Below are 92,345 nucleotides of genomic sequence, written 5' to 3'. Positions count from 1 at the left end.
TTGCTTTCAAATTACTGGGGAACCCTCTCCCTATGGGGAGAGGGTTAGGGAGAGGGGAAAAGCCTCTTTAGACCAGCACCACATCGATCCCGCTTTTGCGTAATCCTTCAAGGCTTTCCGCCGGAATGCCTTCATCAACGATAATCATGTCGATCCGCTGAGTATCAATGATTTTATGCAGGCTTGAACGGTTAAACTTGCTGGAGTCAGTGACAACGATAATACGCTCCGCCACCTCGCACATTTTGCGGTTCAGACGGGCTTCATCCTCGTTGTGCGTACTCACCCCCCGGTCGAGATCGATGGCATCGACGCCCAGGAACAGCAGGTCAAAATGGTAATTCTGTAAGGACTGCTCCGCCTGGTCGCCGTAGAAGGACTGCGACTGACGGCGCAAGTGCCCGCCGGTCATCAGCAGCTCTACGCCCTCCGCTTCCAGCAGCGCGTTTGCCACGTTCATCCCGTTGGTCATGGCAATGACATCGGTGTGCTGGCGCAGCATGCGGGCAATTTCAAAGGTTGTGGTGCCGGAGTCCAGAATAATGCGGTGACCCGGCTTCACCAGTTCAGCCGCCGCCTGCGCGATGCTGCGCTTCACTGCCGTATTAAGGGAACTTTTGTCCTCAACGGACGGCTCCACGCCGGGGGCATTGCCTTCGCAAATCAGCGCGCCGCCGTAAGCGCGAACGGCAATCCCCTGCTTTTCCAGAAAGGCCAGATCGTTACGGATCGTCACCGTCGACACGCCGAATAAAAGAGAAAGATCGTTAACCTGCACGCTTCCCTGCGCCCGCAACCGCTGAATGATCTGCTCTCGCCTTTCACTGGTGCCGGTGATGCGCTTCTCTGCGGACGAATCGGTGCTGCTCATACGAGCTCCTTAGTAAATACACTTTCGTTTCATTTCGTTTTGCTTATTAACGCCTTTCTTTTGAGGGAATGCAAGCCCTGTATGGTGTGCGGACGCAAGCTTAATCGCCGCTGAAACCTTTCATTATGTTTCTTTTGTGAAACAGATCGGAAAACTATTATCTTTCGTTTTATTTTTACCTCACCATAATGCAGTATCAAATGAAACAAAACGAAAGATGAATACCAACACCATCCGAAATGGAGAGGAAAGTGAAACATCTGACAGAAATGGTGGAACAACATAAACGGGGGAATACAAACGGGATTTATGCCGTCTGTTCCGCACATCCACTGGTACTTGAAGCTGCACTACGTTACGCCCATTCACAACAGACGCCCCTGCTGATAGAAGCCACCTCAAACCAGGTGGATCAGTTTGGCGGTTATACCGGTATGACGCCCGCCGATTTTTATGGGTTTGTCTGCAAGCTGGCGGGATCTCTTGGTTTCCCCACCTCGCAGCTGATCCTTGGCGGCGATCATTTAGGTCCAAACCGCTGGCAAAACCTGCCGGCTTCGCAGGCGATGGCGAACGCCGACGATCTGATCAGAAGCTACGTGGCGGCCGGATTTAAAAAAATTCACCTCGATTGCAGCATGTCCTGCGAAGACGACCCGGTTCCGTTAACCGATGCAATCGTTGCCGGGCGTGCCGCTCGGCTGGCTAAAATTGCCGAAACCACCTGTCTCGAGCAATTTGGCGTAGCCGATCTGGTCTACGTTATCGGCACGGAAGTTCCGGTTCCCGGTGGGGCACACGAGACGCTGACCGAGCTTGAGGTCACCACGCCAGAGGCGGCACGCGCCACGCTTGAGGCACACCGCCACGCATTCGAGAAGGAAGGGTTAAGCGACATCTGGCCGCGCATTATTGGCCTGGTGGTTCAGCCTGGCGTTGAGTTCGACCATGCGCAGGTTTGTGACTATCAACCGCATAAAGCCGTCGCGCTGAGCGAGATGGTTGAAGCCTACGACACGCTTGTATTTGAAGCACACTCTACCGATTACCAGACGCCGCAGGCGCTGCGCCAGTTGGTGAAAGATCACTTCGCCATTCTGAAAGTCGGCCCTGCGCTAACCTTCGCGCTGCGCGAAGCGCTGTTCTCACTGGCAGCAATTGAAGAAGAGCTGCTGCCGGCAAAAGCCTGCTCAGGGCTGCGTCACGTCCTGGAAAACGTGATGCTCGATCGCCCGGAATACTGGCAAAGCCACTATCACGGCGACGGCAATGCCCGTCGCCTGGCGCGCGGTTACAGCTATTCCGACCGCGTGCGCTATTACTGGCCAGACAGCCAGATTGACGACGCCTTTGAGCGGCTGGTACGCAACCTGGCGGATGAACCGATCCCGCTGCCGCTGATCAGCCAGTATCTGCCGTTGCAGTACAGCAAAGTTCGCGATGGCGCTCTCAGGTCCACACCACGGGAACTCATCCTCGACCACATTCAGGACATACTCCAGCAGTACCATGCCGCCTGCGAAGGCGTAACGACTCAACACGCATAATTAAAAAGAGGAAAACGCTATGCCAAACATTGTCTTATGCCGCATTGATGAACGCCTGATCCACGGTCAGGTGGGCGTACAGTGGGTGGGGTTTGCGGGGGCGAACCTGGTGCTGGTGGCAAATGACGAGGTTGCAGACGATCCGGTTCAGCAAAACCTGATGGAGATGGTGCTGGCGGAAGGCATCGCCGTGCGTTTCTGGTCCCTGCAAAAAGTGATCGACAACATTCATCGCGCCGCCGACCGGCAGAAAATTCTGCTGGTCTGTAAAACACCGGCTGATTTTTTAACGCTGGTCGAGGGCGGCGTGCCCATCACCCGTATTAACGTCGGAAATATGCATTACGCCAGTGGCAAACAGCAAATTGCCAAAACGGTATCTGTAGACGCGAACGATATCGCCGCGTTTAACGGCCTGAAGGCGGCCGGAGTGGAATGCTTCGTTCAGGGCGTTCCAACAGAGACTGCTTTGGATCTCTTTAAACTGCTCTGAGGGATTCACAATGGAAATCAGTCTGTTGCAGGCTTTCGCGCTGGGGCTTCTCGCCTTTATAGCGGGCCTGGATATGTTTAACGGCTTAACACACATGCACCGTCCGGTGGTACTCGGGCCACTGGTTGGCCTGATTCTGGGCGATTTGCACACCGGAATTCTGACCGGCGGTACGTTAGAACTGGTCTGGATGGGACTCGCGCCGCTGGCGGGCGCGCAGCCGCCAAACGTGATTATCGGCACCATCGTTGGCACCACATTTGCCATTACTACAGGCGTGAAGCCGGATGTCGCCGTTGGGGTCGCCGTGCCGTTTGCCGTGGCGGTTCAGATGGGGATCACCTTCCTCTTCTCGGTGATGTCCGGCGTGATGTCCCGCTGCGATCGCATGGCGGCTAACGCAGACACCCGTGGTATTGAACGGGTCAACTATCTGGCACTGCTGGCGCTCGGCGTCTTCTACTTCCTGTGCGCGTTTCTGCCCATCTACTTCGGGGCTGAACATGCGAAAACCGCCATTGACGTGCTGCCGGAACGTCTGATCGACGGTCTCGGCGTCGCGGGCGGCATCATGCCAGCGATCGGCTTCGCCGTGCTGCTGAAGATCATGATGAAAAACGTTTACATCCCTTACTTCATTATCGGCTTTGTCGCCGCGGCCTGGCTGAAACTCCCGGTGCTGGCGATTGCCGCGGCTGCGCTGGCGATGGCGCTGATCGACCTGCTGCGCAAATCGCCTGAACCCACGGCGCCTGCGGCCCAGAAAGAGGAATTTGAAGATGGCATCTAATCACACCACCCTGCCGGGCGTGTCTGAAAGTGAAGAGACACTGCTGACCGGCGTGAATGAAAACGTCTACGAAGACCAGAGTATTGGCGCTGAGCTAACGAAAAAGGATATTAACCGTGTCGCCTGGCGTTCCATGCTGCTACAGGCCTCGTTTAACTACGAGCGTATGCAGGCCTCCGGCTGGCTGTATGGGCTACTGCCCGCGCTGAAAAAGATCCACACCAATAAGCGGGACCTGGCGCGCGCCATGAAAGGCCATATGGGCTTCTTCAACACCCACCCGTTCCTGGTGACCTTCGTCATCGGCATTATTCTGGCAATGGAGCGTTCCAAGCAGGATGTGAACAGCATCCAGAGCACTAAAATTGCCGTCGGCGCACCGCTCGGTGGCATTGGTGACGCCATGTTCTGGCTGACCCTGCTGCCCATCTGCGGGGGGATTGGCGCCAGCCTGGCGCTACAGGGATCCATTCTTGGCGCGGTGGTCTTTATCGTGCTGTTTAACGTGGTGCATCTCGGCCTGCGTTTTGGTCTGGCGCACTATGCCTATCGAATGGGTGTCGCCGCGATCCCGCTGATCAAGGCCAACACCAAAAAGGTTGGTCATGCTGCGTCCATTGTCGGGATGACAGTGATTGGTGCGCTGGTGGCAACCTATGTGCGCCTGAATACCACACTCGAGATTAAAGCCGGGGATGCGGTCGTCAAACTGCAAACCGATGTGATCGACAAACTGATGCCCGCTTTTCTGCCGCTGGTCTACACCCTGACCATGTTCTGGCTGGTACGCCGTGGCTGGAGCCCGCTGCGCCTGATTGGTATCACCGTGGTGCTGGGCGTTGTCGGTAAATTCTGTCACTTCCTGTAATAAGCAAAGAGGTTGCGATGTTAGGCATTATTTTGACGGGTCACGGCGGTTTTGCCAGCGGGCTGGAACAGGCGATGAAGCAAATCCTCGGCGAACAGCCGCAGTTTATCGCCATCGATTTTCCGGAAAGCTCCACCACTGTGCGGCTGACCGCGCAGCTTGAGCAGGCAGTGAATGAACTGGATGCAGAGCACGATATCGTGTTTCTCACCGATCTTCTCGGCGGTACGCCGTTTCGTGTGGCCTCTACCCTCGCGATGCAGCGCCCCGGCAGCGAAGTGATCACCGGCACCAATCTCCAGCTTTTGCTGGAGATGGTTCTGGAGCGCGACGGATTAAGCAGTGAAGCCTTTCGTTTGCAGGCGCTGGAGTGCGGCCATCGCGGCCTGACCAGCCTGGTGGATGAACTTGCACGCTGTCGCGAGGAAGCGCCCGCCGAGGAAGGGATATGAGCCAGCTGCTGCGCGCGCGTCGTCTGCTTACCGGGCAGGGCTGGCTGGATGACCATCAGCTGCGTATGGATAGAGGCGTCATCACCGCCATCGAGCCGATTCCGGCAGGGGTTAATACCCGCGAGGCAGACCTGCTTTGCCCGGCATACATTGATATCCACGTCCACGGCGGCGCGGGTGTGGATGTGATGGATGATGCGCCCGACGTGCTGGACCGGTTAGCCGTGCACAAAGCGCGTGAAGGCGTGGGGGCGTTTCTGCCTACCACCGTCACCGCTCCGCTGGAGGCGATCCATGGCGCGTTACGGCGCATTGCCCGGCGCTGTCATGCCGGTGGCCCCGGCGCGCAGATCCTGGGCAGCTATCTGGAAGGCCCGTACTTTACACCGCAGAACAAAGGGGCGCACCCGCCAGAACTATTTCGCGAACTGGATCTCGCGGAACTTGATGAGCTGATTGCGGTTTCGCAGAACACGCTGCGGGTGGTGGCGCTTGCTCCGGAAAAAGTGGATGCCCTGAAGGCGATCCATCACCTCAAGCAAAAAGGGATACGCGTCATGCTGGGCCACAGCGCCGCTACATACGCGCAAACCCTGGCCGCATTTGATGCAGGCGCAGCCGGGCTGGTGCACTGCTACAACGGCATGACGGGGTTACACCACCGGGAGCCCGGCATGGTTGGCGCCGGGCTTACGGACCCACGCGCGTGGCTGGAGCTTATTGCCGACGGGCATCACGTTCATCCTGGAGCCATGCGGCTATGTTGTTGCTGCGCGAAGGATCGTACGGTGCTGATTACCGATGCCATGCAGGCGGCGGGTATGCCTGATGGGCGCTATACGTTGTGTGGTGAAAATGTCGAGATGCAGGGCGGCGTTGTCCGCACGGCCTCAGGCGGGCTGGCGGGCAGCACGCTCGCGCTGGATGCCGCCGTGCGAAATATGGTGGAGCATACGGGGATCGCCCCAGAAAACGCAATCCATATGGCCTCGCTGCATCCTGCCCGTCTGCTCGGGATGGATCACCTGCTGGGAACGTTAGCGCCAGGCAAACGCGCCAATGTTCTTGCGCTGGATGCGGGTTTACACCTCCGGCAGATCTGGATCCAGGGTCAGGCTCTTTCCCTGTAGCCCCTTCACAGTGTGCCCTGTTGGCCTTACGGAAGACGATCGTAAGGCCTTTCTTTTCCTTTCCTTGATTTTCGCCTTTCCTTTCGCGATCACACTTTTCGTTTTATTTCTTTTTCGCCATTGAACTTTCTATTTCTTTTCTATAAATTTTATTTAACTGCTAAAGTGAACAAGTGAAACGAAACGAAAGATAGCGACACATTTGCCAGCGTCTGATGTGGAATTCACACGACTAAGGACTGAGTTATGCCACAAACCACTATCGCCACCACCGGCACCTGGACCGAAAAAGAGATCCGCCAGCAGCCAGCCAGCTGGCTTCGCTCGCTCAACAATATTGATAATCTGCGCGCGTCGATCGACAGTTTTCTGACGCCACTGTTGCGCAAGCCCGATCTGCGGATCGTTCTGACCGGCGCGGGTACGTCTGCTTTTATCGGCGACATCATTGCGCCATGGCTTGCCAGCCACACGGGGAAAAACATCACCGCGATACCTACGACCGATCTGGTCACCAACCCGATGGATTATTTCAGCCCTTCGCACCCGCTGCTGCTGGTCTCTTTCGCCCGTTCTGGCAATAGCCCGGAGAGCGTCGCCGCCGTTGAGCTGGCGAATCAGTTTGTACCGGAGTGCTACCACCTGTCGATCACCTGTAATGAAGCAGGCAGCCTGTACCAGAATGCCGTCGACAGCGATAACGCCTGCGCTCTGCTCATGCCAGCCGAAACGCACGATCGCGGGTTCGCGATGACAAGCAGCATCACCACCATGATGGCGAGCTGCCTGGCGGTATTCGCACCGGAAACGATCAACAGCAAAACGTTCCGCGACGTGTCCGATCGCTGTCAGGCGATCCTTACATCGCTTGGCGATTTCAGTCCCGGCGTCTTTGGTAACGAACCGTGGAAACGCATTGTTTATCTGGGCAGCGGTGGATTACAGGGCGCCGCACGGGAGTCTGCGCTGAAGGTGCTGGAGCTGACCGCCGGCAAGCTGGCGGCATTCTACGATTCGCCAACGGGTTTCCGTCACGGGCCTAAGTCGCTGGTGGACAACGAAACGCTGGTCGTCGTGTTTGTCTCCAGCCATCCGTATACGCGTCAGTACGATCTGGATCTGCTCGCCGAATTGCGACGCGATCGTCAGGCCATGCGCGTGGTAGCCATTGCAGCCGAAACGGATCCGGTCATTGAAGCTGGCCCGCATATCCTGCTGCCGCCTTCCCGTTCATTTAACGATATGGAGCAGGCGTTCTGCTTCCTGATGTACGCCCAGGTCTTCGCACTGACCCAGTCTCTGCACGTTGGCAATACGCCGGATACGCCATCCGCCAGCGGTACGGTTAACCGTGTGGTCCAGGGCGTCGTTATTCATCCGTGGCAGGCTTAAGAGGACAGGCTCATGAGTATTATTTCTACCAAATATCTTTTGCAGGACGCACAGGCGAAGGGCTATGCCGTTCCGGCCTTTAACATCCATAACGCCGAGACGATCCAGGCGATCCTCGAAGTCTGTAGCGAAATGCGATCGCCGGTGATCCTCGCGGGTACGCCGGGGACGTTTAAACATATTGCGCTGGAAGAGATCTACGCCTTGTGCAGCGCATATTCCCTTACTTATGACATGCCGCTGGCGCTACACCTCGATCACCACGAATCGCTGGACGACATTCGCCGCAAAGTCCATGCCGGCGTACGTAGCACAATGATCGACGGTAGCCATTACCCCTTCGAACAAAACGTCAAGCTGGTGAAATCGGTCGTCGATTTCTGCCACCTCAACGACTGTAGCGTCGAGGCCGAACTGGGCCGACTGGGCGGAGTGGAAGATGACATGAGCGTCGACGCCGAAAGCGCGTTCCTGACCGACCCGCAGGAAGCAAAACGCTTTGTCGAAATGACAGGCGTGGACAGCCTCGCCGTTGCCATCGGTACCGCGCACGGTCTTTATACCAAACGCCCAAAAATCGACTTCCAGCGGCTGGCCGAGATCCGCGAGGTAGTGACAGTGCCGCTGGTGCTGCACGGTGCGAGTGATGTGCCGGATGAGGATGTGCGCCGCACCATTGAGCTGGGCGTCTGCAAAGTTAACGTCGCAACAGAGCTGAAAATTGCCTTCTCTGACGCAGTCAAAGCCTGGTTTGCCGAGAACCCACAGGGCAACGATCCGCGCTTCTACATGCGCGTCGGCATGGATGCCATGAAAGAGGTGGTCAGAAGCAAAATCACCGTTTGCGGCTCGGCGAACCGGCTGCTGCTTGCGACTGAAGCCTGAACCCATCGCGCATAACGTTAGTACCTAAAAAAATAACTATAAGCCTCGCAAATATGAAGGCGCGTCCTTAAGCCGGACAGCGCCTTCCATTATCCTAAAAATCCGAGGAGTCCCTACATGACACAGGAAAAGTCGTTTAAATCGAAAGCGTGGGAGTTTTTCCAGAGCCTGGGAAAGACGTTTATGTTCCCGGTCTCACTGTTGGCCTTTATGGGGTTGTTGTTAGGTATCGGTAGTTCTGTCACCAGCCCTTCCACCATCAAAAGTTTTCCCTTTCTGGGCGGCGAGTTAACGCAGCTCACCTTTGGTTTTATCGCCATGGTCGGCGGCTTTGCTTTTACCTATCTGCCGCTGATGTTTGCCATGGCGATCCCGATGGGCCTTGCCAGACGTAATAAAGCGGTGGGCGCTTTTGCCGGATTCGTTGGCTACATGCTGATGAACATGAGCATCAACTACTACCTGACCGCCACCCACCAGCTTGCGGATGCCGCCACCATGAGACAGGTGGGACAATCCATTGTGCTTGGCATTCAAACGCTGGAGATGGGCGTGCTCGGCGGCATTGTGGTAGGGGTGATCACCTACTTCCTGCACGAACGTTTCCAGGACACGGTGCTGCACGACGCGTTTGCCTTCTTTAGCGGCATTCGTTTTGTGCCCATCATTACCGCCCTCACCCTGTCGCTGGTCGGCTTGTTTATCCCCCTGCTGTGGGAATATGTGGCAATGGGCATTGCCGGGATTGGTCATATCATCCAGAGCACCAGCGTCTTTGGGCCGTTCCTGTATGGCGTAGGCGTACTGCTGCTCAAACCTTTTGGCCTGCACCACATCCTGCTGGCGATGGTGCGCTTCACCCCGGCGGGTGGCATTGAGATGGTTAACGGCCAGGAAGTGGCCGGTGCGCTGAACATTTTCTACGCCGAGCTGAAAGCTGGCCTGCCGTTTAGTCCGCACGTTACGGCATTTTTATCGCAAGGGTTTATGCCGACATTTATCTTCGGCCTGCCTGCCGTGGCTTACGCTATCTACCGCACCGCGCGCCCGGAAAACCGTCCGGTGATTAAAGGGCTGCTGCTTTCAGGCGTGCTGGTTTCAGTTGTCACGGGTATTTCAGAGCCGATTGAGTTCCTGTTCCTGTTTATTGCCCCTGTGCTTTACGCGTTTCATATCGTTATGTCTGGCCTGGCGCTGATGGTGATGGCGCTGCTCGGCGTCACCATCGGCAACACCGACGGCGGCATTCTGGATCTGCTGATCTTCGGCGTCATGCAGGGGATGTCGACCAAATGGTATCTGCTGTTCCCGGTGGGTATTGCCTGGTTTGCTATCTACTTCTTCGTCTTCCGCTGGTACATCCTCAGGCACGATATTAAAACGCCGGGCCGTGAGGTTGACGCGCAGGGTGCGCTCCAGGCGGTGGAAGCCAATACCCGGGCACGTGGAAAATCGAAATACGATCATGGGCTTATTCTTCGCGCGCTTGGCGGTAAAGAGAATATTGAGTCGCTCGACAACTGCATCACCCGCTTACGTCTGGTGGTAAAAGATATGGGGCTTATCGACCAGCAGGCGCTGAAGGCCGCGGGCGCCTTGTCAGTAGTAGTGCTTGATGCCCACAGCGTTCAGGTGATCATCGGTCCGCAGGTGCAGAGCGTCAAATCTGGCATTGAAGCCTTAATTTAACAGGGGGACGTTGTGTTTGATTTCGACAGAATCATTGAGCGTAAAAGCGATAAATGCCGTAAATGGGATCATGCGTTTGTGTGCTCGCGTTTCGGTGATGTCCCGGAGGGATTTATCCCGCTGTGGATAGCAGATATGGATTTCACCTCGCCACCCGCTGTGATTGAAGGCTTCCAGCGCATCGTGGAGCATGGCACCTTCGGTTACACCTGGTGCTTCGACGAATTCTACGATGCGGTCATCGCCTTCCAGCGCACCCGTCATCAGGTTGAGGTGCATGAGTCATGGATCACCCTGACCTACGGCACCGTTTCCACGCTGCACTATACAGTTCAGGCGTTCTGCAAACCCGGGGACTGCGTGATGATGAATACCCCAGTGTATGACCCGTTTGCGATGGCGACACAGCGACAGGGCGTGCGGGTGCTTGCAAATCCGCTGAGCGTGAAGGAAAACCGCTATCAGCTGGATTTTAATCTGATTGAAGTTCAGCTCAAAACTCACCGTCCAAAACTGTGGTTCTTCTGCTCGCCGCATAACCCTTCGGGCCGAATCTGGCGCGCGGATGAGATACGTCAGGTGTCCGATCTCTGTAAGCGCTACGGCACGATTCTGGTGGTTGATGAGGTTCACGCCGAGCACATTCTGGACGGTACATTCGTCAGTTGTCTGACTTCGGGCTGTGCCGCCCAGGACAACCTGATTGTGCTGACCTCCCCCAATAAAGCCTTCAACCTTGGCGGGCTAAAAACATCCTACTCAATGATTCCAGACGATTCGCTGCGCCAGCGTTTCCGCCAGCAGCTGGAGAAGAACTCCATTACCTCGCCCAATATCTTCGGCGTGTGGGGAATTATTCTGGCTTATCAGCAAGGTCTGCCATGGCTCGACGCGCTGAATGGTTATCTGCGCGGCAATGCCCGCTACCTTGCGGATGCCATCCAGACCCATTTCCCTGCATGGAAGATGATGAACCCGGAGTCGTCGTATCTCGCCTGGATAGACGTCAGTGCGGACGATCGCAGTGCGACGGCGCTAACTCAACATTTCGCAAAACAGGCTGGCGTGGTCATTGAAGATGGCAGCCACTACGTACAAAACGGCGAAAACTACCTGCGTATTAACTTCGGCACCCAGCGCTACTGGCTGGAACAGTCCATCAACCGAATGCTGAAGCATTACTGATAAGGATCTTACCCCGATGAAAAAAATGCTCACTCTCTCGCTGCTGACTCTCTGTGTTTCTCATGGTGCGGCGGCAGCAAACTACGCGCTCAGTAACGACAATATTGCCCTTTCGTTTGATGATGCAAACGCAACGGTAGTGGTAACGGACAGCAAAGCTAACCATCCGATCACGCCCCAGGAGTTGTTCTTTCTGACGCTACCGGATGAAACAAAAATCCACACCGCTGATTTCAAAATCAAGCACGTCGAAAAGCAGGACAATGCGATAGTCATCGACTTTACGCATCCGGATTTTAACGTAACGGTGAAACTGAACCTGGTGAAGGGAAAATACGCCAGCATCGGCTACACCATCGCCGCCGTCGGGCAGCCGCGGGACGTAGCGAAAATTACCTTCTTCCCGACGAAGAAGCAGTCTCAGGCACCTTACGTTGACGGGGCGATTAACAGCTCGCCAATCGTAGCCGACTCGTTCTTCATCCTGCCAGACAAACCGATTGTGAATACTTACGCTTATGAAGCCACCACGAACCTCAACGTGGAGCTGAAAACGCCAATTCTGCCTGAGACACCGGTTAGTTTTACCACCTGGTTCGGCACTTTCCCGGAAGCTAATCAGCTGCGCCGCAGCGTAAACCAGTTTATCGATGCCGTGCGTCCACGGCCTTATAAGCCTTACCTGCACTACAACAGCTGGATGGACATCGGCTTCTTTACTCCTTACTCCGAGCAGGATGTCATTGGGCGGATGGACGAATGGAATAAAGAATTTATTGCCGGACGCGGGGTGGCGCTGGACGCGTTCCTGCTGGACGATGGCTGGGACGATCGCACCGGACGCTGGCTGTTTGGCCCGGCATTCAGCAACGGTTTTGGCAAAGTCAGGGAAAAAGCCGACAGCCTGCATAGCTCGGTTGGGCTGTGGCTTTCACCGTGGGGCGGTTACAACAAGCCGCGCGATATTCGCGTCTCGCATGCAAAAGAGTATGGTTTCGAAACCGTAGACGGCAAGCTGGCGCTGTCGGGGCCGAACTACTTTAAAAACTTTAACGATCAGATCATCAAGCTGATCAAAAACGAGCACATTACCTCGTTCAAGCTCGACGGAATGGGTAACGCCAATTCGCACATCAAGGGCAGCCCATTTGCATCGGATTTTGACGCGTCCATTGCCCTGCTGCACAACATGCGCAGCGCAAATCCGAACCTGTTTATCAACCTGACCACCGGCACCGACGCCAGCCCGTCCTGGCTGTTCTATGCTGATTCAATCTGGCGTCAGGGCGATGATATCAACCTGTACGGCCCCGGCACGCCAGTGCAGCAGTGGATGACCTACCGCGATGCCGAAACCTGGCGATCCATCGTGCGTAAAGGTCCGCTGTTCCCGCTGAACTCACTGATGTACCACGGGATCGTCAGCGCAGAGAACGCTTACTATGGACTCGAGAAAGTGCAAACAGACAGCGATTTTGCCGATCAGGTCTGGAGCTACTTCGCAACCGGAACTCAGCTTCAGGAGCTGTACATTACGCCGTCCATGCTGAATAAGGCGAAGTGGGATACCCTGGCGCAGGCGGCGAAATGGTCGCGTGAGAATGCCAGCGTGCTGGTGGATACTCACTGGATTGGCGGTGACCCAACTTCGCTTGAGGTTTACGGCTGGGCCTCATGGAGTAAAGACAAAGCGATTTTTGGCTTACGCAACCCATCGGATAAGCCGCAACGTTACTTCCTGGATTTAACCAAAGATTTTGAGATCCCGGCAGGAGAGCGTTCGCAGTTTACCCTGAAAGCCGTGTACGGCAGTAATTCGACCGTACCAGAGGAGTATAAAAACGCTGTGGTGATTACGCTGCAACCGCTGGAAACGCTGGTGTTTGAGGCGATGCCGTGGAAATAAAAAGTGTTCAGCTGGCAGGTTAAGCCATGACCTGCCAGCTTCCCCCTTTCCTTGCCCCAAGGCGTTTTAATTTACCTTTTGTTTGCAAAGAACGGAGATAACGTTCCGCAGTGCGGGAAGTCACGCCCAATACAGAGGCCAACATCACCGCAGTCATTTGCGGTTGAACGGTAAGCAATTCAAGGATAGTGTGTTCCTTTTCCGACAATTCTTCCGACATTTTTTCCGACGTGGCGGATGTCATATCGATGCCTTCCCGCAAAGCTTCGGCCAAATTTTGCAACATAAACGCCACGAATGCCGTGCAGTCACTGGCCCGATCGCATTGTCCTAAAATCTGATAATAGCGCGCTTGCTGGAAGTGAATGAGTGTTTCAACGGGCAGCCATGCAAGTTCTGCACGCCACTGGCTTAAGATCAACGTTTGCCACAGCCGCCCCATGCGGCCATTTCCATCCGAAAAGGGATGAATAAATTCAAACTCGTAGTGAAATACCGAACTGGCAATCAGCGGGTGAAGATCGGTTTGCTTAAGCCAGGAAAGAAGATCGTCGATAAGGCGGTTCATCTGTGAGGCTGGCGGAGCCATGTGGACTAACTGGTTTCCACGGTACACCCCTACGTCCCCATTTCTGAGCTTTCCGGGATGATCGACCAGACCCATCATTAATAATCGGTGTGCACTGAGTAAGTCGTTGAGCTTCCAGGGCTTCCATTCGGGCAGTTTCTCATATGCCAGGATAGCATTGCGTACTTCCTGAATATCTTTTTCAGGTGCAAGCACGCGTTTGCCATCCATGATTGCCGTCACCTGCCCTGTCGTCAGCGAGTTGTGCTCAATGGCTAGCGATGCCTGAATAGTTCGAATACGGTTCTCTTTACGCAGGAGTGGCGAAGTTCTGCCTGAATGTGCCGCCCAATGCCCCAATAGTTCACCAATCTCAACCACCTGATTGAGGATAAAGGGTGTGATGGTGAAGGGAGGCTGATAGCGGCTCATTTGGCTTACTCCCCCTGCTGCTCCAGCGCATATTTATACAGCGCATTTTTCTTCACGCCGTGGATCTCCGCCGCCAGCGCCGCCGCTTTTTTCAGAGGAAGTTCAGCCTGTAGCAGGGCCAGCGTACGCAGCGCATCGGCAGGCAGAGCGTCTTCCTGCGCTTTGTGGCCTTCGACAATCAGCACCATTTCGCCCTTGCGGCGGTTTTCGTCTTCTTTCACCCACGCCAGCAGTTCGCCGACCGGCGCACCGTGAATGGTTTCCCACGTTTTGGTCAGCTCGCGCGCCAGCACCACGTAGCGCCCTTCGCCCCAGACGGTCACCATATCCTCCAGGCTTTCCAGCAGACGGTGAGTGGATTCGTAGAAGATCAACGTACGCGGTTCGGCTTCCAGATCCTTTAATACATCGCGGCGACCTTTGGATTTAGCTGGCAGGAAACCTTCGTAGCAGAAACGATCGGACGGCAGACCCGCAGCGCTTAACGCCGCAATCGCCGCGCACGGCCCCGGCAGCGGCACAACGCGGATGCCAGCTTCCCGGCAGGTGCGTACCAGATGGTAGCCCGGATCGTTGATCAGCGGCGTTCCCGCATCGGAGACCAGCGCGATGTTCTGCCCTTCTTTAAGCTTCGCCACAAGCGTTTCGGCTTTTTGTTGCTCATTGTGATCGTGCAGGGCAAACAAACGGGCGTTGATGGCAAAGTGTTGTAGCAGTAAACCGGTATGACGGGTGTCTTCAGCCGCAATTAAATCAACAGCTTGCAATACGGTGAGCGCACGTTGGGTAATATCAGACAAATTCCCGATAGGAGTAGGTACAATATAAAGCTGGCCTTGAGAATTATCTGCCGTTTCGTGTTGTTTCATTGTTTCGTCCGTATTGCCGATTTAATATTGAGCATTGCGTAAAAAAATCACTGGATACAGTATGGTACCGTTAACGTTTCTTCGAAAAAAAGCCGCGCACAGCGTGCCCCTCCTGCTGGCAGCCCTGATCTTTACCGGCTGCGGCACCCAGGCACCTGACCAGAGCACTGCTCATATGCAGGGATCCGCTCAGGCTGATTCTGGCTTTTATCTGCAACAAATGTCGCAGAGTACAAATGATACCAGGATCAACTGGCAATTACTCGCCATTCGTGCACTGCTGAAAGAAGGGAAAACCCAGCAGGCCGCCGAGCTGTTCAGCCAGCTGCCGCAGGATCTTAACGACACTCAGCGCCATGAGCAGACGCTGCTGTCGGCAGAACTTAAGGTCGCGCAAAAAGATTACGACGGCGCGAAGAAGATCCTCGGCACCATCGATCTCAGCACGCTGGATAAAAACCAGCAGGCCCGTTTCTGGCAGGCCGGTATCACCGCTGAGCAGGGTCGCCCTTCCCTGACGCTACTCCGCGCGCTGATTGCCCAGGAGCCTCTGCTCGCGGGTGCGGACAAGCAAAAAAATATTGACGCAACCTGGCAGGCGCTCGCCTCCATGACCCAGGATCAGGCCAAGGCGCTGGTAATCAACGCCGATGAAAATGTCCTGCAAGGCTGGCTGGATCTGCAACAGATGTGGTTCAACAACCGCAGCGATCCGAACATGCTGAAAGCCGGCATTACCGACTGGCAAAAGCGTTACCCGCAAAACCCGGGAGCGAAAATGCTGCCAACGCAGCTGGTGAACGTGCAAAACTTTAAGCCCGCCTCCACCAGCAAAATTGCCCTGCTGCTGCCGTTAAACGGTCAGGCTGCGGTGTTTGGTCGCGCCATTCAGCAAGGTTTTGAAGCCGCGAAAAACGGCACCACCGCCGTCAGCGGCAGCGCGGTTCCGGCGCAGGCTGCACAGGCGGCGAATGTGAATGACGTTGTCAGCCCGTCCGCCGCCGAAACCAGCGACCTGACCACCGCGCAAACCCCTGCGCAGGGCACCATGCAGAATCCGGTTACCGCCCCAACGACGCAGCCTGCTACCCCAGCGCCTGCGGCAACACAGGCCCCGGCTGAAACACCGGCGCCCGCGACGGCAGAACAACCTCAGCCGCAAACCGCGCAGCCGGAACAGCAGCCAGCAACCCAGCCGCAGGCTGTGGCCACCACCAGCGCTAATCCTGGTGCAGAGTTGAAAATCTACGACACCAGCGCCCAGCCGCTTGACCAGGTGCTGGCGCAGGTTCAGCAGGACGGGGCCAGCATCGTTGTCGGCCCGCTGTTGAAAAACAACGTGGAAGCGCTGATGAAGAGCAACACCACGCTGAACGTGCTGGCGCTTAATCAGCCTGAGCAGGTTCAGAACCGCGCCAATATCTGTTACTTCGCCCTCTCTCCGGAGGATGAAGCCCGCGATGCGGCCCGCCATATTCACGAGCAGGGCAAGCAGGCGCCGCTGCTGCTGATCCCACGCAGCACGCTGGGCGATCGCGTTGCCAACGCGTTTGCGCAAGAGTGGCAGACCCTTGGCGGTGGCGTGGTGTTGCAGCAGAAATTTGGCTCAGCTTCCGAACTGAGAGCGGGCGTGAACGGCGGGGCAGGTATTGCCCTCAACGGTAGCCCGGTATCCGCCAGCCTGCCGCAGCAGCAGAGCGTCACCATCGGCGGTCTGACGATCCCGGCACCACCTACCGACGCGCAAATCAGCGGCGGCGGTAAAGTGGATTCGGCGTACATCGTCGCTACGCCGGAAGAGATCGCCTTTATCAAACCGATGATCGCCATGCGTAACGGCAGCCAGAGCGGTGCAACGCTCTACGCCAGCTCACGCAGCGCACAGGGTACCGCAGGCCCGGATTTCCGTCTGGAAATGGAAGGACTGCAATACAGCGAGATCCCCATGCTGGCAGGCAGCAACCCGCAGTTGATGCAGCAGGCGCTGGGCGCGGTGCGCAATGACTATTCCCTGGCGCGTCTGTACGCGATGGGCGTCGATGCCTGGGCGCTGGCAAACCACTTCACCCAGATGCGTCAGGTACCGGGCTTCGAGCTTAACGGGAATACCGGCGATCTGACCGCCGATCAGGATTGTGTGATTAACAGGAAGTTATCATGGCTCAAATACCAGCAGGGGCAGATTGTCCCGGCCAGTTAAGCCGTAAACAGACCGGCGACGCGTGGGAGTTAAAGGCGCGACGCTGGCTTGAAGGCAAAGGACTGCGCTTTGTCGCCGCCAACGTTCGCGGGCGCGGCGGCGAGATTGACCTGATCATGAAAGACGGTCAGACCATCGTGTTTGTTGAAGTTCGCTTCCGACAGTCGTCCCGTTTTGGCGGTGCTGCCGCCAGCGTGACGCTCGCCAAACAACAAAAATTATTACAGACTGCCCACTTGTGGCTTGCCCGCCATAATGGGAGTTTTGATACTGTGGATTGCCGTTTCGATGTGGTAGCCTTCACCGGAAATGCGATCGACTGGCTTAAAAACGCGTTTGGCGAAGACGCATAAATAAGATTTTAAAGGGATACCGTGCTCGAACGAATTAAAGTGTGCTTCACAGAAAGCATTCAAACGCAGATTGCCGCGGCGGAAGCCCTCCCGGACGCGATCTCGCGTGCAGCGATGACGCTGGTTCAGTCGCTGCTCAACGGCAACAAAATCCTCTGTTGTGGCAATGGCACGTCCGCCGCCAACGCACAGCATTTTGCTGCCAGCATGATCAATCGCTTCGAAACCGAGCGCCCGAGTTTACCTGCCATTGCACTAAACACCGATAACGTGGTCTTAACTGCGATTGCCAACGATCGTCTGCATGACGAAATCTACGCCAAGCAGGTGCGCGCCTTAGGCCATGCCGGAGACGTGCTGCTGGCGATCTCCACGCGCGGTAACAGCCGGGATATCGTTAAAGCGGTTGAAGCGGCCGTGACCCGGGATATGACGATTGTCGCCCTGACCGGTTACGACGGCGGAGAGCTGGCTGGCCTGCTGGGGCCGCAGGATGTGGAGATCCGCATTCCTTCGCACCGTAGCGCCCGCATCCAGGAGATGCATATGCTCACGGTGAACTGCTTATGCGATCTGATCGATAACACGCTTTTCCCTCACCAGGATGATTAAGGAGTTCTCATGAAGGTTTTATCGGCCCTTGCAGTCGTGATGTCTGCATTACTGCTTCAGGGATGCATCGCTGCCGCTGTAGTCGGCACCGCAGCGGTCGGCACCAAAGCAGCGACCGATCCGCGCACCGTTGGGACGCAGGTGGATGACGGTACGCTTGAGCTGCGCGTAAACAGTGCGCTGTCGAAAGACGAGCAGATCAAGAAGGAAGCACGCATCAACGTGACGGCTTATCAGGGCAAAGTACTGCTGGCAGGCCAGGCGCCAAATCCTGAACTCGCCTCGCGCGCCAAACAGATCGCGATGGGTGTGGAAGGCACGGCGGAAGTGTTTAACGAGATCCGCCAGGGCCAGCCGATTGGTCTCGGCACCGCGTCATCTGATACTTGGATCACCACCAAAGTGCGTTCCCAGCTGCTGGGTACCGACCAGGTGAAATCCTCAAACGTGAAAGTGACCACGGAGAACGGCGAAGTATTCCTGCTGGGTCTGGTGACGGAACGTGAAGGGAAAGCGGCGGCGGATATCGCCAGCCGGGTGAGCGGCGTGAAACACGTCACCACCGCCTTTACTTACATTAAGTAATTACCACCTGACTACAGGCCCGGTAAGCGCTAGCGCCACCGGGCTTTTTTCACACAAGCGCCATACTCCCCACAATAACTCCGCTCAACGCCACCAGCCCCGCAGTCAGCCACAGCGCTTTCGCCGGGAATGACTTACGCAGCATGATAAGCGACGGCAGGCTCACCGCCGGCAGCGTGATGAGCAGCGCCAGCGCCGGTGCGGTCCCCATACCAGCCATCATCATGGTCTGAATAATCGGGATCTCCGCCGCGGTTGGGATCACAAACAGGCACCCGGCCACCGCCATCGCAATCACCCACATCAGCGTGTTGTCGATAGCGCCATCCGCATGCGGGAACAGCCAGACGCGCGCCGCCCCCAGCACCAGTACGGCCAGGATATAGACCGGAATGGTGCTCCAGAAAAGCTGCCACAGCGCTTTGCCCCAGCGAGCAAAGAAACTGCCCTGCGGCTCGCTGACGTCCAGCTCAACGGAGGCAGGCCCGGCCTCGTTGTCTTTCACCAGGTGCTGCACCAGCGTAGCGACAAGCACCACCGTCAGCAGGCCAGCCGCCAGACGGATAAACGCAAAATGCCAGCCGAGAACGAAGCCCATAAACACCAGCGTTGCCGGGTTCAGCAGGGGGTTACCCATCCAGAAGGCAAGCGCGCCGCCCATCGACACATGCTGTCGGCGCATACCCGCCGCCACCGGTGCGGCGCAGCAGGAGCACATCATGCCCGGCAGGGAGAAAATCGTCCCCAGCAGCGTGCCCTGCAAGCGCGGCTGTCCCAGAGTTTTCACCAGCCAGTTACGCGGGATAAGTACCTGAATCAGCGAGCCCAGCAATACGCCCAATACCGCCGCTTTCCAGACGGCAAGAAAATAGACCATGGCGTAATCCCACGCCGCGCGTAGCGGGCTGGAATCGGCCTGCGCGAGAATCGATTTACCGATGCTGTGGGTGTCGGCGGCGGTGAAGGCTTTACCGTAGTACGGCTGCCATTTCACATACCAGAGGCCAATGATGACCACGAGAAAGAAGAGTGCGGGCTTCCACCACTGAACAGGTGTTGCCGCCTGAGATGAAGACTGACCAGTCATACCATTCCCCGGAAGGTGTTATTTAATAAGCCGGGGAAGTTTACGCCTCGCCCTGCGCGATTTCACGCAGTTTTGCCGAAGGGATAATATTAACCCCCTCCTGCGACGGAGCCAGCGCCTCTTTTAGCATCGCCAGCGCGACATCCCGCGCCTCGATGGACTTCCAGTTACCCGGCAGAATGCGAAACAGCGGAGCGAAAAATGACTCGTTAAAACGACGTTCGTCACGGTGCCCCATCAGCATGGAAGGCCGCGCGATGGTCAGGCGCTCCCATTTCTGCGCGATTAACGCCTCTTCCATTTTGCCCTTCACCTGGTTGTAAAAAAACGGCGAGCCTGCATTCGCGCCGTGCGCGCTGACTACCAGGAAATGTTTTGCGCCCAGCTTTTTCGCCGTCAGGGCGGTATCCACCACCAGTGTGTAATCCGCATGGACAAAAGCTTCTTTACTGCCCGCTTCCCGTCGGGTGGTGCCAAGGCAGCAAAAGGCGATATCAATGGGATCCTGCACCTGCGCCAGCGCGTCGGTGAGCTGTGGATCGTGCGGGTTATAGACGCCGGTGATATCCAACAGCGGGCGACGCGTCGGGGCGGCGATATAATTGATATGCCGATCCTGGATCAGCAGCCGCAGCAGATGTCCACCCACCAGCCCGGTTGCGCCGGTAATCAGTACCTGACTCATCTTATCCCCTTTACAGAATTGTCCGTTTGCGTTCTGGGCCTGCTCTACCACACTTAAAAGTCTGTTACCGGTAAGTATTTACCACAAACGGGAAAAAAACAGTCTGAAGCGAAAACAACGGAGGAAGCATGGGTAAAAAAATCGCAGTCTTGATTACCGACGAGTTTGAAGATTCAGAATTTACGTCGCCAGCAGAGGCATTCCGCAAGGCGGGCCACGAGGTGGTCACCATCGAGAAAGAAGCGGGTAAAACCGTGAAGGGCCATAAGGGCGAAGCCAGCGTGACCATTGACGAATCCATTGATAACGTCAGCCCGTCGGATTTCGACGCCCTGCTGTTACCGGGCGGTCATTCACCGGATTCCCTGCGCGGAGACGAGCGTTTCGTCACCTTTACCCGTGACTTCGTCGGCACCGGTAAACCGGTATTTGCCATTTGCCACGGTCCGCAGCTGCTGATCAGCGCCGAGGTGGTACGCGGGCGTAAGCTCACCGCGGTGAAGCCGATCGTTATCGATCTGAAAAACGCGGGAGCCGAGTTCTACGATCAGGAAGTGGTGAACGATAACGATCAGCTGATCACCAGCCGTACACCGGACGATCTGCCAGCGTTTAACCGTGAAGCGCTACGCCTGCTCGGCGCGTAACCAGTGCAGCTTCTTGCCAAAGCCCAGGGTGTTGTCGGTAAATTTCAGCTCATCAAGGCGGATTTCCCACACCGGGGCTTTTAGCGCCGCGGCCACCGGGAAGCGGCGCGTATAGCGTTTACGTTGCGCGTCGCTCTCCTCACCTTCCAGGCGACGAATTTCGCCTTTAAACTGGACCCCGCGGATCAGCGCAACGGTTTTAGGCTGACCGTTTACCGTGCCCGCCACTTTTGCCCGCTGGCCCGTCATCTGCGCATGCCGCGTTTTATCTTCGCTCATCACGTAAAAGGCCACGCGCCCGGGATCGTAGTAATAAAAGGCATTTGCGCACCACATCTCCTCGTCTTTACAGACGCACCAGGTCACGACATGCTGCTTTGCCAGCCAGCGGTTAATGGCGGCCAGTGTTTCCATTTTCGCTCTCTCTCATGCTATGGTGCGTTCACCTTAACATACTGAATCTGTTTACCGTGTGCTGGTTTCTCTATCTTGTCCGAACCGCTGATAACGCACTCTACACCGGGATCACTACCGATGTGGCACGGCGTTTTTTACAACATCAAACGGGGAAAGGGGCGAAGGCGCTGCGGGGGAAAGGTGAACTTCAGTTAGCGTTTTCAGCCGCCGTGGGCGACAGATCCCTGGCGCTCAGGCTGGAATACCGCATCAAGCAGCTGACGAAGCGCCAGAAAGAGCGTCTCGTCAACGGGGACGGCTCTTTCGAGGCGCTACGCGAAAGCCTGCTTAAAAACGATTGAAATGATCGTGGTACTCCACCAGACCGGTAACGCCGTCGAGCGCATCATCCGCCAGAGGATGCACCAGGAAAGACGTTTCCGTGCCCGGCCAGTGGCAGCGCAGATCGTATCTGGACGCTGGCTCAAAACCTAAACGTTCGTAGAACGCCGGATCGCCCAGAACGACGACAGCGGCATAGCCAAATTCATTCAGTGAATCCAGCCCTTCATAGACCAGCTGGCGCGCCAGGCCCTGGCCACGGTAGTTTTCATCCACCGCCAGCGGCGCCATGCCGACCCACTGTAACTCTTCACCCTGCACAATCACCGGGCTGAAGGCCACGTAGCCGACCACCTGCCCTTCATCGTCGGTGGCAACCAGGCCCAGCGTAATCAGGCCATCTTCGCGAAGATCGTGAACCAGTTGGGCTTCGGCGTCGCCTGCAAAAGAGCGGCGTAACAACGCATCGATACCCGGCGCATCAATCCCAATTTCGACTCGAATCAGCATGGCTCACCTACTGAAGTGTGTTTACTGTCCGGCGGGGTTTTTAGCCCGGCCTCAACGAAATCTGCCATTTGCATCAACATCATACGCAGCGCTTTCGGCATCTGCTCCAGCTCAATGGCATCCATTAAATTTTTGACGTACAGACCGAGCTCCGTGTCGCCTTCAATCACCAGACGACGCTGGAAGAAGAGGGTGTCCGGATCCTGTTTGCGCGCGACGATCATCAGCAGATCGCTGGCATCCGCGCTAAAGCTGACATCCGCCTCGGCGGTTTCACGGACGATCAGCCGATCGTTCTCAACGGAAGTAAACCAGCGCAACCCGATATCGCGCACTTCAATCTTTAACCAGCGGCCTTCCAGAAACTCCAGCTCACCGTCCTGTAGCACCTGGCGGAACTGCCAGCTCAGTACCTGTTCCAGCACCTGGCGTTTAAGCGCGAACGGCGCCAGTTTTACCGGCACGCTCAGCATTGATGGACCAAATTGTACGAGACGTGAACGCAGTTTATCCAGCACGAGCTTTACTCCCTGATAGCTATAGTCCTGCTATTTTGCCATATCCCGACAAGAAGATAGCGGCGTAAATCAACAAACCGTTGTCCGGTATACCTCATTATTGGTGCCATCAATACGCCATTAGCTGCCTTAAATCAAAAATTGTCGCGTATGGGTTAATTAAAATCCCAGCTCGTTAACATTTTTTACGATCCCTGCGATCGACAACATCGGGATAAATTATGGAGCTGCTCTGCCCTGCCGGAAACCTTCCGGCGCTTAAGGCGGCCATCGAAAATGGGGCCGATGCGGTCTATATCGGGCTGAAAGATGATACCAACGCCCGCCATTTTGCGGGTCTTAACTTTACGGAGAAAAAGCTTCAGGAAGCCGTTAACTTCGTTCACCAGCACCGGCGCAAACTGCACATCGCCATCAATACCTTTGCCCATCCTGATGGCTATGCCCGCTGGCAGCGCGCCGTGGATATGGCGGCCCAGCTGGGCGCCGATGCGCTGATCCTGGCTGACCTCGCCATGCTTGAGTATGCGGCAGAACGTTATCCGCATATTGAGCGCCACGTCTCTGTTCAAGCATCGGCCACCAATGAAGAGGCCGTGCGTTTTTATCATCGACACTTTGACGTAGCCCGCGTGGTGCTGCCGCGCGTGCTCTCTATTCATCAGGTTAAGCAACTGGCGCGCGTCACGCCAGTGCCGCTGGAGGTTTTTGCCTTCGGCAGCCTGTGCATCATGGCCGAAGGCCGCTGCTATCTTTCTTCCTATCTCACCGGGGAATCGCCAAATACCGTCGGTGCCTGCTCGCCTGCCCGCTTCGTTCGCTGGCAGCAAACGCCGCAGGGACTGGAGTCACGCCTGAATGACGTGTTAATTGACCGCTATCAGGACGGTGAAAACGCGGGCTACCCGACGCTGTGCAAAGGCCGTTATCTGGTGGACGGCGAGCGCTACCACGCGCTGGAGGAGCCCACCAGCCTCAACACGCTGGAATTGCTGCCGGAACTGCTGGCCGCCAATATTGCCTCGGTGAAAATCGAAGGCCGCCAGCGCAGCCCGGCCTACGTGAGCCAGGTGGCGAAGGTGTGGCGTCAGGCCATCGACCGCTGCATGGCGGACCCGCAAAACTATGCTCCACAAGCGGCCTGGATGGAGACGCTCGGCGCGATGTCTGAAGGCACCCAAACTACGCTCGGCGCGTACCACCGTAAATGGCAGTGATATAATCATGAAATATTCATTAGGGCCGGTGCTTTACTACTGGCCAAAAGAGACGCTGGAAGATTTTTACCAGCAGGCGGCTAACAGCAGCGCCGATGTGATTTACCTCGGCGAAGCGGTGTGCAGCAAGCGCCGCGCCACCAAAGTGGGCGACTGGCTGGATATGGCGAAAAACCTGGCCGGCAGCGGCAAGCAGGTGGTGCTCTCGACGCTGGCGCTGGTGCAGGCGTCCTCTGAACTGGGCGAGCTGAAGCGCTACGTCGAAAACGGTGAGTTCCTGCTGGAGGCGAGCGACCTGGGCGTGGTAAACCTGTGTGCCGAGCGTAAGCTGCCGTTTGTCGCCGGACATGCGCTGAACTGCTATAACGCGGTGACCCTGCGCCTGTTGCTCAAACAGGGGATGACCCGCTGGTGCATGCCAGTAGAGCTCTCCCGCGACTGGCTGGCCAACCTGCTCACACAGTGCGAAGAGCTGGGCATTCGCAACAAGTTTGAAGTGGAAGTCCTGAGCTATGGGCATCTGCCGCTGGCCTACTCTGCCCGCTGCTTCACCGCACGTTCCGAAGATCGCCCGAAAGACGAGTGCGAAACCTGCTGCATTAAGTACCCGAACGGCCGCAGTATGCTGTCGCAGGAGAACCAGCAGGTGTTTGTCCTCAACGGCATTCAGACCATGAGCGGTTACGTCTATAACCTCGGCAACGAACTGGCGTCAATGCACGGGCTGGTGGATATGGTGCGTCTTTCGCCGCTTGATACCGGCGTTTTCGCGATGCTGGACGCCTTCCGCGCCAACGAAAACGGCGCCTCACCGCTGCCGTTGACGGCAAACAGCGACTGCAACGGTTACTGGCGACGTCTCGCCGGGCTGGAATTGCAGGCGTAAAAAAGGCTCACTTTGTTAACAACGGTTATCATTTTTTAATGCAGTATTAAAGATTGACCGTCGACAAAGTGAGCTGTTATGACTGACAAAACCATTCCGTTTTCGGTGCTGGATCTGGCGCCGATTCCACAAGGCTCCTCGGCCAGAGAAGCCTTCACGCACTCTCTCGATCTTGCTCAGCTTGCCGAAAAGCGCGGCTATCACCGCTACTGGCTGGCGGAGCACCACAATATGGTGGGCATCGCCAGCGCCGCCACCTCGGTGCTGATTGGCTATCTGGCGGCGAATACCACCACTCTGCACCTGGGCTCCGGCGGTGTGATGCTGCCGAACCACGCCCCGCTGGTGATTGCCGAGCAGTTCGGGACGCTGAATACCCTTTATCCGGGCCGTATTGATCTAGGGCTTGGCCGCGCGCCGGGCAGCGACCAGCCGACCATGCGCGCCCTGCGTCGCCATATGAGCGGCGATATCGATAACTTCCCGCGCGATCTGGCCGAGCTGGTGGACTGGTTTGACGCGCGGGATCCGAACCCACACGTGCGACCTGTGCCGGGGTACGGGGAAAAGATCCCGGTATGGCTGTTAGGCTCAAGCCTGTACAGCGCACAGCTCGCCGCTCAGCTGGGGCTGCCGTTCGCGTTCGCTTCCCACTTCGCACCGGATATGCTGCATCAGGCACTGCATCTTTATCGTACGCACTTCAAACCGTCTGAACGTCTGGAGAAGCCGTATGCGATGGTGTGTATCAATATCATTGCCGCCGACAGCAACCGCGACGCGGAATTCCTGTTTACCTCTATGCAGCAGGCGTTTGTGAAGCTGCGTCGCGGCGAGACGGGCCAGTTGCCGCCGCCGGTAGAGAATATGCATCAGCTGTGGTCGGCCTCCGAGCAGTATGGCGTGCAGCAGGCTCTGAGTATGTCGCTGGTGGGTGATAAGGCGAAAGTGCGTCACGGGCTGGAGGCGGTGCTGCGTGAAACCCAGGCGGATGAGATTATGGTTAACGGCCAGATTTTCGATCACCAGGCGCGTCTGCATTCGTTTGATTTGGCGATGCAGGTGAAAGAGGAGTTGGTGGGGTAGTTTTTTGCTTTGCCCGGTGGCGCTTCGCTTACCGGGCCTACGGGATCGCGTAGGCCGGATAAGGCGTAGCCGCCATCCGGCACAAAAACTTACTGATATACCGGCAACAGATTAAAACTCGACAGCACGTGCACCACCGCGTTGCCGATACCAAATACCAGAATCAGCGCAATCATCGGTTTTCCGCCCCAGACGCGGAATTTCGGGCTGCCGAAGCGCTTACGTGATTTGCGCGCCAGCAGCGCCGGTACAATCGCCGCCCAGATGGTGGCCGCCAGTCCCGCATAGCCGATGGCGTACAGGAAACCGTTCGGCCACAGCAGGCCGCCCACAATCGGCGGCAGGAAGGTCAACAGCGCGGTTTTGAAGCGCCCCATAGCAGAGTCATCAAAACCAAACAGATCCGCCAGGTAGTCAAACAGGCCCAGCGTCACGCCGAGGAATGAGCTCGCTACCGCAAAGTTAGAGAAGACCACCAGAAGCAGATCCAGGCTGCGGCTGTTCAGCACGCCGCTCAGCGCCTGTACCAGCACATCAATGTTACCGCCCTTCTGCGCAATGCCGATAAATTCCGGACGCGGGATGTTACCCATCGTCCCCAGCAGCCAGATCACATACAGCCCCAGCGCCAGCAGCGTGCCGTAAACCAGGCATTTCACGATGGTGCGCGGATCCTTGCCGTAGTATTTCATCAGGCTCGGTACGTTGCCGTGGTAGCCGAACGACGCCAGACAGAATGGCAGCGTCATCAGCAGGTACGGCGTGTAGGAGGTGTTCACTTCCGCAACGTTAAACAGCGTGGCCGGCGTGACGTGCCCCAGCAGGCTGCCGAAGGTCAGAAAGAAGGTGATGACCTTTGCGCCCAGCACGATCGCCGTCATGCGGCTGACCGCTTTGGTGCTCATCCAGACGATAAACGCCACGCCCAGCGCGAAGCAGAGACCCGCCAGACGCGCCGGAACGTTCAGCGACATCTCTGAGAAGGTGTGATGCAGAATCGACCCGCTCGCTGAAATGTACGCGTAGGTCAGGATATAGAGTACAAACGCGATGGACAGCCCGTTCACCAGGTTCCAGCCTTTGCCCAACAGATCCCGGGTGATGGTGTCGAAGCTGGAGCCAATGCGGTAGTTCAGGTTTGCTTCAAGGATCATCAGCCCGGAATGGAGCATGCAGAACCAGGTGAAAACCAGCGCCGCCAGCGACCAGAAGAACCACGCACCGGACATGACCACAGGCAGGGAAAACATCCCGGCACCAATGATGGTTCCGCCGATGATCACCACGCCGCCAAGCAGCGAAGGTGACGTTTGGGTGGTGGTTAGTGTTGCCATGCGGCCTTATCTCCAGTGAAAAATGTGGTTCTGCATTTGAGTGCGTTGCACTGTACCAGTACAAGAGTACAAAAGGAATAAAAAAAGCCCCGATAGCAACTATCGGGGCTGTATATTTTACTTTACGTCAGAAGCGAAAGGCTTACGCGTCACCGAAACGACGACGGCTGGCGCCTTCTTCACGGCGTGGACCACGGTTTTCGCGGCGCTCACCGGAGAAACGACGGCCTTCACCACCGCGACCTTCGCTGCGACCGCCTTCACGACGCTCGCCACCGAAACCGCGACCACCGCCACGACGTTCGCCGCCACGGTCAGGACGTGGCTGTGCATCGCCCAGCAGCTGCATGTTCATCGGCTTGTTCAGGATGCGGGTGCGAGTAAAGTGTTGCAGTACTTCGCCCGGCATGCCTTTTGGCAGCTCGATGGTGGAGTGGGAACCGAACAGCTTGATGTTACCGATGTAACGGCTGCTGATGTCGCCTTCGTTAGCGATCGCGCCAACGATGTGACGAACTTCAACACCATCATCACGGCCCACTTCAATGCGATACAGTTCCATTTCGCCAGCGTCACGACGCTCGCGACGTGGACGGTCTTCACCACCACGCTCTGGACGGTCACCGCGTGGACCACGGTCGTTACGGTCGCCACGACGTTCGAAGCGATCGTCACGGTCACGGAACTCACGCTTAGGACGCATCGGCGCATCAGGTGGCACGATCAGGCTACGTTCGCCCTGCGCCATTTTCAGCAGTGCTGCGGCCAGGGTTTCCATGTCCAGCTCTTCGCCTTCAGCGACAGGCTGGATCTGGGACAGCAGCGCACGGTACTGATCCAGATCGCTGCTTTCCAGCTGCTGCTGTACTTTCGCGGCGAATTTTTCCAGACGGCGTTTGCCCAGCAGTTCTGCGTTTGGCAGCTCGGCTTCTGGAATGGTCAGCTTCATGGTGCGTTCAATGTTACGCAGCAGACGACGCTCGCGGTTCTCAACGAACAGCAGCGCACGGCCTGCACGACCCGCACGACCGGTACGACCGATACGGTGAACGTAAGACTCGGAGTCCATCGGGATATCGTAGTTTACAACCAGGCTGATACGCTCAACGTCCAGGCCACGTGCTGCCACGTCGGTTGCAATCAGGATATCCAGACGACCGTCTTTCAGACGCTCCAGAGTCTGCTCACGCAGGGCCTGGTTCATGTCGCCGTTCAGCGCTGCGCTGTTGTAGCCGCTACGCTCCAGGGCTTCAGCCACTTCCAGGGTCGCGTTTTTGGTACGAACGAAAATAATCGCCGCATCAAAATCTTCCGCTTCCAGGAAACGCACCAGCGCTTCGTTTTTGCGCATGCCGTATACAGACCAGTAGCTCTGGCTGATGTCCGGGCGAGTGGTCACGCTGGACTGAATACGCACTTCCTGCGGCTCTTTCATGAAGCGGCGGGTAATGCGACGGATCGCTTCTGGCATGGTTGCAGAGAACAGAGCGGTCTGATGACCTTCCGGGATCTGCGCCATGATGGTTTCTACGTCTTCGATGAAGCCCATACGCAGCATTTCATCGGCTTCGTCCAGTACCAGACCGCTCAGTTTAGAGAGGTCCAGGGTACCGCGCTTCAGGTGATCCAGCAGACGGCCCGGCGTACCGACAACAATCTGTGGACCCTGGCGCAGGGCGCGTAACTGCACGTCATAACGCTGGCCGCCGTACAGGGCTACCACGTTTACGCCGCGCATATGTTTAGAGAATTCCGTCATGGCTTCAGCAACCTGAACAGCCAGTTCACGGGTTGGAGCCAGGACGAGGATCTGCGGCGCGCGCAGGTCCGGATCAATGTTGTTCAGCAGCGGCAGCGAGAATGCTGCGGTTTTACCGCTACCAGTCTGGGCCATGCCCAGCACGTCACGACCAGAAAGCAGGTGTGGGATACACTCAGCCTGGATCGGAGATGGTTTTTCGTAACCCAGATCGTTAAGGGCTTCAAGGATAGGAGCCTTCAGGCCCAGATCTGCAAAAGTGGTTTCGAATTCAGCCATGTAGTACAAGTGCCTCGATATTAATGGCGGCCAGTCTACTTAGCTCATCGTGAAAATGATTAGCAATTTTCATTGAAAAGTGTGAACCGGCTCAAATTAGGTGTATTGACGAACAACAACGCCCTCACCAGTGAAGGTGATGGCAATCAAAAGATTACGGGCTGATGTTTATGTCGTCAGCTATTGCTGGTCCGATTCTGCCAGGTCGTCTTGCTCCTGGCCCAAGAGCGATAATTCCAACAATGCATAACGGTGCTCAACGAAGTTATGTACGTTGTTAGCAACCGCTAATTTGAACAGTGCCGTAGCGCTGTCCATATCCCCCAGACTTAGGTAATACTTACCTAAATAGAAGTTGGTTTCACTGAGATGCTCAGCGAGCGAGGTGTTATCCGTTGCGTCCGCCTTGAGGCGTTCCATCAGCGTTGCTTCGCTAATGTTGCCCAGGTAGAACTCGACAATGTTCCATCCCCACTGTTCCTTGTCCGATTTATCGAAGCGCTGTTTCAGTGCCTCTTTTGCCTGCTTCTCATCGAGCTTCTGCTCAACGATGTAAAGCCACAGGCTGCGGAAAGGATCATTAGGATCGTCTTGATAAAACGCCAGCAGATCATCTTGCGCTAACTTATCACGACCGCCGTAATACAATGCGATACCGCGATTCAAGTGCGCGTAGTTGTAAGTTGGATCAAGCTCAAGTACAGAATCAAACGCTTCATAGGCAGCATCAAAATTGCCTGCCTGCGTTAAATAAATGCCTAAGTAATTGAATACTTCAGGCATATCAGGTCGAATCGCCAGCGCTTGTGAAAAATCATTTCGCGCCAGTGCCCTCAGACCGAGACTATCATACAACACTCCGCGCTCATATAAAAGCTGTGCGCGTTCGTCATCGGTTAAAGCCCGACTGGCAAGTATTTGTTCCATGCGTGCCAGAATGACTTCCTGCTGCAAAGTCGGTTGCAATGGCACTGCGAGGACTTCGCTCTTACGCCAGGCAGAGTTGCTGCATCCTGCCAGCGTTAAAGCTGTCGCAACGAAACACCAGCGCAAAAAAGGCTTCATTTCCCACTCCCGAAGACAACTATTGGATGAACGTCCTGTCCCCCGGCGGCTTAACAAGGCGTCCTGCCTGATAATAAGCCCTCCACCTGCGCGGAGGGCAAATGGCAACCTTACTCGCCTTGCTGTTCAGCAGCCGGAGCTTCCGGCGCCGCAGCAGGCTGAGACTGCTCGGTTGCTTCTTTAATGCTCAGACGGATACGGCCCTGGCGGTCAACTTCCAGAACTTTCACCGGTACTTCCTGACCCATTTGCAGGTAATCGGTCACTTTCTCAACGCGCTTGTCAGCGATCTGAGAGATGTGTACCAGACCTTCTTTACCGCCACCGATGGCAACGAATGCGCCAAAGTCAACGATACGGGTCACTTTACCATTGTAGATACGGCCCACTTCGATTTCTGCCGTGATCTCTTCGATACGACGGATAGCGTATTTCGCTTTCTCGCCGTCGGTTGCTGCGATTTTCACAGTACCGTCATCTTCGATTTCGATGGTGGTGCCCGTTTCTTCGGTCAGTGCACGGATAACAGAACCGCCCTTACCGATAACATCTTTGATCTTGTCTGGATTGATCTTGATGGTGTGGATACGTGGAGCGAACTGAGAAATATCACCACGCGGCGCATTAATCGCCTGTTCCATCACGCCCAGGATGTGCAGACGCGCACCTTTAGCCTGGTTCAGAGCAACCTGCATGATCTCTTTGGTGATACCTTCAATTTTGATATCCATCTGCAAGGCAGAGATACCGTCACGGGAACCCGCTACTTTGAAGTCCATATCGCCCAGGTGGTCTTCGTCGCCCAGAATGTCAGACAGAACAACGTAGTTGTCGCCCTCTTTCACCAGACCCATTGCGATACCTGCAACGGCGGCTTTAATTGGCACGCCTGCATCCATCAGCGCCAGAGAGGCACCACACACGGAAGCCATAGAAGAGGAACCGTTGGATTCGGTGATTTCAGACACCACACGTACGGTGTACGGGAATTTGTCTGCTTCTGGCATCACTGCCAGCACGCCGCGCTTCGCCAGACGACCGTGACCAATTTCACGACGCTTCGGTGAGCCAACCATACCGGTTTCGCCCACAGAGTACGGAGGGAAGTTGTAGTGGAACAGGAAGCTGTCAGTACGCTCGCCCATCAGTTCGTCGATGATCTGTGCGTCACGTGCGGTACCCAGGGTCGCGGTTACCAGCGCCTGCGTTTCACCACGGGTGAACAGCGCAGAACCGTGAGTACGTGGCAGTACGCCAGTACGCACGTCCAGACCACGGATCATGTCTTTTTCACGGCCATCGATACGCGGCTCGCCTGCCAGGACGCGGCTACGAACAACGTTTTTCTCGATGGCGTGCAGGATTTCGCCAATCTCGTTAGCGTCCAGCGTTTCGTCTTCGGCAACCAGGGTCGCGGTCACTTCAGATTTGATCACATCAACCTGAGCATAGCGCTCCTGTTTGTCGGTGATGCGGTATGCGTCGCTCAGACGAGATTCTGCCAGTGCAGCAACGCGTGCGTTCAGCGCCTCGTTCACCGCTTCTGGCTGCCAGTCCCAACGTGGTTTACCGGCTTCTTTCACCAGGTCGTTGATGTTCTGAATAACGATCTGCTGCTGCTCGTGGCCAAATACCACAGCGCCCAGCATCTGATCTTCGCTCAGCAGTTCAGCTTCGGATTCAACCATCAGAACCGCTGCTTCAGTACCGGCAACAACCAGGTCCAGCTTACTCTCTTTCAGCTCTTCCTGAGTTGGGTTCAGTACGTACTGGTCGTTGATGTAGCCAACGCGCGCGGAACCGATTGGGCCATTGAATGGAATACCAGACAGTGACAGGGCCGCAGATGCGCCGATCATAGCAACGATGTCCGGGTTAACCTGTGGGTTAACGGAAACAACGGTCGCAATAACCTGAACTTCGTTTACGAAGCCTTCCGGGAACAGCGGACGAACCGGGCGGTCAATCAGACGCGCGATCAGGGTTTCGCCTTCGCTTGGACGGCCTTCACGACGGAAGAAGCCACCCGGGATTTTACCGGCAGCGTAGGTACGCTCCTGGTAGTTAACGGTCAGTGGGAAGAAGTCCTGACCTGGTTTAGCTTTTTTCTGGCCAACTACGGTAACGAATACAGCGGTGTCATCCATGCTTACCATAACGGCAGCAGTAGCCTGACGCGCCATCATGCCGGTTTCCAGCGTGACGGTATGCTGACCATACTGGAATTTACGAACGATCGGATTCAGCAAAATTCTGTCCTTTCTTAAATGTTTGAAAGCACACCTCAGGTGTGCTGACGATTTAACCCGACCTTCTTCGCATCCTCGCGACTAATGACAACCGACACCCCCATGGGTGAAGCCTCTCATTAGCCGCGCGAACCTCTGCAATGAAGATCATTTATAGCAACAATACAATAGTTTCCATTGAATTGCTGCCGTCTGGTTGAAAAAAGGGGCCATCAGGCCCCCTTTTCTGAAACTCGCAAGAATTAGCGACGCAGGCCCAGACGCTCGATCAGCGCGGTGTAGCGTGCAACATCTTTACGCTTCAGGTAGTCGAGCAGTTTACGACGCTGAGAAACCATACGCAGCAGACCACGACGGCTGTGGTGATCTTTTTTGTGCTCTGCAAAGTGACCTTGCAGGTGGTTAATCTGTGCAGTCAGCAGTGCAACCTGAACTTCGGTAGAACCGCTGTCGTTAGTACCACGACCAAACTCAGAAACGATTTTAGCTTTAGCTTCAACGCTTAGAGACATTTTCAAACTCCAAAGTATAAAGAATGTAAGGATGCCGATCTCTAATTCAGCTATCCCATGTACGCCCCGCAGATTGTTAAACAATTTACCAGGCGTTAAGCGGCGATATTCTACTCGTCTCCCCTGCTTATCGCAAGGTGAGGCGTTATCACCGTCACGCTTCGACCGGATATTCGACGACCAGACGACGCGGCGCCACACGCCCTTCGCCGTCCATTTCGCCCATACCGATGAATTTCCCTTCGTCACCTTCCGTCACGCGTACCAGGCCCTCAAGCGGCGCGCCCGATGTGCGAACCGGGTTTCCGTTCTTAAAGTAAACGGACGATGTTAAAGGAAGATTAACAACCGGGAAGTCCACTGCCGGACTGTCCATTGGCATCAGCAGCGGGTCCAGCAGATCGGCTGGCGCAACGCCCTGCGCTTGCGCCTGTTCAACCAGGGCGTGCAGATGCTCAAGCGTCACCATGCGTTCGACCGGATATTTGCTGACCGCCAGACGACGCAGATAAATCACATGCGCGCCGCAGCCCAGCTTTTCACCGAGGTCATCAATGATGGTGCGGATATAGGTCCCTTTCGAACAGTGTACTTCCAGCTCGAGTTCATCACCTTCGTGGCGAATGAACAGCAACTCATACACGGTAATCGGACGAGCTTCACGCGGAACCTCAATGCCCTGACGCGCATATTCGTAGAGCTTTTTGCCCTGATATTTCAGCGCCGAATACATCGACGGCACCTGTAGCGTATCACCACGGAAGCTGTCCAGCGCCGCATCAAGTTGCTCCGCGCTGAAGGTCACCGGGCGCTCTTCCACCACCAGGCCATCTGCATCGGAGGTATCCGTGCGCTGGCCCAGTTTGGCAATCACGCGGTAGCGCTTATCCGAATCCAGCAGGTACTGGGAAAACTTTGTCGCTTCCCCCAGGCAGATCGGCAGCATGCCGGTTGCCAGCGGATCCAGCGCGCCAGTGTGCCCTGCACGGTTGGCGTTATAAATACGCTTCACTTTTTGCAGCACGTCGTTGCTGGATGCGCCCTGTGGTTTATCCAGCAACAGCACGCCATGCACGTCACGACCGCGACGACGAGGACGACTCATCAGTCCTCCTTGCTGTCGTCCGCCGGGTTAACACGACGCTCATCGTCATGTTTCACCACGCTGGTCACCAGGTTGGACATACGCATACCTTCAACCAGCGAGTTGTCGTAGAAGAAGGTCAGCTCTGGCACGATACGCAGGCGCATTGCTTTGCCAAGCAGAGAGCGGATGAAACCAGAGGCTTCCTGCAACGCTTTAATGCCGTTCTTCACGGCGTCTTCATCCTGGTCATTCAGGAAAGTAACAAACACTTTGGCGTACGCCAGGTCGCGGGACATTTCCACGCCAGACACGGTGGTCATCATACCCACGCGTGGATCTTTGATTTCACGTTGCAGAATGAGAGCGATCTCTTTCTGCATCTCCTGCGCGACGCGCTGTGGGCGACCAAATTCTTTCGCCATAATAAATTCTCCAGACAAAAAAGGGGCTTAAGCCCCTTTTTAAAATTACTGCCGGGTGGCGCTTCGCTTACCCGGCCTACGCTAATTAATCTTCAGTTGACGAAGATTACGCGATGGTACGCTGAATTTCGATGATCTCGAACACTTCGATCATATCGCCAACGCGAACGTCGTTGTAGTTCTTCACGCCGATACCACATTCCATGCCGTTACGGACTTCGTTAACGTCATCTTTGAAGCGGCGCAGGGATTCCAGCTCACCTTCGTAGATAACCACGTTGTCACGCAGTACGCGGATTGGGTTGTGACGCTTGATGGTCCCTTCGGTAACCATACAGCCCGCGATCGCACCGAATTTCGGTGATTTGAACACGTCACGTACTTCAGCCAGACCGATGATCTGCTGTTTCAGCTCAGGAGACAGCATGCCGCTCATCGCTGCTTTCACTTCGTCAATCAGGTTATAGATGACGGAGTAGTAACGCAGATCCAGGCTTTCAGCATCAATCACTTTACGCGCAGATGCGTCAGCACGAACGTTGAAGCCAACCAGGATCGCGTTGGACGCTGCTGCCAGGGTTGCGTCGGTTTCGGTGATACCACCTACGCCAGAACCGATGATCTTCACTTTCACTTCGTCGGTAGACAGTTTCAGCAAGGAGTCGGAGATCGCTTCCACAGAACCCTGAACGTCCGCTTTCAGAACGATGTTCACTTCGTGAACTTCGCCTTCGGTCATGTTGGCGAACATGTTCTCGAGTTTGGATTTCTGCTGACGAGCCAGCTTCACTTCACGGAATTTACCCTGACGATACAGAGCGACTTCACGCGCTTTCTTCTCGTCACGTACCACGGTGACTTCGTCACCGGCAGCCGGAACACCGGACAGGCCGAGAATTTCCACTGGAATGGACGGACCCGCTTCCAGCACTTCCTGACCCAGTTCGTTACGCATCGCACGAACGCGACCGTATTCGAAACCACACAGAACAATGTCGCCCTTGTGCAGAGTACCTTCGCGAACCAGAACGGTTGCAACCGGACCACGACCTTTATCCAGGAAGGATTCGATTACCGCGCCGCTCGCCATACCTTTACGAACCGCTTTCAGCTCCAGAACTTCAGCCTGAAGCAGGATAGCGTTCAGCAGGTCGTCGATACCGGTACCTGCTTTTGCAGATACAGGGATGAACTGCGCTTCACCGCCCCACTCTTCCGGCATAACGCCGTACTGGGACAGTTCGTTCTTCACGCGATCCATATCGGCTTCTGGCTTATCGATTTTGTTAACTGCGACAACCAGAGGCACCTGCGCCGCTTTCGCGTGCTGGATAGCTTCAATGGTCTGTGGCATCACGCCATCGTCGGCAGCAACAACCAGAACAACGATATCCGTTGCCTGAGCACCACGAGCACGCATTGAGGTAAACGCTGCGTGGCCTGGGGTATCCAGGAAGGTGATCATGCCGTTTTCGGTTTCTACGTGGTAAGCACCGATGTGCTGGGTAATACCACCCGCTTCGCCGGAGGCAACCTTAGTAGAACGAATGTAGTCAAGCAGAGAGGTTTTACCGTGGTCAACGTGACCCATGATGGTCACGACCGGTGCGCGCGGTTCAGCCGCTGCGCCCGTATCACGGTCGCTCATGACTGCTTCTTCCAGCTCGTTTTCACGACGCAGGATAACTTTGTGGCCCATCTCTTCGGCAACCAGCTGTGCGGTTTCCTGGTCGATGACCTGGTTGATGGTGGCCATTGCGCCCAGTTTCATCATCGCTTTGATGACCTGAGAGCCTTTCACCGCCATCTTGTTAGCCAGTTCGCCAACGGTGATGGTTTCGCCGATCACAACGTCACGGTTAACGGCCTGAGCAGGCTTCTGGAAGCCCTGCTGGAGAGCGGAACCTTTACGCTTGCCGCCTTTACCGCCGCGAACCGCTGCACGCGCTTCTTCACGGTCAGCTTTTGATTCGGCGTGTTTGTTACCTTTTTTCGCAGGACGCGCAGCTTTTGCACTGCGAGTACGGCCACGACCACCTTCAACTTCGCGGTCGTTGTCGTCTTCTGCCTGACGCGCATGCTGAGACGTGGTGACGTGATAATCGCTGGTATCTTCAGTTGGTTCAGCGGTATTCACACCGTTCTTCTCGTTTTCTTCTGCCATGCGACGCGCTTCTTCGGCGACGCGGCGAGCTTCTTCTTCAAGCTTGCGGCGGGCTTCTTCTTCCGCTTTACGCTTCAGCTCGGCAGCTTCATTTTCACGGCGGGCTTTTTCAGCCTGGGCAGTTTTGGTCATTTCGTCGGTCTGTTGATTGCTCACTTTGTCTTTTTCCGCAGCGTCACGCTTCGCTTTTTCACCGGCGTCGCGTTTCGCTTTTTCTGCGGCCTCACGTTCAGCTTTTAATTCTGCTTCACGTTTGGCAGTGGCTTCTGCCTCACGCTGAGCTTGTTCTTCCGCTTCACGCTGTGCCTGCTCTTCCGCGGCAAGGCGTTCTGCCTCTTGCGGATCACGTTTTACAAAGGTGCGCGTCTTGCGGACTTCAATTTGTACCGACTTGCTTTTGCCACCGGTACCAGGGATGTTCAACGTGCTACGCGTTTTACGCTGTAGCGTTAACTTGTCAGGCGTAGAGCCGTGTTCACGGTTCAGGTGCGCTAACAAGGTTTGTTTTTCTTGCGCGGTCACCGAGTCATCAGCGGACTTCGGGATCCCTGCATCAGCAAATTGCTGTACCAGGCGGTCCACGGAGGTCTGAATCTCAGCAGCCAGCGATTTTACAGTTACATCAGTCATGCTGTTCCTTCCTGCTACAGTTTATTACGCTTCGTCGCCGAACCAGCAAATATTACGTGCGGCCATGATGAGTTCGCCGGCTTTCTCGTCGGTTAAACCTTCGATATCGGCCAGGTCATCAACGCCTTGCTCAGCGAGATCTTCCAGCGTACAAACACCACGGGCAGCCAGCTTGAACGCAATCGCACGATCAAGACCTTCCAGATTCAGCAGGTCATCAGCCGGCTTCTTATCGCCAAGGCTTTCTTCCTGAGCCAGCGCCAGGGTGGTCAGTGCGTTTTTAGCGCGTTCACGCAGGGCTTCAACGGTTGGTTCATCCAGACCGTCAATTTCCAGCAGCTCTTTCATTGGCACGTAGGCCAGTTCTTCCAGCGTAGAGAAACCTTCTTCAACCAGCACAGTGGCGAAGTCTTCGTCAATGTCCAGGTATTTGGTGAAGGTATCGATCGCCGCGTGGGCTTCAGCCTGATGCTTGGCCTGAAGGTCATCAACGGTCATCACGTTGAGTTCCCAGCCGCTCAGCTGTGACGCCAGACGTACGTTCTGACCGTTACGGCCAATCGCCTGCGCCAGGTTGCCCGCTTCTACAGCGATATCCATGGTGTGTTTGTCTTCGTCAACAACGATAGACGCCACATCAGCCGGTGCCATTGCGTTGATCACGAACTGCGCCGGGTTATCGTCCCACAGAACGATATCAATGCGCTCGCCGCCCAGTTCGGTAGAAACCGCCTGAACACGTGCGCCACGCATACCGACGCAAGCACCGACCGGGTCGATACGCTTGTCGTTGGTTTTCACCGCAATTTTCGCACGGGAACCCGGATCGCGGGCCGCCGCTTTGATTTCGATAACTTCTTCGCCGATTTCCGGCACTTCGATACGGAACAGTTCAACCAGCATTTCTGGTTTAGAACGCGTCACGAACAGCTGTGCACCACGCGCTTCAGGACGTACGGCATACAGCACACCACGAATACGGTCGCCTGGGCGGAAGTTTTCACGCGGCAGCATGTCTTCACGCAGGATCACGGCTTCAGCGTTACCCGGCAGCCCTTCGGATTTGATCTCCAGAGAGATGTTGTCGCGGTTCACTTTCTTCACCACACCAGTGATGATTTCGCCTTCCTGATCGCGGAACTGATCGACAACCAGCGCGCGCTCGGCTTCGCGCACTTTCTGCACAATAACCTGCTTCGCGGTCTGGGTGGTGATACGGTCGAAGGTAACAGATTCAATCTGATCTTCAACGTAGTCACCCACGTTCAGACTTTCGTCTTCAAAACGTGCCGCTTCCAGGGTGATCTCTTTGGTCGGTTGGGTCACTTCTTCAACGATTACCCAACGACGGAATGTATCGAAGTCACCGCTTTTACGATCGATTTCTACGCGAACATCGATCTCTTGTTCGTATTTTTTCTTGGTTGCTGTAGCCAGTGCACTTTCCAGCGCTTCGAAAATCTTCTCACGCGGCAGTGATTTCTCGTTGGAGACGGCTTCAACAACAGCCAAAATTTCTTTGTTCATCGCGGGCTTTTCACCTCAATCCAGACTGTTAAAAGTGGGGAACCAGGTTCGCCTTCTGGATATTACTCAGCGCGAACACTTCATCTTTGCCTTCGACTGTCACCGTGATCATTTCACCATCAACGGCTTTGATAATTCCCTGCCATTTACGGCGGTTCTGTACGGCCATACGCAGAACGAGAGCCACTTCTTCACCGGTAAAGCGCACGTAGTGCTCGGCCGTGAACATCGGACGATCGAGGCCAGGTGAGGAAACTTCCAGGTTGTACGCAACGGTAATCGGATCTTCAACATCAAGAACCGCACTCACCTGGTGGCTGACATCAGCACAATCATCAACATTGATGCCATCTTCACTATCAATATAGATGCGCAGTGTGGATGTACGGCCGCGAACGAATTCGATGCCGACCAGTTCGTAGCCCAGTGCTTCGACCGGCGCAGTAATCATCTCTGTTAATTTTTGCTCTAATGTGGACAAGCCCACCCCCAAGACATAAAAAAAGGGCGTAAAGCCCAGTTATTCTGTAGTCAGATAACAAAAAACCCCGATAAATCGGGGCTTTAGATAACTGAACCCTATAGCCACAACTGTGGCCTGGAGCACTCTCCGAAAGCATTTTTTCAAATCCAGCTACGAAGGCTCTAAGTCTTCACAGTATATTTGAAAAAGAACTTTATGGGAAAGTGGTTGCGGGGGCCGGATTTGAACCGACGACCTTCGGGTTATGAGCCCGACGAGCTACCAGGCTGCTCCACCCCGCGCCTGAAACGTGGCAAATTCTACGCGTTTTGGACAGAATTTGCAAATAATGCTGGGATTTGGTACCGAAGACGGGACGTAAAATCGGCGTTCAGTATATTGATAGTTGACCCCACCTGTCAACCCAACTTCAGCCAGGGCAATAAAAGGGAAATTTTTACAAAAAACGCACACGTCTCTTTCGGTCGTCGATAAAAGATGATTAAATGAATACTCACTTATTTTGCATAAACATGCATCGAGAGCGAAAGCGGTCTCTAATCAGTCAATCAAGCAGGGTTTTATTATATGACGACGATTCTCAAGCATCTCCCGGTAGGACAACGTATTGGCATCGCTTTTTCTGGCGGCCTGGATACCAGCGCTGCACTGCTGTGGATGCGCCAGAAGGGAGCGGTTCCTTATGCATATACTGCGAACCTGGGTCAGCCGGACGAGGAAGATTATGACGCGATTCCTCGTCGTGCCATGGAATATGGCGCAGAGAACGCACGTCTGATCGACTGCCGTAAGCAGCTGGTTGCCGAAGGGATTGCCGCAATCCAGTGCGGTGCTTTCCATAATACGACCGGCGGCCTGACCTATTTCAATACCACCCCGCTGGGTCGTGCCGTCACCGGCACTATGCTGGTTGCCGCCATGAAAGAAGATGGCGTGAACATCTGGGGGGACGGTAGCACCTATAAAGGCAACGATATTGAACGTTTCTATCGTTATGGCCTGCTGACCAACGCCGAGTTGCAGATCTACAAACCGTGGCTGGATACCGACTTCATCGACGAGCTGGGTGGCCGTCATGAAATGTCTGAGTTTATGATTGCCTGCGGCTTTGACTACAAGATGTCCGTTGAGAAAGCCTACTCAACCGACTCCAACATTCTGGGTGCGACGCACGAAGCGAAAGACCTGGAATTCCTGAACTCCAGCGTAAAAATTGTTAACCCGATCATGGGCGTGAAGTTCTGGGATGAGAACGTGAAGATCCCGGCGGAAGAAGTGACCGTGCGTTTCGAACGTGGTCATCCGGTTGCCCTGAACGGTAAAACCTTCTCCGACGATGTTGAACTGATGCTGGAAGCAAACCGCATCGGCGGTCGTCACGGGCTGGGTATGAGCGATCAGATCGAAAACCGTATCATCGAAGCGAAAAGCCGCGGCATTTACGAAGCTCCGGGGATGGCGCTGCTGCACATCGCTTACGAGCGTCTGCTGACCGGTATTCACAACGAAGACACCATTGAGCAGTATCACTCTCATGGCCGTCAGCTGGGCAAACTGCTGTATCAGGGTCGCTGGTTTGATCCACAGGCGCTGATGCTGCGTGACGCCCTGCAACGTTGGGTGGCAAGCGCAATCACCGGCGAAGTGACCCTGGAACTGCGTCGCGGCAATGATTACTCCATCCTCAATACCGTGTCTGACAACCTGACCTATAAAGCAGAGCGTCTGACCATGGAGAAAGGTGAGTCAGTGTTCTCTCCGGACGATCGTATTGGCCAGCTGACCATGCGTAACCTGGACATCACCGATACCCGTGAGAAGCTGTTCAACTATGTTGAGAATGGCCTGCTCTCCGCCAGTTCCGGTAATGGCCTCCCTCAGGTTGAGAACCTGGAACACAGCGATAAGAAATAATCGACAGCAAGTCATGCAAAAGGCGCCCATTGGGCGCCTTTTTTGTGGTCTTCGTAGGCCCGGTAAGCGCAGCGCCACCGGGCAAAACGGCGGGTGGCGCTGCGCTTACCCGCCCTACAAAAGATCGGATACACAGAATGTACAGACGAAAAAAAAGACGTCTTGCGACGTCTTTCTTCTGGAATATTGGTACCGAGGATGGGACTCGAACCCACAAGCCCGTTAGGGCACTACCACCTCAAGGTAGCGTGTCTACCAATTCCACCACCTCGGTACGGAATACTTACTGCGGGATATCGCTGGTTGGCTTAGCCGGTGCAGCTGGCTGAGTTTGCTCAGTTTTTGCTGGCGCGCTCAGATTTTCCCACTCGCTTCCTTTACTGGTCTTGTTGCTGTTGATATTGCCCAGCACCAGACTGATGATGAAGAACAGCGTAGCCAGAATCGCCGTCGTACGGGTCATGAAGTTCGCAGAACCACTTGAACCGAACAGCGTACCGGAAGCGCCTGCTCCGAAGGAGGCTCCCATATCAGCGCCTTTACCTTGCTGTAGCATAATCAGCGCTACGAGAGCGATGGCTACAATAAGGAAAATAACTAAAAGAGCTTCGTACATAATCAACCTGTTCCTTGCGGATTTGCCGCATACCAATGCTTCGACCAATTAGCAGGATTTTGTTTCCCACTGAAGCGGGTGTGAATACTAACCAAAGCGAATCACCTTCGCAAGGGCATTTTCGAGGCATTGTATCAACTGCGGAAAAAAACAGCAAAAAGCCATTCATTGCTTAAAACAAAGGCGGCAAACGCCGCCTTTTTAAACACTTATTCTGAAAGATTATGCAGCTTTGACTGCATCCGCAATACGGTGCGCAAATTCAGTTACCTGCGCTTCGTCTTCGCCTTCCACCATCACGCGGATCAGCGGCTCGGTACCCGACTTACGCAGCAGGACGCGCCCACGGCTGCCAAGAGTCGCTTCCACCTCTGCCATCACCGCTTTCACGTTATCATTTTCCAGCGGGTCGCCTTTACCCGCGGTGAAACGCACATTGACCAGAATCTGCGGGAACATTTTCATGCCGCTGCACAGATCGTGCAGGCTCATATGGTTACGCGCCATCGCGGCAACAACCTGAAGCGCCGCCACAATACCGTCACCGGTGGTGGTTTTATCGAGCAGGATCACGTGGCCGGAGTTTTCCGCGCCAATACGCCAGCCTTTCTCCTGGAGTTTTTCCAGCACGTAGCGGTCACCCACTTTCGCACGAACAAACGGGATGCCCAGCTGTTTCAACGCCAGTTCCAGGCCCATATTGCTCATCAGCGTGCCCACCGCGCCACCGCGCAGTTGCCCCTGACGCAGGCCTTCACGGGCAATGATGTAGAGGATCTGATCGCCATCGACCTTGTTACCTTCGTGGTCAACCATGATCACACGGTCACCATCGCCATCCAGGGCAATACCCAGATCGGCCTTTTCAGCCAGCACACGCGCCTGCAAGGCACGCACGTCTGTCGCGCCGACTTCTTCGTTGATGTTCAGACCATCCGGCTCGCAGCCGATAGTGATCACTTTGGCACCCAGCTCGCGGAACACATTCGGCGCAATGTGGTAAGTCGCACCGTTGGCACAGTCCACCACAATTTTGAGGTGTGCCAGGCTCAGCTCATTCGGGAAAGTGCCTTTGCAGAATTCAATGTAGCGGCCTGCGGCATCGACAATACGGTTTGCTTTACCCAGCTCAGCGGAGTCAACACAGGTGATCTCTTTTTCCATTTCCGCTTCAATCGCCTCTTCTACGTCATCCGGCAGTTTGGTGCCGTCGATGGAGAAGAATTTGATACCGTTGTCATAGAACGGGTTATGGGAAGCGGAAATGACGATGCCCGCTTCCGCACGGAAGGTGCGGGTCAGATAGGCAACAGCAGGGGTCGGCATTGGCCCCGTAAAGGAAGCTGAAAGCCCCGCCGCCGCCAGCCCGGCTTCCAGCGCGGATTCCAGCATATAACCCGAAATACGGGTATCTTTCCCAATAATGATCTTACGGGAACCATGACGCGCCAGTACCTTACCCGCCGCCCAGCCCAGCTTCAGGACAAAGTCAGGGGTAATTGGCGCATCGCCTACACGCCCACGGATGCCATCGGTACCAAAATATTTACGATTACTCATAGCGTTTGTTTTCCTTCGCTGCCAGTGTGGCTTCCACCACACGCATGGCTTCTACTGTTTCTTTTACGTCATGGACGCGAATGATGTGTGCACCTTGCATCGCGGCAATCACCGCGCAGGCCAGACTGCCGCTCAGACGTTCGCTCGGCCCGACATTCAACAACTGACCAATCATCGATTTTCTCGACATTCCCACCAGCAGTGGCAGGCCGAACTGATGAAACTCTGATAAGCGCGCAAGCAACGCGTAATTGTGTGAGAGATTTTTACCGAAACCGAAGCCCGGGTCGAGCAGCAATTTCTCTTTTGCGATACCCGCACGTTCACAGCGTTCGATATGCTCAATAAAGAAGCGGGTGACGTCGGCAAACACATCGTCATATTTTGGCGCCTCCTGCATTGTCTTAGGCTGGCCCTGCATATGCATCAGACACACCGGTAGCCCGGTTTCTGCGGCGGCTTCAATCGCGCCCGGCTCGGTCAGCGAGCGGATATCATTGATAATGTGAGCGCCCACTCTCGCCACTTCACGGATCACTTCGGGTTTGGAGGTATCAACGGAGATCCACACTTCAAAGCGCCGGGCGATAGCCTCCACCACCGGCACCACGCGCGCCAGCTCTTCTTCCACTGAAACCTCCGCCGCGCCAGGCCGCGTTGACTCCCCTCCAACGTCAATGATAGTGGCACCCGCGTTAATCATTAAATTCGCGTGTTTAACCGCGTCGATAAGCGAATTATGCGTGCCGCCGTCAGAGAAGGAATCAGGCGTGACATTCAGGATCCCCATCACATGGGGATGTGAAAGGTCGAGATGCGAGTCCTGGGCGAATAGTTTCATGGTGAAGTCCCTGGGATTAATGTGGTTAAACAGATAAGAAAAACCCCGGAGCAAGCTCCAGGGTTTGAGATACAGACAAACGCTTCAACAGCAGTGACTTACTTGTCGCCCAACTGCTCTGACATGGTGTTGCCCGGGTTTGGCGTACGCGGTTCATCGACCGGACGCGGCGCACGCGGGGTGCCATTGTTGTCAGAATTGTTAGACGCGCCTGGGTCTTCCCAGCCTGCCGGCGGACGCACTTCGCGGCGCGCCATCAGGTCGTCAATCTGCGGTGCATCGATGGTCTCATATTTCATGAGCGCATCTTTCATCGAATGCAGGATGTCCATATTGTCGTTCAGGATCTGACGGGCGCGAGCGTAGTTACGTTCAATCAGCGCTTTCACTTCCTGGTCGATGATACGTGCCGTTTCATCGGACATATGTTTCGCTTTTGCCACAGAGCGGCCCAGGAATACTTCGCCCTCTTCCTCTGCATACAGCAGCGGACCGAGTTTGTCGGAGAAGCCCCACTGAGTCACCATGTTACGCGCCAGGTTTGTCGCCACTTTAATATCGTTCGACGCACCGGTGGAAACATGTTCCGCACCGTAGATAATCTCTTCAGCCAGACGACCGCCGTACAGGGTTGAAATCTGGCTTTCCAGCTTCTGACGGCTGGCGCTGATCGCGTCGCCTTCAGGCAGGAAGAAGGTCACACCCAGCGCACGACCGCGCGGAATAATCGTCACCTTGTGTACGGGATCGTGTTCCGGCACCAGACGACCGATAATCGCGTGGCCCGCTTCGTGATATGCCGTGGACTCTTTCTGCGCTTCCGTCATCACCATGGAGCGACGTTCCGCCCCCATCATGATTTTGTCTTTCGCTTTCTCGAATTCCACCATGGACACCACGCGCTTGTTACCGCGAGCGGCAAACAGTGCTGCTTCGTTGACCAGGTTAGCCAGATCCGCACCGGAGAAGCCTGGAGTACCACGCGCAATGATTGCCGCGTCGATATCTGGCGCCAGCGGTACGCGTCGCATATGCACTTTCAGAATCTGTTCACGACCGCGAACATCCGGCAGACCGACCACAACCTGACGGTCAAAACGGCCTGGACGCAGCAGCGCAGGGTCGAGTACGTCCGGACGGTTAGTTGCCGCGATAACGATGATACCTTCGTTACCTTCGAAGCCGTCCATCTCAACCAGCATCTGGTTCAGCGTCTGCTCACGTTCATCGTGACCACCACCCAGGCCTGCGCCACGCTGGCGGCCTACGGCGTCGATTTCATCGATGAAGATGATGCACGGTGCTGCCTTCTTAGCCTGCTCGAACATGTCACGCACACGAGATGCACCGACACCCACGAACATTTCAACGAAGTCAGAACCTGAAATAGTAAAGAACGGCACCTTCGCTTCACCCGCGATGGCTTTTGCCAGCAGGGTTTTACCGGTACCCGGAGGGCCGACCATCAGGACGCCTTTCGGGATCTTACCGCCCAGTTTTTGGAAACGGCTCGGCTCGCGCAGGTATTCAACCAGTTCACCCACCTCTTCTTTTGCTTCGTCACAACCTGCTACGTCAGCAAACGTGGTCTTGATCTGGTCTTCCGTCAGCATACGCGCCTTGCTCTTACCGAACGACATGGCACCTTTGCCACCACCGCCCTGCATCTGGCGCATAAAGAAGATCCAGACGCCGATAAGAAGCAGCATCGGGAACCAGGAAATGAAGATAGAAGCCAGCAGGCTTGGTTCTTCCGGCGGCTCGCCTACCACTTTGACGTTTTTGGTCAGAAGGTTATCAAGCAGCTTAGGATCGTTCACCGGGATGTAAGTCGTGTAACGGTTACTATCTTTCTTGGTAACGTTGATCTCACGTCCGTTGATACGCGCTTCGCGAACCTGGTCCTGATTGACCTCTTGCAGGAAGGTAGAATAATCCACCTTGCGGCCATTCGACTCGCTGGGCCCAAAGCTCTGGAATACTGACATCAGCACAACGGCAATGACCAGCCAGAGTATTAGGTTTTTCGCCATGTCACTCAAGGGATTAACCTCATATTACAACTGTGTTAAAAACAGCGTCAGGATACTCTATATCCAGTTTCATTCAAACTTTCGCCTGAAATCTACCGGTTATCATTTTCGCCCGGTCGCTACAATATACACTTCACGGGAACGGGCCCGGGAAGAGTCCGGCTTACGAACTTTGACCTTCGCAAACAGGGAGCGAATTTCCTTAAGATACTCCTCGAAACCTTCGCCCTGAAACACCTTCACAACAAAACTACCACCAGGCGCTAGTACATCACGACACATTTCTAACGCTAGTTCCACCAGATACATGGCGCGGGGGATATCCACCGCCGGTGTTCCACACATATTTGGCGCCATATCCGACATGACAACCTGGACCTTACTGTCACCTACACGATCAAGTAGTGCTTTAAGCACTAATTCATCACGAAAGTCGCCCTGAAGGAAGTCGACACCGACGATGGGATCCATTGGTAAAAGATCGCATGCGATGATTCGGCCCGTTCCGCCGATCTGCGTAACCGCATACTGGGACCATCCGCCAGGTGCCGCACCGAGGTCGACCACCGTCATTCCCGGTTTAAAAAGTTTGTCACTTTGCTGTATTTCATCAAGTTTAAACCAGGCGCGGGAACGCAACCCCTTTTTCTGCGCCTGTTGAACATATTTATCGCTAAAGTGTTCCTGAAGCCAGCGGCTGGAGCTGGCAGAACGCTTTTTACCTGTCATTTAACATTTCCGTCCTGGTTCATCGTTGCTTGCCTGTGACGTAAATTTCTACGCAGCTATTTGGCGATATTAGGGAGATGGCGGTAGAATGAACCGTTTTCAATCCCAACGTAAGCAAAAATATACGATGAATCTGAGTACTAAACAAAAACAGCACCTTAAAGGTCTGGCACATCCGCTCAAGCCTGTAGTGATGCTTGGCAACAATGGTTTGACCGAAGGGGTGCTTGCCGAGATTGAACAAGCGCTGGAACACCACGAGCTGATCAAGGTGAAAATCGCCTCTGAAGACAGAGACACTAAAAACCTGATCGTGGAAGCCATCGTGCGCGAAACCGGCGCCTGTAATGTACAGGTCATCGGTAAAACGCTGGTGCTCTATCGCCCATCAAAAGAGCGCAAAATCTCGCTGCCACGTTAAGGATATCCTGAATCGAACACATTTTCTGTGTGAAACGAGGGATTTCTTTCAGCAGGCGAGCAAAATGCCATGCTCCTTGAGTTGATAAAAGGCCGCTATGCGGCCTTTTTCTTTTCTTTACAATGTATCAACATCTTAGTAGAGAAGCGAATTACAGGTATTCAACCTTAATAATTTCGTATTCCACTTCACCACCAGGGGTGCGGATGGTGACCACATCGTCCTGCTCTTTGCCAATCAGGCCACGAGCAATCGGCGAGTTCACCGAAATCAGGTTCTGTTTGAAGTCCGCTTCATCATCACCCACGATGCGATAGGTCTGCTCTTCGTCGTTGTCCAGATTCAGGACGCTGACGGTAGAGCCGAAGATCACACGGCCATTATTTGGCATTTTGGTGATATCGATAACCTGCGCGTTAGACAGTTTCGCCTCGATATCTTTAATGCGCCCCTCACAGAAACCCTGCTGCTCACGCGCCGCGTGGTATTCAGCATTCTCTTTCAGGTCGCCATGCTCACGCGCTTCCGCGATAGCGGCGATGATTTCAGGGCGACGCACGGATTTGAGAAAATCCAGCTCTTCGCGCAGTTTTTCGGCACCACGTAAGGTCATCGGAATAGCTTGCATTTGTTATACCTCTTAAACATTCCTGTTGGGAGCAGTGTTCCCTGCTCCAGCCCACCTGAACAGGCCAGAAGCAAAAAGAAAACCGACCCGGGAGCAACGCCCCAGGTCAGCAGCAATTTTTCAATTTGATACGCATTTTACCGCGAAGTTCACTATGGGTCATCGTTTACTTTACAGTGCCATGCACCGTAGTATGACGGTTTGTTTTCGGGTTGTTAGCGCGAGATTATGCGATTTTCCAGTTTTATCATCGGATTGACTACCAGTATAACGTTCACCGTTCAGGCCGCGAATGTTGATGAGTACATTAATCAACTGCCCGCCGGCGCGAACCTTGCCCTGATGGTGCAGAAGGTTGGCGCGCAGGCTCCCGAGATTGACTATCACAGTCAACAGATGGCGCTGCCTGCCAGTACCCAGAAGGTGATCACTGCCCTCGCCGCCCTGCTCCAGCTCGGGCCCGACTTCCGTTTTACTACCACCCTTGAAACCAGAGGTAACGTTGAGGGTGGCGAACTGAAAGGCGATCTTATCGCCCGTTTTGGTGGCGATCCCACCTTTAAGCGCCAGGATGTCCGCAATATGGTGGCGGTACTGAAAAAATCCGGCGTAACAAAAATTGATGGCAACGTGCTGATCGACACCTCCATTTTCGCCAGCCACGATAAAGCGCCTGGCTGGCCGTGGAACGACATGACGCAGTGCTTTAGCGCCCCGCCAGCCGCCGCCATCGTTGACCGTAACTGCTTCTCCGTATCGCTTTACAGCGCGCCAAAACCAAATGACTTAGCTTTTATCCGCGTGGCCTCATACTACCCGGTCACGATGTTCAGCCAGGTGCGGACGCTGGCGAAAGGCTCTCCGGAGGCGCAGTATTGCGAGCTGGACGTGGTACCAGGCGATCTCAATCGCTATACGCTCACCGGCTGCCTGACCCAGCGGGCCGACCCCCTCCCGCTGGCCTTTGCCATTCAGGATGGCGCTGGCTATGCCGGTGCCATTTTTAAAGATGAACTGAAGCAGGCGGGCATAACCTACACTGGAACGCTGCTGCGCCAGACGCAGGTAAATGAGCCAGGCACGGTGATTGCCAGCAAACAGTCCGCGCCACTGCATGATTTGCTTAAGATTATGCTGAAAAAGTCGGATAACATGATTGCCGACACGGTGTTCCGCATGATTGGGCACGCGCGATTTGGTGTGCCGGGCACCTGGCGGGCCGGTTCTGATGCCGTACGTCAGATCCTGCGCCAGCAGGCGGGTATCGATCTGGGCAACACCATCGCCGTTGATGGTTCCGGTTTATCGCGTCATAACCTGATCTCGCCGGCCACCATGATGCAGGTGTTGCAGTACATTGCTCAGCATGACGCTGAGCTAAACTTTATTACGATGCTGCCGCTTGCCGGACACGACGGCTCTCTTCAGTACCGCGCGGGCCTTCACGCTGCGGGCGTGGATGGCAAAGTGTCAGCCAAAACGGGTTCCCTGCAAGGCGTTTACAACCTTGCCGGTTTTATCACTACCGCCAGCGGACAACGCATGGCATTTGTGCAGTATCTTTCCGGCTATGCCGTCGAACCGGCTGACCAGCGCAATCGCCGTATTCCACTGGTGCGTTTCGAAAGCAGGCTCTATAAGGACATCTACCAGAATAACTAGCGATGAAACTACTGATAGTTGAAGACGATCTGTTATTGCAGGAAGGGTTAGCGCTGGCGCTGGGGAATGAAGGCTACGCCCTGGATTGTGCCACCACGGCCGCTGAAGCAGATGCCCTGATCCAGAGCGGTGAATACAGCCTCGTGATCCTGGATTTAGGGCTGCCGGATAAAGACGGCGCGACGCTGCTCTGCCAGTGGCGTCGTCGCGGGGTTGAGAATCCCGTCTTGATTCTCACCGCCCGCGATGCCATTGAAGACAGAATTAACGGGCTGGATTCTGGCGCTGACGATTATCTGGTAAAACCCTTCGCCCTTGCCGAGCTACAGGCTCGCGTACGGGCGTTGATCCGCCGCTATCAGGGCCACAGCGACAACCTGCTGACGGACGGAGATATCACCCTCAATCTGCAAACTCAGCAGGTGCTGCGCCAGTCTCAGCCTGTGGAAGTGACGCCAAAAGAGTTCGCTCTGCTGACGCGCCTGATCATGCGCAGCGGGCAGACCGTGCACCGTGAAACGCTGCAACAGGACATCTACTCCTGGCAGGACGATCCAGGATCAAACACGCTTGAAGTTCACATTCATAATCTGCGGCGCAAGCTCGGTAAAGATCGCATCAAAACCGTACGCGGCGTGGGTTACCGTCTGGAGAGCCAGAAATGAACAGTATGCGCCGGCGATTAATGGTGTTGCTGGCGGTTATTCTGCTATTTTTTCAACTCATTAGCGTTGTCTGGCTGTGGCATGAGAGCCGCGAGCAGATCGGTTTTCTGGTGAACGAAACGTTGTCCGCCAAAGCGCGCAACAACCATGTCGAAAAAGAGATCCGCGAAGCCATTGCCTCCCTGCTGGTCCCTTCTCTGGTGATGGTCGGTTTTACCCTGCTCTTCTCATTTTGGGCCGTCACCTGGATCACCCGACCACTCAACAAACTTCGCGCCAGCCTTGCGAACCGTTCGGCGGATAATCTGACTCCCCTGCCGATGTATTCCGATATGGAAGAGATAGGCGCTGTGACCACGTCGCTCAATCAACTCCTCGCCCGGCTGGACCACACTATTCAACAGGAACGCCTGTTTACCGCCGATGCGGCACACGAGTTACGTACGCCGCTTGCGGGGATTAGGCTCCATCTGGAACTGATGGCTCAGTCCGGTTCCCCGCAGGCCACGCCACTGATAAGCCGTATCGATCAGTTGATGCACACGGTGGAACAGCTGCTGATGCTGGCGCGTGCCGGGCAGGCGATGGCCAGCGGCCATTACGATACCGTGAACTGGACGGAAACGATCATTGCTCCGCTCAGCCTGGAGCATGAAGCCAAAGAGCATACGGTAATATGGCCGGCCCACAGCGCGCTGACGGTACAGGGGGACGCCGTCCTGTTACGTCTGATGCTAAGGAACCTTCTGGAGAATGCCGCCCGCTACAGCCCGGCAGGCACAACCATTGAAGTGGCATTAACAGCGACGGAGGGCGGTACCCGGGTGAGCGTTACCGATCAGGGGCCGGGTATTGATGAGGCGCACCGCCAGTCGATCACCGAACCTTTCCGACGTCTCGACCAGCGCTACGGCGGCAGCGGCCTTGGGCTGAGCATCGTACAGCGTATCGTACAGCTCCATCATGGCCATTTAACGCTGGAGAACGGCGCTGAGGGCGGCCTCATCGCCAGCTGTTGGTTACCGGCGAAAATAGGATAAAAAAAAGCCCCGTTAAGGGGCTTTATACAGGGGTTAGTGCTTGTAGATGAACTCGACGCCTTCTTCGTCGTCTTCATCCCAGTCATCGTCCCAGTCTTCATCATCTTCTTCCGCTTCCAGCTCTTCGAGCTGCTGGCGGTGGTAGTCATCCCACATGAATTCGACTTTTTCAGGCTGTTTCGCCTCTTCTGCCTGAACAACCGGATTCTCGATGATAAAGGTCATCACATCCCAGCAGAGATCTTTCACGCCAACCTGGCTGGCGGCAGAGATCAGATAGTACTTATCTTCCCAACCCATCGCGTCGGCAATCGCTTTAGCTTTCGCTTCAGCTTCCGCTTTATCCATCAGGTCGATCTTGTTAAATACCAGCCAGCGCGGTTTTTGCGCCAGTTTTTCACTGTATTTCTCCAGCTCGCCGATAATAATACGGGCGTTTTCAACCGGATCGGAACCGTCGATTGGATCGATGTCGATGAGGTGCAACAGTACGCGACAACGCTCAAGGTGCTTCAGGAAGCGAATACCCAGACCGGCGCCTTCTGCTGCCCCTTCAATCAGACCCGGGATGTCAGCGACCACAAAGCTCTTCTCGTTATCCATACGGACAACGCCCAGGCTCGGCACCAGCGTCGTAAACGGATAATCCGCTACTTTGGGTTTCGCCGCAGAGACCGCACGGATAAACGTCGATTTACCGGCGTTTGGCATACCCAGCATCCCCACATCCGCCAGCAGCATCAGTTCCAGTTGCAGGTCGCGCTTATCACCCGGGGTACCCATGGTTTTCTGACGCGGGGTACGGTTAACGGAAGATTTGAAACGGCTGTTACCCAGACCATGCCAGCCGCCTTTCGCCACCATCAGGCGCTGACCGTGTTTGGTCATATCACCCATGGTTTCGCCCGTGCCCTGATCGATGACACGCGTACCCACCGGCACTTTGATCGTCACGTCTTTACCGCGTTTACCGGTACAGTCGCGGCTCTGGCCGTTCTGGCCACGCTCGGCGCGGAAAGATTTTTCGAAACGGTAGTCGATCAGCGTGTTGAGGTTTTCATCCGCCTCCAGCCACACGTCGCCACCGTCCCCACCGTCACCGCCGTCAGGACCGCCACGAGGAATATATTTTTCACGGCGGAAGCTTACACAACCGTTACCGCCATCACCTGCCACGACCAGAATCGTCGCTTCATCAACAAACTTCATTTTACTCTCCGTAACTCATTCGCCTGAGCGGGGGACTATTACAACCGCTTCATTTTTGCGCCAACGCCCCCAAAGACGATGACCAATGGCGGAATACATCGCGCCCGCAACCACGACAAACGCACCGAGATAACCCAACAGGTTGAGCATCGGCTTGACGAAGACATCGGGCCAGGCCATTGATAACAAATCTGAAAATAACAGCGTAAACAGCGGGGTAAGCGTGATTAAGGCGCTCACCTGTGCTGCCTGCCAGCGCGCCATGGCTTCAGCCAGAGCGCCATAACCGACCAGCGTATTCAGCCCACAAAAAATGAGGCACGCCAGTTGCCAGTCGCTGAGCTGGGTAATTACACCCGGCTTCGCTAAAGGCAATAATGCCAGTGTACACAAAGTGTACAGCAAAAAGAGGATCTGCTGTGAGGCAAGACGGCGCAATAACACCTTTTGCGCGACGCCATAACTCACCCAGACCGTTGCTGCACCCACCCCAAAAATGACACCCCAGGTGTAATCCGTCAGGCGGGTAAAAATCTCAATCAGGCTGGTATTAAAGAACATCACCAGCCCGCAAAGCAGCATGCTTGCCCCGATGATCTGCGTGCCGCGCATCTTCTCCTTGAGGATGAATACGCTGGCGACCATCATGCCGACCGGTGAAAGCTGACCAATCACCTGCGACGCTGTAGGGCTAAGATATTGCAGGGAAGAGCTGAACAGAATGAAGTTACCGAACAGACCGCCCGTCGCGATAGCCAGTAACACCAGCCAACGCGGTTTTCGGAAGATGCGCAGCGGTGGCAGCTTACCTTTGACGGCCAGAATGGCGCCCAGGCCTATGCTTGCCATCAGGAAGCGATAAAACACCACCGTCGGTGGCTCCATGACTTCCAGTACCTGCTTCATTGCAATTGGCAGCGCACCCCAGCACATTGCGGTAGTGAGCGCCAAAAGAATACCCATGCCGGCCTGCTGCTTCATGCCCGTTTTCCCTACAGAAAATTTTCCGGGTTTCCAATGTAAAAAGCCCCGCAACACGTTGCGGGGCTTTAATCCGTTACCGGACCGAGAAAACCTTACTCAGCAACGATGCTGATGTATTTACGGTTGTTCGGGCCTTTAACTTCAAATTTCACTTTACCGTCTGCTTTAGCAAACAGAGTGTGGTCACGACCGCAACCTACGTTGGTACCCGCGTGGAACTTGGTGCCACGCTGACGAACGATGATGCTACCCGCCAGAACGGATTCGCCACCGAAACGCTTAACGCCCAGGCGTTTAGCTTCTGAATCGCGACCGTTACGTGTGGAGCCGCCAGCCTTTTTATGTGCCATTTAAATCTCTCCTCAGGTCTTAGGCGCTGATGCCAGTAATTTTCACATCAGTGAACCACTGACGGTGGCCCTGCTGCTTACGATAGTGTTTACGACGACGAAACTTAACGATTTTAACTTTCTCGCCACGACCGTGAGCAACAACTTCAGCTTTGATAACGCCGCCATCAACGAAAGGAACGCCGATTTTGACTTCTTCACCGTTTGCGATCATCAGAACTTCAGCGAACTCAACAGATTCGCCAGTTGCGATGTCCAGCTTTTCCAGGCGAACGGTCTGACCTTCGCTTACTCGGTGTTGTTTACCACCACTTTGGAAAACCGCGTACATATAAACTCCGCTTCCGCGCACATCCTCGTATGATTCAGAGTGCGCTATAAATATTCACAATAGGGCGCGAATATTACGCAAAACGCGAGCCTTTGACAAGTGCTACCATCAATACATGAAGAAAAAAAACACAACACGTACGGTAACGTTTATCTGAGCCGTTTTTTCAGTACAATCAGCAATACTATTTATAAACCGAAACCCTTTGTGTACCCATCTCGTGTGGGATAAACAGGATAAAAAGCCCGGCTTTTGCGATGAATTTAGAAAAAATCAATGAGTTAACCGCGCAAGATATGGCGGGTGTGAATGCAGCAATCCTGGAGCAACTCAACTCTGACGTTCAGCTGATCAATCAGTTGGGCTATTACATCGTCAGCGGCGGCGGTAAACGTATTCGTCCGATGATTGCCATTCTGGCCGCACGCGCGGTTGGCTATCAGGGAAATGCCCACGTCACGATCGCGGCGCTGATCGAATTTATCCACACCGCCACCCTGCTTCACGACGATGTTGTGGATGAATCAGACATGCGTCGTGGAAAAGCCACCGCCAACGCCGCGTTTGGTAATGCGGCAAGCGTTCTGGTAGGCGATTTTATCTATACCCGCGCCTTCCAGATGATGACCAGCCTTGGCTCGCTGAAGGTGCTGGAAGTGATGTCAGAAGCCGTGAACGTTATCGCTGAAGGTGAAGTCCTACAGCTGATGAACGTCAACGACCCGGACATCACCGAAGAAAACTATATGCGGGTGATTTACAGCAAGACCGCACGTCTGTTCGAAGCCGCCGCGCAATGCTCCGGCATTCTGGCAGGCTGTAGCGAAGCTCAGGAAAAGGGCCTTCAGGACTATGGCCGTTATCTCGGCACCGCGTTCCAGCTGATTGATGATTTGCTGGACTACAGCGCGGATGGCGAAACGCTCGGTAAAAACGTCGGCGATGACCTGAACGAAGGCAAGCCAACGCTGCCGCTGCTCCACGCGATGCGCAATGGCACACCAGAGCAGGCGAAAATGATCCGGGAGGCTATCGAGCAGGGAAATGGACGCCATCTTCTGGAACCGGTACTGGAAACAATGGCTATCTGCGGCTCCCTGGAATGGACGCGTCAGCGCGCTGAAGAAGAAGCGGACAAAGCCATCGCCGCCATTCAGGTCATTCCCGACAGCCCATGGCGTGATGCGCTAATCGGCCTCGCGCACATCGCCGTCCAGCGCGATCGATAATCCCCTCCTCATCTCCCTGCGCCCACGCAGGGAGATTCCAGTACACACCAATAAATTACATTTCCGCGTAAGCCCATCGGGTTACAGGCCGCATGTATAAAGCCGTGCCTTATTCTGAATATTGCTTCTCGTAACATGAACTTTTTAGAACACATGTTCGAAGTGAGTATAGTAATGCTGTCTTTTCACACGAAACGACGTGGACGATAACGAACACAAGGACAGCATTATGGATACAAAATTCATCGACTGGCATTCTGCTGACATTATTGCGGCACTGCGTAAAAAAGGAACATCGCTGGCTGCCGAATCACGTCGTCATGGGCTAAGCTCGTCGACGCTGGCAAACGCCCTGACCCGCCCATGGCCGAAGGGGGAACTGATTATCGCGACGGCGCTGGATACGCATCCGTGGGTGATATGGCCGTCACGCTACCACGATCCTATTACCCATGAATTTATCGACAGAACGCGCATGATGCGCCAGGGCAAAACGAAGAAAGCACATCAGGACTGATGCACCAGGATTGACAGGAACAGCAATCCCCCGGCCTGTTATGGCAGGGGGGTGCCGGAACGATTACTCGCCCTTCACACGCTCGATATTTGCACCCAGCGCGCGCAGTTTGTCCTCAATACGCTCGTATCCACGATCGATGTGGTAGATACGATCGACAACGGTAGTCCCTTCCGCAATACAACCTGCCAATACGAGGCTCGCAGACGCGCGCAGATCGGTCGCCATCACCTGCGCACCGGACAGTTTTTCAACGCCGTGGCAAATTACCGTGTTGCTTTCAATCTCAGCATGCGCACCCATACGGATCAGTTCCGGTACGTGCATGAAACGGTTTTCGAAGATAGTTTCCGTGATGAAGCCCGTGCCTTCGGCCACCAGGTTCAACAGCGTGAACTGTGCCTGCATATCCGTCGGGAATGCCGGATGTGGCGCAGTACGCACGTTAACGGCTTTAGGACGCTGCCCGTGCATATCGAGGCTGATCCAGTCTTCACCGATTTCGATATCCGCACCCGCATCGCGCAGTTTCGCCAGCACCGCATCCAGGGTATCCGGCTGGGCGTTACGGCAGACAATCTTACCGCCAGAAATGGCCGCGGCCACCAGGAAGGTACCGGTTTCGATACGATCTGGCAGTACGCGATACACACCACCACCCAGACGTTCAACGCCTTCGATGGTGATACGGTCTGTGCCCTGCCCGCTGATCTTCGCCCCCAGCGCGACCAGGAAGTTCGCGGTATCCACGATCTCCGGCTCACGGGCGGCGTTTTCGATGATGGTAGTGCCGTCTGCCAGCGTAGCAGCCGACATGATGGTGACCGTTGCGCCCACGCTCACTTTGTCCATGACAATGTGCGCGCCTTTCAGACGACCATTGACGGACGCTTTAACGTAACCCTCTTCCAGCTTGATCTCCGCGCCGAGTTTTTCCAGGCCGAAGATATGCAGGTCAACGGGACGCGCGCCGATAGCGCATCCGCCCGGCAGTGAAACCTGTCCCTGACCGAAACGCGCCACCAGCGGACCAAGCGCCCAGATGGAAGCACGCATGGTTTTCACCAGCTCATACGGCGCTGAGAAGTTGTTCACGTTGCTGGCATCGATCCAGACGGAACCGTTACGCTCCACTTTGGTGCCCAACTGGCCGAGCAACTTCATGGTCGTGTCGATATCTTTCAGCTTCGGTACGTTCTGGATCTCTACCGGCTCTTCTGCGAGCAGCGCAGCGAAAAGAATGGGCAGCGCGGCGTTTTTAGCGCCAGAAATTGTGACTTCGCCCTGGAGACGCGTGGGTCCCTGTACACGAAATTTATCCATCGTTTGCTCTCTTATAAATTCAACCGTGCTGCGGGCGTTTCGCCCTCAGCTCAAAAACCGTTTAGTTTGCGATCGCGTGCCCACTCCTGTGGGGTGAACGCTTTAATCGACAGGGCGTGGATGCGGTTATCCGCAATGTATTCCATCAGCGGCGCGTACACAGCCTGCTGTTTCTTCACGCGACTCATTCCGTCGAACATCTCACCCACAGCAATAACCTGGAAGTGACTGCCATCGCCAGAGACGTGGGCTTCCTGAAGGGAGAGTGCATTCATCAGCACAGTCTGGATTTCATTATTTTCCATGGGGTCTACATCATCTGATAGTGAAAACAAGCTCAACATCTTAGAGCAAAGTGGCGCGGTCTTAAACAAGCAAAAAGCCCCGACGCGTAAACTGTCGGGGCTTTCAGAAGTAACGTACTGAAAAAATTAGCGAGGTAATACGTCTTCGGGCAAATTGTAAAGCTGTGCAAGGGTAATCACGTTATCGCTTACCCCCGTCAGGGTAACGCCACTCCCCTGCTTTTTGCCCGTGGCCACCAGGTGCGCCAGCAGGGCGATACCGGCGGTATCTACCCGCGTAACGCCATGGAGATCAATCAGCGTCACGCCCTGCATCGCGTTATGGCGAGCGTCCCACAGCGGGTTAAGCAGATCCTGATCCAGCTCTCCCGTCAGCGTCAACGTCTCGCCGTCACGCGCCCAGCTAAGCTGCTGTGACATTACTTCTTCTCGTCCAGGGTAATTTTCTGACGAGAGATGGACTGAAGCTGAGCCGTCAGGCCATCGATGCCTTTAGTGCGCAGCAGATCGCTCCACTCGTTCTGTTTAGTGGTGATCATGCTGACGCCTTCAGCGATCATGTCGTACGCCTGCCAGTTTCCGGTCTGGCTGTTTTTACGCCACTGGAAGTCCAGACGAACCGGTGGACGACCGTTTGGATCGATAATCGTCACGCGAATAGGAATGATAGTGGCATCGCCCAGCGGCTGTTCAGGGGCAATCTGATAGGTCTGCCCGTGGTACATCGCCAGCGCCTGGCCGTAAGCCTGTTTCAGGTATTCACGGAACGCCGCAAAGTAAGCCTCGCGCTGCGCCGGGGTCGCGTCTTTGTAGTAACGGCCCAGCACCAGTGCGCCCGCATACTTGATCTGCACATACGGCAGCAGTTCCTGATCCACCACATCACGCAGATAATCCGGGTTAGAACGGATTTTTGGCTGTTCGTTTTTAAGACGGTCGAAGGTTTTCTTCGCGGCCTCATTCATCAGTTTGTACGGGTTACTCTGATCCGCAGCGTGCGCCGCGGTAAGAGGGGCAATGACCAGCATGGCAACCATTAACAGTCGTTTAAACATGAATAACTTCTCCTGAAATTAATTCGTCGCGCCTGGCGTCGGTTCGACGTTGGTGTGGTCTTCACTCTGCGCAGGGGCATCGTCAGACTTTTTATCATCCCCTTTACTGTTGTAAAGGAACTGACCAATCATATCTTCCAGCACCATCGCTGACTTGGTATCCTGGATTACGCTACCGTCTTTAAGGATAGTCGTTCCCAGCTCAGGATCTTCAAAACCAACGTTAAGGGCCAGATATTGCTCCCCCAGCAGGCCAGAGGTGCGGATAGAAAGCGAGCTGGTGTCCGGAATGTGGTTATAGCGCTCTTCGATATCCATCGCGACGCGCGGCAGATAGGTTTTCTCATCAAGCGTAATGTCAGCGACACGTCCGATAACGACGCCACCAATACGCACCGGTGAGCGCGCTTTCAGGCCGCCGATGTTATCGAAAGTCGCGTAGACACGATACGTCGGCTCGGCGCGAACAGAGGTGATGTCCGCCGCTCGCAGGCAGATGAACAGCGCGGCCAGCAGCGCCAGAAGCAGAAACACGCCAACCCAAATTTCATTTTTTCTCGTTTGCATGAACTCAATTCCCAAACATCAGTGCGGTGAGCACAAAATCCAGACCTAAAACGGCCAGCGACGAATGTACGACAGTACGCGTCGTTGCACGGCTAATGCCCGCCGACGTCGGAATGGCATCGTAACCATTAAACAACGCAATCCAGGTAACCGTCACAGCGAAAACCACGCTCTTGATCAGACAGTTCACCAGATCCATCCGCAGATCGATGGCGTCCTGCATGGCAGACCAGAAGAATCCGGCATCAATGCCTTTCCAGTTAACGCCAACCAGCGCGCCTCCCCAGATACCTACCGCCACAAAGAGGATAGTCAGTAACGGCAAGGAGATAACCCCGGCCCAGAAGCGCGGCGAGATCACCCGGCGCAGCGGATCGACCGCCATCATCTCCATACTGGAGAGCTGCTCGGTGGCGCGCATCAGGCCAATTTCCGCCGTCAACGCTGACCCTGCACGCCCGGCGAACAGCAGCGCGGCAACCACCGGCCCGAGTTCACGCAGCAGCGAGAGCGCCACCAGCATGCCAAGGCTGGTTTCCGCGCTGTAGGTTGTCAGCACCAGATACCCCTGCAACCCCAGCACCATGCCAATAAACAGACCCGACACGATGATGATAAGCATCGACAGCACGCCGACGTTATAAAGCTGCCGCACCAGTAACGGCGCATGCTTGCGGAACTCCGGTTTGCCGACCAGCGCGTTGAACAACATTAATCCGGCACGCCCGAACGTACTGATGGTTTTTAGGCCACGGTGTCCAAGACCCGCCAACGCATTTAACAGCATGAGTGGCTTAACTCCCTATTCCGAGTAAATCGTCATGATAGTCGCCCGCCGGATAGCGGAAAGGCACCGGCCCATCTGCGATACCGTCCAGGAACTGCCGCACGCGCGGATCGCCATTCTCCTGCAACGCCTGCGCGCTGCCGTGGGCGACGATCTTTTTGTCAGCCACAATATAGGCGTAATCAGCGATACTCAGCACTTCCGGCACGTCGTGGGAAACCACCACGCAGGTGACGCCAAGCGCGCTGTTCAGCTCCGAAATTAACTTCACCAGCACGCCCATGGTGATGGGGTCCTGCCCGACGAACGGTTCATCGAACATGATTAAATCGGGTTCCAGGGCAATAGCACGCGCCAGCGCGGCGCGGCGCGCCATCCCACCCGAGAGTTCGGACGGCATGAGTTTCGCAGCCCCCCGCAGCCCCACGGCTTCAAGCTTCATCATCACCGTACTGTGCAACAGCTCAGGAGGAAGATGGGTGTGCTCACGCAACGGATAGGCCACGTTGTCAAAAACGTTCATATCCGTGAACAGCGCGCCCGACTGAAAGAGCATGCTCATCCGTTTGCGAACCGTGTAGAGGCGCGAGCGAGACATCGCCGGGACGTTTTCGCCGTCGAAGAGAATTTCGCCGCTGTCAGGGGGAATTTGCCCGCCGATAAGACGCAGCAACGTGGTTTTACCGATCCCTGACGGCCCCATGATGGCGGTGATTTTACCGCGCGGCACGGTCAGCGAAATATCATCAAATATTAACCGGTTGCCGCGAGAAAAACTGACGCCCCGGACATCGACTATATTCGCCATCGTTTGGCTCATTTATGGTTCCTTACTTACCTTGCTTCACGGCTGGCATGAAGCGTAAATCAGCCCTAAACCCCGCATTTTTACAGAATATTCACTATTGGGGTTAGCGAAAGCTGGCATTTGTTTTACTTTTCCGGCGCATAAAGTCAAAATTAGGAATTCGTTACGTCTCAGACTTCATCTGGCGCCAACATTCGTGCGCAGTGGACCAGCGAGTATACCTGAAGAAAGGACTTTTGATGCTTTTAGCAACAGCACTGTTAATAATTGGTTTACTGTTGGTGGTCTACAGTGCTGACCGTTTGGTCTTTGCCGCATCCATTCTCTGTCGACTCATTGGCATGCCGCCCATCATTATCGGCATGACGGTGGTCAGTGTAGGCACATCGCTTCCTGAAATCATCGTTTCTGTTTCAGCCTCGCTGCATGGGCAGGTCGACCTCGCTATCGGCACCGCGATTGGCTCTAACATCGTCAATATCTTACTGATTTTAGGCTTAGCCGCATTACTGCATCCATTTCGCGTGCATTCTGATGTTTTGCGCCGGGAATTGCCGTTAATGTTAGTCGTCAGTCTGCTGGCAGGCTACGTACTTTATGACGGGGTGCTGAGCGTCGGTGACGGTATATTCCTGCTCGCCCTGGCCGTAATCTGGTTGCTTTACAGCGTGAAGATCGCACGTCTGGCGGAAAAACAGGGTAACGATAGCCTTACGCGTGAGCATCTCGCCGAGCTGCCCCGGGAAGGGACCTTACCCGTCGCCCTGCTGTGGCTGGGCGTCGCGCTGATCATCATGCCAATGGCCACGCGGATGGTGGTCGATAACGCGACGGTGCTGGCGAACGCGTTTGCGATGAGCGAACTGACAATCGGTCTGACGGTAATCGCCATCGGCACCAGCCTGCCAGAGCTGGCCACCGCCATCGCCGGGGCGCGTAAAGGGGAAGATGATATCGCCATCGGCAATATCATCGGCTCGAATATTTTCAATATCGCAATCGTGACGGGGCTGCCGGCGCTAATCTCGCCGGGGCCGTTTAACCCTATGGTTTTCACGCGCGATTACGGTGTAATGCTGCTGGTCAGCGTGATTTTCGCCCTGCTCTGCTGGCGGCGAAAAGAGCAGATCGGCAAAGGCGCAGGCGCGCTGCTGACGGGTGGATTTATCGTATGGCTGGCGATGCTGTACTGGCTTTCGCCTCTTCTCTCTGGGTAAACGGAAACGCATTATGTCGCAAATAGAATTGCAGCCGGGTTTTGACTTTCAGAAAGCAGGCAAAGACGTTCTGGAGATTGAACGTGAAGGTCTGGCGCAGTTAGATCAGTACATTAATCAGGATTTTAGTCTGGCCTGTGAGAAGATGTTCTACTGTGCCGGCAAAGTCGTGGTGATGGGGATGGGCAAATCCGGCCATATCGGACGCAAAATGGCGGCGACCTTTGCCAGTACCGGCACGTCGTCATTCTTCGTTCATCCCGGTGAAGCCGCGCACGGTGACCTCGGCATGGTTACGCCGCAGGACGTGGTTATTGCGCTGTCCAACTCCGGGGAATCGAATGAAATCCTGGCGTTGATCCCGGTGCTGAAGCGTCTGCACGTACCGCTGATTTGCATGACCAGCCGACCGGAAAGCAGCATGGCGCGTGCGGCGGATATTCACCTGTGCGTGAAAGTGCCTAAAGAAGCCTGTCCGCTGGGGCTGGCGCCGACCTCCAGCACAACCGCCGCGCTGGTGATGGGCGATGCCCTTGCCGTTGCGCTGCTGGAAGCCCGCGGTTTTACGCCTGAAGATTTTGCCCTGTCTCATCCCGGCGGCGCGCTCGGGCGCAAACTGCTGCTGCGGGTTAACGATATTATGCACACCGGAGATGAGATCCCGCACGTGAGCAAAGAGGCCTCTTTGCGCGACGCGTTACTGGAGATCACCCGTAAAAACCTGGGCATGACGGTTATCTGCGACGATCTGATGAAGATTCAGGGCATTTTCACCGACGGCGACCTGCGCCGGGTATTCGATATGGGTGTGGATGTCCGAACGCTGGGCATTGCTGATGTGATGACGCCAGGCGGGATCCGCGTCCGTCCGGGCACGCTGGCGGTAGATGTGCTGAACCTGATGCAGTCCCGTCATATTACCTCAGTGATGGTTGCCGATGGCGACCAACTGCTGGGTGTGGTACATATGCATGATCTGCTGCGCGCTGGCGTAGTGTAATGAAGGATAAGACAATGAGTAATGCGGGTGCATCCCTTGCAACCTGTTATGGCCCGGTGAGCGCCCACATGATGGCAAAGGCGGAAAATATCCGCCTGTTGATCCTCGATGTGGATGGTGTGCTCTCCGACGGTCTGATTTATATGGGCAATAACGGCGAAGAGCTGAAAGCCTTTAACGTTCGCGACGGTTACGGTATCCGCTGTGCGCTCACGTCCGGAATTGAAGTTGCAATCATCACCGGGCGGAAAGCTAAACTGGTAGAAGATCGGTGTGAAACGCTGGGCATTACCCATCTCTATCAGGGGCAGTCTGATAAGATGGTAGCTTTCCGGGATCTGCTGGGAAAACTGGCCATTGCACCAGAGAATGTGGCATACGTCGGGGATGATTTGATCGACTGGCCAGTGATGGCGGAGGTGGGTCTGAGCATCGCCGTGGCTGACGCGCACCCGCTGCTGATCCCGCGTGCTGATTACGTTACCCATATTCACGGTGGCCGCGGCGCCGTCCGTGAAGTCTGCGATCTGCTTCTGCTGTCGCAGGGCAAGCTTGATGAGGCGAAAGGGCAATCGATATGAGTAAAACCAGACGTTGGGTTATCATTCTGCTTGCGCTTGTCGCCCTGGTACTGATTGGCGTCAACCTCGCTGACCGCGATGATACGCAAGCGGAAGTGGTTAACACGAGCGACCCGACCTATAAAAGCGATCACAGCGACACCGTGGTCTATAGCCCGGAAGGCGCGCTGAACTATCGCCTCGTTGCTCAGCATGTAGAATATTTTTCAGATGACGGTACCTCGTGGTTTACCCAACCGGTCATGACCACCTTTGATACGGACAAAGTGCCGACGTGGTCTATCAAGTCTGACCGGGCAAAACTGACAAATGACCGTATGCTTTACCTGTATGGTCACGTTGAAGTCAACGCCCTGACCGCTGACGCGCAACTGCGAAAAATTACGACGGATAACGCCCAGATCAACCTGGTCACCCAGGATGTCACGTCGCAGGATCTAGTCACCCTGTATGGCACAACATTTAATTCCAGCGGTTTAAGAATGCGCGGGAACTTACGCAGCAAAAACGCCGAGCTGATTGAAAAGGTTAGAACCTCCTATGAAATTCAAAACAAACAAACTCAGCCTTAAAGTTGTTATCGCCAGCGCGCTGCTGGCGGCCAGTCTTCCCGCGCTTGCTGTGACTGGCGACACCGAACAGCCGATTCATATTGAATCCGATACCCAGTCTCTGGATATGCAGGGTAACGTCGTCACCTTTACCGGCAACGTCGTCATGACCCAGGGCACCATTAAAATCAACGCCGACAAAGTGGTCGTTACCCGTCCGGGCGGCGAGCAGGGCAAAGAGATTATCGATGGTTATGGCAACCCGGCCACCTTCTACCAGATGCAGGACAACGGCAAGCCGGTGAAAGGCCATGCCTCGCATATGCATTATGAACTGGCGAAGGATCTGGTCATCCTGACCGGTAATGCTTACCTGGAACAGCTGGACAGCAACATCAAAGGCGACAAGATCACCTATCTGGTGAAAGAGCAGAAAATGCAGGCCTCCAGCGAAAAAGGCAAACGCGTCACGACCGTGCTTGTGCCTTCGCAGTTGCAGGACAAGAACAACGGTCAGGCTCCGGCACAGAAAAAGAGTAACTAATTCGTTATGGCAACTTTAACTGCAAAAAACCTCGCGAAAGCGTATAAGGGCCGCCGCGTCGTCGAAGATGTCAGTCTGACCGTCAACTCCGGCGAAATCGTGGGTTTGCTTGGCCCTAACGGGGCGGGTAAAACCACGACCTTCTACATGGTGGTGGGCATCGTCCCGCGTGACGCCGGCAACATCATCATCGATGATGAAGATATCAGCCTGCTGCCGCTTCATGCCCGCGCGCGTCGTGGCATCGGCTATTTGCCGCAGGAAGCGTCTATCTTCCGCCGCTTAAGCGTGTTCGACAACCTGATGGCCGTGCTCCAGATCCGTGACGATCTGACCAGCGAGCAGCGCACTGACCGTGCGAACGAGCTGATGGAAGAGTTTCATATCGAGCATCTGCGTGACAGCCTCGGCCAGGCGCTGTCCGGTGGTGAACGCCGCCGCGTTGAGATTGCGCGCGCGCTGGCAGCAAACCCAAAATTCATCCTGCTGGATGAACCGTTTGCGGGCGTTGACCCCATCTCCGTTATCGATATCAAACGTATCATTGAGCACCTGCGCGACAGCGGGCTTGGCGTACTGATCACGGACCACAACGTTCGTGAAACGCTGGCCGTGTGTGAGCGCGCCTACATAGTGAGCCAGGGCCATCTGATTGCCCACGGTACGCCGCAGCAAATCCTCGAAGATGAGCATGTTAAGCGCGTGTACCTTGGGGAAGACTTCAGACTCTGATAGGGTAGAGGTTAAGTCACGCCGAACCGGAGAAAAACGCTCTGAACATGAAGCAAGGTTTGCAATTACGGCTCAGCCAGCAACTGGCCATGACGCCGCAGCTACAGCAGGCAATCCGTCTGTTGCAGCTGTCCACGTTAGAACTCCAGCAGGAGCTCCAGCAGGCGCTGGACAGCAATCCGCTGCTGGAGCAAACCGATCTTCATGACGAGGTAGACGCCCAGCAGACGCAGGACACAGAAACGCTCGACTCCGTAGATGCGCTTGAACAGAAAGAGATGCCGGACGAACTGCCGCTGGATGCCAGCTGGGACGAAATCTACACCGCGGGTACCCCTTCCGGGACACGTGCAGACTACCAGGACGATGAACTCCCGGTCTACCAGGGCGAAACCACCCAGTCGCTTCAGGACTACCTGATGTGGCAGGTAGAGCTGACCCCTTTCTCCGATACCGATCGCGCCATTGCCACCTCGATTGTCGATGCCGTTGACGACACGGGCTATTTGACCGTGACGCTGGACGAGATTCTGGAAAGCATCGGCAATGACGAGATTGAACTGGAAGAGATTGAAGCCGTCCTGAAACGCGTTCAGCGCTTCGACCCGATTGGCGTCGCCGCGAAAGATCTGCGCGACTGCCTTCTGATCCAACTTTCGCAGTTTGCCAAAGAGACACCGTGGATTGACGAAGCCCGGCTCATCATCAGCGATCATCTGGATCTGCTGGCGAATCATGACTTCCGCACCCTGATGCGCGTCACGCGCCTGAAAGAAGAGGTGCTGAAGGAAGCGGTGAATCTGATCCAGTCGCTCGATCCGCGTCCGGGGCAGTCGATCCAGACCAGCGAACCGGGATATGTCATCCCCGATGTGCTGGTGAGAAAACACAATGGCCGCTGGGTCGTTGAACTGAATGCCGACAGCATTCCTCGCCTGCAAATCAACCAGCAATACGCCTCCATGTGCACCAGCGCACGTAATGACGCTGATAATCAATACATTCGCAGCAACCTTCAGGAAGCACGCTGGTTGATCAAGAGCCTGGAGAGCCGTAATGACACGCTGCTGCGCGTCAGCCGCTGTATTGTCGAACAGCAGCAGGCGTTCTTTGAGCAGGGCGAAGAGTTTATGAAACCGATGGTGCTGGCAGACATCGCCCAGGCCGTCGAGATGCATGAATCAACCATTTCCCGCGTGACCACGCAGAAATATCTGCACAGCCCACGCGGTATTTTTGAGCTTAAGTATTTCTTCTCCAGCCACGTGAACACCGAAGGCGGCGGCGAAGCCTCGTCAACGGCTATTCGCGCACTGGTGAAGAAGTTGATCGCCGCGGAGAACCCCGCGAAGCCACTCAGTGACAGTAAGTTAACCACCATGCTGTCCGATCAGGGTATTATGGTGGCACGTCGTACTGTCGCGAAGTATCGAGAGTCTTTATCCATTCCGCCGTCTAACCAGCGTAAACAACTGGTTTGACACAACCGATAAGGAAGACACTATGCAGCTCAATATCACCGGACATAACGTCGAGATTACTGAGGCTTTACGCGATTTTGTAAACACTAAGTTTGCGAAACTCGAGCAGTATTTCGAGAGGATCAACCAGGTCTATGTTGTGTTGAAAGTGGAGAAAGTGACGCATATCTCGGATGCGACCCTACACGTCAACGGAGGGGAACTCCATGCCAGTGCGGAAGGGCAAGACATGTACGCGGCTATCGACGGCTTGATTGATAAGCTTGCGAGACAGCTCAATAAACATAAAGATAAACTGAAACAACACTAATTGTCCGGGCAGTTAACGGGTGCAGGACGGCCTGTTGTGAAACACAACAGGCCATTTGTACAGTTAGCGCTTAGGTGAAATTATGATAAACAACGATTCCGCTCTTCAACTGAGCAATGTCCTTAACCAGGATTGTACCCGCAGTGGCGTTCACTGCCAGAGCAAAAAACGTGCGCTGGAAATCATCAGTGAGCTGGCCGCAAAACAGCTGGGTCTGCCGCCGCAGATCGTGTTTGAAGCCATTCTGACCCGTGAAAAAATGGGCAGTACTGGCATCGGCAATGGCATTGCGATCCCGCATGGCAAGCTGGAAGAAGATACGCTGCGTGCCGTGGGGGTGTTTGTGCAACTGGAAACGCCTATCGCTTTTGACGCCATCGATAACCAGCCTGTGGATCTGCTTTTCGCGCTTCTGGTTCCTGCCGATCAGACCAAAACCCACCTGCACACGCTGTCGCTGGTTGCCAAACGTCTGGCGGATAAAACCATTTGTCGTCGACTGCGCTCAGCCCAAAGTGATGAAGAGCTTTATCAAATTATCACTGAAGCAGAAGGCAATCAGGATGAGGCATAATCGGGAAAGGGCCTTCAGAACGGCTGCCCTGAGGAGAAACGGAACATGGTGCTGATGATCGTCAGCGGTCGTTCGGGGTCCGGGAAGTCCGTGGCCCTGCGCGCGCTGGAAGACATGGGATTTTACTGTGTAGATAACCTGCCGGTAGTGTTGTTACCCGATCTGGCGCGGACGCTGGCGGACAGGCAAATCTCTGCCGCCGTCAGTATCGACGTGCGTAACATGCCGGAATCGCCAGAAATCTTCGAGCAGGCAATGAACAGCCTGCCGGAATGCTTCTCGCCTCAGCTCTTGTTCCTGGACGCTGACCGCAACACGCTGATCCGTCGCTACAGCGATACACGTCGTTTGCATCCGCTCTCCAGTAAAAATCTTTCGCTGGAAAGCGCCATCGATAAAGAGAGCGATCTGCTTGAGCCGCTGCGTTCCCGGGCCGACCTGATTGTCGACACCTCCGAAATGTCCGTCCACGAGCTGGCGGAAATGCTGCGTACGCGCTTACTCGGCAAGCGCGAGCGCGAACTGACGATGGTGTTTGAATCCTTCGGCTTTAAGCACGGCATACCTATCGATGCGGATTACGTTTTTGATGTGCGTTTCCTGCCGAACCCACACTGGGATCCGAAACTGCGTCCGATGACCGGTCTGGATAAGCCGGTGGCGGCGTTCCTCGATCGACACACAGAAGTACACAATTTTATCTACCAGACGCGAAGCTACCTTGAGCTATGGTTACCTATGCTGGAAACAAACAATCGCAGCTACCTGACGGTGGCGATTGGCTGTACCGGCGGTAAACATCGTTCGGTCTACATTGCCGAACAGCTGGCCGATTACTTCCGCTCACGCGGGAAGAACGTTCAGTCCCGTCATCGCACGCTGGAAAAACGCAAAACATGACCGTAAAACAGACCGTCGAAATCACCAACAAGCTGGGCATGCATGCGCGCCCGGCGATGAAGCTGTTTGAACTGATGCAGGGTTTTGATGCTGAGGTGCTGCTGCGCAACGACGAGGGAACCGAGGCAGAAGCCAACAGCGTGATTGCGCTACTGATGCTGGATTCTGCCAAAGGCCGTCAGATTGAAGTTGAAGCCACCGGCCCGCAGGAAGAAGAAGCGCTGGCGGCAGTGATTGCCCTGTTCAACGCCGGGTTTGACGAAGACTAACGTTCGCCATGTCGGCGGGTAGCGCTGCGCTTACCCGCCCTACCTAAGATTATTTCGCTCCATAAACCCTTCCCCACCCAGCTGGCGCATCTGACGCATAATCCACGCCTGGCGGCTTCGCACGTAGCCTGACGGGGCGCTGGCCTTAAAACGCAGCGGGTTCGGCAGCACGGCGGCAAGCAGTGCCGCTTCGGACATAGTCAGCCTGCTGGCGGGCTTGCCAAAATAGCGCTGCGATGCCGCTTCGACACCAAATACGCCGTCACCAAATTCCGCGATATTCAGGTAGACGGTTAAAATGCGTTTTTTGCTCCACACCGTCTCGACGCCCAGCGTCAGCCCGGCCTCCAGCCCTTTTCTCACCCAGCTGCGACCGTCCCATAAGAACAGGTTTTTTACCGTCTGCTGAGAAAGCGTCGATGCGCCGCGGACGCGGTTTTCATGACGTTCATTATGATCCAGCGCCTTCTCGATAGCCGCCACGTCAAAACCCCAGTGCTCCGGGAATTTCTGATCTTCTGCCGCAATGACCGCCAGCCCCATCCACGGCGAGATTGCATCCATGCTGACCCAGTCAGAATGGGCAACATAGCCAAAATCCCCAGAGAGCCAGGCGCTAATCTGCCGCTCTGCCATCACGGCCGAGAACGGGACGGGCAGGATGCTGAACAGCGCAATACCGCCGCCCCAGAACACGGCCAGGACCAGCATAATACGCAGCAGGATCCGTTTTAACCACCCGCCGGGGGAGAATTTACGACTCATTCGGTCAGGACCAGCACTCTGTCCACCAGCTTTTCAATGCCTGCGGCAGCCTCGGCGATGTTCTGCGCCAGCATATACGCTGGCGTGGTGATGATCTTGTTGTCCTCGTCCACCACAATGTCGTCTACCGGACATGGCACGTGTTCGCCGCCCATATCCTCGACAATCTCAGCGGTATCAATGTCGGTTCCGATCGTGAGCCGCAGCGGGAAATCAAAAATTTTCGGCAGCATGGCCGGCGCAATGCAGATAAAGCCCTGCGGCTTACCTGCCGCATGCATCGCCAGCGATAGCGCTTTCAAATCGGGATCGACATGACACGCCGTGCCTTCCGTTGCAAACGTGCTCAGGTTTTTCGCCGCGCCAAAACCGCCCGGCACGATGAGCGCATCAAGTTCAGCGGCATCGGCCTGTGCCAGCGGGTGAATATCGCCGCGCACAATACGCGCCGCTTCAATCAGCACGTTACGGCTTTCCGCCATTGGCTCGCCGTTAAGATGATTAATCACATCTGCCTGGGTTTTATCCGGGGCGAAGCAGATAACGTCTGCTCCCTGGCGCGATAATGCCAGCAGCGTTAATACGGTTTCATGTATCTCTGAACCATCGTAAACACCACATCCGCTCAGCACGACACCAATCTTTTTCATTCTGACGATCCTTCTATGCAACTCGCTGAAGCACATTAAAAATTCTGATTAAAACGCTATGCTTCACACATTTCACTGATTCATGTAACAAACTGTTTAAGATTTGCTATCTTATCTGCGTGCGGCCTCAATTTTCAGGCGGCGTCCATGCGAAAACAACCCACAAAAATCAGGCGCAGCCACGATTTCCCTGGTGTTGGCGCAGTATTCGCGCACCCCGGTATAGCCGGGGTCATTTTTTTCTGGCATCCACCCAGGCTTTCAGCACTGCCACATCGTTTTGCCACTCTTGTTTCATCTCTTCGACCCAATCACCTACGTTATCTTCCCAGGCAGGTAAATCAGGAGACTGAATCTGTTGGCCCAGCTGCTGGAGATGGCGTAACCCGACAGATCCTGCCGCGCCTTTGATTTTATGTCCCTCTTCGACGATGCCCTTCTGGTCACGCGCCGTCAGGTTGGATTCGAGCACGTTCAGATAGCCCGGCATCATTTTTTCGAACACGGCGAGGCCATCGGTGATCAGTTTTGGTCCCACCAGATCGATATACTGCTCCAGCATGGCGGTATCCAGTATCGTTTGGGCTTTAGCGCTATCAACAGACGTCATGGTGCTCTCCTCTTCATCACAGGTATCCCAGAACTTCTTGATCATCGCCGTCAGGGCGGGTACCGCCAGCGGCTTGCTGAGCACATCGTCCATACCGGCCTCGAGATACTCTTTTTTATCTTTCAACACGTTTGCGGTCAACGCCACCAGCGGCGGCAGCTCGTCAGGAGCATATTTGCGCGTCAGCTCGCGGGAGATATCCAGCCCGGTCATGTCCGGTAGCTGAATATCGAGCAGCACCAGGTCATACTCGCCCGGCGTGAACATCTCCAGCGCGGCTTTCCCGGTCATCGCCACATCCACGCTGTTACCGAGTTTTTCCAGTACCGACCGAGCGACAATGACGTTCAGCTCAATATCTTCCACCAGCAGAACGTGCAGGGCTGGCAGCGGCATATCGTCGTTCTCAAACGTATCTTCCACCTCTTCCGCCACGGCAGGCGCGTGGACGGTAAGCGTAAAGGTGGAGCCTTTACCCGGCTGGCTGGCAACGGTGATATCCCCGCCCATACTTTTCGCCAGACGTTTCGACACCGCCAGTCCAATGCCCGTACCGGTCGCCGGTTTACCGCCGTGGCTGTCTTTAACCTGATAATACATGGCGAAGATCTTATCCTGCTCCTCCTGAGGAATGCCGATACCCGAGTCCTCAACTTCAAAGTGCAGCATGTCGCCTTCGTCATAGCGAATGCGCACCGCAACCTGCCCCTTCTGGGTAAACTTCACGGCGTTGCTGATGAGGTTCCACAGGATCTGCCGCAGACGTGTGCCGTCCGTCACCACTTTATGCGGCAACGGCAGCGTTGGCTCCATCACAAAGCTCAACCCTTTTTGCTGAGCCTGTAAACCTGACAGGTTTTCCAGGTCCGCGAGGAAACCGGTAAAATCAACCGGCTGGTTGTCGAGCTGAACTTTACGGCGCTCCATCTTATCCATGTCGATAATATCATTGAAGATATTACCCAGCGTGACCGCCGAGACGTGGATCGTTTTCAGGTATTTTTCCTGCTCGCTGGTCAGCTCGGTATCCAGCAGAATGCGGCTCAGCCCCACAATGCCATTCAGCGGGGTGCGCAGTTCATGGCTGATGGTGGAGATGAAGGTGGTTTTATCCCGGCTGGCGCGCTCCAGCGCATCCTGATAGCGCTTACGCTCGGTGATATCGCGGCCAAAGCCCATCAGACCATGACGTTTCCCCACCCGGTCGTAATAAGGCACTTTGCGGATCTCAAAGCAGGCTTTGCGCCCGTCAGGATAGTCCAGCCACTGCTCATAGGTCAGCGAAACGTTATGGCGGAAGACCTTTTCATCCGTCTCCATCACTTTTGCTGCCGCCTCTTCGGAATAGACATCCTGAGGTTTCAGGTGGATCAGCTGCTTTTCGCTTTTCCCGGTCAACAGTTCCATGGCCCGGTTACAGCCGGAGAACTCTTTATCTTCATTACGGTAGAACACCAGATCCGGCGAAGCATCGAGGAACGAGCGCAGGAAAGAGGATTGCTGTTCAAGCTGGATCTGCGTCACTTCACGCTCTTTCATCTCAACTTTTAGCTGCTCAAGCGTGGTCTGACGCTCGGCTTCCGCCTTCTCACGGTCTGAAATTTCCTGATTCAGCTGGGCAATGTTGTCCTTGAGCTGGACGTTGAGTTTGAGATCGCGCTCGCGCATCTCTTCCAGCTTATCCACCAGTTTCGATAAACGCTGTCGGGACTCTTCCAGTTGCTCAACCACCACGGAGAGAAAATAGACCGCCCATGGGGTAATCAGCAGGCCAAAGAAAATAGAGCGGATCACGTCGATGCTCTCGACCTGACCATGCAGAACCATGGTCACGGCCATTTGCACGACGATGGCCAGAACGACCAGCGCCAGCGCCAGCAGCATGGAAAAACGCACCAGCCCGAGCTTCATCATCAGGTCGACGTAGTACTGGGCCAGCATTCGAATTTGCTTCATAGAGGATCCCTTCACGACTTTATCGCTCAATAATACTCAAATTCACGGCGAGGCGTTGAAGGTTGTGAGAAAAAGTGCGGGGTGAAACAGGAGATTAGCCTCGCCCCCGGGCAACCGGGAGCGAGGAAGAAGGTTTATCAGGAGCGTTTTAGCAGCATCCAGAGGCTGATCAGGAAGAAACTGGCGCTCGGCAACAGTGCGCCGATAATTGGCGGAATGCCATACACCAGCGTCAGCGGACCGAAAATCTGATCGAGGACGTAGAACACAAAACCAAAGCTGATACCGGTTACCACGCGAACCCCCATCGGCACGCTACGCAGCGGTCCAAAGATGAACGACAGCGCCATCAGCATCATCACGGCCACGGACAGCGGCTGGAAGATTTTGCTCCACATGTTGAGCTGGTAACGCCCCGCATCCTGTCCGCTCGATTTCAGATACTTCACGTAATTATGCAGACCGCTGATGGAGAGCGCATCGGGATCGAGCGCTACCACCCCAAGCTTGTCCGGCGTCAGGTTGGTTTTCCAGGTACCGCTAACGGTCTGCGAACCGGTGATCTGTTTCGGGTTCGTCAGGTCAGATTCATCAACCTGGGATAACCGCCAAAGCTTGTTGTTCGCATCAAATTTAGCGGAGGCGGCATAACGCACCGACTGTAAACGACGATCGTTATTGAAGGCATAGATACTCACGCCGCCCAGTTCATCGTCCCCTTTCACGCGTTCGATATAGACAAAGTTCTGACCATCTTTCGCCCATAATCCCTGCTGCGTGGAGAGCAGTGAACCGCCGTACATAGCCTGAGCACGGTAGTTACGCGCCATCTGTTCGCCCTGCGGCGCGACCCATTCGCCAATCGCCATGGTCAACAGCACCAGCGGGATCGCGGTTTTCATCACCGACAGCGCAACCTGCATACGGGTAAAACCCGATGCCTGCATAACCACCAGCTCGCTACGCTGAGCCAGCATCCCCAGGCCCAGCAGCGCCCCCAACAGGGCCGCCATCGGGAAGAAGATCTGCACATCTTTTGGTACGCTGAGCAGGGTATACATCCCGGCGCCCAACGCGTCGTAACTCCCCTGCCCGGCTTTTTTCAACTGGTCGACAAATTTGATAATGCCCGAGAGCGACACCAGCATGAACAGGGTCATCATGATGGTGGTGAAAATCGTTTTACCGATATAGCGGTCAAGTACGCCAAACGCCTGCATTAGATGGCTCCTTTACGCGTAAACCGGGCACGAAGACGACGCACAGGCACCGTGTCCCACAAGTTGAGTCCGACTGCCAGCAGCAGATACAAACCATTCACGACCCAGGTCCAGATCATCGGGTCAATTTTTCCTTTCCCGCCGTTAGACTTGATTGAGGTTTGCAGCAGGAAGAATACCAGATACAGCAGCATCGCTGGCAGCATCGACAGCACGCGGCCCTGGCGCGGGTTTACCACGCTCAGCGGAACCACCATCAGCGCCATCATAAATACGGTGAAGACCAGCGTGATACGCCAGTGCAGTTCAGCACGCGCACGATCGGTATCGGTATTCATTAAGGTGCGCATATCCATCTGCTCAGTATCCGTGGGATCGAGCGCGACGGCCTGATGGCCAATGATGGCCTGGTAGTTCTGAAAATCGGTAATACGGAAGTCGCGCAGCATAGCCGTGCCTTCGAAACGCGTTCCTTTGTTCAGCGTGACAACCTGAGAGCCGTCTTTACGCTGAGACAGCTGACCGGAGTCCGCCACCACCACAGAAGGCCGGGCGTTACCTTTCGGGCGCAGTTGAGCAAGAAACACGTCATTGAAGCGGTTGCCATCGACGCTTTCGATAAACAGCACGGAGTTACCGTCGGTCGCCTGCTGGAACTGCCCCTGCGCCAGCGCCGCCAGCCCCGGGTTAGCTTTTGCTTCCGCCAGCACCTCATCCTGATGTCGAGAGGAGGTCGGCCCCGCCCACATGACGTTAACCGCGGCAACAATGCCCGTAAACAGCGCCAGCACCATGGCTGCTTTTACCAGTACGGCTTTACTGAGGCCGCAGGCATGCATCACGGTGATTTCACTTTCGGTATAGAGCTTACCCAGGGTCATCAGCAGACCAAGGAACAGGCTTAACGGCAGGATAAGCTGCGCCATTTCCGGCACGCCAAGCCCGAGCAGGGAAAGCACCAGATTCGTTGGGATTTCGCCATCAACCGCCGCGCCGAGGATCCTGACCAGCTTCTGACAGAAAAAGATCAGAAGGAGGATAAAGAGGATCGCCAGTTGGCTCTTCAGCGTCTCCCGAACCAGATATCTTATGATTATCACTTTAAATACGCCCGTTAAAACTCGTCTTATGCAGGAATTTAGCTTGTTTCATGGCTTAAACGTCATTTATTCTCTTGAGTCGTCGAAATCATCGCTAAGATTAAAAAACCCGGCGGATTCGCGCTTCATGACATTTATTGACGTGTCGAAACCGTAGTAACGTAAGATTAACACGAAGTCACCACAACGGCGGACATGAGTTACGAAAGGTTTCAATTCTATCCGTAGCCGCCGCCGTTGTCTTTAAGATTCAGGAGCGTAGTGCATGGAGTTCAGTGTAAAAAGCGGTAGCCCGGAGAAACAGCGGAGTGCCTGCATCGTTGTGGGCGTCTTTGAACCACGCCGACTCTCCCCGATCGCCGAGCAACTCGATAAAATCAGCGACGGCTATATCAGCGCCCTGCTGCGCCGTGGCGAACTGGAAGGCAAACCAGGGCAGACCCTGTTGCTGCACCATGTTCCGAACGTCCTGTCCGAGCGTATTCTGCTGATTGGCTGTGGTAAAGAACGTGAGCTTGATGAGCGCCAGTACAAGCAGGTTATTCAGAAAACCATTAATACACTGAATGATACTGGTTCGATGGAAGCCGTCTGCTTCCTGACGGAGCTGCACGTTAAGGGCCGCAACACGTACTGGAAAGTGCGCCAGGCCGTCGAAACCGCAAAAGAGAGCCTCTACAGCTTTGATCAGCTGAAAACCACCAAAAGCGAGCCGCGTCGCCCGCTGCGTAAAATGGTCTTTAACGTGCCAACCCGTCGCGAGCTGACCAGCGGCGAGCGCGCCATTCAGCACGGTCTGGCCATTGCCGCCGGTATTAAAGCGGCAAAAGATCTTGGCAATATGCCGCCAAACATCTGTAACGCCGCGTACCTGGCGTCTCAGGCGCGCCAGCTGGCTGACGCGTACAGCAAGAACGTCATCACCCGCGTTATCGGCGAACAGCAGATGAAAGAGCTGGGGATGCACTCTTATCTGGCGGTCGGTAACGGTTCCCAGAACGAATCCCTGATGTCGGTCATTGAGTACAAGGGTAATCCGTCTGAAGATGCGCGTCCCATCGTGCTCGTCGGTAAAGGGCTGACCTTCGACTCCGGCGGTATCTCCATCAAGCCTTCAGAAGGCATGGATGAGATGAAGTACGACATGTGCGGCGCGGCGGCGGTTTACGGCGTCATGCGCATGGTCGCGGAACTTCAGTTGCCCATCAACGTGATCGGCGTGCTGGCGGGCTGCGAAAACATGCCTGGCGGCCGCGCTTATCGTCCGGGTGATGTGCTGACCACCATGTCCGGCCAGACCGTTGAGGTGCTGAACACCGACGCCGAAGGCCGTCTGGTGCTGTGCGACGTGCTGACCTACGTTGAGCGCTTCGAACCTGAAGCGGTGATCGACGTGGCTACGCTGACCGGCGCCTGCGTGATTGCGCTGGGCCACCACATCACCGGCCTGATGTCGAACCACAACCCGCTGGCGCATGAGCTGATCGGCGCGTCCGAGCAGGCCGGCGACCGCGCGTGGCGTCTGCCGCTGGGGGACGAGTTCCAGGAACAGCTGGAGTCTAACTTCGCAGACATGGCGAACATCGGCGGTCGTCCTGGCGGAGCAATTACCGCGGGCTGCTTCCTGGCGCGCTTTACCCGCAAGTACAACTGGGCGCACCTGGACATCGCGGGGACCGCATGGCGCTCCGGTAAAGCCAAAGGCGCGACCGGACGTCCGGTGGCGCTGCTGTCGCAGTTCCTGCTCAATCGTGCGGGTTTTAACGGCGACGAGTGATGTAAAACGCCGGGTGGCGGCTACGCCTTACCCGGCCTACACGCCACTCAACCGTAGGCCGGGTAAGCGAAGCGCCACCCGGCTTTGCATTTAAATCCATGACAAGAAGCCCCATATATGAAGAATGCAACGTTCTACCTTCTGGACAATGACACCCATCAGGATGGCCTCAGCGCCGTTGAACAGCTGGTGTGTGAAATTGCCGCAGAACGTTGGCGCGCAGGTAAACGCGTCCTGATTGCCTGTGAAGATGAGCAGCAGGCGATTCGCCTGGATGAAGCGCTATGGGCGCGCCCGCCGGAGAGTTTTGTTCCGCATAACCTGTCGGGCGAAGGTCCACGCGGCGGGGCACCGGTGGAGATTGCCTGGCCGCAAAAACGCAACAGCAGCGCGCGCGACATTCTCATTAGCCTGCGGACAGACTTTGCAGATTTTGCCACCGCTTTCACAGAAGTGGTAGACTTTGTCCCTTACGAAGAATCCTTGAAACAACTGGCGCGCGAACGCTACAAAGCGTACCGCCTGGCCGGTTTTAACCTGAATACGGCAACCTGGAAATAATGGAAAAGACATATAACCCACGCGATATCGAACAGCCGCTTTACGAGCACTGGGAACAGCAGGGCTATTTCAAGCCTAACGGCGACGAAAGCAAAGAGTCCTTCTGCATCATGATCCCGCCGCCGAACGTCACCGGCAGTTTGCATATGGGGCATGCTTTCCAGCAGACCATCATGGATACCATGATCCGCTACCAGCGCATGCAGGGCAAAAATACCCTGTGGCAGGCGGGGACTGACCACGCGGGTATCGCGACCCAGATGGTGGTTGAGCGTAAAATTGCCGCTGAAGAGGGTAAAACCCGCCACGACTACGGTCGCGACGCGTTCATCGACAAAATCTGGCAGTGGAAGGCAGAATCCGGCGGCACCATTACCCGTCAGATGCGCCGTCTCGGCAACTCCGTAGACTGGGAGCGCGAGCGCTTCACCATGGATGAAGGCCTGTCCAACGCCGTGAAAGAAGTCTTTGTGCGCCTGTACAAAGAAGACCTGATTTATCGTGGCAAGCGCCTGGTCAACTGGGACCCGAAACTGCGCACCGCCATCTCTGACCTGGAAGTGGAAAACCGCGAGTCTAAAGGCTCCATGTGGCACATCCGCTATCCGCTGGCCGACGGCGCAAAAACCGCCGACGGTAAAGATTACCTGGTGGTGGCGACCACCCGTCCGGAAACCCTGCTGGGCGATACCGGCGTGGCCGTTAACCCGGAAGATCCGCGTTATAAAGATCTGATCGGCAAATTCGTGGTGCTGCCGCTGGTGAACCGCCGTATTCCGATTGTGGGCGACGAACACGCCGACATGGAAAAAGGCACCGGCTGCGTGAAAATCACCCCGGCGCATGACTTCAACGACTATGAAGTCGGTCGTCGTCATCAACTTCCGATGATCAACATTCTGACCTTCGACGGCGATATCCGCGAAAGCGCAGAAGTGTATGACACCAAAGGCAACGAATCCGACGTTTATTCCAGCGACATCCCGGCTGAGTTCCAGAAGCTGGAGCGCTTTGCCGCGCGTAAAGCCATCGTAGCCGCCGTTGACGCACTCGGCCTGCTGGAAGAGATTAAACCTCACGATCTGACCGTGCCGTACGGCGACCGTGGCGGCGTGGTTATCGAGCCAATGCTGACCGACCAGTGGTACGTGCGTGCCGACGTGCTGGCGAAACCGGCTGTTGAAGCGGTTGAGAACGGCAGCATCCAGTTCGTGCCGAAGCAGTACGAAAACATGTACTTCTCCTGGATGCGCGATATTCAGGACTGGTGTATTTCCCGTCAGCTGTGGTGGGGTCACCGTATCCCGGCGTGGTACGACAACAAAGGCAATGTCTACGTTGGCCGCACCGAAGAGGAAGTGCGTCAGGAAAACAACCTGGGCGCTGACGTTGCCCTGCGCCAGGACGAAGACGTGCTGGATACCTGGTTCTCCTCCGCACTGTGGACCTTCTCTACCCTCGGCTGGCCGGAAAACACCGACGCGCTGCGTCAGTTCCATCCAACCAGCGTGATGGTATCCGGCTTCGACATCATCTTCTTCTGGATCGCCCGCATGATCATGATGACCATGCACTTCATCAAAGACGAAGACGGCAAGCCGCAGGTTCCGTTCCATACCGTCTACATGACCGGCCTGATCCGCGACGACGAAGGCCAGAAGATGTCCAAATCCAAGGGTAACGTTATCGACCCGCTGGATATGGTGGACGGTATCTCTCTGGAAGAGCTGCTGGAAAAACGTACCGGCAACATGATGCAGCCGCAGCTGGCGGAGAAAATCCGCAAGCGTACCGAGAAGCAGTTCCCGAACGGGATCGAATCTCACGGTACCGACGCCCTGCGCTTCACCCTGGCGGCGCTGGCCTCCACCGGTCGTGACATCAACTGGGATATGAAGCGTCTGGAAGGTTACCGTAACTTCTGTAACAAGCTGTGGAACGCCAGCCGCTTCGTGCTGATGAACACCGAAGATCAGGATTGCGGCTTTAACGGCGGCGAAATGACCCTGTCTCTGGCAGACCGCTGGATCCTGGCGGAATTTAACCAGACGGTGAAAGCATTCCGCGACGCGCTGGACAGCTACCGCTTCGACATCGCGGCAGGCATCCTGTACGAATTCACCTGGAACCAGTTCTGCGACTGGTACCTGGAGCTGGCGAAGCCGGTCATGAACGGCGGTTCTGAAGCGGAACTGCGCGGCACGCGTAATACGCTGATTACCGTTCTGGAAGGTCTGCTGCGCCTTGCGCACCCGATCATTCCATTCATCACCGAAACCATCTGGCAGCGCGTGAAGGTGATTGCCGGTATTAATGCCGATACCATCATGCTCCAGCCGTTCCCGGCATTCGACGCCGCGAAAGTGGATGAAGCCGCATCTGCGGATACCGAGTGGCTGAAACAGGCGATCGTTGCGGTACGTAACATCCGCGCGGAAATGAACATCGCTCCGGGTAAACCACTGGAGCTGCTGCTGCGCGGTTGCAGCGAAGCTGCCGTTCGTCGCGTCACCGAGAACAACACCTTCCTGAAAACCATGGCGCGTCTGGAAAGCATCACCGTGCTGCCTGCCGATGACAAAGGTCCGGTTTCCGTGACCAAAATCATCGACGGCGCGGAGCTGCTGATCCCGATGGCGGGCCTGATCGACAAAGATGCGGAGCTGGCGCGTCTGGCGAAAGAAGTGGCGAAAGTCGACGTGGAAATTGGCAAAATCGAAAGCAAACTGGCGAACGAGGGCTTTGTGGCCCGCGCGCCGGAAGCGGTCATCGCCAAAGAGCGTGAGCGTCTGGTTGCCTTCGCCGATGCGAAGACCAAACTGATCGAGCAGCAGGCGGTTATCGCGGCGCTGTAATATCATGAAAACACCGGAGACTCTCTCCGGTGTTTTCTTTTATAACGCATTTTTTATTCGCACCAACTTCCCGTCCGGCATGGTTATCCAGTAATACTCACTCTTGCTGAAGGAGAATTTTTCATAGTAACCTTGCTCATAATCCACGCTCATAAGCATATTTTTCTCAACACAATGTTTTTCTGTTTCCTTTATCGGAGGCAGGCAATACATATCGCCATCCCCTGAGCTTGCAAAATCAGTAAAGCCATCACCGATATCCCAAAAGGTAATGTTATAGCCATCGGATGATGGTATGTGATAAAGGTTTTTCAGTTCTTCTTTATGATCCAGATACCAATGAATACGTCCCCACTCCGTTAAAGCCAGATGGTCTACCAGGATTCCATAGGCCTCAAATTTTCTGTCTTTGCTGGCAAACTCCTTGAGGACAAATCCGGGATCATACTCAGCATGGCTACCGGCGCGGATGATAGTCACTGGTCGTTGAGTCCAGAGTAAATAGCAGGTTATCAACAGCACCAGGCTAAGAAAAGCCGCTTTACGTTTCCGATGATTCAGCATCAAACGCCACCGTTTATATGAATATAAGCTCTAAAATTTGTCATGAAGGGTTTAAATGCATAATCGCGATGTCGTTGCAAAAAAAACCAAATGCGGAAGAAGCGAAAGTTCTTATAGAAGTCATTTGTAATATCTTCCGTCCCAAGACCAAAATGATCCTGTCCGGTAAATAACAGCCCCCCCTCCCAGGATACAGCATTGCGATGGAAACTTTCCAGGCTGACCTTCTGGGCATAAATATCATGTACGCTTATTCCCAACCCATTAAACCTATCGATGAAACGGTTAAATTTTGGCAGCCTGACGTTTCTAGTGATGTGTCCGCTTAAAGCCGTAAGAAAATTAAAATCAATCCCTATCTGCTGTTTCAGATAGAAACGTTCATTTATCTCCGTCTGAATGCAATGCAACAAATGATTTGTTTCTGTACCTCTAATCACTTCTGCATATGCTCTACTCAGACGCTCACTGTGCCATGATCCTCCATTACCGTAATGAAAATGATTAATCAACTCACCTATAAGCGGGGCGTATGGCCCGTGAGCAAATTGTGTCGAGAGTTCTATCATCTCATCAAACATAATCTCAGCGCAGCGCTGACGGCTAAGTGACACACCCTGCGGTTTCCGTAGGCCGAAGTCCGCCACCCGAGGACTATAGAAATTATTCGCATTGAATTGCAAACACCTGAACGGGTCTACCCGCGCAGAAATGTCCTCAAGTCCTAATAACTGGAAATCCCTATCGACTAAATCTCCACACTGCATATCATCTACATAATAGTTTTCAAAACGGTGGAACGTGGAAAAAACTTCACACGGCAAAGACATTGATAAAAGCGTATCTATATTCATAATTCATCATCCTGATAAATAATAACAGCGCACTTCACAACAACAGAAAATAATATAACTTTGAAAAAGAGAACATGAGCGAAATGGTATAAACACCATGTGGATGATGAAAATTCTTCCCTGTCATTATCTCTGCCTTGCATGATTGTAAAGAGGGTGGTATCAAATATCACTATGATGAATTTTTATTGATTGAGTAACAAAATGAGCTCCACGCAGTCCCTCCCTACACTCCGCCGGATATCCGCCAGCGACAACCCGGCTATCGCCGCCGTTATCCGCACGGTTTCTGCCGAATATGGCCTGACCGCCGACAAAGGCTACACCGTGGCCGACCCAAATCTGGACGAACTTTTTCAGCTGTACAGCCAGCCGGGCCATGCCTACTGGGTCATTGAACAGGACGGCCAGGTCGTGGGCGGCGGCGGCATTGCCCCACTGCTTTGCAGCGAGCCGGATATCTGTGAACTCCAGAAAATGTATTTCCTGCCAACGATACGCGGACAAGGCCTGGCGAAAAAGCTGGCGCTGGTCGCCCTGGAACATGCACGCTCACAGGGCTTTAAACGTTGCTACCTTGAAACCACCGCTTTCCTTAAAGAGGCCATTGGCCTGTATGAACATCTCGGCTTTGAGCATATCGATGCGCCACTGGGCTGCACGGGCCACGTGGACTGCGAAGTCAGGATGCTGAAAAGTCTGTAAGTTTTGTTCCTGCCGTCTTCTGTTAAGCGTCTGTAAACTGAATGCTCTACACTCACAGTTCACACCAAAACAGGGGAAATGCGATGTCGAAGATAAAAAGCTACGCCGCACCGCAGGCGGGTGCAGAACTTGAGCTGTACGAGTACGATGCGGGCGAACTAAAAGCGGAAGACGTCGAAGTACAGGTTGATTACTGCGGGATCTGCCACTCAGATCTCTCGATGATCGACAATGAATGGGGCTTCTCCAGCTATCCGCTGGTGGCCGGGCACGAAGTCATTGGCCGCGTCGTGGCGCTCGGCAGCGCCGCGCAGGACAAAGGGCTGAAAGTGGGCCAGCGCGTGGGTATCGGCTGGACGGCACGCAGCTGCGGCCACTGCGACGCCTGTATCAGCGGCAATCAGATCAACTGCCTTGAGGGCGCTACGCCGACCATCCTGAACAAGGGCGGTTTCGCCGATAAGCTGCGCGCCGACTGGCAATGGGTTATCCCGCTGCCGGACAGCATTGATATCGAATCCGCCGGTCCGCTGCTCTGTGGCGGTATCACCGTCTTTAAACCGCTGCTGATGCATCACGTCACCGCCACCAGCCGCGTGGGCGTGATCGGGATTGGCGGTCTGGGCCATATCGCCATCAAGCTGCTGCACGCGATGGGCTGTGAAGTGACGGCGTTCAGCTCTAACCCGGCGAAAGAGCAGGAAGTGCTGGCGATGGGTGCGGATAAAGTGGTGAACAGTCGCGATCCCCAGGCGCTCACCGCTCTGGCAGGCCAGTTTGACCTGATCATCAACACCGTCAACGTCGATCTCGACTGGCAGCCGTACTTTGAAGCCCTGGCCTACGGCGGTAACTTCCACACCGTGGGTGCGGTGATGAAGCCGCTGCCGGTTCCGGCGTTTACCCTGATCGGCGGCGATCGCAGCATATCCGGCTCTGCTACCGGCACACCATATGAGTTACGCAAGCTGATGAAGTTTGCCGGACGCACAAAAGTGGCGCCAACCACCGAGCTGTATCCGATGTCAAAAATCAACGAAGCGATCCAGCACGTGCGCGACGGCAAAGCCCGCTACCGCGTGGTGTTGAAAGCGGATTTCTGATGTGAGATTGCCGGGGAATGTGCGGCCTGATGCCCTCACCCCAACCCTCTCCCACAGGGAGAGGGCGCAAACACTAAAAACGGTAACGGTTGTTACCGTTTTGCATCTACCATGGTCTTAAACACTTCCGCCACCGCGACCGCCCCCGGATCCATCACCCCGTCCAGATTCTCTTTATTCACGTACGACGAGCGTCCCGCGCCGGCTTTCGCCATTTTCGCCGTTGCTTCAGCCCCTTGCTGCGCGGCCTGCGCTGCCGCCTGAATATTGCCTTTCTGTAACGCCTCCAGCGCCGGTTGCAGGGCATCGATCAGCGTACGATCGCCGAGATCTGCACCGCCATACTGCTTCATCTGCGCCAGTCCGCTCAGCAATGCTTCAGGTAGCGACTGTCCATCGTGAAGCTTTTGTCCTGCCGCAGTGAAGAAGATCGACATCAATACGCCGCTCGATCCGCCCATTACCGTTGCCAGCCGCTCGCCAACCAGCAGGAGTAATGTCGGCACGTCGTTAAGGGGCAGGTTGTTCTCCTCAAGTCGCTGCGCAATATCCCGCGCCCCTTGCGCAAAGGTGGAGCCCGTATCGCCATCGCCTACTTTGGCATCCAGCGCGTTAAGGCGATTTTCCAGCTGGATCAATGTTTTCGTTACCGAGGCGACGGCCTCGCTCACCTGCGGATTGTCCGACGGGGTATATTCCACGCGATCATGAAGGGCGCTATGGGGGACGGTACGCAGGGGCGCGAACGCGACGGGCTTCTGCCAGCCCAGCGTCTCGACCTCGGCGTGAATCGCCTTCTCGAAGAAATCGTTGAGCTTTAACAGCGTTAGCGAAAAGCCTTTCATATCCAGAGCACTCACCAGCGGCGCCGGGCCAATCAGATACGCAATGTTCTCTTTCAACGCCGAATGCGCCAGCTCTTTGGTGAGCAGAGCCATCTCCAGCGCTGACACGCCGCCGAGGTTGTTGATCAGCACCGCAAAGCGCCCGTCACCCGCCTGGGCTTTTAGCGGCATCACCAGCGTATCGATAATCGCCCTGCTGTTCTGCGTATCCACCACCGATGCCCCCGGCTCGCCGTGAATCCCCAGCCCCAGCTCCACGTGGCCTTGCCTGATGCGTCCTTCTTCATCATCGCTACCCGGCAGGTTACAGGTTTGCATCGCAACCCCCAGGCTCCAGAGGTTATCGCAGGCCTGTTGCGCAATATCCCGCACGTCGTTTAGCGATTTCCCCTGTTCTGCCGCATATCCCGCAATCTTATGCACCAGCGCCGTTCCCGCGATACCACGCGGCTGCTTGTTATCCGGTAGGGCGATATCATCCGCCACGATAACCATCTCGACCTTCAGGCCGTAGCGTTTGGCTTTTTCCGCCGCCAGGCCAAAGTTAAGCCGGTCACCGGTGTAGTTTTTCACAATCAGCAGGCAGCCACGATCGCCCGTCACCGCCACAATGGCATTGAGGACCGCATCGACGCTTGGGGAAGCGAACAGATCGCCACACACCGCTGCGGTAAGCATGCCTTTACCGACGAACCCGGCATGTGCTGGTTCATGGCCGGAGCCGCCACCGGAGATCACCGCCACGCGGCTTTTATCCCAGTCGCCGCGAGCCACCACGCGGATGGCCGGATCGATATCCAGTTTGACGAGATTACCGTGCGGCGCGGAGAGAAGTATGCCTTCAATGGCATCGTTGACAAGCTGTTTGCGGTCGTTAAAAAAGAATCTGGACATAGTTTCCCAAAATTTTGTTTACCGTATGCAAAAGCATAGTCCGCACTGGATAATGCGCCGCAAAGTGAGGAATTTACGCAGACATTTTGCCGTCAGGTTGCCTATACTCCACCCAGGACTACGAGAGGACGTGCATCATGAGTACACCATTGTTAATCGCCAGGACGCTGGAAAAAGAGCTGTTTTTACTGCCCGCGATGGCGAACCGTCATGGCCTGATCACCGGCGCGACCGGGACGGGAAAAACCGTCACCCTGCAAAAGCTGGCTGAGTCGTTGTCAGAGACTGGCGTGCCGGTTTTTATGGCTGACGTGAAGGGCGATTTAACCGGGGTGGCTCAGGAAGGTGCAGCGTCAGAAAAACTCCTCGAGCGCCTGAAAAATATCGGCATCACGGACTGGACGCCGCACGGTAATCCGGTGGTGGCCTGGGATATCTTCGGCGAAAAAGGCCATCCGGTGCGCGCCACCGTCTCCGACCTCGGCCCGCTGCTGCTGGCCCGTCTGCTTAACCTCAACGACGTGCAGTCCGGGGTACTGAACATTATCTTCCGTATCGCCGACGATCAGGGGCTACTGCTGCTCGACTTCAAAGATCTGCGCGCCATCACCCAGTACATTGGCGATAACGCCAAATCCTTCCAGAACCAGTACGGCAATATCAGCAGCGCCTCGGTGGGCGCCATTCAGCGCGGGCTCCTGACGCTGGAGCAACAGGGTGCCGAACACTTCTTCGGCGAGCCAATGCTGGATATCAAAGACTGGATGCGTACCGACAGCAGCGGCAAAGGCATCATCAACATTCTGAGCGCAGAGAAGCTCTACCAGATGCCGAAGCTTTACGCCGCCAGCCTGCTGTGGATGCTCTCTGAACTGTACGAACAACTGCCGGAAGCAGGCGATCTGGAAAAACCCAAACTGGTGTTCTTCTTTGACGAAGCGCACCTGTTGTTTAACGACGCGCCGCAGGTGCTGCTGGATAAAATTGAACAGGTTATCCGCCTGATCCGCTCCAAGGGTGTCGGGGTCTGGTTTGTGTCGCAAAACCCGTCGGATATTCCGGACAACGTACTGGGGCAGCTGGGTAACCGCGTGCAGCACGCCCTGCGCGCCTTTACGCCGAGAGATCAGAAAGCGGTGAAAGCCGCGGCGCAAACCATGCGCGCCAATCCGGCCTTTGATACCGAAACCGCCATTCAGGCGCTGGGTACCGGTGAAGCGCTGATTTCGTTCCTCGATGCAAAAGGCAGCCCGACAGTTGTCGAGCGTGCGATGGTGATTGCGCCCTGCTCGCGCATGGGGCCGGTAACGGACGATGAACGCAACGGCCTGATTAATCACTCCCCGGTGTACGGGAAGTATGAAGACGAGGTGGATCGCGAATCCGCGTTCGAGATGCTGCAAAAAGGGGTGCAGGCGACTGCCGAATCGCAGGATGCCCCTGCCGCAAAAGGGCAATCTGTTGCCGTGGACGACGGCATTCTCGGCGGGCTGAAAGATATTCTGTTCGGCAGCACCGGGCCACGCGGCGGCAAACGCGATGGCGTGGTTCAGACCATGGCAAAAAGCGCGACGCGTCAGATTACCAACCAGATAATACGCGGCATGCTGGGAAGTCTGCTAGGCGGCCGTCGCCGGTAGCGGGGGAACCCACGGGCGGCCAAGCGCCGACCCCTGTACGCCGTTCTCCTGTAGATAGCGGTCGATTTCCAGCATCCCCGTCCAGCGGTTCTCACACCAGAGCGGTGCCAGAAGCGTTGGGCGGCGGGCGCTGGCCGAGATGCGGTGGTAAACAATCTCCGGAGGCGTGTGGCGAATCATCTCCCCCGCCGTCACCGTATAGTCGTCGAGTTCGATACCACTTAACCGCCCCGCTTCCCAGGCTTTCGCCATTATGCTGCCCTTCACGATATGCAGCGGATGCAGCTTAATGCCATCCACGCCGGTCTCGACGACTTTTTCCAGCGTTTCCAGCCCGTGCTGCTGCCCTTCTCCTGGCAAGCCGACAATCAGATGCGAGCAGACTTTTAATCCACGCTCACGGGCGAGACGCGTGGTGCGCTGGTAGCAGGCGAAATCATGCCCGCGATTGATACGGTGCAGGGTTTTGTCATGCGCGGTCTGCAAGCCCAGCTCCAGCCAGATCTCGTAGCCCTTCTCTTTGTACTCACTAAGTAAATCCAGCACGGCCTCCGGCACGCAGTCCGGACGCGTCCCCACGCACAGCCCGACAATGTTCGCTTGAGCAACCGCCTGCTGATACATCGAGCGCAGCACCTGCACCTCAGCCCACGTGCTGGTGTAGGCCTGGAAATAGGCCAGATACTGCTTCGCGCGATTCACCAGACTCGCCTGATGGGCGAGCTGTTCAGCGATAGATTTATGCTGCTGGGCCTCGTCAGCAAACGAGGCCACGTTACAGAAAGTGCAGCCACCACGCCCGATGGTGCCATCGCGATTCGGGCAGCTAAAGCCGCCGTGCAGCGTCAGTTTGTGAACCTTTTGCCCATAGCGCTGCAAAAGATCCCCACCAAACATATTGACTAATTTCTGTAACTGCATAATCTGATAGACCGTCCCGAAGAAAGGGGACAAGCCTGCCATTTTTAGCCTCTGTCGGCGATGACCTGGATCAATCGCCCTGGACGGCCTTTATCTGTTTGAATAAATAATCACGATTACCGAGATTTCATTCACCCTGTACGTAATTACTTTTCCTTATGTTCTGATGGTTTTTTTCATTTATAGCGCCAGGACTGAAAAACAGTGATTTTATGCGGGTTTGAATGCAACACCAGATTAATATTCTGCTATAAATCTGCATTTCAGCACGCTGCATCGATAATACCGCTTTCATATAGTGAGTCAGATCACACTCCCCTGCACCTCCCCGGTGCTTTAAGTGGTTGTAAAAATAGTTAAATACATATTAAAAACAAAAAGATAACTACGCTTTAGCACATTTTTGTATAAATAAGATTGCCATTTGACCTGTGTACCAATTCCCGATAAGTTGGAAATCCGCTGGAAGCTTTCTGGATGAGCGGCCTGCTCATCATATTTATGCAGTAATTGAGATTCCCTCTGAAGCAAGTCCTCAAACTTGTTTACCTGCGCGAAAGGATGAAAAAGAGGGCGAATGCGAGGTCCGCGTATGAAACGCTAACCCCGTCGCCATGCTCTTTCTGCGCCTGTGCGCCACGGTAAAGTTCAGTGGGAAGCCCGACGAGCCTGGGGAGGTTCACTGATATGTTGTACGATAAATCCCTTGAGAAGGATAACTGTGGTTTCGGCCTGATCGCCCACATAGAAGGCGAACCTAGCCACAAGGTAGTGCGTACTGCTATTCACGCACTGGCCCGTATGCAGCACCGTGGCGCCATCCTTGCCGATGGTAAAACCGGCGACGGTTGCGGCCTGCTGCTGCAAAAACCGGATCGTTTCTTCCGTATCGTAGCGGAAGAGCGCGGCTGGCGTTTAGCCAAAAACTACGCTGTCGGTATGCTGTTCCTGAATCAGGATCCTGAAAAAGCTGCCGCGTCGCGCCGCATCGTTGAAGAAGAACTTCAGCGTGAAACCCTGTCGATTGTCGGCTGGCGCGATGTGCCAACCAACGAAGGGGTGCTCGGTGAAATCGCCCTCTCCTCGCTGCCTCGTATTGAACAGATTTTTGTCAATGCGCCTGCGGGCTGGCGTCCGCGTGATATGGAACGCCGTCTGTTTATCGCCCGCCGCCGCATTGAAAAACGTCTCCAGGACGATAAAGAGTTCTACGTCTGTAGCCTCTCTAACCTGGTGAACATCTATAAAGGTCTGTGTATGCCGGCTGACCTGCCGCGCTTCTACCTGGACCTGGCGGACCTGCGTCTGGAATCGGCCATTTGCCTGTTCCACCAGCGCTTCTCCACCAACACCGTTCCACGCTGGCCGCTGGCGCAGCCGTTCCGCTACCTGGCGCATAACGGCGAGATCAACACCATCACCGGCAACCGTCAGTGGGCCCGCGCCCGTACCTATAAATTCCAGACGCCGCTGATCCCGGACCTGCACGATGCCGCGCCGTTCGTGAACGAAACCGGCTCGGACTCCAGCTCCATGGATAACATGCTGGAACTGCTGCTGGCGGGCGGGATGGACATCGTGCGCGCCATGCGTCTGCTCGTGCCACCGGCCTGGCAGAACAACCCGGATATGGACCCTGAGCTGCGCGCGTTCTTCGACTTCAACTCCATGCACATGGAGCCGTGGGACGGCCCGGCGGGCATCGTTATGTCCGACGGTCGTTTTGCCGCCTGTAACCTGGACCGTAATGGTCTGCGTCCGGCGCGCTACGTTATTACCAAAGACAAGCTCATCACCTGTGCCTCTGAAGTCGGGATCTGGGATTACCAGCCAGACGAAGTGGTCGAGAAAGGCCGCGTCGGACCGGGCGAGCTGATGGTGATCGACACCCGCGGTGGGCGTATTCTGCATTCCGCCGAAACAGACAACGATCTGAAGAGCCGCCATCCGTACAAAGAGTGGATGGAGAAAAACGTGCGTCGTCTGGTGCCGTTTGAAGATCTGTCGGACGAAGAAGTGGGCAGCCGCGAGCTGGACGATGACACCCTCGCGAGCTTCCAGAAGCAGTTTAACTACAGCGCGGAAGAGCTGGACTCGGTTATCCGCGTGCTCGGTGAAAACGGCCAGGAAGCGGTCGGCTCAATGGGTGACGATACCCCGTTTGCCGTGCTCTCCAGCCAGCCACGCATTATTTATGACTACTTCCGTCAGCAGTTTGCGCAGGTCACTAACCCGCCAATCGATCCGCTGCGCGAAGCCCACGTCATGTCGCTGGCCACCAGCATCGGCCGTGAGATGAACGTCTTCTGTGAAGCTGAAGGCCAGGCGCACCGTCTGACCTTTAAATCACCGATCCTGCTGTACTCCGATTTCAAACAGCTCACCACCATGACCGAGGAGCACTATCGCGCCGACACGCTCGATATCACCTTCGACGTGACCGAAACGAGCCTCGAAGAGACGGTGAACGCGCTGTGCGATAAAGCCGAGCAAATGGTGCGTAACGGCACCGTTCTGCTGGTGCTGTCTGATCGCAACATCGCGAAAAACCGACTGCCGGTGCCTGCGCCAATGGCGGTGGGGGCTATCCAGACGCGTCTGGTCGACAAGAGCCTGCGCTGCGATGCCAACATCATTGTTGAAACCGCGAGCGCCCGCGATCCGCACCACTTTGCCGTGCTCTTAGGCTTCGGTGCGACGGCGATCTACCCGTACCTGGCCTACGAAACGCTGGCCCGCCTGGTGGATACCCGCGCGATCGACAAAGACTACCGCGCCGTGATGCTGAACTACCGTAACGGCATCAACAAAGGTCTGTACAAGATCATGTCCAAAATGGGCATCTCGACCATCGCCTCTTACCGCTGCTCGAAGCTGTTTGAAGCGGTCGGCCTGCATGACGAGGTCGCGAATCTCTGCTTCCAGGGCGTGATCAGCCGTATCGGCGGCGCCGGTTTTGCTGACTTCCAGCAGGATCTGGTGAACCTGTCGAAGCGCGCCTGGCTGGCACGTAAGCCGCTGGAACAGGGCGGTCTGCTGAAATATGTCCACGGGGGTGAGTATCACGCTTATAACCCGGACGTTGTGCGCACGCTGCAACAGGCGGTGCAGAGCGGCGAGTACAGCGATTATCAGCAGTATGCAGAGCTGGTGAACAACCGTCCGGCAGCGACGCTGCGCGATCTCATTGCCCTCAATCCAGGTGATGAAGCGGTCAGCATTGACGAGGTTGAACCCGCGTCTGAGCTGTTCAAACGTTTCGACACCGCGGCGATGTCTATCGGCGCGCTGAGCCCGGAAGCGCACGAAGCGCTGGCGGAAGCCATGAACAGCATCGGCGGCAACTCCAACTCCGGGGAAGGCGGTGAAGATCCGGCCCGCTACGGCACCAATAAAGTGTCCCGTATTAAGCAGGTGGCGTCTGGTCGCTTTGGCGTAACGCCTGCGTACCTGGTTAACGCCGACGTGATTCAGATTAAAGTCGCGCAGGGTGCGAAACCGGGTGAAGGCGGTCAGCTGCCGGGTGATAAAGTCACCCCATACATCGCTAAGCTTCGCTATTCAGTGCCGGGCGTGACGCTGATCTCCCCGCCGCCGCACCACGATATCTACTCTATCGAGGATCTGGCGCAGCTGATTTTCGACCTGAAACAGGTCAACCCGAAAGCGATGATCTCCGTGAAGCTGGTTTCCGAACCGGGCGTTGGCACCATTGCCACCGGCGTGGCGAAAGCCTATGCGGATCTGATCACCATCGCCGGTTACGACGGCGGCACCGGCGCAAGCCCGCTCTCCTCCGTGAAATACGCGGGTTGTCCGTGGGAGCTTGGCCTGGTGGAAACCCAGCAGGCGCTGGTCGCTAACGGCCTGCGTCACAAG

At 55.3% G+C, this 92,345-nt stretch carries 90 protein-coding genes and 2 tRNA genes (1 of these 92 only partly in view); 45 read left to right on the top strand and 47 right to left on the bottom strand.

Annotation, left to right across the window (positions count from 1 at the left end; genetic code table 11):
- Nucleotides 1-67: 67 nt before the first annotated feature.
- Nucleotides 68-871, bottom strand: coding sequence for a DeoR family transcriptional regulator (locus tag INF61_RS00835; protein WP_017693937.1), 804 nt, complete (start codon nucleotides 869-871; stop codon nucleotides 68-70).
- Nucleotides 872-1,110: 239 nt separating this feature from the next.
- On the opposite strand from INF61_RS00835, the gene kbaZ reads away from it, so the two are divergent.
- From kbaZ to INF61_RS00780, 11 genes are all read left to right on the top strand, one after another.
- A complete protein-coding gene (gene kbaZ / locus INF61_RS00830; protein ID WP_032649636.1) occupies nucleotides 1,111-2,418 on the top strand; it encodes a tagatose-bisphosphate aldolase subunit KbaZ in 1,308 nt (435 codons plus the stop codon).
- A 19-nt stretch (nucleotides 2,419-2,437) separates the two neighbouring features.
- Complete coding sequence (gene agaV, locus INF61_RS00825; RefSeq protein ID WP_003861728.1) at nucleotides 2,438-2,911, top strand: PTS N-acetylgalactosamine transporter subunit IIB; 474 nt, start codon at nucleotides 2,438-2,440, stop codon at nucleotides 2,909-2,911.
- A gap of 10 nt (nucleotides 2,912-2,921) precedes the next feature.
- Nucleotides 2,922-3,701 carry a PTS N-acetylgalactosamine transporter subunit IIC gene (agaW, locus tag INF61_RS00820; protein ID WP_003861730.1) on the top strand — a complete coding sequence of 260 codons (780 nt, stop codon included), beginning with the start codon at nucleotides 2,922-2,924 and terminating at the stop codon, nucleotides 3,699-3,701.
- Entirely contained in the window at nucleotides 3,691-4,569 is an 879-nt protein-coding gene (agaE, locus tag INF61_RS00815) for a PTS N-acetylgalactosamine transporter subunit IID (protein ID WP_017693933.1), read from the top strand. The genes agaW and agaE overlap by 11 nt, the downstream gene beginning before the upstream one ends.
- Before the next feature lie 17 nt (nucleotides 4,570-4,586).
- Nucleotides 4,587-5,021 (top strand): PTS galactosamine/N-acetylgalactosamine transporter subunit IIA, encoded by a 435-nt coding sequence (gene agaF, locus INF61_RS00810; protein ID WP_047636379.1) that lies wholly within the window; start codon nucleotides 4,587-4,589, stop codon nucleotides 5,019-5,021.
- Nucleotides 5,018-6,151 (top strand): N-acetylglucosamine-6-phosphate deacetylase, encoded by a 1,134-nt coding sequence (gene nagA / locus INF61_RS00805; protein ID WP_045329210.1) that lies wholly within the window; start codon nucleotides 5,018-5,020, stop codon nucleotides 6,149-6,151. Before agaF ends, nagA begins: the two co-directional genes overlap by 4 nt.
- A 246-nt stretch (nucleotides 6,152-6,397) precedes the next feature.
- A complete protein-coding gene (locus INF61_RS00800) occupies nucleotides 6,398-7,543 on the top strand; it encodes an SIS domain-containing protein (protein WP_032104421.1) in 1,146 nt (381 codons plus the stop codon).
- A gap of 12 nt (nucleotides 7,544-7,555) precedes the next feature.
- Nucleotides 7,556-8,428 carry a tagatose-bisphosphate aldolase subunit KbaY gene (gene kbaY / locus INF61_RS00795; protein WP_193547447.1) on the top strand — a complete coding sequence of 291 codons (873 nt, stop codon included), beginning with the start codon at nucleotides 7,556-7,558 and terminating at the stop codon, nucleotides 8,426-8,428.
- Nucleotides 8,429-8,545: 117 nt separating this feature from the next.
- Nucleotides 8,546-10,117, top strand: a complete 1,572-nt coding sequence (gene malX / locus INF61_RS00790) for a maltose/glucose-specific PTS transporter subunit IIBC (RefSeq protein ID WP_017382443.1) — start codon at nucleotides 8,546-8,548, stop codon at nucleotides 10,115-10,117.
- Between the two features lie 12 nt (nucleotides 10,118-10,129).
- Nucleotides 10,130-11,302 carry a MalY/PatB family protein gene (locus INF61_RS00785; protein ID WP_058689647.1) on the top strand — a complete coding sequence of 391 codons (1,173 nt, stop codon included), beginning with the start codon at nucleotides 10,130-10,132 and terminating at the stop codon, nucleotides 11,300-11,302.
- Nucleotides 11,303-11,318: 16 nt separating this feature from the next.
- Nucleotides 11,319-13,208 (top strand): enterotoxin, encoded by a 1,890-nt coding sequence (locus INF61_RS00780; RefSeq protein ID WP_149500550.1) that lies wholly within the window; start codon nucleotides 11,319-11,321, stop codon nucleotides 13,206-13,208.
- A 19-nt stretch (nucleotides 13,209-13,227) separates the two neighbouring features.
- Here INF61_RS00780 and INF61_RS00775 read toward each other — a convergent pair whose 3' ends face one another.
- Entirely contained in the window at nucleotides 13,228-14,208 is a 981-nt protein-coding gene (locus tag INF61_RS00775) for a Fic family protein (RefSeq protein ID WP_193547446.1), read from the bottom strand.
- Between the two features lie 5 nt (nucleotides 14,209-14,213).
- On the bottom strand, nucleotides 14,214-15,077 hold the full coding sequence (gene rsmI / locus INF61_RS00770) for a 16S rRNA (cytidine(1402)-2'-O)-methyltransferase (protein WP_000809144.1): 864 nt from the start codon (nucleotides 15,075-15,077) through the stop codon (nucleotides 14,214-14,216).
- A gap of 61 nt (nucleotides 15,078-15,138) precedes the next feature.
- Here rsmI and INF61_RS00765 point away from each other — a divergent pair, with 61 nt between their 5' ends.
- From INF61_RS00765 to dolP, 4 genes are read left to right on the top strand one after another with little or no spacing between them, the layout of a single operon-like run.
- Nucleotides 15,139-17,277 (top strand): penicillin-binding protein activator, encoded by a 2,139-nt coding sequence (locus INF61_RS00765; RefSeq protein ID WP_023295491.1) that lies wholly within the window; start codon nucleotides 15,139-15,141, stop codon nucleotides 17,275-17,277.
- Entirely contained in the window at nucleotides 17,235-17,630 is a 396-nt protein-coding gene (locus INF61_RS00760; RefSeq protein ID WP_017382447.1) for a YraN family protein, read from the top strand. Before INF61_RS00765 ends, INF61_RS00760 begins: the two co-directional genes overlap by 43 nt.
- 21 nt (nucleotides 17,631-17,651) lie before the next feature.
- Nucleotides 17,652-18,242: a DnaA initiator-associating protein DiaA gene (gene diaA, locus INF61_RS00755; protein WP_003861754.1), complete on the top strand. Its 591-nt coding sequence runs from the start codon at nucleotides 17,652-17,654 to the stop codon at nucleotides 18,240-18,242.
- A 9-nt stretch (nucleotides 18,243-18,251) separates the two neighbouring features.
- On the top strand, nucleotides 18,252-18,827 hold the full coding sequence (gene dolP / locus INF61_RS00750) for a division/outer membrane stress-associated lipid-binding lipoprotein (protein WP_006812102.1): 576 nt from the start codon (nucleotides 18,252-18,254) through the stop codon (nucleotides 18,825-18,827).
- Between the two features lie 49 nt (nucleotides 18,828-18,876).
- Here the strand turns inward: dolP and INF61_RS00745 are convergent, their stop codons facing one another.
- Both INF61_RS00745 and INF61_RS00740 read right to left on the bottom strand, forming a co-directional pair.
- On the bottom strand, nucleotides 18,877-19,914 hold the full coding sequence (locus INF61_RS00745; protein WP_133983256.1) for a permease: 1,038 nt from the start codon (nucleotides 19,912-19,914) through the stop codon (nucleotides 18,877-18,879).
- A 40-nt stretch (nucleotides 19,915-19,954) separates the two neighbouring features.
- A complete protein-coding gene (locus INF61_RS00740; protein WP_023304489.1) occupies nucleotides 19,955-20,599 on the bottom strand; it encodes an NAD(P)H-binding protein in 645 nt (214 codons plus the stop codon).
- A 128-nt stretch (nucleotides 20,600-20,727) separates the two neighbouring features.
- Here INF61_RS00740 and INF61_RS00735 point away from each other — a divergent pair, with 128 nt between their 5' ends.
- Complete coding sequence (locus INF61_RS00735; RefSeq protein ID WP_015571965.1) at nucleotides 20,728-21,246, top strand: type 1 glutamine amidotransferase domain-containing protein; 519 nt, start codon at nucleotides 20,728-20,730, stop codon at nucleotides 21,244-21,246.
- On the opposite strand, the gene INF61_RS00730 is transcribed toward INF61_RS00735, so the two are convergent.
- Nucleotides 21,226-21,660, bottom strand: a complete 435-nt coding sequence (locus tag INF61_RS00730) for a YhbP family protein (protein ID WP_047365703.1) — start codon at nucleotides 21,658-21,660, stop codon at nucleotides 21,226-21,228. The two genes, INF61_RS00735 and INF61_RS00730, sit on opposite strands and share 21 nt — an antisense overlap.
- Before the next feature lie 14 nt (nucleotides 21,661-21,674).
- Between INF61_RS00730 and INF61_RS00725 the strand changes: the two genes are divergently transcribed.
- Nucleotides 21,675-22,004 carry a GIY-YIG nuclease family protein gene (locus INF61_RS00725; protein WP_003861768.1) on the top strand — a complete coding sequence of 110 codons (330 nt, stop codon included), beginning with the start codon at nucleotides 21,675-21,677 and terminating at the stop codon, nucleotides 22,002-22,004.
- Here INF61_RS00725 and INF61_RS00720 read toward each other — a convergent pair.
- Complete coding sequence (locus tag INF61_RS00720; protein WP_032649650.1) at nucleotides 21,991-22,494, bottom strand: GNAT family N-acetyltransferase; 504 nt, start codon at nucleotides 22,492-22,494, stop codon at nucleotides 21,991-21,993. The genes INF61_RS00725 and INF61_RS00720 overlap by 14 nt on opposite strands.
- Nucleotides 22,488-23,012, bottom strand: a complete 525-nt coding sequence (locus INF61_RS00715; protein WP_193547445.1) for an SCP2 domain-containing protein — start codon at nucleotides 23,010-23,012, stop codon at nucleotides 22,488-22,490. Before INF61_RS00715 ends, INF61_RS00720 begins: the two co-directional genes overlap by 7 nt.
- Nucleotides 23,013-23,233: 221 nt before the next feature.
- Here INF61_RS00715 and INF61_RS00710 point away from each other — a divergent pair, with 221 nt between their 5' ends.
- From INF61_RS00710 to INF61_RS00700, 3 genes are all read left to right on the top strand, one after another.
- Nucleotides 23,234-24,229 (top strand): peptidase U32 family protein, encoded by a 996-nt coding sequence (locus INF61_RS00710; RefSeq protein WP_003861773.1) that lies wholly within the window; start codon nucleotides 23,234-23,236, stop codon nucleotides 24,227-24,229.
- A 7-nt stretch (nucleotides 24,230-24,236) separates the two neighbouring features.
- Nucleotides 24,237-25,115 (top strand): U32 family peptidase, encoded by an 879-nt coding sequence (locus tag INF61_RS00705; protein ID WP_023295495.1) that lies wholly within the window; start codon nucleotides 24,237-24,239, stop codon nucleotides 25,113-25,115.
- A 78-nt stretch (nucleotides 25,116-25,193) separates the two neighbouring features.
- The gene (locus INF61_RS00700; RefSeq protein ID WP_193547444.1) at nucleotides 25,194-26,201 is read left to right on the top strand and encodes a luciferase-like monooxygenase; all 1,008 of its coding nucleotides are present in this window, start codon (nucleotides 25,194-25,196) and stop codon (nucleotides 26,199-26,201) included.
- A gap of 89 nt (nucleotides 26,202-26,290) precedes the next feature.
- Here INF61_RS00700 and mtr read toward each other — a convergent pair whose 3' ends face one another.
- From mtr to INF61_RS00640, 12 genes are all read right to left on the bottom strand, one after another.
- Nucleotides 26,291-27,535, bottom strand: coding sequence for a tryptophan permease (gene mtr, locus INF61_RS00695; protein ID WP_006812114.1), 1,245 nt, complete (start codon nucleotides 27,533-27,535; stop codon nucleotides 26,291-26,293).
- 142 nt (nucleotides 27,536-27,677) lie between these two features.
- Complete coding sequence (locus tag INF61_RS00690; RefSeq protein ID WP_003861780.1) at nucleotides 27,678-29,573, bottom strand: DEAD/DEAH family ATP-dependent RNA helicase; 1,896 nt, start codon at nucleotides 29,571-29,573, stop codon at nucleotides 27,678-27,680.
- Entirely contained in the window at nucleotides 29,566-29,646 is an 81-nt protein-coding gene (gene yrbN / locus INF61_RS00685) for a protein YrbN (RefSeq protein ID WP_097397692.1), read from the bottom strand. The genes INF61_RS00690 and yrbN overlap by 8 nt, the downstream gene beginning before the upstream one ends.
- Nucleotides 29,647-29,753: 107 nt before the next feature.
- Complete coding sequence (gene nlpI / locus INF61_RS00680; protein ID WP_017693920.1) at nucleotides 29,754-30,638, bottom strand: lipoprotein NlpI; 885 nt, start codon at nucleotides 30,636-30,638, stop codon at nucleotides 29,754-29,756.
- A gap of 110 nt (nucleotides 30,639-30,748) precedes the next feature.
- Nucleotides 30,749-32,887, bottom strand: coding sequence for a polyribonucleotide nucleotidyltransferase (pnp, locus tag INF61_RS00675; RefSeq protein ID WP_017693919.1), 2,139 nt, complete (start codon nucleotides 32,885-32,887; stop codon nucleotides 30,749-30,751).
- 242 nt (nucleotides 32,888-33,129) lie between these two features.
- On the bottom strand, nucleotides 33,130-33,399 hold the full coding sequence (rpsO, locus tag INF61_RS00670) for a 30S ribosomal protein S15 (RefSeq protein WP_003861789.1): 270 nt from the start codon (nucleotides 33,397-33,399) through the stop codon (nucleotides 33,130-33,132).
- A gap of 154 nt (nucleotides 33,400-33,553) precedes the next feature.
- Entirely contained in the window at nucleotides 33,554-34,504 is a 951-nt protein-coding gene (gene truB, locus INF61_RS00665; protein WP_017693918.1) for a tRNA pseudouridine(55) synthase TruB, read from the bottom strand.
- On the bottom strand, nucleotides 34,504-34,908 hold the full coding sequence (rbfA, locus tag INF61_RS00660; protein ID WP_003861793.1) for a 30S ribosome-binding factor RbfA: 405 nt from the start codon (nucleotides 34,906-34,908) through the stop codon (nucleotides 34,504-34,506). The genes truB and rbfA overlap by 1 nt, the downstream gene beginning before the upstream one ends.
- Before the next feature lie 106 nt (nucleotides 34,909-35,014).
- Nucleotides 35,015-37,702, bottom strand: a complete 2,688-nt coding sequence (gene infB, locus INF61_RS00655) for a translation initiation factor IF-2 (RefSeq protein ID WP_006812117.1) — start codon at nucleotides 37,700-37,702, stop codon at nucleotides 35,015-35,017.
- 24 nt (nucleotides 37,703-37,726) lie between these two features.
- Nucleotides 37,727-39,229 carry a transcription termination factor NusA gene (gene nusA / locus INF61_RS00650; RefSeq protein WP_003861798.1) on the bottom strand — a complete coding sequence of 501 codons (1,503 nt, stop codon included), beginning with the start codon at nucleotides 39,227-39,229 and terminating at the stop codon, nucleotides 37,727-37,729.
- Between the two features lie 28 nt (nucleotides 39,230-39,257).
- On the bottom strand, nucleotides 39,258-39,710 hold the full coding sequence (gene rimP, locus INF61_RS00645) for a ribosome maturation factor RimP (RefSeq protein WP_014833432.1): 453 nt from the start codon (nucleotides 39,708-39,710) through the stop codon (nucleotides 39,258-39,260).
- Between the two features lie 207 nt (nucleotides 39,711-39,917).
- Nucleotides 39,918-39,994 (bottom strand) — tRNA-Met (locus INF61_RS00640).
- 286 nt (nucleotides 39,995-40,280) lie between these two features.
- On the opposite strand from INF61_RS00640, the gene argG reads away from it, so the two are divergent.
- Nucleotides 40,281-41,627, top strand: a complete 1,347-nt coding sequence (argG, locus tag INF61_RS00635; RefSeq protein ID WP_193547443.1) for an argininosuccinate synthase — start codon at nucleotides 40,281-40,283, stop codon at nucleotides 41,625-41,627.
- 187 nt (nucleotides 41,628-41,814) lie between these two features.
- Here the strand turns inward: argG and INF61_RS00630 are convergent.
- The 6 genes from INF61_RS00630 to rlmE form a co-directional block, all read right to left on the bottom strand.
- Nucleotides 41,815-41,901, bottom strand: a tRNA-Leu gene (locus INF61_RS00630).
- Between the two features lie 9 nt (nucleotides 41,902-41,910).
- Nucleotides 41,911-42,243, bottom strand: coding sequence for a preprotein translocase subunit SecG (gene secG / locus INF61_RS00625; RefSeq protein WP_003861803.1), 333 nt, complete (start codon nucleotides 42,241-42,243; stop codon nucleotides 41,911-41,913).
- 222 nt (nucleotides 42,244-42,465) lie between these two features.
- Nucleotides 42,466-43,803 carry a phosphoglucosamine mutase gene (gene glmM, locus INF61_RS00620; protein WP_003861804.1) on the bottom strand — a complete coding sequence of 446 codons (1,338 nt, stop codon included), beginning with the start codon at nucleotides 43,801-43,803 and terminating at the stop codon, nucleotides 42,466-42,468.
- Nucleotides 43,796-44,644: a dihydropteroate synthase gene (gene folP, locus INF61_RS00615; RefSeq protein ID WP_032655232.1), complete on the bottom strand. Its 849-nt coding sequence runs from the start codon at nucleotides 44,642-44,644 to the stop codon at nucleotides 43,796-43,798. The genes glmM and folP overlap by 8 nt, the downstream gene beginning before the upstream one ends.
- A 98-nt stretch (nucleotides 44,645-44,742) precedes the next feature.
- On the bottom strand, nucleotides 44,743-46,677 hold the full coding sequence (ftsH, locus tag INF61_RS00610; RefSeq protein WP_003861810.1) for an ATP-dependent zinc metalloprotease FtsH: 1,935 nt from the start codon (nucleotides 46,675-46,677) through the stop codon (nucleotides 44,743-44,745).
- 102 nt (nucleotides 46,678-46,779) lie between these two features.
- The gene (gene rlmE, locus INF61_RS00605; protein WP_003861812.1) at nucleotides 46,780-47,406 is read right to left on the bottom strand and encodes a 23S rRNA (uridine(2552)-2'-O)-methyltransferase RlmE; all 627 of its coding nucleotides are present in this window, start codon (nucleotides 47,404-47,406) and stop codon (nucleotides 46,780-46,782) included.
- A 127-nt stretch (nucleotides 47,407-47,533) separates the two neighbouring features.
- On the opposite strand from rlmE, the gene yhbY reads away from it, so the two are divergent.
- Nucleotides 47,534-47,827, top strand: a complete 294-nt coding sequence (yhbY, locus tag INF61_RS00600; RefSeq protein WP_003861814.1) for a ribosome assembly RNA-binding protein YhbY — start codon at nucleotides 47,534-47,536, stop codon at nucleotides 47,825-47,827.
- A gap of 151 nt (nucleotides 47,828-47,978) precedes the next feature.
- Here yhbY and greA read toward each other — a convergent pair whose 3' ends face one another.
- Nucleotides 47,979-48,455, bottom strand: coding sequence for a transcription elongation factor GreA (gene greA / locus INF61_RS00595; protein WP_006812122.1), 477 nt, complete (start codon nucleotides 48,453-48,455; stop codon nucleotides 47,979-47,981).
- Between the two features lie 228 nt (nucleotides 48,456-48,683).
- Here greA and dacB point away from each other — a divergent pair, with 228 nt between their 5' ends.
- The 3 genes from dacB to pmrB are packed head-to-tail and all read left to right on the top strand — an operon-like array spanning nucleotide 48,684 to nucleotide 51,822.
- Entirely contained in the window at nucleotides 48,684-50,117 is a 1,434-nt protein-coding gene (gene dacB, locus INF61_RS00590; RefSeq protein ID WP_003861817.1) for a serine-type D-Ala-D-Ala carboxypeptidase, read from the top strand.
- 2 nt (nucleotides 50,118-50,119) lie between these two features.
- The gene (pmrA, locus tag INF61_RS00585) at nucleotides 50,120-50,782 is read left to right on the top strand and encodes a two-component system response regulator PmrA (RefSeq protein WP_015571977.1); all 663 of its coding nucleotides are present in this window, start codon (nucleotides 50,120-50,122) and stop codon (nucleotides 50,780-50,782) included.
- Nucleotides 50,779-51,822, top strand: coding sequence for a two-component system sensor histidine kinase PmrB (pmrB, locus tag INF61_RS00580; protein WP_017382733.1), 1,044 nt, complete (start codon nucleotides 50,779-50,781; stop codon nucleotides 51,820-51,822). Before pmrA ends, pmrB begins: the two co-directional genes overlap by 4 nt.
- A 33-nt stretch (nucleotides 51,823-51,855) precedes the next feature.
- Here pmrB and cgtA read toward each other — a convergent pair whose 3' ends face one another.
- The 4 genes from cgtA to rplU all read right to left on the bottom strand — a co-directional run bounded on the left by cgtA (nucleotide 51,856) and on the right by rplU (nucleotide 54,696).
- Complete coding sequence (gene cgtA / locus INF61_RS00575) at nucleotides 51,856-53,031, bottom strand: Obg family GTPase CgtA (protein WP_006812124.1); 1,176 nt, start codon at nucleotides 53,029-53,031, stop codon at nucleotides 51,856-51,858.
- 15 nt (nucleotides 53,032-53,046) lie between these two features.
- On the bottom strand, nucleotides 53,047-54,012 hold the full coding sequence (locus tag INF61_RS00570) for a DMT family transporter (RefSeq protein ID WP_015571979.1): 966 nt from the start codon (nucleotides 54,010-54,012) through the stop codon (nucleotides 53,047-53,049).
- 95 nt (nucleotides 54,013-54,107) lie between these two features.
- The gene (rpmA, locus tag INF61_RS00565) at nucleotides 54,108-54,365 is read right to left on the bottom strand and encodes a 50S ribosomal protein L27 (RefSeq protein WP_003861831.1); all 258 of its coding nucleotides are present in this window, start codon (nucleotides 54,363-54,365) and stop codon (nucleotides 54,108-54,110) included.
- A 19-nt stretch (nucleotides 54,366-54,384) separates the two neighbouring features.
- Entirely contained in the window at nucleotides 54,385-54,696 is a 312-nt protein-coding gene (rplU, locus tag INF61_RS00560) for a 50S ribosomal protein L21 (protein WP_003025032.1), read from the bottom strand.
- 257 nt (nucleotides 54,697-54,953) lie between these two features.
- Here rplU and ispB point away from each other — a divergent pair, with 257 nt between their 5' ends.
- Nucleotides 54,954-55,925, top strand: a complete 972-nt coding sequence (ispB, locus tag INF61_RS00555; protein ID WP_006812126.1) for an octaprenyl diphosphate synthase — start codon at nucleotides 54,954-54,956, stop codon at nucleotides 55,923-55,925.
- Between the two features lie 229 nt (nucleotides 55,926-56,154).
- A complete protein-coding gene (gene sfsB, locus INF61_RS00550) occupies nucleotides 56,155-56,442 on the top strand; it encodes a DNA-binding transcriptional regulator SfsB (protein WP_020480545.1) in 288 nt (95 codons plus the stop codon).
- 63 nt (nucleotides 56,443-56,505) lie between these two features.
- On the opposite strand, the gene murA is transcribed toward sfsB, so the two are convergent.
- The 7 genes from murA to mlaF all read right to left on the bottom strand — a co-directional run bounded on the left by murA (nucleotide 56,506) and on the right by mlaF (nucleotide 61,299).
- Nucleotides 56,506-57,765, bottom strand: coding sequence for a UDP-N-acetylglucosamine 1-carboxyvinyltransferase (gene murA / locus INF61_RS00545; RefSeq protein WP_193547442.1), 1,260 nt, complete (start codon nucleotides 57,763-57,765; stop codon nucleotides 56,506-56,508).
- A 50-nt stretch (nucleotides 57,766-57,815) separates the two neighbouring features.
- Nucleotides 57,816-58,070, bottom strand: a complete 255-nt coding sequence (gene ibaG / locus INF61_RS00540) for a BolA family iron metabolism protein IbaG (protein WP_003861840.1) — start codon at nucleotides 58,068-58,070, stop codon at nucleotides 57,816-57,818.
- 126 nt (nucleotides 58,071-58,196) lie between these two features.
- Nucleotides 58,197-58,490 (bottom strand): lipid asymmetry maintenance protein MlaB, encoded by a 294-nt coding sequence (gene mlaB, locus INF61_RS00535; RefSeq protein ID WP_032649664.1) that lies wholly within the window; start codon nucleotides 58,488-58,490, stop codon nucleotides 58,197-58,199.
- On the bottom strand, nucleotides 58,490-59,125 hold the full coding sequence (gene mlaC / locus INF61_RS00530) for a phospholipid-binding protein MlaC (RefSeq protein ID WP_003861845.1): 636 nt from the start codon (nucleotides 59,123-59,125) through the stop codon (nucleotides 58,490-58,492). The genes mlaB and mlaC overlap by 1 nt, the downstream gene beginning before the upstream one ends.
- 18 nt (nucleotides 59,126-59,143) lie before the next feature.
- A complete protein-coding gene (gene mlaD / locus INF61_RS00525) occupies nucleotides 59,144-59,692 on the bottom strand; it encodes an outer membrane lipid asymmetry maintenance protein MlaD (protein WP_006812131.1) in 549 nt (182 codons plus the stop codon).
- A 4-nt stretch (nucleotides 59,693-59,696) separates the two neighbouring features.
- Nucleotides 59,697-60,479 (bottom strand): lipid asymmetry maintenance ABC transporter permease subunit MlaE, encoded by a 783-nt coding sequence (gene mlaE, locus INF61_RS00520; RefSeq protein WP_003861848.1) that lies wholly within the window; start codon nucleotides 60,477-60,479, stop codon nucleotides 59,697-59,699.
- Nucleotides 60,480-60,486: 7 nt separating this feature from the next.
- A complete protein-coding gene (gene mlaF / locus INF61_RS00515; RefSeq protein WP_017382730.1) occupies nucleotides 60,487-61,299 on the bottom strand; it encodes a phospholipid ABC transporter ATP-binding protein MlaF in 813 nt (270 codons plus the stop codon).
- A 227-nt stretch (nucleotides 61,300-61,526) separates the two neighbouring features.
- On the opposite strand from mlaF, the gene INF61_RS00510 reads away from it, so the two are divergent.
- The 11 genes from INF61_RS00510 (at nucleotide 61,527) to npr (ending at nucleotide 69,446) form a co-directional block, all read left to right on the top strand.
- Nucleotides 61,527-62,504 carry a calcium/sodium antiporter gene (locus tag INF61_RS00510; RefSeq protein WP_003861852.1) on the top strand — a complete coding sequence of 326 codons (978 nt, stop codon included), beginning with the start codon at nucleotides 61,527-61,529 and terminating at the stop codon, nucleotides 62,502-62,504.
- Nucleotides 62,505-62,517: 13 nt separating this feature from the next.
- Nucleotides 62,518-63,504, top strand: coding sequence for an arabinose-5-phosphate isomerase KdsD (gene kdsD / locus INF61_RS00505; protein ID WP_003861853.1), 987 nt, complete (start codon nucleotides 62,518-62,520; stop codon nucleotides 63,502-63,504).
- 14 nt (nucleotides 63,505-63,518) lie between these two features.
- Nucleotides 63,519-64,085 carry a 3-deoxy-manno-octulosonate-8-phosphatase KdsC gene (gene kdsC, locus INF61_RS00500; RefSeq protein WP_017693909.1) on the top strand — a complete coding sequence of 189 codons (567 nt, stop codon included), beginning with the start codon at nucleotides 63,519-63,521 and terminating at the stop codon, nucleotides 64,083-64,085.
- Nucleotides 64,082-64,657, top strand: a complete 576-nt coding sequence (lptC, locus tag INF61_RS00495; protein WP_015571983.1) for an LPS export ABC transporter periplasmic protein LptC — start codon at nucleotides 64,082-64,084, stop codon at nucleotides 64,655-64,657. The genes kdsC and lptC overlap by 4 nt, the downstream gene beginning before the upstream one ends.
- Nucleotides 64,626-65,180 (top strand): lipopolysaccharide ABC transporter substrate-binding protein LptA, encoded by a 555-nt coding sequence (lptA, locus tag INF61_RS00490; RefSeq protein ID WP_006812136.1) that lies wholly within the window; start codon nucleotides 64,626-64,628, stop codon nucleotides 65,178-65,180. The genes lptC and lptA overlap by 32 nt, the downstream gene beginning before the upstream one ends.
- A 6-nt stretch (nucleotides 65,181-65,186) precedes the next feature.
- Nucleotides 65,187-65,912, top strand: a complete 726-nt coding sequence (gene lptB / locus INF61_RS00485; protein ID WP_003861862.1) for an LPS export ABC transporter ATP-binding protein — start codon at nucleotides 65,187-65,189, stop codon at nucleotides 65,910-65,912.
- Nucleotides 65,913-65,959: 47 nt separating this feature from the next.
- Complete coding sequence (gene rpoN, locus INF61_RS00480) at nucleotides 65,960-67,393, top strand: RNA polymerase factor sigma-54 (protein ID WP_193547441.1); 1,434 nt, start codon at nucleotides 65,960-65,962, stop codon at nucleotides 67,391-67,393.
- A 22-nt stretch (nucleotides 67,394-67,415) separates the two neighbouring features.
- A complete protein-coding gene (gene hpf, locus INF61_RS00475) occupies nucleotides 67,416-67,703 on the top strand; it encodes a ribosome hibernation promoting factor (RefSeq protein ID WP_003861866.1) in 288 nt (95 codons plus the stop codon).
- An 82-nt stretch (nucleotides 67,704-67,785) separates the two neighbouring features.
- Nucleotides 67,786-68,277, top strand: coding sequence for a PTS IIA-like nitrogen regulatory protein PtsN (gene ptsN, locus INF61_RS00470; protein ID WP_003861869.1), 492 nt, complete (start codon nucleotides 67,786-67,788; stop codon nucleotides 68,275-68,277).
- A 45-nt stretch (nucleotides 68,278-68,322) separates the two neighbouring features.
- Nucleotides 68,323-69,177 (top strand): RNase adapter RapZ, encoded by an 855-nt coding sequence (rapZ, locus tag INF61_RS00465; protein ID WP_003861870.1) that lies wholly within the window; start codon nucleotides 68,323-68,325, stop codon nucleotides 69,175-69,177.
- Nucleotides 69,174-69,446: a PTS phosphocarrier protein NPr gene (gene npr, locus INF61_RS00460; protein WP_003861872.1), complete on the top strand. Its 273-nt coding sequence runs from the start codon at nucleotides 69,174-69,176 to the stop codon at nucleotides 69,444-69,446. The genes rapZ and npr overlap by 4 nt, the downstream gene beginning before the upstream one ends.
- Nucleotides 69,447-69,485: 39 nt before the next feature.
- Here the strand turns inward: npr and mtgA are convergent, their stop codons facing one another.
- The 5 genes from mtgA to lptF all read right to left on the bottom strand — a co-directional run bounded on the left by mtgA (nucleotide 69,486) and on the right by lptF (nucleotide 75,747).
- Complete coding sequence (mtgA, locus tag INF61_RS00455) at nucleotides 69,486-70,211, bottom strand: monofunctional biosynthetic peptidoglycan transglycosylase (RefSeq protein ID WP_045348099.1); 726 nt, start codon at nucleotides 70,209-70,211, stop codon at nucleotides 69,486-69,488.
- Entirely contained in the window at nucleotides 70,208-70,861 is a 654-nt protein-coding gene (elbB, locus tag INF61_RS00450) for an isoprenoid biosynthesis glyoxalase ElbB (protein WP_032655241.1), read from the bottom strand. Before elbB ends, mtgA begins: the two co-directional genes overlap by 4 nt.
- Before the next feature lie 232 nt (nucleotides 70,862-71,093).
- Nucleotides 71,094-73,427: an aerobic respiration two-component sensor histidine kinase ArcB gene (gene arcB, locus INF61_RS00445; protein ID WP_017382727.1), complete on the bottom strand. Its 2,334-nt coding sequence runs from the start codon at nucleotides 73,425-73,427 to the stop codon at nucleotides 71,094-71,096.
- 137 nt (nucleotides 73,428-73,564) lie between these two features.
- Complete coding sequence (gene lptG / locus INF61_RS00440) at nucleotides 73,565-74,647, bottom strand: LPS export ABC transporter permease LptG (protein ID WP_001147540.1); 1,083 nt, start codon at nucleotides 74,645-74,647, stop codon at nucleotides 73,565-73,567.
- Nucleotides 74,647-75,747, bottom strand: coding sequence for an LPS export ABC transporter permease LptF (gene lptF / locus INF61_RS00435; protein ID WP_003861881.1), 1,101 nt, complete (start codon nucleotides 75,745-75,747; stop codon nucleotides 74,647-74,649). The genes lptG and lptF overlap by 1 nt, the downstream gene beginning before the upstream one ends.
- Nucleotides 75,748-76,012: 265 nt before the next feature.
- Here lptF and pepA point away from each other — a divergent pair, with 265 nt between their 5' ends.
- From pepA to INF61_RS00420, 3 genes are all read left to right on the top strand, one after another.
- Nucleotides 76,013-77,524: a leucyl aminopeptidase gene (gene pepA / locus INF61_RS00430; RefSeq protein WP_003861882.1), complete on the top strand. Its 1,512-nt coding sequence runs from the start codon at nucleotides 76,013-76,015 to the stop codon at nucleotides 77,522-77,524.
- Between the two features lie 117 nt (nucleotides 77,525-77,641).
- Nucleotides 77,642-78,085, top strand: a complete 444-nt coding sequence (gene holC / locus INF61_RS00425; protein ID WP_003861884.1) for a DNA polymerase III subunit chi — start codon at nucleotides 77,642-77,644, stop codon at nucleotides 78,083-78,085.
- The gene (locus INF61_RS00420; RefSeq protein ID WP_193547440.1) at nucleotides 78,085-80,940 is read left to right on the top strand and encodes a valine--tRNA ligase; all 2,856 of its coding nucleotides are present in this window, start codon (nucleotides 78,085-78,087) and stop codon (nucleotides 80,938-80,940) included. The genes holC and INF61_RS00420 overlap by 1 nt, the downstream gene beginning before the upstream one ends.
- A 39-nt stretch (nucleotides 80,941-80,979) precedes the next feature.
- Here INF61_RS00420 and INF61_RS00415 read toward each other — a convergent pair whose 3' ends face one another.
- A complete protein-coding gene (locus INF61_RS00415; RefSeq protein WP_045141583.1) occupies nucleotides 80,980-81,504 on the bottom strand; it encodes a DUF943 family protein in 525 nt (174 codons plus the stop codon).
- Nucleotides 81,504-82,358 carry a DUF3289 family protein gene (locus INF61_RS00410; protein ID WP_193547439.1) on the bottom strand — a complete coding sequence of 285 codons (855 nt, stop codon included), beginning with the start codon at nucleotides 82,356-82,358 and terminating at the stop codon, nucleotides 81,504-81,506. Before INF61_RS00410 ends, INF61_RS00415 begins: the two co-directional genes overlap by 1 nt.
- A 204-nt stretch (nucleotides 82,359-82,562) precedes the next feature.
- On the opposite strand from INF61_RS00410, the gene INF61_RS00405 reads away from it, so the two are divergent.
- Nucleotides 82,563-83,063, top strand: coding sequence for a GNAT family N-acetyltransferase (locus INF61_RS00405; protein ID WP_193547438.1), 501 nt, complete (start codon nucleotides 82,563-82,565; stop codon nucleotides 83,061-83,063).
- A gap of 83 nt (nucleotides 83,064-83,146) precedes the next feature.
- Nucleotides 83,147-84,166 carry an NAD(P)-dependent alcohol dehydrogenase gene (locus INF61_RS00400; protein ID WP_015571992.1) on the top strand — a complete coding sequence of 340 codons (1,020 nt, stop codon included), beginning with the start codon at nucleotides 83,147-83,149 and terminating at the stop codon, nucleotides 84,164-84,166.
- A 92-nt stretch (nucleotides 84,167-84,258) separates the two neighbouring features.
- Here INF61_RS00400 and INF61_RS00395 read toward each other — a convergent pair whose 3' ends face one another.
- A complete protein-coding gene (locus tag INF61_RS00395; protein WP_023304495.1) occupies nucleotides 84,259-85,905 on the bottom strand; it encodes a dihydroxyacetone kinase subunit DhaK in 1,647 nt (548 codons plus the stop codon).
- A 137-nt stretch (nucleotides 85,906-86,042) separates the two neighbouring features.
- Between INF61_RS00395 and INF61_RS00390 the strand changes: the two genes are divergently transcribed.
- Nucleotides 86,043-87,545, top strand: coding sequence for a helicase HerA-like C-terminal domain-containing protein (locus tag INF61_RS00390; protein ID WP_017693906.1), 1,503 nt, complete (start codon nucleotides 86,043-86,045; stop codon nucleotides 87,543-87,545).
- Here INF61_RS00390 and INF61_RS00385 read toward each other — a convergent pair.
- Entirely contained in the window at nucleotides 87,525-88,466 is a 942-nt protein-coding gene (locus INF61_RS00385) for a TIGR01212 family radical SAM protein (RefSeq protein WP_096152317.1), read from the bottom strand. The two genes, INF61_RS00390 and INF61_RS00385, sit on opposite strands and share 21 nt — an antisense overlap.
- A gap of 687 nt (nucleotides 88,467-89,153) precedes the next feature.
- On the opposite strand from INF61_RS00385, the gene gltB reads away from it, so the two are divergent.
- Nucleotides 89,154-92,345, top strand: the 5' portion of a protein-coding gene (gene gltB, locus INF61_RS00380) for a glutamate synthase large subunit (RefSeq protein WP_193547437.1). Its footprint extends 1,269 nt past the window's final position; the window shows 3,192 of its 4,461 coding nt (coding positions 1-3,192); the start codon lies at nucleotides 89,154-89,156; the stop codon falls past the right edge of the window.

It is taken from the genome of Enterobacter cloacae complex sp. P18RS (genome assembly GCF_014982105.1).
Classification (GTDB): domain Bacteria; phylum Pseudomonadota; class Gammaproteobacteria; order Enterobacterales; family Enterobacteriaceae; genus Enterobacter; species Enterobacter hormaechei_C.
The sequence above is the reverse complement of the archived record's forward strand: the minus strand, read 5'-3'. Positions and strand labels throughout refer to the sequence as shown.

What these genes read in the sequence shown, in the direction of transcription:
- agaW (WP_003861730.1), top strand. Translation starts at nt 2,922, where the DNA reads ATGGAAATCAGTCTGTTGCAGGCTTTCGCGCTGGGGCTTCTCGCCTTT.
- folP (WP_032655232.1), bottom strand. Translation starts at nt 44,644, where the DNA reads ATGAAACTATTCGCCCAGGACTCGCATCTCGACCTTTCACATCCCCAT.
- INF61_RS00395 (WP_023304495.1), bottom strand. Translation starts at nt 85,905, where the DNA reads ATGTCCAGATTCTTTTTTAACGACCGCAAACAGCTTGTCAACGATGCC.
- glmM (WP_003861804.1), bottom strand. Translation starts at nt 43,803, where the DNA reads ATGAGTAATCGTAAATATTTTGGTACCGATGGCATCCGTGGGCGTGTA.
- mlaC (WP_003861845.1), bottom strand. Translation starts at nt 59,125, where the DNA reads ATGTTTAAACGACTGTTAATGGTTGCCATGCTGGTCATTGCCCCTCTT.
- lptC (WP_015571983.1), top strand. Translation starts at nt 64,082, where the DNA reads ATGAGTAAAACCAGACGTTGGGTTATCATTCTGCTTGCGCTTGTCGCC.
- INF61_RS00400 (WP_015571992.1), top strand. Translation starts at nt 83,147, where the DNA reads ATGTCGAAGATAAAAAGCTACGCCGCACCGCAGGCGGGTGCAGAACTT.
- hpf (WP_003861866.1), top strand. Translation starts at nt 67,416, where the DNA reads ATGCAGCTCAATATCACCGGACATAACGTCGAGATTACTGAGGCTTTA.
- INF61_RS00725 (WP_003861768.1), top strand. Translation starts at nt 21,675, where the DNA reads ATGCTATGGTGCGTTCACCTTAACATACTGAATCTGTTTACCGTGTGC.
- ispB (WP_006812126.1), top strand. Translation starts at nt 54,954, where the DNA reads ATGAATTTAGAAAAAATCAATGAGTTAACCGCGCAAGATATGGCGGGT.
- pepA (WP_003861882.1), top strand. Translation starts at nt 76,013, where the DNA reads ATGGAGTTCAGTGTAAAAAGCGGTAGCCCGGAGAAACAGCGGAGTGCC.
- ibaG (WP_003861840.1), bottom strand. Translation starts at nt 58,070, where the DNA reads ATGGAAAATAATGAAATCCAGACTGTGCTGATGAATGCACTCTCCCTT.
- agaE (WP_017693933.1), top strand. Translation starts at nt 3,691, where the DNA reads ATGGCATCTAATCACACCACCCTGCCGGGCGTGTCTGAAAGTGAAGAG.
- pmrA (WP_015571977.1), top strand. Translation starts at nt 50,120, where the DNA reads ATGAAACTACTGATAGTTGAAGACGATCTGTTATTGCAGGAAGGGTTA.
- INF61_RS00740 (WP_023304489.1), bottom strand. Translation starts at nt 20,599, where the DNA reads ATGAGTCAGGTACTGATTACCGGCGCAACCGGGCTGGTGGGTGGACAT.
- infB (WP_006812117.1), bottom strand. Translation starts at nt 37,702, where the DNA reads ATGACTGATGTAACTGTAAAATCGCTGGCTGCTGAGATTCAGACCTCC.
- mtgA (WP_045348099.1), bottom strand. Translation starts at nt 70,211, where the DNA reads ATGAGTCGTAAATTCTCCCCCGGCGGGTGGTTAAAACGGATCCTGCTG.
- rpsO (WP_003861789.1), bottom strand. Translation starts at nt 33,399, where the DNA reads ATGTCTCTAAGCGTTGAAGCTAAAGCTAAAATCGTTTCTGAGTTTGGT.
- INF61_RS00730 (WP_047365703.1), bottom strand. Translation starts at nt 21,660, where the DNA reads ATGGAAACACTGGCCGCCATTAACCGCTGGCTGGCAAAGCAGCATGTC.
- INF61_RS00775 (WP_193547446.1), bottom strand. Translation starts at nt 14,208, where the DNA reads ATGAGCCGCTATCAGCCTCCCTTCACCATCACACCCTTTATCCTCAAT.
- INF61_RS00720 (WP_032649650.1), bottom strand. Translation starts at nt 22,494, where the DNA reads ATGCTGATTCGAGTCGAAATTGGGATTGATGCGCCGGGTATCGATGCG.
- npr (WP_003861872.1), top strand. Translation starts at nt 69,174, where the DNA reads ATGACCGTAAAACAGACCGTCGAAATCACCAACAAGCTGGGCATGCAT.
- dolP (WP_006812102.1), top strand. Translation starts at nt 18,252, where the DNA reads ATGAAGGTTTTATCGGCCCTTGCAGTCGTGATGTCTGCATTACTGCTT.
- rplU (WP_003025032.1), bottom strand. Translation starts at nt 54,696, where the DNA reads ATGTACGCGGTTTTCCAAAGTGGTGGTAAACAACACCGAGTAAGCGAA.
- rpmA (WP_003861831.1), bottom strand. Translation starts at nt 54,365, where the DNA reads ATGGCACATAAAAAGGCTGGCGGCTCCACACGTAACGGTCGCGATTCA.
- dacB (WP_003861817.1), top strand. Translation starts at nt 48,684, where the DNA reads ATGCGATTTTCCAGTTTTATCATCGGATTGACTACCAGTATAACGTTC.
- INF61_RS00760 (WP_017382447.1), top strand. Translation starts at nt 17,235, where the DNA reads ATGGCTCAAATACCAGCAGGGGCAGATTGTCCCGGCCAGTTAAGCCGT.
- mlaB (WP_032649664.1), bottom strand. Translation starts at nt 58,490, where the DNA reads ATGTCACAGCAGCTTAGCTGGGCGCGTGACGGCGAGACGTTGACGCTG.
- holC (WP_003861884.1), top strand. Translation starts at nt 77,642, where the DNA reads ATGAAGAATGCAACGTTCTACCTTCTGGACAATGACACCCATCAGGAT.
- secG (WP_003861803.1), bottom strand. Translation starts at nt 42,243, where the DNA reads ATGTACGAAGCTCTTTTAGTTATTTTCCTTATTGTAGCCATCGCTCTC.
- kdsC (WP_017693909.1), top strand. Translation starts at nt 63,519, where the DNA reads ATGAGTAATGCGGGTGCATCCCTTGCAACCTGTTATGGCCCGGTGAGC.
- truB (WP_017693918.1), bottom strand. Translation starts at nt 34,504, where the DNA reads ATGAGTCGTCCTCGTCGTCGCGGTCGTGACGTGCATGGCGTGCTGTTG.
- rpoN (WP_193547441.1), top strand. Translation starts at nt 65,960, where the DNA reads ATGAAGCAAGGTTTGCAATTACGGCTCAGCCAGCAACTGGCCATGACG.
- INF61_RS00390 (WP_017693906.1), top strand. Translation starts at nt 86,043, where the DNA reads ATGAGTACACCATTGTTAATCGCCAGGACGCTGGAAAAAGAGCTGTTT.
- ftsH (WP_003861810.1), bottom strand. Translation starts at nt 46,677, where the DNA reads ATGGCGAAAAACCTAATACTCTGGCTGGTCATTGCCGTTGTGCTGATG.
- kdsD (WP_003861853.1), top strand. Translation starts at nt 62,518, where the DNA reads ATGTCGCAAATAGAATTGCAGCCGGGTTTTGACTTTCAGAAAGCAGGC.
- lptB (WP_003861862.1), top strand. Translation starts at nt 65,187, where the DNA reads ATGGCAACTTTAACTGCAAAAAACCTCGCGAAAGCGTATAAGGGCCGC.
- malX (WP_017382443.1), top strand. Translation starts at nt 8,546, where the DNA reads ATGACACAGGAAAAGTCGTTTAAATCGAAAGCGTGGGAGTTTTTCCAG.
- INF61_RS00690 (WP_003861780.1), bottom strand. Translation starts at nt 29,573, where the DNA reads ATGGCTGAATTCGAAACCACTTTTGCAGATCTGGGCCTGAAGGCTCCT.
- mlaD (WP_006812131.1), bottom strand. Translation starts at nt 59,692, where the DNA reads ATGCAAACGAGAAAAAATGAAATTTGGGTTGGCGTGTTTCTGCTTCTG.
- INF61_RS00780 (WP_149500550.1), top strand. Translation starts at nt 11,319, where the DNA reads ATGAAAAAAATGCTCACTCTCTCGCTGCTGACTCTCTGTGTTTCTCAT.
- rapZ (WP_003861870.1), top strand. Translation starts at nt 68,323, where the DNA reads ATGGTGCTGATGATCGTCAGCGGTCGTTCGGGGTCCGGGAAGTCCGTG.
- cgtA (WP_006812124.1), bottom strand. Translation starts at nt 53,031, where the DNA reads ATGAAGTTTGTTGATGAAGCGACGATTCTGGTCGTGGCAGGTGATGGC.
- nagA (WP_045329210.1), top strand. Translation starts at nt 5,018, where the DNA reads ATGAGCCAGCTGCTGCGCGCGCGTCGTCTGCTTACCGGGCAGGGCTGG.
- INF61_RS00385 (WP_096152317.1), bottom strand. Translation starts at nt 88,466, where the DNA reads ATGCAGTTACAGAAATTAGTCAATATGTTTGGTGGGGATCTTTTGCAG.
- INF61_RS00835 (WP_017693937.1), bottom strand. Translation starts at nt 871, where the DNA reads ATGAGCAGCACCGATTCGTCCGCAGAGAAGCGCATCACCGGCACCAGT.
- yhbY (WP_003861814.1), top strand. Translation starts at nt 47,534, where the DNA reads ATGAATCTGAGTACTAAACAAAAACAGCACCTTAAAGGTCTGGCACAT.
- INF61_RS00510 (WP_003861852.1), top strand. Translation starts at nt 61,527, where the DNA reads ATGCTTTTAGCAACAGCACTGTTAATAATTGGTTTACTGTTGGTGGTC.
- lptA (WP_006812136.1), top strand. Translation starts at nt 64,626, where the DNA reads ATGAAATTCAAAACAAACAAACTCAGCCTTAAAGTTGTTATCGCCAGC.
- nlpI (WP_017693920.1), bottom strand. Translation starts at nt 30,638, where the DNA reads ATGAAGCCTTTTTTGCGCTGGTGTTTCGTTGCGACAGCTTTAACGCTG.
- INF61_RS00745 (WP_133983256.1), bottom strand. Translation starts at nt 19,914, where the DNA reads ATGACTGGTCAGTCTTCATCTCAGGCGGCAACACCTGTTCAGTGGTGG.
- INF61_RS00415 (WP_045141583.1), bottom strand. Translation starts at nt 81,504, where the DNA reads ATGCTGAATCATCGGAAACGTAAAGCGGCTTTTCTTAGCCTGGTGCTG.
- mlaE (WP_003861848.1), bottom strand. Translation starts at nt 60,479, where the DNA reads ATGCTGTTAAATGCGTTGGCGGGTCTTGGACACCGTGGCCTAAAAACC.
- lptG (WP_001147540.1), bottom strand. Translation starts at nt 74,647, where the DNA reads ATGCAGGCGTTTGGCGTACTTGACCGCTATATCGGTAAAACGATTTTC.
- kbaY (WP_193547447.1), top strand. Translation starts at nt 7,556, where the DNA reads ATGAGTATTATTTCTACCAAATATCTTTTGCAGGACGCACAGGCGAAG.
- ptsN (WP_003861869.1), top strand. Translation starts at nt 67,786, where the DNA reads ATGATAAACAACGATTCCGCTCTTCAACTGAGCAATGTCCTTAACCAG.
- yrbN (WP_097397692.1), bottom strand. Translation starts at nt 29,646, where the DNA reads ATGAAAATTGCTAATCATTTTCACGATGAGCTAAGTAGACTGGCCGCC.
- sfsB (WP_020480545.1), top strand. Translation starts at nt 56,155, where the DNA reads ATGGATACAAAATTCATCGACTGGCATTCTGCTGACATTATTGCGGCA.
- nusA (WP_003861798.1), bottom strand. Translation starts at nt 39,229, where the DNA reads ATGAACAAAGAAATTTTGGCTGTTGTTGAAGCCGTCTCCAACGAGAAA.
- INF61_RS00420 (WP_193547440.1), top strand. Translation starts at nt 78,085, where the DNA reads ATGGAAAAGACATATAACCCACGCGATATCGAACAGCCGCTTTACGAG.
- argG (WP_193547443.1), top strand. Translation starts at nt 40,281, where the DNA reads ATGACGACGATTCTCAAGCATCTCCCGGTAGGACAACGTATTGGCATC.
- INF61_RS00570 (WP_015571979.1), bottom strand. Translation starts at nt 54,012, where the DNA reads ATGAAGCAGCAGGCCGGCATGGGTATTCTTTTGGCGCTCACTACCGCA.
- INF61_RS00410 (WP_193547439.1), bottom strand. Translation starts at nt 82,358, where the DNA reads ATGAATATAGATACGCTTTTATCAATGTCTTTGCCGTGTGAAGTTTTT.
- agaF (WP_047636379.1), top strand. Translation starts at nt 4,587, where the DNA reads ATGTTAGGCATTATTTTGACGGGTCACGGCGGTTTTGCCAGCGGGCTG.
- INF61_RS00705 (WP_023295495.1), top strand. Translation starts at nt 24,237, where the DNA reads ATGAAATATTCATTAGGGCCGGTGCTTTACTACTGGCCAAAAGAGACG.
- pmrB (WP_017382733.1), top strand. Translation starts at nt 50,779, where the DNA reads ATGAACAGTATGCGCCGGCGATTAATGGTGTTGCTGGCGGTTATTCTG.
- kbaZ (WP_032649636.1), top strand. Translation starts at nt 1,111, where the DNA reads ATGGAGAGGAAAGTGAAACATCTGACAGAAATGGTGGAACAACATAAA.
- rbfA (WP_003861793.1), bottom strand. Translation starts at nt 34,908, where the DNA reads ATGGCGAAAGAATTTGGTCGCCCACAGCGCGTCGCGCAGGAGATGCAG.
- elbB (WP_032655241.1), bottom strand. Translation starts at nt 70,861, where the DNA reads ATGAAAAAGATTGGTGTCGTGCTGAGCGGATGTGGTGTTTACGATGGT.
- greA (WP_006812122.1), bottom strand. Translation starts at nt 48,455, where the DNA reads ATGCAAGCTATTCCGATGACCTTACGTGGTGCCGAAAAACTGCGCGAA.
- INF61_RS00735 (WP_015571965.1), top strand. Translation starts at nt 20,728, where the DNA reads ATGGGTAAAAAAATCGCAGTCTTGATTACCGACGAGTTTGAAGATTCA.
- rsmI (WP_000809144.1), bottom strand. Translation starts at nt 15,077, where the DNA reads ATGAAACAACACGAAACGGCAGATAATTCTCAAGGCCAGCTTTATATT.
- arcB (WP_017382727.1), bottom strand. Translation starts at nt 73,427, where the DNA reads ATGAAGCAAATTCGAATGCTGGCCCAGTACTACGTCGACCTGATGATG.
- murA (WP_193547442.1), bottom strand. Translation starts at nt 57,765, where the DNA reads ATGGATAAATTTCGTGTACAGGGACCCACGCGTCTCCAGGGCGAAGTC.
- INF61_RS00710 (WP_003861773.1), top strand. Translation starts at nt 23,234, where the DNA reads ATGGAGCTGCTCTGCCCTGCCGGAAACCTTCCGGCGCTTAAGGCGGCC.
- INF61_RS00700 (WP_193547444.1), top strand. Translation starts at nt 25,194, where the DNA reads ATGACTGACAAAACCATTCCGTTTTCGGTGCTGGATCTGGCGCCGATT.
- INF61_RS00765 (WP_023295491.1), top strand. Translation starts at nt 15,139, where the DNA reads ATGGTACCGTTAACGTTTCTTCGAAAAAAAGCCGCGCACAGCGTGCCC.
- rlmE (WP_003861812.1), bottom strand. Translation starts at nt 47,406, where the DNA reads ATGACAGGTAAAAAGCGTTCTGCCAGCTCCAGCCGCTGGCTTCAGGAA.
- mtr (WP_006812114.1), bottom strand. Translation starts at nt 27,535, where the DNA reads ATGGCAACACTAACCACCACCCAAACGTCACCTTCGCTGCTTGGCGGC.
- INF61_RS00800 (WP_032104421.1), top strand. Translation starts at nt 6,398, where the DNA reads ATGCCACAAACCACTATCGCCACCACCGGCACCTGGACCGAAAAAGAG.
- mlaF (WP_017382730.1), bottom strand. Translation starts at nt 61,299, where the DNA reads ATGAGCCAAACGATGGCGAATATAGTCGATGTCCGGGGCGTCAGTTTT.
- agaV (WP_003861728.1), top strand. Translation starts at nt 2,438, where the DNA reads ATGCCAAACATTGTCTTATGCCGCATTGATGAACGCCTGATCCACGGT.
- INF61_RS00405 (WP_193547438.1), top strand. Translation starts at nt 82,563, where the DNA reads ATGAGCTCCACGCAGTCCCTCCCTACACTCCGCCGGATATCCGCCAGC.